Source organism: Pseudomonas sp. Tav-5-1A (assembly GCF_055755055.1).
Map to the genome: position 1 here is coordinate 6,140,673 of NZ_CM146901.1, position 112,708 is coordinate 6,253,380.

105 protein-coding genes and 1 pseudogene (2 of these 106 only partly in view) are annotated in these 112,708 nt (G+C 65.0%); 52 read left to right on the forward strand and 54 right to left on the reverse strand.

All coding sequences use genetic code 11. The features are described 5' to 3' along the window. Window positions 1-401 carry the 3' end of a S9 family peptidase gene (locus tag AC0J42_RS28375; protein WP_473004694.1) on the forward strand. The gene continues 1,435 nt to the left of window position 1, outside the view, so the window shows 401 of its 1,836 coding nt (coding positions 1,436-1,836); the start codon falls outside the window, past its left edge; it ends in the stop codon at window positions 399-401. A 297-nt stretch (window positions 402-698) separates the two neighbouring features. Here the strand turns inward: AC0J42_RS28375 and AC0J42_RS28380 are convergent, their stop codons facing one another. The 4 genes from AC0J42_RS28380 to AC0J42_RS28395 all read right to left on the reverse strand — a co-directional run bounded on the left by AC0J42_RS28380 (window position 699) and on the right by AC0J42_RS28395 (window position 2,344). Then, complete coding sequence (locus tag AC0J42_RS28380; protein WP_008365129.1) at window positions 699-857, reverse strand: YqaE/Pmp3 family membrane protein; 159 nt, start codon at window positions 855-857, stop codon at window positions 699-701. A gap of 84 nt (window positions 858-941) precedes the next feature. Beyond that, window positions 942-1,343 carry a helix-turn-helix domain-containing protein gene (locus AC0J42_RS28385; protein WP_416427206.1) on the reverse strand — a complete coding sequence of 134 codons (402 nt, stop codon included), beginning with the start codon at window positions 1,341-1,343 and terminating at the stop codon, window positions 942-944. Further along, window positions 1,340-1,636 (reverse strand): type II toxin-antitoxin system HigB family toxin, encoded by a 297-nt coding sequence (locus AC0J42_RS28390; RefSeq protein WP_416427207.1) that lies wholly within the window; start codon window positions 1,634-1,636, stop codon window positions 1,340-1,342. Before AC0J42_RS28390 ends, AC0J42_RS28385 begins: the two co-directional genes overlap by 4 nt. A gap of 207 nt (window positions 1,637-1,843) precedes the next feature. After that, complete coding sequence (locus AC0J42_RS28395; RefSeq protein ID WP_473004696.1) at window positions 1,844-2,344, reverse strand: hypothetical protein; 501 nt, start codon at window positions 2,342-2,344, stop codon at window positions 1,844-1,846. A 102-nt stretch (window positions 2,345-2,446) separates the two neighbouring features. On the opposite strand from AC0J42_RS28395, the gene AC0J42_RS28400 reads away from it, so the two are divergent. Then, window positions 2,447-3,340 (forward strand): LysR family transcriptional regulator, encoded by an 894-nt coding sequence (locus tag AC0J42_RS28400; protein ID WP_416427209.1) that lies wholly within the window; start codon window positions 2,447-2,449, stop codon window positions 3,338-3,340. A gap of 226 nt (window positions 3,341-3,566) precedes the next feature. Here AC0J42_RS28400 and AC0J42_RS28405 read toward each other — a convergent pair whose 3' ends face one another. The 9 genes from AC0J42_RS28405 to bioB form a co-directional block, all read right to left on the reverse strand. Further along, window positions 3,567-5,345 carry an acyl-CoA dehydrogenase C-terminal domain-containing protein gene (locus AC0J42_RS28405; protein ID WP_473004697.1) on the reverse strand — a complete coding sequence of 593 codons (1,779 nt, stop codon included), beginning with the start codon at window positions 5,343-5,345 and terminating at the stop codon, window positions 3,567-3,569. A gap of 149 nt (window positions 5,346-5,494) precedes the next feature. Continuing rightward, complete coding sequence (locus tag AC0J42_RS28410; protein WP_416427211.1) at window positions 5,495-6,766, reverse strand: GGDEF domain-containing protein; 1,272 nt, start codon at window positions 6,764-6,766, stop codon at window positions 5,495-5,497. Between the two features lie 173 nt (window positions 6,767-6,939). Beyond that, window positions 6,940-8,745 (reverse strand): phenylacyl-CoA dehydrogenase, encoded by a 1,806-nt coding sequence (locus AC0J42_RS28415; protein ID WP_416427212.1) that lies wholly within the window; start codon window positions 8,743-8,745, stop codon window positions 6,940-6,942. Between the two features lie 317 nt (window positions 8,746-9,062). Then, window positions 9,063-9,359 carry a pyrroloquinoline quinone biosynthesis protein PqqE gene (locus AC0J42_RS28420; protein WP_416427213.1) on the reverse strand — a complete coding sequence of 99 codons (297 nt, stop codon included), beginning with the start codon at window positions 9,357-9,359 and terminating at the stop codon, window positions 9,063-9,065. Between the two features lie 107 nt (window positions 9,360-9,466). Further along, window positions 9,467-10,147, reverse strand: coding sequence for a dethiobiotin synthase (gene bioD, locus AC0J42_RS28425; RefSeq protein WP_416427214.1), 681 nt, complete (start codon window positions 10,145-10,147; stop codon window positions 9,467-9,469). A 1-nt stretch (window position 10,148) separates the two neighbouring features. Continuing rightward, window positions 10,149-10,973, reverse strand: coding sequence for a malonyl-ACP O-methyltransferase BioC (gene bioC / locus AC0J42_RS28430; protein WP_473004698.1), 825 nt, complete (start codon window positions 10,971-10,973; stop codon window positions 10,149-10,151). Beyond that, the gene (locus AC0J42_RS28435; RefSeq protein ID WP_473004699.1) at window positions 10,966-11,700 is read right to left on the reverse strand and encodes an alpha/beta fold hydrolase; all 735 of its coding nucleotides are present in this window, start codon (window positions 11,698-11,700) and stop codon (window positions 10,966-10,968) included. Before AC0J42_RS28435 ends, bioC begins: the two co-directional genes overlap by 8 nt. Further along, window positions 11,693-12,865, reverse strand: coding sequence for an 8-amino-7-oxononanoate synthase (bioF, locus tag AC0J42_RS28440; protein WP_416427217.1), 1,173 nt, complete (start codon window positions 12,863-12,865; stop codon window positions 11,693-11,695). The genes AC0J42_RS28435 and bioF overlap by 8 nt, the downstream gene beginning before the upstream one ends. A 6-nt stretch (window positions 12,866-12,871) precedes the next feature. Beyond that, complete coding sequence (gene bioB, locus AC0J42_RS28445) at window positions 12,872-13,930, reverse strand: biotin synthase BioB (protein ID WP_416427218.1); 1,059 nt, start codon at window positions 13,928-13,930, stop codon at window positions 12,872-12,874. A 93-nt stretch (window positions 13,931-14,023) separates the two neighbouring features. Here bioB and AC0J42_RS28450 point away from each other — a divergent pair, with 93 nt between their 5' ends. From AC0J42_RS28450 to rarD, 5 genes are all read left to right on the forward strand, one after another. Then, entirely contained in the window at window positions 14,024-14,761 is a 738-nt protein-coding gene (locus AC0J42_RS28450; RefSeq protein WP_473004701.1) for a double zinc ribbon domain-containing protein, read from the forward strand. A gap of 63 nt (window positions 14,762-14,824) precedes the next feature. Beyond that, window positions 14,825-15,589 (forward strand): TOBE domain-containing protein, encoded by a 765-nt coding sequence (locus tag AC0J42_RS28455; RefSeq protein ID WP_473004702.1) that lies wholly within the window; start codon window positions 14,825-14,827, stop codon window positions 15,587-15,589. Between the two features lie 136 nt (window positions 15,590-15,725). Next, complete coding sequence (locus tag AC0J42_RS28460; protein WP_473004704.1) at window positions 15,726-17,594, forward strand: PhoX family protein; 1,869 nt, start codon at window positions 15,726-15,728, stop codon at window positions 17,592-17,594. Between the two features lie 64 nt (window positions 17,595-17,658). After that, window positions 17,659-18,633, forward strand: coding sequence for a serine/threonine protein kinase (locus AC0J42_RS28465; protein ID WP_473004705.1), 975 nt, complete (start codon window positions 17,659-17,661; stop codon window positions 18,631-18,633). A gap of 52 nt (window positions 18,634-18,685) precedes the next feature. Next, a complete protein-coding gene (gene rarD, locus AC0J42_RS28470) occupies window positions 18,686-19,573 on the forward strand; it encodes an EamA family transporter RarD (RefSeq protein WP_416427223.1) in 888 nt (295 codons plus the stop codon). 213 nt (window positions 19,574-19,786) lie between these two features. Here rarD and AC0J42_RS28475 read toward each other — a convergent pair whose 3' ends face one another. Next, on the reverse strand, window positions 19,787-20,305 hold the full coding sequence (locus AC0J42_RS28475) for a glycine cleavage system transcriptional repressor (RefSeq protein WP_416427224.1): 519 nt from the start codon (window positions 20,303-20,305) through the stop codon (window positions 19,787-19,789). Between the two features lie 408 nt (window positions 20,306-20,713). Between AC0J42_RS28475 and AC0J42_RS28480 the strand changes: the two genes are divergently transcribed. Further along, the gene (locus AC0J42_RS28480; RefSeq protein ID WP_473004707.1) at window positions 20,714-22,891 is read left to right on the forward strand and encodes a malate synthase G; all 2,178 of its coding nucleotides are present in this window, start codon (window positions 20,714-20,716) and stop codon (window positions 22,889-22,891) included. A gap of 125 nt (window positions 22,892-23,016) precedes the next feature. Here the strand turns inward: AC0J42_RS28480 and AC0J42_RS28485 are convergent, their stop codons facing one another. After that, complete coding sequence (locus AC0J42_RS28485) at window positions 23,017-23,460, reverse strand: response regulator (protein ID WP_416427226.1); 444 nt, start codon at window positions 23,458-23,460, stop codon at window positions 23,017-23,019. Window positions 23,461-23,675: 215 nt separating this feature from the next. Between AC0J42_RS28485 and AC0J42_RS28490 the strand changes: the two genes are divergently transcribed. The 8 genes from AC0J42_RS28490 to AC0J42_RS28525 all read left to right on the forward strand — a co-directional run bounded on the left by AC0J42_RS28490 (window position 23,676) and on the right by AC0J42_RS28525 (window position 32,502). Beyond that, window positions 23,676-25,613, forward strand: a complete 1,938-nt coding sequence (locus tag AC0J42_RS28490) for a putative nucleotidyltransferase substrate binding domain-containing protein (RefSeq protein WP_473006909.1) — start codon at window positions 23,676-23,678, stop codon at window positions 25,611-25,613. Beyond that, window positions 25,610-26,317, forward strand: coding sequence for a 3'-5' exonuclease (locus AC0J42_RS28495; protein ID WP_473004708.1), 708 nt, complete (start codon window positions 25,610-25,612; stop codon window positions 26,315-26,317). Before AC0J42_RS28490 ends, AC0J42_RS28495 begins: the two co-directional genes overlap by 4 nt. Before the next feature lie 171 nt (window positions 26,318-26,488). Then, on the forward strand, window positions 26,489-27,007 hold the full coding sequence (locus AC0J42_RS28500; RefSeq protein ID WP_416427229.1) for an RNA polymerase sigma factor: 519 nt from the start codon (window positions 26,489-26,491) through the stop codon (window positions 27,005-27,007). After that, complete coding sequence (locus AC0J42_RS28505; RefSeq protein ID WP_473004709.1) at window positions 27,004-27,984, forward strand: FecR domain-containing protein; 981 nt, start codon at window positions 27,004-27,006, stop codon at window positions 27,982-27,984. The genes AC0J42_RS28500 and AC0J42_RS28505 overlap by 4 nt, the downstream gene beginning before the upstream one ends. Window positions 27,985-28,073: 89 nt before the next feature. After that, entirely contained in the window at window positions 28,074-30,503 is a 2,430-nt protein-coding gene (locus AC0J42_RS28510; protein WP_473004710.1) for a TonB-dependent siderophore receptor, read from the forward strand. Between the two features lie 62 nt (window positions 30,504-30,565). Continuing rightward, window positions 30,566-31,666, forward strand: a complete 1,101-nt coding sequence (locus AC0J42_RS28515) for a PepSY-associated TM helix domain-containing protein (RefSeq protein WP_416427232.1) — start codon at window positions 30,566-30,568, stop codon at window positions 31,664-31,666. Further along, on the forward strand, window positions 31,663-31,836 hold the full coding sequence (locus tag AC0J42_RS28520; RefSeq protein WP_416427233.1) for a hypothetical protein: 174 nt from the start codon (window positions 31,663-31,665) through the stop codon (window positions 31,834-31,836). Before AC0J42_RS28515 ends, AC0J42_RS28520 begins: the two co-directional genes overlap by 4 nt. 39 nt (window positions 31,837-31,875) lie before the next feature. After that, the gene (locus AC0J42_RS28525; protein WP_416427234.1) at window positions 31,876-32,502 is read left to right on the forward strand and encodes a glutathione S-transferase family protein; all 627 of its coding nucleotides are present in this window, start codon (window positions 31,876-31,878) and stop codon (window positions 32,500-32,502) included. A 12-nt stretch (window positions 32,503-32,514) separates the two neighbouring features. On the opposite strand, the gene rloA2 is transcribed toward AC0J42_RS28525, so the two are convergent. Next, window positions 32,515-33,018, reverse strand: coding sequence for a retropepsin-like aspartic peptidase RloA2 (rloA2, locus tag AC0J42_RS28530; RefSeq protein WP_473004711.1), 504 nt, complete (start codon window positions 33,016-33,018; stop codon window positions 32,515-32,517). 148 nt (window positions 33,019-33,166) lie between these two features. Between rloA2 and AC0J42_RS28535 the strand changes: the two genes are divergently transcribed. Next, on the forward strand, window positions 33,167-34,054 hold the full coding sequence (locus AC0J42_RS28535) for an acyltransferase (protein WP_416427236.1): 888 nt from the start codon (window positions 33,167-33,169) through the stop codon (window positions 34,052-34,054). Here AC0J42_RS28535 and AC0J42_RS28540 read toward each other — a convergent pair. Beyond that, window positions 34,051-34,593, reverse strand: a complete 543-nt coding sequence (locus tag AC0J42_RS28540; protein WP_416427237.1) for a DUF2780 domain-containing protein — start codon at window positions 34,591-34,593, stop codon at window positions 34,051-34,053. The genes AC0J42_RS28535 and AC0J42_RS28540 overlap by 4 nt on opposite strands. Before the next feature lie 194 nt (window positions 34,594-34,787). Between AC0J42_RS28540 and AC0J42_RS28545 the strand changes: the two genes are divergently transcribed. Beyond that, the gene (locus AC0J42_RS28545; RefSeq protein WP_416427482.1) at window positions 34,788-35,330 is read left to right on the forward strand and encodes a sigma-70 family RNA polymerase sigma factor; all 543 of its coding nucleotides are present in this window, start codon (window positions 34,788-34,790) and stop codon (window positions 35,328-35,330) included. Then, window positions 35,327-36,001, forward strand: coding sequence for an anti-sigma factor (locus AC0J42_RS28550; RefSeq protein ID WP_416427238.1), 675 nt, complete (start codon window positions 35,327-35,329; stop codon window positions 35,999-36,001). The genes AC0J42_RS28545 and AC0J42_RS28550 overlap by 4 nt, the downstream gene beginning before the upstream one ends. Window positions 36,002-36,083: 82 nt before the next feature. Here AC0J42_RS28550 and fdhA read toward each other — a convergent pair whose 3' ends face one another. The 7 genes from fdhA to glyA all read right to left on the reverse strand — a co-directional run bounded on the left by fdhA (window position 36,084) and on the right by glyA (window position 44,904). After that, window positions 36,084-37,283, reverse strand: coding sequence for a formaldehyde dehydrogenase, glutathione-independent (fdhA, locus tag AC0J42_RS28555; RefSeq protein WP_027980277.1), 1,200 nt, complete (start codon window positions 37,281-37,283; stop codon window positions 36,084-36,086). 134 nt (window positions 37,284-37,417) lie between these two features. After that, entirely contained in the window at window positions 37,418-38,275 is an 858-nt protein-coding gene (gene purU, locus AC0J42_RS28560) for a formyltetrahydrofolate deformylase (protein ID WP_416427239.1), read from the reverse strand. An 86-nt stretch (window positions 38,276-38,361) separates the two neighbouring features. After that, window positions 38,362-38,994, reverse strand: coding sequence for a sarcosine oxidase subunit gamma (locus AC0J42_RS28565; protein ID WP_473004713.1), 633 nt, complete (start codon window positions 38,992-38,994; stop codon window positions 38,362-38,364). A gap of 60 nt (window positions 38,995-39,054) precedes the next feature. Next, a complete protein-coding gene (locus AC0J42_RS28570; protein WP_473004714.1) occupies window positions 39,055-42,072 on the reverse strand; it encodes a sarcosine oxidase subunit alpha in 3,018 nt (1,005 codons plus the stop codon). Continuing rightward, window positions 42,069-42,365: a sarcosine oxidase subunit delta gene (locus AC0J42_RS28575; RefSeq protein ID WP_027980273.1), complete on the reverse strand. Its 297-nt coding sequence runs from the start codon at window positions 42,363-42,365 to the stop codon at window positions 42,069-42,071. Before AC0J42_RS28575 ends, AC0J42_RS28570 begins: the two co-directional genes overlap by 4 nt. Window positions 42,366-42,383: 18 nt before the next feature. Beyond that, complete coding sequence (locus tag AC0J42_RS28580; RefSeq protein ID WP_416427242.1) at window positions 42,384-43,634, reverse strand: sarcosine oxidase subunit beta family protein; 1,251 nt, start codon at window positions 43,632-43,634, stop codon at window positions 42,384-42,386. A 16-nt stretch (window positions 43,635-43,650) separates the two neighbouring features. Further along, window positions 43,651-44,904: a serine hydroxymethyltransferase gene (gene glyA, locus AC0J42_RS28585; RefSeq protein ID WP_473004715.1), complete on the reverse strand. Its 1,254-nt coding sequence runs from the start codon at window positions 44,902-44,904 to the stop codon at window positions 43,651-43,653. Between the two features lie 329 nt (window positions 44,905-45,233). Between glyA and AC0J42_RS28590 the strand changes: the two genes are divergently transcribed. Continuing rightward, complete coding sequence (locus tag AC0J42_RS28590) at window positions 45,234-46,271, forward strand: threonine aldolase family protein (protein WP_416427244.1); 1,038 nt, start codon at window positions 45,234-45,236, stop codon at window positions 46,269-46,271. A gap of 3 nt (window positions 46,272-46,274) precedes the next feature. Here the strand turns inward: AC0J42_RS28590 and AC0J42_RS28595 are convergent, their stop codons facing one another. From AC0J42_RS28595 to AC0J42_RS28610, 4 genes and pseudogenes are all read right to left on the reverse strand, one after another. Beyond that, window positions 46,275-47,012 carry a methyl-accepting chemotaxis protein gene (locus AC0J42_RS28595; protein WP_416427483.1) on the reverse strand — a complete coding sequence of 246 codons (738 nt, stop codon included), beginning with the start codon at window positions 47,010-47,012 and terminating at the stop codon, window positions 46,275-46,277. A gap of 174 nt (window positions 47,013-47,186) precedes the next feature. Further along, window positions 47,187-48,209: pseudogene (locus AC0J42_RS28600) on the reverse strand (cache domain-containing protein); the annotation flags it as partial. 125 nt (window positions 48,210-48,334) lie between these two features. After that, window positions 48,335-48,637 carry a cell division protein ZapA gene (locus tag AC0J42_RS28605; RefSeq protein WP_416427245.1) on the reverse strand — a complete coding sequence of 101 codons (303 nt, stop codon included), beginning with the start codon at window positions 48,635-48,637 and terminating at the stop codon, window positions 48,335-48,337. Then, on the reverse strand, window positions 48,634-48,864 hold the full coding sequence (locus AC0J42_RS28610; RefSeq protein WP_416427246.1) for a hypothetical protein: 231 nt from the start codon (window positions 48,862-48,864) through the stop codon (window positions 48,634-48,636). The genes AC0J42_RS28605 and AC0J42_RS28610 overlap by 4 nt, the downstream gene beginning before the upstream one ends. Before the next feature lie 351 nt (window positions 48,865-49,215). On the opposite strand from AC0J42_RS28610, the gene AC0J42_RS28615 reads away from it, so the two are divergent. Then, on the forward strand, window positions 49,216-50,775 hold the full coding sequence (locus AC0J42_RS28615; RefSeq protein ID WP_473006910.1) for a methyl-accepting chemotaxis protein: 1,560 nt from the start codon (window positions 49,216-49,218) through the stop codon (window positions 50,773-50,775). Window positions 50,776-50,886: 111 nt separating this feature from the next. On the opposite strand, the gene gbcB is transcribed toward AC0J42_RS28615, so the two are convergent. After that, window positions 50,887-51,987 carry a glycine-betaine demethylase subunit GbcB gene (gene gbcB, locus AC0J42_RS28620; protein ID WP_416427247.1) on the reverse strand — a complete coding sequence of 367 codons (1,101 nt, stop codon included), beginning with the start codon at window positions 51,985-51,987 and terminating at the stop codon, window positions 50,887-50,889. A gap of 284 nt (window positions 51,988-52,271) precedes the next feature. Between gbcB and gbcA the strand changes: the two genes are divergently transcribed. Together gbcA and AC0J42_RS28630 are read left to right on the forward strand one after the other, a co-directional pair. Continuing rightward, on the forward strand, window positions 52,272-53,567 hold the full coding sequence (gene gbcA / locus AC0J42_RS28625) for a glycine-betaine demethylase subunit GbcA (RefSeq protein ID WP_473004716.1): 1,296 nt from the start codon (window positions 52,272-52,274) through the stop codon (window positions 53,565-53,567). A gap of 793 nt (window positions 53,568-54,360) precedes the next feature. Then, window positions 54,361-54,615, forward strand: a complete 255-nt coding sequence (locus AC0J42_RS28630) for a hypothetical protein (protein WP_473004717.1) — start codon at window positions 54,361-54,363, stop codon at window positions 54,613-54,615. A gap of 103 nt (window positions 54,616-54,718) precedes the next feature. On the opposite strand, the gene etfB is transcribed toward AC0J42_RS28630, so the two are convergent. The 6 genes from etfB to AC0J42_RS28660 form a co-directional block, all read right to left on the reverse strand. Then, a complete protein-coding gene (gene etfB / locus AC0J42_RS28635; RefSeq protein ID WP_473004718.1) occupies window positions 54,719-55,489 on the reverse strand; it encodes an electron transfer flavoprotein subunit beta in 771 nt (256 codons plus the stop codon). Between the two features lie 7 nt (window positions 55,490-55,496). Further along, complete coding sequence (gene etfA, locus AC0J42_RS28640) at window positions 55,497-56,717, reverse strand: electron transfer flavoprotein subunit alpha (protein ID WP_473004721.1); 1,221 nt, start codon at window positions 56,715-56,717, stop codon at window positions 55,497-55,499. After that, window positions 56,717-58,663: a dimethylglycine demethylation protein DgcB gene (gene dgcB / locus AC0J42_RS28645; protein ID WP_473004723.1), complete on the reverse strand. Its 1,947-nt coding sequence runs from the start codon at window positions 58,661-58,663 to the stop codon at window positions 56,717-56,719. The genes etfA and dgcB overlap by 1 nt, the downstream gene beginning before the upstream one ends. Before the next feature lie 161 nt (window positions 58,664-58,824). Then, window positions 58,825-60,885 carry a dimethylglycine demethylation protein DgcA gene (gene dgcA / locus AC0J42_RS28650; protein WP_473004724.1) on the reverse strand — a complete coding sequence of 687 codons (2,061 nt, stop codon included), beginning with the start codon at window positions 60,883-60,885 and terminating at the stop codon, window positions 58,825-58,827. Window positions 60,886-60,900: 15 nt separating this feature from the next. Continuing rightward, window positions 60,901-61,431, reverse strand: coding sequence for a DUF5943 domain-containing protein (locus tag AC0J42_RS28655; protein ID WP_027980258.1), 531 nt, complete (start codon window positions 61,429-61,431; stop codon window positions 60,901-60,903). Window positions 61,432-61,482: 51 nt separating this feature from the next. Then, window positions 61,483-62,460: a dipeptidase gene (locus tag AC0J42_RS28660; protein ID WP_416427254.1), complete on the reverse strand. Its 978-nt coding sequence runs from the start codon at window positions 62,458-62,460 to the stop codon at window positions 61,483-61,485. A 19-nt stretch (window positions 62,461-62,479) separates the two neighbouring features. Here AC0J42_RS28660 and AC0J42_RS28665 point away from each other — a divergent pair, with 19 nt between their 5' ends. The 4 genes from AC0J42_RS28665 (at window position 62,480) to AC0J42_RS28680 (ending at window position 65,005) form a co-directional block, all read left to right on the forward strand. Next, window positions 62,480-63,412: a hypothetical protein gene (locus AC0J42_RS28665; RefSeq protein ID WP_473004725.1), complete on the forward strand. Its 933-nt coding sequence runs from the start codon at window positions 62,480-62,482 to the stop codon at window positions 63,410-63,412. 128 nt (window positions 63,413-63,540) lie between these two features. After that, window positions 63,541-63,966, forward strand: coding sequence for a lysozyme inhibitor LprI family protein (locus AC0J42_RS28670; RefSeq protein ID WP_416427256.1), 426 nt, complete (start codon window positions 63,541-63,543; stop codon window positions 63,964-63,966). Window positions 63,967-63,990: 24 nt separating this feature from the next. Next, window positions 63,991-64,410 carry a DUF3010 family protein gene (locus AC0J42_RS28675; protein WP_416427257.1) on the forward strand — a complete coding sequence of 140 codons (420 nt, stop codon included), beginning with the start codon at window positions 63,991-63,993 and terminating at the stop codon, window positions 64,408-64,410. A gap of 334 nt (window positions 64,411-64,744) precedes the next feature. Then, complete coding sequence (locus AC0J42_RS28680) at window positions 64,745-65,005, forward strand: hypothetical protein (RefSeq protein ID WP_416427258.1); 261 nt, start codon at window positions 64,745-64,747, stop codon at window positions 65,003-65,005. 184 nt (window positions 65,006-65,189) lie between these two features. Here the strand turns inward: AC0J42_RS28680 and AC0J42_RS28685 are convergent, their stop codons facing one another. Further along, window positions 65,190-66,356, reverse strand: a complete 1,167-nt coding sequence (locus AC0J42_RS28685) for an ATP-binding protein (RefSeq protein WP_473004727.1) — start codon at window positions 66,354-66,356, stop codon at window positions 65,190-65,192. A 67-nt stretch (window positions 66,357-66,423) separates the two neighbouring features. Then, the gene (locus tag AC0J42_RS28690; RefSeq protein ID WP_416427260.1) at window positions 66,424-67,371 is read right to left on the reverse strand and encodes a GlxA family transcriptional regulator; all 948 of its coding nucleotides are present in this window, start codon (window positions 67,369-67,371) and stop codon (window positions 66,424-66,426) included. Between the two features lie 166 nt (window positions 67,372-67,537). On the opposite strand from AC0J42_RS28690, the gene AC0J42_RS28695 reads away from it, so the two are divergent. The 8 genes from AC0J42_RS28695 to AC0J42_RS28730 all read left to right on the forward strand — a co-directional run bounded on the left by AC0J42_RS28695 (window position 67,538) and on the right by AC0J42_RS28730 (window position 74,741). Then, a complete protein-coding gene (locus AC0J42_RS28695; protein ID WP_416427261.1) occupies window positions 67,538-68,482 on the forward strand; it encodes a choline ABC transporter substrate-binding protein in 945 nt (314 codons plus the stop codon). 107 nt (window positions 68,483-68,589) lie between these two features. Continuing rightward, window positions 68,590-69,477, forward strand: coding sequence for a 3-dehydrocarnitine:acetyl-CoA trimethylamine transferase CdhC (cdhC, locus tag AC0J42_RS28700; protein ID WP_416427262.1), 888 nt, complete (start codon window positions 68,590-68,592; stop codon window positions 69,475-69,477). Window positions 69,478-69,486: 9 nt separating this feature from the next. Continuing rightward, window positions 69,487-70,452: an L-carnitine dehydrogenase gene (locus AC0J42_RS28705; protein ID WP_473004729.1), complete on the forward strand. Its 966-nt coding sequence runs from the start codon at window positions 69,487-69,489 to the stop codon at window positions 70,450-70,452. After that, on the forward strand, window positions 70,449-70,904 hold the full coding sequence (locus AC0J42_RS28710) for a thioesterase family protein (protein ID WP_473004731.1): 456 nt from the start codon (window positions 70,449-70,451) through the stop codon (window positions 70,902-70,904). The genes AC0J42_RS28705 and AC0J42_RS28710 overlap by 4 nt, the downstream gene beginning before the upstream one ends. A gap of 137 nt (window positions 70,905-71,041) precedes the next feature. Further along, window positions 71,042-71,851: a hypothetical protein gene (locus AC0J42_RS28715; RefSeq protein ID WP_473004732.1), complete on the forward strand. Its 810-nt coding sequence runs from the start codon at window positions 71,042-71,044 to the stop codon at window positions 71,849-71,851. Window positions 71,852-72,108: 257 nt separating this feature from the next. Next, window positions 72,109-72,369, forward strand: coding sequence for a hypothetical protein (locus AC0J42_RS28720; RefSeq protein ID WP_416427266.1), 261 nt, complete (start codon window positions 72,109-72,111; stop codon window positions 72,367-72,369). 166 nt (window positions 72,370-72,535) lie between these two features. Beyond that, window positions 72,536-73,903 (forward strand): MFS transporter, encoded by a 1,368-nt coding sequence (locus AC0J42_RS28725; RefSeq protein ID WP_473004734.1) that lies wholly within the window; start codon window positions 72,536-72,538, stop codon window positions 73,901-73,903. A 7-nt stretch (window positions 73,904-73,910) separates the two neighbouring features. Continuing rightward, complete coding sequence (locus tag AC0J42_RS28730; protein ID WP_416427268.1) at window positions 73,911-74,741, forward strand: amidohydrolase family protein; 831 nt, start codon at window positions 73,911-73,913, stop codon at window positions 74,739-74,741. Window positions 74,742-74,806: 65 nt separating this feature from the next. Here the strand turns inward: AC0J42_RS28730 and gbdR are convergent, their stop codons facing one another. Together gbdR and AC0J42_RS28740 are read right to left on the reverse strand one after the other, a co-directional pair. Further along, window positions 74,807-75,910, reverse strand: coding sequence for a choline metabolism transcriptional regulator GbdR (gene gbdR, locus AC0J42_RS28735; RefSeq protein WP_416427269.1), 1,104 nt, complete (start codon window positions 75,908-75,910; stop codon window positions 74,807-74,809). Window positions 75,911-76,286: 376 nt separating this feature from the next. Beyond that, window positions 76,287-77,663, reverse strand: coding sequence for an L-serine ammonia-lyase (locus AC0J42_RS28740; protein WP_416427270.1), 1,377 nt, complete (start codon window positions 77,661-77,663; stop codon window positions 76,287-76,289). A gap of 446 nt (window positions 77,664-78,109) precedes the next feature. Here AC0J42_RS28740 and AC0J42_RS28745 point away from each other — a divergent pair, with 446 nt between their 5' ends. The 3 genes from AC0J42_RS28745 (at window position 78,110) to choV (ending at window position 81,147) form a co-directional block, all read left to right on the forward strand. Then, window positions 78,110-79,057: a choline ABC transporter substrate-binding protein gene (locus tag AC0J42_RS28745; RefSeq protein WP_416427272.1), complete on the forward strand. Its 948-nt coding sequence runs from the start codon at window positions 78,110-78,112 to the stop codon at window positions 79,055-79,057. A gap of 69 nt (window positions 79,058-79,126) precedes the next feature. Continuing rightward, complete coding sequence (choW, locus tag AC0J42_RS28750) at window positions 79,127-79,972, forward strand: choline ABC transporter permease subunit (protein ID WP_416427273.1); 846 nt, start codon at window positions 79,127-79,129, stop codon at window positions 79,970-79,972. Then, complete coding sequence (gene choV, locus AC0J42_RS28755) at window positions 79,969-81,147, forward strand: choline ABC transporter ATP-binding protein (protein WP_416427274.1); 1,179 nt, start codon at window positions 79,969-79,971, stop codon at window positions 81,145-81,147. Before choW ends, choV begins: the two co-directional genes overlap by 4 nt. A gap of 68 nt (window positions 81,148-81,215) precedes the next feature. On the opposite strand, the gene AC0J42_RS28760 is transcribed toward choV, so the two are convergent. After that, window positions 81,216-82,775, reverse strand: coding sequence for a BCCT family transporter (locus AC0J42_RS28760; protein ID WP_473006911.1), 1,560 nt, complete (start codon window positions 82,773-82,775; stop codon window positions 81,216-81,218). A gap of 334 nt (window positions 82,776-83,109) precedes the next feature. On the opposite strand from AC0J42_RS28760, the gene betI reads away from it, so the two are divergent. The 7 genes from betI (at window position 83,110) to yccS (ending at window position 93,715) form a co-directional block, all read left to right on the forward strand. Further along, window positions 83,110-83,703, forward strand: a complete 594-nt coding sequence (gene betI / locus AC0J42_RS28765; RefSeq protein ID WP_416427276.1) for a transcriptional regulator BetI — start codon at window positions 83,110-83,112, stop codon at window positions 83,701-83,703. 53 nt (window positions 83,704-83,756) lie between these two features. Continuing rightward, window positions 83,757-85,229: a betaine-aldehyde dehydrogenase gene (betB, locus tag AC0J42_RS28770; RefSeq protein WP_473004739.1), complete on the forward strand. Its 1,473-nt coding sequence runs from the start codon at window positions 83,757-83,759 to the stop codon at window positions 85,227-85,229. A gap of 151 nt (window positions 85,230-85,380) precedes the next feature. Further along, window positions 85,381-87,075 carry a choline dehydrogenase gene (gene betA / locus AC0J42_RS28775; protein WP_416427279.1) on the forward strand — a complete coding sequence of 565 codons (1,695 nt, stop codon included), beginning with the start codon at window positions 85,381-85,383 and terminating at the stop codon, window positions 87,073-87,075. Between the two features lie 145 nt (window positions 87,076-87,220). Further along, complete coding sequence (gene mdtD, locus AC0J42_RS28780) at window positions 87,221-88,642, forward strand: multidrug transporter subunit MdtD (protein WP_473004740.1); 1,422 nt, start codon at window positions 87,221-87,223, stop codon at window positions 88,640-88,642. Between the two features lie 105 nt (window positions 88,643-88,747). Beyond that, window positions 88,748-90,085, forward strand: a complete 1,338-nt coding sequence (dbpA, locus tag AC0J42_RS28785; protein ID WP_416427486.1) for an ATP-dependent RNA helicase DbpA — start codon at window positions 88,748-88,750, stop codon at window positions 90,083-90,085. Window positions 90,086-90,226: 141 nt separating this feature from the next. Beyond that, window positions 90,227-91,405 (forward strand): BaiN/RdsA family NAD(P)/FAD-dependent oxidoreductase, encoded by a 1,179-nt coding sequence (locus AC0J42_RS28790; protein ID WP_473004742.1) that lies wholly within the window; start codon window positions 90,227-90,229, stop codon window positions 91,403-91,405. Window positions 91,406-91,522: 117 nt separating this feature from the next. Continuing rightward, the gene (yccS, locus tag AC0J42_RS28795; RefSeq protein WP_416427283.1) at window positions 91,523-93,715 is read left to right on the forward strand and encodes a YccS family putative transporter; all 2,193 of its coding nucleotides are present in this window, start codon (window positions 91,523-91,525) and stop codon (window positions 93,713-93,715) included. Here yccS and AC0J42_RS28800 read toward each other — a convergent pair whose 3' ends face one another. Next, window positions 93,716-94,456, reverse strand: a complete 741-nt coding sequence (locus AC0J42_RS28800) for a substrate-binding periplasmic protein (protein ID WP_416427284.1) — start codon at window positions 94,454-94,456, stop codon at window positions 93,716-93,718. A 157-nt stretch (window positions 94,457-94,613) separates the two neighbouring features. On the opposite strand from AC0J42_RS28800, the gene AC0J42_RS28805 reads away from it, so the two are divergent. Then, window positions 94,614-95,069, forward strand: coding sequence for a GNAT family N-acetyltransferase (locus AC0J42_RS28805; RefSeq protein ID WP_416427285.1), 456 nt, complete (start codon window positions 94,614-94,616; stop codon window positions 95,067-95,069). Between the two features lie 82 nt (window positions 95,070-95,151). Here the strand turns inward: AC0J42_RS28805 and AC0J42_RS28810 are convergent, their stop codons facing one another. From AC0J42_RS28810 to AC0J42_RS28820, 3 genes are read right to left on the reverse strand one after another with little or no spacing between them, the layout of a single operon-like run. Then, complete coding sequence (locus AC0J42_RS28810) at window positions 95,152-95,448, reverse strand: winged helix-turn-helix domain-containing protein (RefSeq protein ID WP_416427286.1); 297 nt, start codon at window positions 95,446-95,448, stop codon at window positions 95,152-95,154. A 17-nt stretch (window positions 95,449-95,465) separates the two neighbouring features. Continuing rightward, entirely contained in the window at window positions 95,466-95,963 is a 498-nt protein-coding gene (locus AC0J42_RS28815) for a YgjP-like metallopeptidase domain-containing protein (protein WP_473004743.1), read from the reverse strand. A gap of 48 nt (window positions 95,964-96,011) precedes the next feature. After that, entirely contained in the window at window positions 96,012-98,132 is a 2,121-nt protein-coding gene (locus AC0J42_RS28820; protein WP_416427288.1) for a putative bifunctional diguanylate cyclase/phosphodiesterase, read from the reverse strand. A gap of 335 nt (window positions 98,133-98,467) precedes the next feature. On the opposite strand from AC0J42_RS28820, the gene AC0J42_RS28825 reads away from it, so the two are divergent. Continuing rightward, entirely contained in the window at window positions 98,468-99,139 is a 672-nt protein-coding gene (locus AC0J42_RS28825) for a polysaccharide lyase family 7 protein (protein ID WP_473004744.1), read from the forward strand. 48 nt (window positions 99,140-99,187) lie between these two features. On the opposite strand, the gene AC0J42_RS28830 is transcribed toward AC0J42_RS28825, so the two are convergent. From AC0J42_RS28830 to tkt, 7 genes are all read right to left on the reverse strand, one after another. Next, window positions 99,188-100,204: a PI-PLC domain-containing protein gene (locus AC0J42_RS28830; RefSeq protein ID WP_473004745.1), complete on the reverse strand. Its 1,017-nt coding sequence runs from the start codon at window positions 100,202-100,204 to the stop codon at window positions 99,188-99,190. 161 nt (window positions 100,205-100,365) lie between these two features. Beyond that, window positions 100,366-101,430 carry a class II fructose-bisphosphate aldolase gene (gene fba, locus AC0J42_RS28835; RefSeq protein ID WP_416427291.1) on the reverse strand — a complete coding sequence of 355 codons (1,065 nt, stop codon included), beginning with the start codon at window positions 101,428-101,430 and terminating at the stop codon, window positions 100,366-100,368. Between the two features lie 103 nt (window positions 101,431-101,533). Continuing rightward, the gene (locus tag AC0J42_RS28840) at window positions 101,534-101,857 is read right to left on the reverse strand and encodes an MliC family protein (RefSeq protein ID WP_416427292.1); all 324 of its coding nucleotides are present in this window, start codon (window positions 101,855-101,857) and stop codon (window positions 101,534-101,536) included. A gap of 99 nt (window positions 101,858-101,956) precedes the next feature. Then, window positions 101,957-102,175: a hypothetical protein gene (locus AC0J42_RS28845; RefSeq protein WP_416427293.1), complete on the reverse strand. Its 219-nt coding sequence runs from the start codon at window positions 102,173-102,175 to the stop codon at window positions 101,957-101,959. 33 nt (window positions 102,176-102,208) lie between these two features. Then, window positions 102,209-103,372, reverse strand: coding sequence for a phosphoglycerate kinase (locus AC0J42_RS28850; protein WP_416427294.1), 1,164 nt, complete (start codon window positions 103,370-103,372; stop codon window positions 102,209-102,211). 12 nt (window positions 103,373-103,384) lie between these two features. Beyond that, on the reverse strand, window positions 103,385-104,443 hold the full coding sequence (gene epd, locus AC0J42_RS28855) for an erythrose-4-phosphate dehydrogenase (RefSeq protein WP_416427295.1): 1,059 nt from the start codon (window positions 104,441-104,443) through the stop codon (window positions 103,385-103,387). Window positions 104,444-104,612: 169 nt separating this feature from the next. Then, window positions 104,613-106,610 carry a transketolase gene (gene tkt, locus AC0J42_RS28860; protein WP_473004746.1) on the reverse strand — a complete coding sequence of 666 codons (1,998 nt, stop codon included), beginning with the start codon at window positions 106,608-106,610 and terminating at the stop codon, window positions 104,613-104,615. 259 nt (window positions 106,611-106,869) lie between these two features. On the opposite strand from tkt, the gene AC0J42_RS28865 reads away from it, so the two are divergent. The 5 genes from AC0J42_RS28865 to AC0J42_RS28885 all read left to right on the forward strand — a co-directional run bounded on the left by AC0J42_RS28865 (window position 106,870) and on the right by AC0J42_RS28885 (window position 111,718). Then, a complete protein-coding gene (locus AC0J42_RS28865; RefSeq protein WP_473004747.1) occupies window positions 106,870-107,865 on the forward strand; it encodes an ArsR/SmtB family transcription factor in 996 nt (331 codons plus the stop codon). 18 nt (window positions 107,866-107,883) lie between these two features. Further along, the gene (gene metK, locus AC0J42_RS28870; RefSeq protein WP_416427299.1) at window positions 107,884-109,074 is read left to right on the forward strand and encodes a methionine adenosyltransferase; all 1,191 of its coding nucleotides are present in this window, start codon (window positions 107,884-107,886) and stop codon (window positions 109,072-109,074) included. 110 nt (window positions 109,075-109,184) lie between these two features. Further along, a complete protein-coding gene (locus AC0J42_RS28875) occupies window positions 109,185-109,433 on the forward strand; it encodes a hypothetical protein (protein WP_416427300.1) in 249 nt (82 codons plus the stop codon). A gap of 90 nt (window positions 109,434-109,523) precedes the next feature. Beyond that, complete coding sequence (gene ligB, locus AC0J42_RS28880) at window positions 109,524-111,164, forward strand: NAD-dependent DNA ligase LigB (RefSeq protein WP_473004749.1); 1,641 nt, start codon at window positions 109,524-109,526, stop codon at window positions 111,162-111,164. Between the two features lie 155 nt (window positions 111,165-111,319). Continuing rightward, window positions 111,320-111,718: a DUF1090 domain-containing protein gene (locus AC0J42_RS28885; protein WP_473004750.1), complete on the forward strand. Its 399-nt coding sequence runs from the start codon at window positions 111,320-111,322 to the stop codon at window positions 111,716-111,718. Between the two features lie 7 nt (window positions 111,719-111,725). Here the strand turns inward: AC0J42_RS28885 and AC0J42_RS28890 are convergent, their stop codons facing one another. The 3 genes in view from AC0J42_RS28890 to AC0J42_RS28900 are tightly spaced (at most 15 nt apart) and all read right to left on the reverse strand, a layout consistent with a single transcriptional unit that may run on beyond the window. Further along, window positions 111,726-112,175, reverse strand: a complete 450-nt coding sequence (locus tag AC0J42_RS28890; protein ID WP_473004751.1) for a c-type cytochrome — start codon at window positions 112,173-112,175, stop codon at window positions 111,726-111,728. 10 nt (window positions 112,176-112,185) lie between these two features. Continuing rightward, entirely contained in the window at window positions 112,186-112,572 is a 387-nt protein-coding gene (locus tag AC0J42_RS28895; RefSeq protein WP_473004753.1) for an MAPEG family protein, read from the reverse strand. 15 nt (window positions 112,573-112,587) lie between these two features. After that, window positions 112,588-112,708, reverse strand: the final stretch of a protein-coding gene (locus tag AC0J42_RS28900; protein WP_416427305.1) for an EamA family transporter. The gene runs 713 nt beyond the window's last position; 121 of the gene's 834 nt are visible here — the last part of the coding sequence; its start codon lies beyond the right edge, outside the window; the stop codon is at window positions 112,588-112,590.

Below are 112,708 nucleotides of genomic sequence, written 5' to 3' on the forward strand. Positions count from 1 at the left end.
CCCTGTGCGCCCTGGCGTTTCACGACGTCTTCCGCGCCGGTGCCAGCCTGTACGGCGTCAGCGACCCGGTTGCCCTGGGCAAGGCCACGCACAAGTTCGAAGGCGACTACCTGGACTGGCTGATCGGCGACCCGCAGCGCGACGCCGCCCGCTACCGCGAGCGCACCCCGCTGCTGCACGCTGGCAGCATCAAGGCGCCGGTGATCTTCTTCCAGGGCGAACTGGACGCCGTGGTGGTGCCCCAACAGACCCGCGACATGCTCAAGGCCCTGCAGGACAACGGCCTGCCCGCCGAGGCGCACTTCTACCCGGACGAACGCCACGGCTTCCGCAAGGCGGCGAACCTGGCGCATGCGCTGGAGCAGGAGTGGGGGTTTTATCGGCGGGTGATGGAGGGGTGAGGCAGGCTTGTGTCAGCCAACCGTGAGGGTGAAAGGCTTGCCAATTCTGCTGAGCATCTCGCTTTTTCCGAAAGGGCCTTCAGCCGGACCGCCTCATCATGGGGAAACCCAAGATCGACGAAGACATTGCCGTCGGCTTCCGTGACATGACTGATTACATTATCTATTTTCACTTCTTGCCCGCCTCAAAAGGCTTCACCTCTGTCTTATCGGAGAGGTGGAGCCTAATCGCGGGGATCGAAAATGAATGTCAGCCAGTTCGAGTTAAATCGTCAGGCATTTCCCAAATGAACGATTTCAACGTTTCGCGATGATGTACACCGCATGTACGATCCCGGGGATGTAGCCGCACAGCGTCAGCAGGATATTCAGCCAGAAGGCACCGCCGAACCCCACTTGCAGAAAGACACCCAGCGGCGGCAGCAAGATGGCGACGATAATGCGGATAAAGTCCATGGTACGGCTCCTGGAGGTTGATAACCAACTGACATCACCGTGGGCGTGGGGGTTCAACTTCGTGCTGCGTTGCCGCAGCGGGTGTCAAACGAACAGGTCGGCAGACACCTTGAAGCGAAGCGACAGCGCCCGGATTTGCCGAAGGTTGAGTTGGCGCTTGCCGGCGAGGATCTCCGAAATCACGGACTGCGGACCGACCTCAGCCAGGTCAGCCTGCTTGAGCCGATGCTGGTCCATGAGCAATTTCAATACCTCGGCGCCCGACGCCTTGGGCATCGGCCGGTGCTCATGGTCATAGGCAGCAATCAAATCGCCCAAGTGATCGACCAGGCCTGAAAGCGGATGCTCCTCATCGGCGCCAACCAGATCAAGCAACTCGTCCAGCGACGCAACCAATGCATCGTAGTCATGTTCTGTCCTGGGCTTGGCCAGAAGCGGTGAGAGCAGGTGCCAATGCTCTGCTGCGAACTTGATCGAAGGGTTCAAGTGATTTCCTCCTTCCATTTGCCTTTCATGTACTGCGCATGGTCCAGGATCGAACGAATATACAGGCGCTGGCTGCGGTACCTGACGACCGCTATCAGCCTCAGTTTGTTACCGCCGATATCGAACACATGAAGATCGCCGACCTTGTCCGTCGCAGGGAATATTTGCTTCATCGCGGCGAAGTCAGGAGGACGAACGCTCTTGGCGATTCGATACCAGGCATCCAGCGCATTTGCTCCCCGGGGCCATCGAGCTTTTGCCTCCCAGATTCGCTTCTCACTTATTACGTGCATTCCACCTACCGCATCGCATTTTGCTATGCGGGCTACTGTCGCACAACAAGAAAAATCGCAAAATGCGATATTTCTGATTGGCACGTAGGACGTATTTCTGTTGTGCGTAGTTTGTGAGAGTCCCTACCCAGCACGAAAAAAAACGCCCCGACCCAAGGGGGAATCCAGGCCGGGGCGTTGCGTAAACACGCAGACGGTATAGGGAAATCAGTGCAGGCGGTGGCTGCGCGCTCGGGCGAACGCCAGGCCCAGGCGCTGGAACAGCGGCGGCGCGGCCACCTCGTCGGGCTGCGCAACAGGCGCGCTCAAGTCGTCGATGATCAACAGGATGTCCAGCGCGCGGCACAGCTGTTCCACGCCCTTGAGGTAGGCATCGGCGTCAGGGCCGGTGCTGGGCTGGAGCATGATGGCGACGGTCTGTGAATCAACCGCGGCGTGCAGGGCCGGCAGGTCGCCGAAGGCCAGCGCATCGCCCGGCGCGTCGTCGCCTACGCGGATGATCTGGCCGGCGCGGCGGCGGCGCAGCGCGCCCCAGTCGAGGGCCAGGGCCATGGCAGCTTCACGGGCGCTGGCATCAGTGCCCAGCAACAGGGCCTGGTCACAGGCGGTGGCGTGGCACAGCTGGGCGAGGCTCGGCGCCAGGTTGAGCACGTCGCCCGGCTGCGTGGTCTTTCCTATGTATACGCCCAGCTGTCTGTGACTACCCATTGCCATCAACCTACCTGCAACCCTTGTCAATGGCGCGTAGACTAGGCGTTTGCCGGCCACTCGGCCATTTCGATTTTCGAGCTTTTTCGATAAGTAGAACTTATGGATTTTCGCCAACTGCGCTATTTCGTCGCGGTCTATGAAGAAGGCCACGTGGGCCGCGCCGCCGAGCGCCTGTCGCTGTCGCAACCGGCCCTGTCGCAGCAGATTCGCCAGCTGGAACACAGCCTCGACGTCAGCCTGTTCGAGCGTGGCAACAAGCGCCTGCTGCCGACCCTGGCTGCCCACACCCTCTACAACCATGCACTGCCGTTGCTCGACGGCATGCAGAAGGCCCGCGAGGCGTTGCTGGGTTTCCGTGGCCAGGCGCTGCGCACCCTGGCCATCGGGGTGCTGCAGACCGTGCACCCGGCGCTGGTGCCGCAGTTGCTGGAACGGGTGCGCAAGGCCCAGCCACACCTGGTGATCCAGATCTACGAGCTGTCGGGGCTGGAGATCGAGAAACGCCTGCTCAACGGCACCCTGGACATCGGCATCAGCTACCTGCCGCCACGCCAGCCGGGCATGCACGGCGTGCTGCTGTACGAGGACGAGCTGCAACTGGTGATACCGGCGGACCACCCGTTGCGTGAGTTCAAGAAGGTCTCGGTGCGCCAGGCGGCCGAGCTGCCCATGCTGTTGCTGGGCGAGGAGTTCCAGGTGCGGCAGATCTGGCAGGCGCAGCTGGCCGCCCTGGGCCGGCGCGCGCAAGTGCAGGCCGAGCTGAACAACATGGCCGGCATCCTCGACAGCCTGCCCTACATGCGCCTGGCCACGGTGCTGCCCGGCCGCGCCCAGCAGATCGGCGAAGACCCGGAGCTGCTGTGGAAACCCCTCAGCGAACCGCGGGTGCCCTTGCAGGTGGGCCTGGTGTACCGCGACGCCCAGCGCCAGCAGGCCTCGGTGACGCTGCTGCGCCAACTGCTGGAAGACGTCATCGCACCCGCCCTGGGCTGAGCCACCGCAGGTAATAAAAAACCCCGCCGGGGCGGGGTTTCGCAGACTGTATCCCTGAGGTCCTTTTCAGCCCGCCGTCCAGTGGCGGGTTCCTTGCGTGTCCGTGTTCTGTTGGGCGCTTCCTGCGCGACGTCCATGAGCAAAGATTACCCTCTGGATCCATGGCATCGAAAGCGCCTAAAGCCGTCACGGCATGTAGGAGAAAGCCTACATGCCTGTCGGACTTTTAGAACTGCTCTGCATCCAGCAGGAACAACGACTCGCTGCCACCCTTGACCGACGCGGTCAGCGAGTGGATGCGCGGCAACAGCCGGGCAAAGTAGAAGCGCGCGGTGCCCAGCTTGCTGGCATAGAAGTCTTCCTGCGCTTCCTTGCCCAGCGCGGCCTTGGCCATCAGGGCCCACATGTAGGCGTAGGCGGTGTAGCCGAACACGTGCAGGTACTCCACCGACGCCGCGCCGATTTCGTTCGGGTCGTTCTTGGCGCGGTCCAGCAGCCAGGCGGTGAGGTCATCGAGGTTGGCCAGGGCCGCCGCCAGCGGCTTGGTGAACTCGGCCAGGGCCGGCGCGGCGGTGTCGATGAAGTGGCGGATCTCGTCGGCGAACAGCTGGTAGTACGCACCACCGCTGCCGATCACCTTGCGGCCGACCAGGTCCAGGGCCTGGATGCCGTTGGTGCCCTCGTAGATCTGGGTGATGCGCACGTCACGCACCAGTTGCTCCTGGCCCCACTCGCGGATATAGCCGTGGCCGCCAAACACCTGCTGGCCCAGCACTGTGGTTTCCAGGCCCAGGTCGGAAAGGAACGCCTTGGCCACCGGGGTCAGCAACGCCACCAGGTCCTCGGCGCGCTTGCGCACGGCCGGCTCTTCGCTGAACTTGGCGGTGTCCAGTTGCATGGCCACGTAGGTGGAGAAGGCGCGGCCGCCCTCGTTGCTGGCCTTCATGGTCAGCAGCATGCGGCGCACGTCCGGGTGCACGATGATCGGGTCCGCGACCTTGTCCTTGGCCTTGGGGCCGGTGGGCGAACGGCTTTGCAGGCGGTCGCGGGCGTATTCCACGGCGCTCTGGTAGGAGCGCTCGGCCGACGCCAGGCCCTGGATGCCCACGCCCAGGCGTTCGTAGTTCATCATGGTGAACATGGCCGCCAGGCCCTTGTTCGGCTCGCCGACGATGTAGCCCACGGCCTCGTCGAAGTTCATCACGCAGGTAGCCGAGCCCTGCAGGCCCATCTTGTGCTCGATGGAGCCACAGCTCACGGCGTTGCGCGCGCCCAGGCTGCCATCGGCGTTGACCATGAACTTGGGCACCAGGAACAGCGAGATGCCCTTGGGCCCCGCCGGCGCGTCCGGCAGCTTGGCCAGCACCAGGTGAATGATGTTCTCGGTGAGGTCGTGCTCGCCGCCAGTGATGAAGATCTTGGTGCCGCTGACCTTGTAGCTGCCGTCCGCCTGGGGCTCGGCCTTGGTGCGGATGATGCCCAGGTCGGTACCGGCATGGGCCTCGGTCAGGCACATGGAACCGGCCCAGGTGCCGGCGTACATGTTCGGCAGGTAGGTCTGCTTCAGTTCCTCGCTGGCGTGGGCGTGCAGCGACAGGCAGGCGCCGGAGGTGAGCATCGGGTACAGGCCGAAGGCCAGGCTGGAGGAGTTGATCATCTCCTCGACCTGGGCCGACACGGCCTTGGGCATGCCCATGCCGCCGTAGGCCGGGTCGCCGCCCACGCCTACCCAGCCGCCTTCGGCGTAGGTCTGGTAGGCCTGGGGGAAGCCATCGGGGGTGCTGACCACGGTGTCTTTCCAGCGGCAGCCCTGCTCGTCGCTGTTGCGGTTCAGTGGCGCGATGCTGCGGCTGGAGACCTTGCCGGCCTCTTCGAGGATGGCTTCCACCGTGTCCGCGTCCACCACTTCCGCCAGGGCCGGTAGCTGGGCCCAGAGGCTGGCCACATCGAAAACTTCATTGAGGACGAAGCGCATATCGCGCAGGGGCGCTTTGTAGTCAGCCATGGCAACCTCGCAAAGGGGGACTGGGACAGTGGATAAATCCAGTGTACCCCAACAACTTTTGCGACACATAGGGTCGTCATATGACCAAACAGTCACTATCGGTCATGGCTTTTACCCCCGTGGCAGCGGCCAAAGGCCGCGTCCAAGGCCTAAGCCGAAGCCTGGGTACGCACCGCACCACGGCGGCTCTGGCCAAAGCCGACCACACAGTTACGCCCCGCGCCCTTGGCGCTGTACAGCGCTTCGTCGGCAGACTTGAGCACTTCCTCCGGTGTACGGTGGTCGATCAGCCGCTCAGCCACGCCAATGCTGATGGTCACCGACACACTGGACGCACCGGCGCCATGGCGGCGCTGGCGTCCCTGCTTGTCGTCCTGGGGGCGGTCGGGGTTGCGCAGCTGGATGTTGTAGCTGGCAATCGCCTCACGGATGGCCTCCAGGTGCGGCATGCACTCTTCCATGGTCTTGGCCGCGAACACCAGGGCGAACTCCTCGCCGCCGTAGCGGTAGGCGCGGCCGCCGCCCGTCACCTTGGATAGCTTGCTGGCCACCAGGCGCAGCACCTGGTCGCCGACGTCGTGGCCATGGGTGTCGTTGAATTTCTTGAAATGGTCGACGTCAGTCATGGCCAGCACGTAGTTGCGACCCAGGCGCTGCATGCGCTCGTTGAGCGCGCGCCGCCCGGGCAGGCCGGTGAGCTCGTCGCGGAACGCCATCTGGTAGGCCTCGTGGGCCACGGCCGAAGCAATCATCAGCATCACCTGGCTGCACATGATGTTCAGCGTGAACGGCAGGATGAAGGTCTTGGGCAGCATCCAGAACAGCCCCAGCAGCCCCACCAGCTGCGCCGCATGCAGCGGCCGCGGCTCACGCAGGTACTGCACCAGCAGCAGCACCGCCGCCAGGAAGAACACCGGGTAGGCCATCTGGATCAGGCTCATCCATTGCCAGTGCCACGACGGCCAGCGAATTTCCGCCAGCCAGTTGAGCAGGGGCACCGGGAAGCTCTGTTCAAGCCCCAGGGCAGTGCTGCCCACCGCCAGCAGCACGGCGAAGCGCGCCACCATGTCCTGGAACAGGTGGGTGCGCTCCTGCCAGCCGCCGAACAGGCCGAACAGCGCCGGCAACAGCAGGCAGCACAGGTGGAAGGTCACGGCCGCGTCGTCGCGCACCCGGCCGTGATCACGGTAGTAGTCGGTCTGGGTGTCGAGCAGGAAATAGGCGATGTACACCGTGACCATCAGGAACAGCTCGCGCTGGCGGCGATACACCGCGCAGTAAGCGCCACCCAACAGCAACACCAGGGTGGGCAGCACGTTGAACAGCGAGGTGAAGAATACGTTGAGGTCCCTTACATAGGCAGCCGCGAGCCCTGCCAGCAACAGCAGCAGTGACGGTAGGAAATGGCTGAAATGGAACATGGGTGAACGTGACAAAACGAAAATCCGATACCAGGACGAAATTGTGGCATTGTGCCTTCACCTGTATCGGCCGTGATGCGGATTGTTTAATGTCCAAAACAATATTTTGAACCTTGGCGCCAAAAAAAAACCGCTGCCCGAAGGCAGCGGTTTTCATCCAAGCGCGTGGCCGCTTAGTAGCTGAGGCCGAAGTGCTCTTCGTTCATTTCCATCAGGTTGTTGGCGCCCGACAGGATCGCCGCCACGTGGGTACGGGTACGCGGCAGGATGCGCTGGAAGTAGAAGCGCGCGGTCTGCAGCTTGGCGGTGTAGAACGCTTCCTCGGTGGTGCCGGCAGCCAGCTTCTCGGCGGCCAGGCGCGCCATGTCGGCCCAGAAGTAAGCCAGGCAGGCGTAACCGGAGTACATCAGGTAGTCCACCGAAGCCGCGCCCACTTCCTCGCGGTCCTTCATGGCGGCCATGCCGATCTTCATGGTCAGCTCGCCCCACTCCTTGTTCAGCTGCGCCAACGGGGTGACGAACTCTGTGACCGCTTCGTTGCCTTCGTTGTTCTGGCAGAACTTGTGGACGATCTTGGTGAAGCCCTTCAGCGCCTCGCCCTGGGTCATCAGCACCTTGCGCCCCAGCAGGTCGAGGGCCTGGATGCCGGTGGTGCCTTCGTACAGCATGGAGATACGGCTGTCGCGCACGTTCTGCTCCATGCCCCACTCGGCGATGAAGCCGTGGCCGCCGTAGATCTGCACGCCGTGGTTGGCCGACTCGAAGCCCACCTCGGTCATGAACGCCTTGGCGATTGGGGTCATGAAGGCCAGCAGCGCGTCGGCTTTCTTCTTCTCTTCCTCGTCGGTGCCGTACTTGACGATGTCCACCTGCTTGGCGGTGAAGTACACCATGGCACGGTTGCCTTCGGCGAAGGCCTTCATGGTCAGCAGCATGCGGCGCACGTCAGGGTGCACGATGATCGGGTCGGCGGCCTTGTCCGGAGCTTTCGGGCCGGTCAGCGAGCGCATCTGCAGGCGGTCACGGGCGTATTTCAGGCCACCCTGGAACGCCACTTCGGCGTGGGCCAGGCCTTGCAGCGCGGTACCCAGGCGAGCGGTGTTCATGAAGGTGAACATGCAGTTCAGGCCTTTGTTCGCCGGGCCGATCAGGAAACCGGTGGCCGCGTCGAAGTTCATCACGCAGGTGGCGTTGCCGTGGATGCCCATTTTGTGTTCGATGGAACCACAGGTCACGGCGTTGCGCGCGCCCAGGCTGCCATCGGCGTTGGGCAGGAACTTGGGCACGATGAACAGCGAGATGCCCTTGGTGCCGGCCGGTGCATCGGGCAGGCGAGCCAGCACGATGTGGACGATGTTGTCGGCCATGTCATGTTCACCGGCCGAGATGAAGATCTTGGTGCCGGTGACTTTGTAGGTGCCGTCAGCCTGTGGTTCGGCCTTGGTGCGCAGCATGCCCAGGTCGGTGCCGCAGTGCGGCTCGGTCAGGCACATGGTGCCGGTCCACTCGCCCGACACCAGTTTGGTCAGGTAGGCGTCCTGCTGCTCGGCGGTGCCGTGCTCGGAAATGGTGTTCATGGCGCCGTGGGACAGGCCTGGGTACATGCCCCACGACCAGTTCGACTCACCCACCATCTCGCTGACCGCCAGGCCCAGGGACTCGGGCAGGCCTTGGCCGCCGTGCGCCACGTCGTGGGCCAGGCTTGGCCAGCCGCCTTCGACGAACTGCTTGTAGGCTTCCTTGAAGCCGGTCGGCGTCTTCACGCCCGACTCGCTCCAGGTACAGCCTTCGGTGTCACCCACCCGGTTCAGCGGAGCCAGTACCTGCTCGCAAAACTTGGCGCCTTCCTCAAGGATAGCGTCGACCATGTCCGGGGTAGCGTCCTGGCAAGCCGGCAGGCTTTGATAGTGCGCTTCATAGCCAAGCAGTTCGTCACGTACGAAGCGAATATCACGCAAGGGGGCCTTGTAGTCAGGCATAGCGATAAACCTCTGCTGATGAAACTGGAATGTGGTGACCGCAACAGACCAACCAGCGGTGGATGGCTCTCTGTCAAACAGTTGTTTGAAACATACGTTTACGCCGAAAAGTTGTCAAGCATCCTTCGACCAGACTACACCCGGTGGCCAGGAAATGCGCGCGCAGGGGGGTACGCCGCAGGCCAGGCACGGTGCGGTGAATGATGGAAGATCAGCGAGGGAAGGAACGCAGGAAATTGTGGGAGCTGGCTTGCCAGCGAGCTTTGGTGGCCCCCAAAAGCTCGCTGGCAAGCCAGCTCCCACAGATAAGGCAGGGGTCAGGCGTAGGTGTCGATCAGGGTGCCGAGGGTTTCGTTGGCGGCCTTCTCGACCTTCAGGCCGGCTTCCACTTCAAGCTTGCCCTGGGTCAGCTGCACGGCACTGCCGGCCAGGTCTTGCTGGCTGCGGTCGACGCCCAGCAGTTGCTGCGCCTGCAGGTTGGTGGACTGGTTGCCGACGGACGGGCGGTCGGCCGAGTTGCTGGCGATCTGCGCGGCCGCCTGGTCGACGCGGTTCTGGCCATTCTGGATGGTGCTCAGGCCGGCGTAGTAGGCGCTGCTTCCCGAGATTTGCATCGGCAGGCTCCGGTAGAAAAAATGTATATGGGCGCCATTGAAGCAGACGGCGCCAATAAACTCACGTCAAAAACCCTAATGGCCTATTGCCCTGTCATAGCCACAGCCTAATCCAGCAGGTCCAGCTGCAGGTGCTCGGCAACCATGGCCGCCGAGTTGATCTTCAGCCGCGGCACCCGCCCCAGGCACGGTGCGGGCAGGCATTCGGCCAGGGTGGCGAGGTTTTCCTCCAGGCGCGAGGTGCGCCCATCGATGACGTTGGCCACCCAACCGGCCAGCTGCAAGCCGTCGCGGGCGATGGCCTCGGCGGTCAGCAGGGCGTGGTTGATGCAGCCCAGGCGCACGCCCACCACCAGGATCACCGGCAGCTTCAGGGCGATGGCCAGGTCGGACAGGTTGGCCTGGCCGGACAACGGCACTCGCCAGCCCCCTGCCCCCTCGATCAGGGTGAAGTCGGCCTGCTGGGCGAGAATCTCGCGCATGGGCTCCAGCAGGCCCTGCACGCTCAGGCTGACCCCGGCTTCCCGGGCGGCCAGGTGCGGGGCGATGGCCGGCTCGAAGGCGATCGGGTTGACCTGTTCGTAGGGCAACTGGATCGAGCTTTCGGCGATCAGCGCCAGGGCGTCGGCGTTGCGCAGGCCCTTGGGCGTCACGTCGCAGCCAGAGGCCACCGGCTTCGCCCCCAGGGTGCTCAGGCCATTGAGCCGCGCGGCGTGCAGCAGGCCGGCGGCGATGGTGGTCTTGCCGACGTCAGTGTCAGTGCCGGCGATAAAGTAGGCTGGGCCCATTTCAGTTTCCCCCGTCCAGCGGCTTGCGCAACACCGCGTAGACCACCTGGTAAGTAGCCGGCAAGCCTTGTGGCTGGCGGAATTGCTCGTATGCCTGCAACAACCCGGTCATGCGCGCACGGCCGGTAAGGCCACCGGGGCGGCCCGGGTTGAGGTTGTGGGCGCCCAGGGCCTTGAGCTCATGGGTCAGCCCACGCACATCAGGGTAGTACAACACATGGGGAACCTGTTCCAGACTTATAACCTGCAGGCCACTGGCGCCACACAATTGCTGGTAATCCTCGAAACGGCGGAAGCGGTTGACGTGGACCATACCGTCCACCGCCTGCCAGCTGTCGCGCAGCTCGCCCAGGGTGCCCACGCACAGGCTGGCGAACGCCATCACCCCGCCAGGCTGCAGGCTGCGCCGGGCTTCACCCAGCACGGCGGCGAAATCGCTGCACCACTGCACGGCCAGGCTGGAGAACAGCAGGTCGACGCTGGCACTCGCCAGCGGCAGGCGCTCGGCGTCGCCGACTACATAGGCGTGGGCACCGCCCAAGGGGCGGGCGTGCTGCAGCATGCCCTCGGCAATGTCCACCGCCACGCCATAGGCGTCGGCATAGGTGCCGGCCAGGGCGCGGCTGAAATAGCCGGTGCCGCTGCCCAGGTCCACCCAGCGCCGCGGTTGCAGGCCTTCGGGCAGCCGTTCGAGCAGCGCGTTGCCGACGTTGCGCTGCAGTTCGGCAACGCTGTCGTAGCTGGCTGCGGCGCGGGAAAAGGACGCCGCCACCTGACGCTTGTCCGGCAAGGCGCCGGGCAACGGTGGCGTGGAGAGATCAGTCATCGGGGGACTCGTGCAGAAAGGCCTGGATGGCAGCCGCCAGTTCGTGGGGGTCTTCCAGGGGGAAAGCGTGGCTGGCCGCTTCAATGAGGCCAACTTCAATATCCGGCAGCAGCGCCAGCACGTCGCCGGCCACTTCGGCCGGTACCAGCGCGTCGTGGCCGCCGTACAGGTGCAGCTGCGGCCCGGCGTAGGCTTGCAGGGCGGCGCGAATGTCCAGCTGGGCCAGCAGCTCCAGGCCGTGCAACAGGTGCGCGGGCAGGGTTGCCGGCGCGCCGGCGGCCAGCAGCTTCGACAGGCTGCGCGGGTCGTCCGCCGCGCCCTGGGCGCACAGCAGGCTGAAGCGCTTCAAGGTGCTCTGCGGGTTGCCGCTGCAACCGGCCAGGAAGGCGTCGAAGGTCTGCGCCGGCATGGCGTTCGGCCACTCGGCGCGGGCCACGAAGCAAGGGTTGCTGGCCAGGGTCACCAGGCCGCAGCAACGGTCGCCACGGCGGGCGGCCAGTTCGGCGGCGAGCATGCCCCCCAGCGACCAGCCACCCAGCCAGCAATCCTGCGGCACGCTGGCATCCAGGGCGTCGAGCCAGGCCGCCAGGTCACTGCTGCCCGGCTCGGGCAAAGGTTCGATGTGCACGTGCAAGTGCTCATCCAACCCCTGCAACGCAGCCACTAACGGTTGCAAGGGCGCCGGGCCCATGCCCCAGCCCGGCAACAGAATCAGGCGATCACGCATCGCACGGCTCCAGCAACGGATAACAATCAGCCAGTGCATTCAACAATAGCTGCACCTGGGCTTCGCTGTGGGCCGCCGACAGGGTCACGCGCAGGCGCGCGCTACCCGCCGGCACGGTGGGCGGGCGGATGGCGCTGACCATGATGCCGCGCTCGCGCAGCAGCTGCGACAGGCGCACGGCCCGGCCGGCGTCGCCGATCAGGATCGGCTGGATGGGCGTGAAGCTGTCCATCAGTTGCAGGCCGATCTGCTCGGCGCCCTGGCGGAACTGGCGAATCAGGCTGGCCAGGTGCTCGCGGCGCCAGTGCTCGGTGCGCAGCAGTTCCAGGCTCTTGAGCGTGGCGCAGGCCAGCGCCGGCGGCTGGCTGGTGGTGTAGATGTAGGGCCGGGCAAACTGCACCAGCGCCTCGATCAGGTCATCGCTGCCGGCCACGAAAGCGCCGGCGGTGCCGAACGCCTTGCCGAGGGTGCCGACTAGCACGGGGACATCTTCAAGGCCCAGGCCGAAGTGCTCGACGATACCAGCACCATGGGCACCCAGCGGGCCGAAGCCGTGGGCGTCGTCCACCATCAGCCAGGCGCCCTTGGCCCGGGCAGCCTTGGCCAGGGCCGGCAGGTCGGCGATGTCGCCGTCCATGCTGAACACGCCATCGGTGACCACCAGGGTATTGCCGGTGGCTTTTTCCAGGCGATTGGCCAGGCTGGCGGGGTCGTTGTGCAGGTAACGGTTGAAGCGCGCGCCGCTGAGCAGGCCGGCGTCCAGCAGCGAGGCATGGTTGAGGCGGTCCTGCAGCACCGTGTCGCCCTGCCCCACCAGCGCGGTCACCGCGCCGAGGTTGGCCATGTAGCCGGTGGAGAACAGCAGCGCCCGCGGGCGCCCGGTCAGTTCGGCCAGGGCCAGCTCCAGCTCGTGGTGCGGGCCGCTGTGGCCAATCACCAGGTGCGAGGCACCACCGCCCACGCCCCAGCGCTCGGCGCCAGCGCGCCAGGCGGCAATCACCTCGGGGTGATTGGCCAGGCCCAGGTAGTCATTGTTGCAGAAGGCCAGCAGCGGCTGGCCGTCCACCACCACTTGCGGGCCCTGGGGGCTCTCAAGCAGTGGCCGCTGGCGGTACAGGTCGGCGGCGCGGCGCTCGGCCAGCCGCGCGCTGAGGTCGAAGGCCACCGGCGCTTACGCCGACGCGGCGTCGTAGAACAGCTCGCCGCTCTTCTGCTCTACCAGGGCCTGCTCGATGGCGGCCTGGTGAACTTCGTCGGCGTGCTCTTCGCGGGCTTCGGGCTGGATGCCCAGGCGCGCGAACAGCGCCATGTCCTTGTCGGCCTGCGGGTTGGCGGTGGTCAGCAACTTGTCGCCGTAGAAGATTGAGTTGGCACCGGCGAAGAACGCCAGGGCCTGCATCTGTTCGTTCATGGCTTCGCGGCCGGCGGACAGGCGCACGTGGGACTGCGGCATCAGGATGCGCGCCACGGCCAGCATGCGGATGAAGTCGAACGGGTCGACGTCCTCGGCGTTTTCCAGCGGCGTGCCGGCCACTTTCACCAGCATGTTGATAGGCACCGATTCCGGGTGCTCCGGCAGGTTGGCCAGCTGGATCAGCAGGCCGGCGCGGTCGTCCAGCGACTCGCCCATGCCCAGGATGCCGCCCGAGCAGATCTTCATGCCGGCGTCACGCACGTAGGCCAACGTCTGCAGGCGCTCGCTGTAGGTGCGGGTGGTGATGATGCTGCCGTAGAACTCGGGCGAGGTGTCGAGGTTGTGGTTGTAGTAGTCCAGGCCAGCCTCGGCCAGGGCTGCGGTCTGCTCCTTGTCCAGCTTGCCCAGGGTCATGCAGGTTTCCAGGCCCATGGCCTTGACGCCCGCGACCATCTTCAGCACGTAGGGCATGTCCTTGGCCGACGGGTGTTTCCACGCCGCGCCCATGCAGAAACGCGTGGAGCCGATGGCCTTGGCCCGCGCGGCTTCCTCCAGCACCTTCTGCACTTCCATCAGCTTTTCTTTTTCCAGGCCGGTGTTGTAGTGGCCGGACTGTGGGCAGTACTTGCAGTCTTCAGGGCAGGCGCCGGTCTTGATCGACAGCAGGGTCGAGACCTGCACGCGGTTGGCGTCGAAATGCGCCCGGTGCACGGTCTGGGCCTGGAACAGCAGGTCGTTGAAAGGCTGGGTGAACAAGGCCTTGACCTCGGCCAGGGACCAGTCGTGACGAAGCGTTGCAGTTGTGCTGGCGCTCATGGGCGATTCCTTGGTTATGCTTGGGCTGGCGACCGGGATAAGGGATATATCCACAGGCGCCACACGGATAATGGGCATATTTAAGGAAGACGCATGGACTGTCAACCGGGTCACGGAAGGCTGGTTTACAAGTGGTTAAATAACAACCAACAGTGTTTGTTGTGCGACGAGCACGCCGATCAGCCCTACCCCCTGTGCAGCGCCTGCGAAGCCGAGCTGCCGTGGCTGGACGAGCGCTGCCTGTGCTGCGCCCTGCCGCTGCCGATCAACGGCATGCTGTGCGGCCAGTGCGCGCGCCGGGCGCCGCCGTTCAACCAGGTGGAGGTGCCCTTTCACTACGGGTTTCCGCTGGACAGCCTGATCAGCCGCTTCAAGCACCAGGCGCGCTGGCCGCTGGGGCGCCTGCTCGGGCACCTGCTGGGGCAGTGGCTGCTGGCCCGTTTCGACGACGGCCTGCCCCGCCCGGACCTGCTGCTGCCAGTACCCATGGGCCGCAAGCGCCTGCGCCAGCGCGGCTTCAACCAGGCGGCAATGCTGGCGCGCTGGCTGGGGCCGCAGTTGGGCCTGGCGGTGGACGAGCACATGCTCTTGCGGCCCCATGAAACCCTTGCCCAGCTGGACCTGGACGCCCGCCAACGGCAGCGCAACCTGTTGCAGGCCTTCACCCTGGTGCCGCGCGCGCGGGTGCAAGGCCGCCACCTGGCGCTGGTGGATGACGTGATGACCACCGGCGCCACGGCCCGCGCCCTGGCGCAACTGCTGCTGCGCGCCGGCGCCGCGCGGGTGGATGTGTATTGCCTGGCGCGCACGCCGAAACCGGGCGCGGCTTGACTTGCCTGGCGTCGGGGTTCAACGTCGTGGGCTCAATAAAACCGACACAGCGCCACTACCGCCATGCCTTTGCCCAGCCTGCTGACCCAACACATCGCCCGCCGCCCGCAGCGCATCACCCTGCTGCAGCACATTGCCGAACAGGGTTCGATCACCCGCGCAGCCAAGGCCGCGGGGCTCAGCTACAAGGGCGCCTGGGACGCCATCGACGAGCTCAACAACCTGGCCCACACGCCATTGGTGGAGCGCGCCGTGGGCGGCAAGGGCGGTGGTGGCGCGCGCCTGTCCAAGGAAGGCGAGCGGGTGCTGCGCCTGTACCAGCGCCTGCAGGCGCTGCAGGCCCAGGTGCTGGAAGTGGCCGAGGACGTCAGCGACCTCGACCTGCTCAGCCGCCTGATGCTGCGCACCAGCGCACGCAACCAGCTGCAAGGCCGGGTGTGCGCCGTCACCCCGCAGGGCCGCAACGACCTGGTGGAACTGGACCTGGGCGCGGGCCTGAAACTGAGCGCGCAGATTACCCACGAGAGCACCGAGACCCTGGAGCTGGCCGATGGCGTGCAGGTTTTGGCGCTGATCAAGGCCGGCTGGCTGCGCCTGCACGACGCCGTAGGGCCTGCACCTGCGGGCGACAACGGCTTGGTAGGCCGGGTGGAGCAGATCATCGACGACCCCGAGGGGCCGACCGAGGTGCGCGTGGGGCTGGCCAACGGGCAGACGTTGTGTGCGCTGGAGAATGCGGCGCGGGTCGAGGAATTGGGGTTGGTGGAAGGCAAGGATGTGTTGGTGGCGTTTGCGCCGACGTTTGTGTTGTTGGGTACGCCGCTTTAGAGCGCGTAGCGGCGGGACGCGGCCTGCGGCCGCTGCTACAGGGGTTACGCCGTCATTATGTTGCGGGGTGTGTACTGCAACATCCCTGTCACACCCCCTGCCTAGCGTGATCCCCCTAACTGCAGGGAGCCTGATCATGCACCTCTTACAAGACCAAGAACCCACCGACCTTGAACGCCTGACCGGCCTCACCCGCCGCCACTTCCTCGGCGCCGGCGCCCTGGGCGGCGCGGCGCTGTTCCTGGGCGGCAGCCTGCTGGCGCGCAGCGTCAACGCCGCCACGGGCAGCGGCACCTTGCTGGGCTTCGACGGCATCGCCGCCGCCACCGCCGACAACATCAGCCTGCCCCCCGGCTACCAGGCCCAGGTGCTGATCAGCTGGGGCCAGCCGCTGCACGCCGACGGCCCGGCCTTCGACCCCAGCGGCCACGGCAGCGCGGCCCATCAGGAGTTGCAGTTCGGCGACAACAACGACGGCATGAGCCTGTTCCCGTTCAAGGACCAGCCCGACCGCGCCCTGCTGGCCATCAACAACGAATACACCAACTACCGCTACCTCTACGCCCACGGCGGCCGCCCGCAGTCCGCCGAAGAGGTGCGCAAGGCCCTGGCCAGCGAAGGCGTGTCGGTGATCGAGGTGCAGCGCCAGGGCGGCCAGTGGCGCTTCGTCCAAGGCTCGCCCTACAACCGCCGTATCCACGGCAACTCGCCCATCGCCTTCAGCGGCCCGGCCGCCGGCCACGCGCTGCTGCAGACCGCCGCTGACCCGCAAGGCCTGAAGGTGCTGGGCACCTTCCAGAACTGCGCCAACGGCAAGACGCCCTGGGGTACTTACCTCACCTGCGAGGAAAACTTCAGCGACTGCTTCGGCAGCAGCGCGGCCACGCCCAGCTTCGACGCCGCGCAAAAGCGCTATGGCCTGAGTGCCGCCAGCAAGGAAGTCGACTGGCACCCCCACGATCCGCGCTTCGACGTGGCGCACACCCCCAACGAATTCAACCGCCACGGCTGGATCGTCGAAATCGACCCGTTCGACCCGGCCTCCACCCCCATCAAGCGCACCGCCCTGGGCCGTTTCAAGCACGAGAACGCCGCCCTGGCGCAAACCCGTGACGGCCGCGCCGTGGTGTACATGGGCGACGACGAACGCGGCGAGTTCATCTACAAGTTCGTCAGCCGCGCCCGGGTGGACAGCGGCCAGCGCGACCTGCTCGACCACGGCACCCTGTACGTAGCGCGCTTCGACGCCGGCAGCCAGCACAAGGGCCAGGGCCAGTGGCTGGAGCTGAGCCACGGCCAGCACGGCCTGGACGCCGGCAACGGCTTCGCCAGCCAGGCCGAGGTGCTGATCCACGCGCGCCTGGCCGCCAGCCAACGCCAGGCCACGCGCATGGACCGCCCCGAATGGATAGTGGTGAGCCCGCGCGACGGCCAGGTCTACTGCACCCTCACCAACAACAGCAAGCGCGGCGAAGACGGCCAACCGGTGGGCGGCCCCAACCCGCGGGCGAAGAACATCTACGGGCAGATCCTGCGTTGGCGCGAACAGGGCGACGACCATGGCGCCATGGCCTTCGAATGGGACCTGTTCGCCGTGGCCGGCAACCCCACGGTCCACGCCGGCAAGCCCGAGGGTGGCTCCGCCAACATCAATGCCATGAACATGTTCAACAGCCCCGACGGCCTGGGCTTCGACGACGCCGGCCGGCTGTGGATACTCACCGACGGCGACACCAGCAACAGCGGCGACTTCGCCGGCATGGGCAACAACCAGATGCTCTGCGCCGACCCGCACAGCGGCGAAATCCGCCGCTTCATGGTCGGCCCGGTAGGCTGCGAGGTCACCGGCATCAGCTTCGCGCCCGACCAGCGCAGCCTGTTCGTGGGCATCCAGCACCCCGGCGAGAACGGCGGCTCGACCTTCCCCGAGCACCTGCCGGGCGGCAAGCCGCGCTCGTCGGTGATGGTCATCAGCCGCATCGACGGCGGTGTGATCGGCGCCTGACCCCACGCCGCGTCTGGTACGATAGCCTGCCGGACGCGGCCACCTGCCGCACGCAGGAGTCAGCATGTCCCACCCGTTTGAAACCCTCACCCCCGACCTGGTGCTCGATGCCGTCGAAAGCATCGGCTTCCTCAGCGACGCCCGCGTGCTGGCGCTCAACAGCTACGAGAACCGTGTGTACCAGGTGGGCATCGAGGACGGCCAGCCGCTGATCGCCAAGTTCTACCGCCCGGACCGCTGGACCGACGCCGCCATTCTCGAAGAACACAGCTTCACCGCCGAACTGGCCGACTGCGAAGTGCCGGTGGTGGCGCCGATGATCCACGAAGGCAAGACCCTGTTCGAGCACCAGGGCTTCCGTTTCACCCTGTTTCCCCGCCGTGGCGGCCGCGCGCCCGAGCCCGGCAACCTCGACCAGCTGTACCGCCTGGGCCAACTGCTGGGCCGCCTGCATGCCGTGGGCGCCACCCGGCCGTTCGAGCACCGCGAGGCGCTGGGGGTGAAGAACTTCGGCCAGGACTCGCTGGACACCCTGCTGGAAGGCAACTTCGTACCGCGCAGCCTGCTGCCCGCTTACGAGTCGGTGGCCCGCGACCTGCTCAAGCGCGTCGAGCAGATCTACCGCGACACCCCGCACCAGAACATCCGCATGCACGGCGACTGCCACCCCGGCAACATGATGTGCCGCGACGAGATGTTCCACATCGTCGACCTCGACGACTGCCGCATGGGCCCTGCCGTGCAGGACCTGTGGATGATGCTGGCCGGCGACCGCCAGGAATGCCTGGGCCAGCTGTCGGAACTGATGGACGGCTACAGCGAATTCCACGACTTCGACCCGCGCGAACTGGCGCTGATCGAGCCGCTGCGCGCCCTGCGCCTGATGCACTACAGTGCCTGGCTGGCACGCCGCTGGGATGACCCGGCGTTCCCGCGCAGCTTCCCCTGGTTCGGCACCGAACGCTATTGGGGCGACCAGGTGCTGGCCCTGCGCGAGCAACTGGCGGCGCTCAACGAAGAGCCGCTGAAACTGTTCTGAAACCAATAATCAGCAACACCGTGACCACTGCCTGGAACAACAAGGACGCTACATGCAAGCCGCCAACCCGCGCCGCGGGTACCTGCTGGGCCTGACGGCCTACACCTGCTGGGGACTGTTTCCGCTCTACTTCAAGGCGATCGAGAGCGTCCCCGCCCTGGAAATCATTGTCAGCCGCGTGCTCTGGTCGGCGCTGTTCGGCTCCCTGCTGCTGGCCGCCTGGAAGCACCCCGGCTGGTGGCGCGAGCTGCGCGACAACCCACGCCGGCTGGCTATCCTGGCGGGCAGTGGCGCGCTGATCGCGGCCAACTGGCTGATCTACGTGTGGGCGGTGAACAACGGGCGCATGGTGGAGGCCAGCCTGGGTTACTACATCAACCCGCTGGTGAACGTGGTGCTGGGCATGCTGTTGCTGGGCGAGCGGCTGCGGCGCCTGCAGTGGCTGGCCGTGGGCCTGGCCGCGGTGGGCGTGGCGCAACAGGTATGGCTGGTGGGCAGCCTGCCCTGGGTGTCGCTGGCGCTGGCACTGAGCTTCGGCTTCTATGGCCTGATCCGCAAGCAGGCGCCAGTGGCCGCGCTGCCAGGCCTGGTGGTGGAAACCTGGCTGCTGGTGCCCCTGGCACTCGGCTGGCTGGCGTTCAACCCCGGCGTACCCAGCGCCCAGCCAGACTTCTGGTTGACCACCGACGGCCTCTGGCTGCTGGCCGCCGGGCCGATCACCCTGGTGCCGCTGGTCAGCTTCAACGCCGCCGCGCGCCATCTGCCCTACACCACCCTGGGCTTCCTGCAATACCTGGCGCCGACCCTGGTGCTGTTGCTGGCGGTGTTCAAATACCATGAACCGCTGGGCGCCAATGCGCTGGTCGCTTTCGGTTTCATCTGGGCCGGCCTGATCCTGTACAGCATCGATGCGGTGGTGAATCTGCGTCGCAAAGCCTGATCAAAAAACGCTCAAACCTCTGCAGGCCACGATTCTCGTGGCCTGCAACGGATTACCCCAAGGTTATCCACAGCACGATCCCCGCCGTTTGTGCACAAGCCCCTGAAATTGCTCATTTTTTGCTCATACAGCCAGGAAGCCCGGCCCGCGTGCGTCTGCGCGGTGTTCCCCCAGCTTATCCACAGGCAGGTGCAAGATAAACATGAACAACTTTCACGGCTCGGTGCGCAGCACCAGCTCCACCATCAAATCATCGGCCAGGGCTTCGAGCCGCTGCTGCAACTGCTCCACCGCCAGGGTCAGCGGCAGGCCCAGCACCGCTTCGGCGTGAAACAGCGGCTCGCTGCTCATGGGCGCCGGGCGCACGTCGGTCACCAGCCGCTCGACGTTGACGCCCTGCTCGGCGAGCAGGTGGGTGATGTCACGAACGATGCCGGGGCGGTCGTTGCCCACCAGTTCCATGGCAATGGGCTTCCAGGTGCAGCTCTGCTCGATACCGGTCTCGGCGATCAGTACGCGGATGCCCTTGGCCGCTAGCGCCTGCAGGGCCGCCAGCAGCTCTTCATGGCTTTCAGCCGGCACCGCCACCCGCAGGATCCCGGCGAACTGCCCGGCCAGGCGCGACATGCGGCTTTCCAGCCAGTTGCCGTTGTGGTCCGCCACGCATTGGGCTATCCGTTCGACCTGCCCGGGCTTGTCCGGGGCAAAAACCGTCAATACTAAGTGCTCCACGCTGGCACCCTCTCGTTGTAGTCGGTTGAGTATAGGCAAGGGCACGGGCGACGCGTGGGTAGCAGCTCAGACGAAAAGCTGTGTACTGTTTTTAGATTTATCTGGAACAATTGGCCAAAGTTTTGAGAACATACGATTCGCAGTGTGACCGGTAGTCAAAAAACGGTCGCGGATCGACGTATTTAGTCTGATTTTCACAACCGCAAATCATCATGTAGTATGCCGCAGCGCGGACTACATAATGACAATCGATGTCTGCCGAAGGCGCCTGTGAAAATACGTGAAGCCTCTGGCACGCGCTTGAGGGTCTGCCCAGCCGCCCGTCAGGGCACGTTCTGGCAGCGTATTTAGAGAAGCGCTACAGGCTTTAATACAAGAGCTGAATAGCTGAGCAGAGTGAGGCAAGCAATGACTGAACACGTTCAAGTCGGTGGCCTTCAGGTCGCCAAAGTCCTGTTCGACTTCGTGAACAACGAAGCCATTCCCGGAACCGGCCTTGCGGCCGAGCAATTCTGGGTCGGGGCGGAAAAGATCATCAACGACCTCGCTCCGAAGAACAAAGCGCTACTGGCCAAACGTGACGACCTGCAAGCCCGCATCGACGGCTGGCACCAGGCACGCCAGGGCCAGGCTCATGACGCTGCGGCTTACAAGGCCTTCCTGCAGGAAATCGGTTATCTGCTGCCAGAAGCGGCGGACTTCCAGGCCTCGACGCAAAACGTCGACGAAGAAATTGCCCACATGGCCGGCCCGCAACTGGTGGTGCCGGTGATGAACGCCCGCTTTGCCCTCAACGCCTCCAACGCCCGCTGGGGCTCGCTGTACGACGCGCTGTACGGCACCGACGCCATCAGCGAGGAAGGCGGCGCCGAGAAAGGCAAGGGTTACAACAAGGTTCGTGGCGACAAGGTCATCGCCTTCGCCCGCGCCTTCCTCGATGAAGCCACGCCCCTGGCCGCCGGCTCCCACGTGGACTCCACCGGCTACAAGGTCGTCGACGGCAGGCTGGTGGTCAGCCTCAAGGGCGGCAGCAACAGCGGCCTGCGCGACGACGCCCAGCTGGTCGGCTACCAGGGCGATGCCAACGCTCCGACCACCGTGCTGCTGAAGAACAACGGCCTGCACTTCGAGATCCAGATCGACGCCCAGAGCCCCATCGGCCAGACCGACGCCGCTGGCGTCAAGGACCTGCTGATGGAAGCGGCCCTGACCACCATCATGGACTGCGAAGACTCCGTCGCGGCCGTGGACGCCGACGACAAGGTGGTGATTTACCGCAACTGGCTGGGCCTGATGAAGGGCGACCTGGCCGAGGAAGTGTCCAAGGGCGGCAGCACCTTCACCCGCACCATGAACCCGGACCGCCACTACACCGCCCCCAACGGCGGCGAGGTGAAGCTGCACGGTCGCTCGCTGCTGTTCGTGCGCAACGTTGGCCACCTGATGACCATCGACGCCATCCTCGACGCCCAGGGCAACGAGGTGCCGGAAGGGATTCTCGATGGCCTGGTCACCAGCCTGGGCGCGATCCACAGCCTGAACGGCACCAGCACCCGCAAGAACAGCCGCACCGGTTCGGTATACATCGTCAAGCCGAAGATGCACGGCCCTGAAGAAGCCGCGTTCACCAACGAGCTGTTCGGCCGCATCGAAGAGGTGCTGGGCCTGGCGCGCAACACCCTCAAGGTCGGCATCATGGACGAGGAACGCCGTACCACGGTGAACCTCAAGGCCTGTATCAAGGCTGCCAGCGAACGCGTGGTGTTTATCAACACCGGCTTCCTGGACCGCACCGGCGACGAGATCCACACCTCCATGGAAGCCGGCGCGGTAGTGCGCAAGGCTGCCATGAAGGCGGAAAAATGGATCGGTGCCTACGAGAACTCCAACGTCGACATCGGCCTGAAGACCGGCCTGCAAGGCCGCGCGCAGATCGGCAAGGGCATGTGGGCCATGCCTGACCTGATGGCCGCCATGCTCGAACAGAAGATCGCCCACCCGCTGGCCGGTGCCAACACCGCCTGGGTGCCGTCGCCGACCGCCGCCGCGCTGCACGCGCTGCACTACCACAAGGTCGACGTGTTCGCCCGCCAGGCCGAACTGGCCAAGCGCACCCCGGCATCGGTGGACGACATCCTCACCATCCCGTTGGCGCAGAACACCAACTGGTCGGCCGAGGAAATCCAGAACGAGCTGGACAACAACAGCCAGGGCATCCTCGGCTACGTGGTGCGCTGGATCGACCAGGGCGTGGGTTGCTCGAAGGTGCCGGACATCCATGACGTGGGCCTGATGGAAGACCGCGCCACACTGCGCATCTCCAGCCAGCTGCTGGCCAACTGGCTGCGCCATGGCATTGCCAGCGAAGCGCAGATCCTCGAAAGCCTGAAGCGCATGGCACCGGTGGTTGACCGCCAGAACGCCAACGACCCGCTGTACCGCCCGCTGGCCCCGGACTTCGACAGCAACATCGCCTTCCAGGCGGCGGTGGAGCTGGTGATTGAAGGTGCCAAGCAACCGAACGGCTACACCGAGCCAGTGCTGCACCGCAAACGCCGCGAGTTCAAGGCCCGCAACGGGCTGTAAGCCGAAACCCGCCTGACGGCAGCGCTACACTGTAGCCGCTGCCGCAGGCTGCGCTGGCCCTGCGCCTCACTGGAAATCTCCAGCGTACAAACCGGCCAGCGCAGCCTCCGGCAGCGGCTACGGTTTTACTCCAGGCCCAATTCCTTTTTCGCCAACGCCACCAGATGCTGGGTATCAATAGGCTTGAGCAGGAAATCCACCACGCTCAAGTGCATGGCCGCAATCGCATCCTTCACCCCCGCATCCCCCGACATGATGATGATCGGCATCGCCGCGCGATCGGATTCGCGCACCTTGCGGATCAGGTCCAGGCCGGTATGGGGCGACATGCGCAGGTCGGTCACCAGCAGGCCGATGGCCTTGTTCGAGGCGAGCAATTGCAACGCTTCGGTGGCGCTGCCCGCGGTCAGGCAGGCAATGCCCTGCAGGCCAAGGATCTCGGCCAGCAGCTCTCGCGAAACCTGGTCATCGTCGACGATCAAAGCCTGCTGCGGCGGCAAATCCGGCACCTGCATCACAGCACTCAGCGCCTCGCGCTCGGCATCGCTCAAAATATCGTGATCGGACATATGCCTCTCATCATAGGGAAAACCAGGTGCGTCACCTGGTTGAGACCGCAGACGAGTGGCATTACCTGTGCACTTCGTCGGGTCGTCACGTGAAGATCAGCATGATGTCGAGGAAACCCGCGCAGTTGAAGCATTTTTTTTAGACTTACGTCCAATGGGATCCCCAGCCCATCAGGCCGACCATGTTGAACGATAAGAACAATGCGGTCATGGACATGAGTAAACCGGACGCCTATGCCCTCGCGGGCAGGACAGCAGTGCAGCAGAACATTCAGGGAACCCTGCAATTCCTGCAGCGCTACGCGCCTTTCAACCAGCTGGACCAGGCCCACCTGGCCTACCTGGTGGAGCAGTGCCAGCTACGTTTCTACGCCGCCGGCGAGAGCATCATCAAGCCCGCCGACGGGCCGGTGGAACACTTCTACATCGTCAAGCAGGGGCAAGTGGTGGGCGAACGCCCGCACACCTCGAAACGCGGCACCGAGACCACCTTCGAAATCGCCACCGGCGAGTGCTTCCCCCTGGCGGCCCTGCTGGGCGAGCGGGCCACCCGCACCGAGCACCTGGCGGCCCAGGACACCTTCTGCCTGCAACTGCCCAAGGCGGCGTTCATCAAGCTGTTCGCCCTGTCGGCGCCGTTTCGCGACTTCGCCCTGCGCGGGGTCAGCAGCCTGCTCGACCAGTTCAACCTGCAGGTGCAACGCCGCGCCGCGGAAACCCTGGGCACGCAGTATTCGCTCAACACCCGCCTGGGCGAGCTGGCCATGCGTCACCCGGTGACCTGCGACGCCCAGACCCCGCTGCGCCAGGCCGTGGCGCTGATGCACGAACAACAGGTGGGCAGCATCGTCATCGTCGACGAGCGCCGTTATCCACAGGGCATTTTCACCCTGCGCGACCTGCGCCAGGTGGTGGCCGACGTCGATGCCGACTTCACCCAGCCCATCGGCCGGCACATGATCGCCGCGCCCTTTTACCTGAGCCCCGATGCCAGCGCGTTCGACGCCGCCATGGCCATGACCGAGCGGCACATCGCCCACGTGTGCCTGGTGCGTGACGGCCGCCTGTGCGGCGTGGTCAGCGAGCGCGACCTGTTCTCCCTGCAGCGCGTGGACCTGGTGCACCTGGCGCGCACCATCCGCAACGCCGGGCGGCTGGAGCAACTGGTGAGCCTGCGCGGCGACATCAGCCAGCTGGTGGAACGCATGCTCGCCCACGGCGCCTCGTCCACGCAGATCACCCAGATCATCACCCTGCTCAACGACCACACTGTGTGCCGGGTGATCGAACTGGTGCTACAGGACAAGGGCGACCCCGGCGTGCCGTTCAGCTGGCTGTGCTTCGGCAGCGAAGGCCGCCAGGAGCAGACGCTGTTCACCGACCAGGACAACGGCATCCTGTTCGAGGCCCGCGATGCGGCCCACGCCGCCGAAATCCGCGGCAAGCTGCTGCCCATCGCCCACCAGGTCAACCTCAACCTGGCGCAGTGCGGCTTCGCCCTGTGCCAGGGCAACATCATGGCCGGCAACCCCGAGCTGTGCCTGTCGCGCAGCGAATGGGCGCGGCGCTTCGCCGCCTTCGTGCGCGAGGCCACGCCAGAGAACCTGCTGGGCTCCAGCATCTATTTCGACCTGCGGGTGGTGTGGGGTGATGAACAGGGCTGCGCGCAACTGCGCCGCCAGGTCCTTGATCAGGTGGGCGACAACCGCCTGTTCCAGCGCATGCTGGCCGAGAACGCCCTGCGCCAGCGCCCGCCGGTGGGGCGCTTCCGCGAATTCGTACTCAGCCGCAAGGGCAGCGACAAAGCCGGCACCCTGGACCTCAAGGCCCAGGGCCTGAACCCCTTCGTCGACGGCGCGCGGCTACTAGCCCTGGCCAACAACATCGAAGCCACCAACACCCTGCAGCGCCTGCGCCAGCTGGTGGCCCGGGAAGTCATCGACAAGCTCGACGGCGCTGCCTACGAAGAGGCCTACCACTTCATCCAGCAGACGCGCATGCAGCAGCACCAGCGCCAGACCCGCGACAACCAGGCCTGGTCCAACCGCATCGACCCCGACAGCCTCAACGACCTCGACCGGCGCATCCTGCGTGAATCCCTGCGCCAGGCCCAGCGCCTGCAGGCCAGCCTGACGCTGAGGTACCAGCTATGAGCCTGTTTGCCTGGCTGCGCCCGGCCGCGCCCAGCCTCAACCCGGCGCAGCAGCTGGCGCTGCAGCGCTTGAGCGCCCCCGCTGTATTGGGTGATTGCAGCCTGCGCCAGCAACGCTGGGTGGTGCTGGACCTGGAGACCACCGGGCTCAACGTCAACCGCGACCTGCTGCTGTCCATCGGCGCGGTGGTGATCGAGGACGGCGCCATCGACCTGTCCCAGCAGTTCGAATGCACCTTGCAGCGCCCCGGCCACAAGCCCGGGCCCAGCGTGCTGCTGCACGGCCTCGGCCCCGACGCCATCGCCGCCGGCTGCGCCCCTGCCGATGGCCTGCTGGACTTCATGGACTTCGTCGGCGACAGCCCGGTGCTGGCCTTCCACGCCCCGTTCGACCAGCGCATGCTCGGCCGCGCGCTCAAGGACACCCTGGGCTACAAGCTGCAGCACAGCTTCATCGACGTCGCCGAACTGGCGCCGCTGCTCAACCCCCAGACCGTGCTGCGCGAAGCCTCGCTGGACGACTGGATCGCCCAGTTCGGCCTGCAGGTGGACGAGCGCCACAACGCCAGCGCCGACGCCTTCGTCACCGCGCAACTGGTGCTGATCCTGCTCAGCCAGGCCCGGCGCCTGGGCCTGGACAGCCCGGCGCTGCTGATGGGGCGCCTGGCCCAATGGCGCCGGCGCCAGGCCATGCCCGGCCTGTAGGACACCTGTGGGAGCTGGCTTGCCAGCGAGCTTTTCAGCGGCACCAAGAGCTCGCTGGCAAGCCAGCTCCCACACATACCTACCGACGAACGCCAATTGCACAACGACATCATCCCTGACACAATCGCGAATAATTCTCGTTAGTTTGAACACTTGCATTCGGGGAACGTCTTGTCGTCAGCCCATAGCCCTCATGGTGAGCTGGTCGGTGCGCTTTATCGCGACCACCGTGGTTGGCTATTGGCCTGGCTGCGACGCAATATCGCCTGCAGCCAGCGCGCCGAAGACCTCAGCCAGGACACCTTCGTGCGCCTGCTGGGCCGCGAGCAGCTCAGCGCGCCCCGTGAGCCGCGGGCGTTCCTGGCGGCCATCGCCAAGGGCCTGCTGTTCGACCACTTCCGGCGTGCCGCGCTGGAGCAGGCCTACCTGGCCGAGCTGGCGCTGGTGCCCGAAGCCGAACAGCCCTCCCCCGAACAGCAACAGCTGATCCTCGAAGACCTGCAGGCCATCGACCAGATGCTCGCCAAACTGTCGAGCAAGGCGCGCACCGCCTTCCTGCTCAACCGCCTGGAGGGCCTGGGCCATGCCGAAATCGCCGAGCGCCTGGGCGTGTCGGTGCCGCGGGTACGCCAGTACCTGGCCCAGGGCATTCGCCAGTGCTACATCGCCTTGTACGGGGAGCCGACATGAGCCGCACCGGCCCGGTCTCGGCGCGTGTGCTGGACGCGGCCATCCAGTGGCAGCTGTCGCTGGAGCCCGGCAACCCGGCGCAGCAGGCCGAGTTCGCCCGCTGGCACGCCGCCGACGAGGAACACGCCCGGGCCTGGCAGCAGCTGGGCATGCTCGACCAGCGCCTGCGCGTGGCCCCGGCTGCGGGCCGCAAGGCCCTGCTCAGCAGCGCCGGCAGCGCCCGCCAGCGCGTGCGCAAGCTGGGCAGTGGCCTGGCCAGCGTGGTGCTGGTGCTGGGCCTGGGCACCTTCGGCCTCAAGCAATGGCTGCCGCTGGGCTACTGGCTGGCCGACGCGCGCACCGCCACCGGCGAGCAGCGCACCCTGACCCTGGCCGACGGCACCCAGGTGGAGCTCAACACCCACAGCGCCATCGACGTGCGTTTCGACCAGCAGCAGCGCCTGATCGTGCTGCGCGAAGGCGAGATCCTGGTGCAGACCGGCCACCCGGCCGGCGAGCAGCGGCCCTTCATCGTCGAAACCCGCGACGGCCGCCTGCGCGCCCTCGGCACGCGCTTCCTGGTGCGCCGCGAAGACCAGGGCACGCGCCTGGGGGTGCTGAAGTCCGCCGTGGCCGTGCATGCCCAGGAACTGCCCGGCGAAATGGTCCTGCACGAAGGCCAGCAGATGCTGGTGCAGCGCGATGCGCTCGGTGAAGCCGTAGCCCTGCGGCCCGACGCCGATGCCTGGACGCGCGGCATGCTGGTGGTGGACAACGCGCGCCTGGGCGACCTGGCCCACGAACTGTCGCGCTACCGCCCAGGCTTCCTGGAAGTGAGCCCGAACGTGGCCGACCTGCGCATTACCGGCAGCTTCCCGCTGAACGACACCGACCTGGCCCTGCGCGCCCTGCTGCCAACCCTGCCGATCCAGATCCAGCAGCACACCCGCTGGTGGGTCAGCCTGGAAGCGCGGCCTGAGACGCCGCCGAAGATCTAAATCTAAATTATTTTCGATCAGCCCTATCACTTTTGCGATTTCGTCCGGCACAGAGGCAATTGAGAAATATTCCCTGTCAGGAGTGCCGCATGTCCCGCCCGTTCCCCTCCCTGCTGCGACCCAGCCTCATGGCCGTCGCCATTGCCCTCGCCGTGCCGCTGAGCAGCACCGGGCTGCAAGCCGCCGAGCAGGCCAGCCAACTGCGCAGCTACAACCTGCCAGCCGCGCCGCTGGCCAGCACGCTGAACCAGATCGCCAGCGGTGCCGGCCTGGTGCTGGCCATCGAGCCGGGCCTGGTGGCGGGCAAGACCAGCGCGCCAGTGAACGGGCAATTCGATGCCGCCGGCGCGCTGCGCCAGGCCCTGGCCGGGACCGGCCTGCAACTGGTGCAGACCAGCGCTGGCACTTTTACGTTGATCGCAGCCCCAGAAGGGACACTGGCGCTGCCTGACACCAACGTGAACGCGGCCAGCGACTCCGAAAGCGCCTGGGGCCCGGCCACCGGCTACCTGGCCACCCGCACTGCGGCAGGGACCAAGACCGACACCGCACTGGTGGAAGCACCGCGCTCGATTTCCGTGGCCACCCGCCAGCAGATGGAAGACCGCGGCGTGCAGACCCTGGAAGACGCCGTGAAATACATGCCCGGCATCGTCTCGGCCAGCTACGGCAGTGACACCCGCTACGACTGGCTGCGCGTGCGCGGCTTCGAACCGACCCAGTTCCTGGATGGGTTGCCGCTGCCGAAGGGTGCCTACGCCACTGCAAAAATCGAAACCTGGGACCTGGACCGCATCGCCCTGCTGCGAGGGCCTGCTTCGTCGCTGTACGGCCAAACCCCGCCCGGCGGGCTGCTTGACATGGTCAGCCGCCGCCCCAGCGATGTAACCAGTCATGAAATTTCCCTGGAGTATGGCAGCGACAACTGGCGCCAGATCGACTTCGCCAGCACCGGCAAGATCGACGATGAAGGCAAGTTCCTCTATGGCGTCAGCGGCGTGATCCGCGACAGCGGCACGCAGATCGATCACATCGACAACAAGCGCTATAACATCGCCCCCAGCCTGACCTGGAACATCGACCCGGACACCAAGCTGACCTTCCTCAGCCAGTTCACCCGTGACGATACCGGCGCCACCAGCCAGTTCCTGCCGATCCAGGGCACCAAGATCAGCTCGCCGTTGGGCGAGATCTCCCACCACAAGAACCTGGGCGATCCCAACTACGATTACTACGACCGCACCTACTATTCGCTGGGCTATGCGTTCGAGCACCGCTTCAACGACGTCTGGCAGTTCCACCAGAACCTGCGTTACTCCAAGACTGACCTGGAGTTCCAGACCATTACCGTGGGTTCCTATCCTTACACCCTGGTCGATGCAGACGGCAACGTAGGGCGGATGTCGACGAACGTCGACGAGGACATCAGCCAGTTCGCCGTGGACAGCAATTTCCAGGCTGACTTCGCCACGGGTGACATCAGCCACACCGTGCTGATCGGCACCGACCTGCAGCACATCAACAACAATTACCTGTCGATCTACGGCTTCAACGTGCCGTCGACCAACGTGCTCAACCCGGTGTACACCGACACCATCACCCGCCCTGCTCGCTCGACGGCCTACTACGACTACGACCAGAAAACCACCCAGACCGGCGTCTACGTGCAAGACCAGATGGCCCTGGACAAGTGGCGCTTCACCCTGGGCGGCCGCGAGGATTGGGTGCACACCGGCACCAAGTTCCACAACGACGGCAATGCCACCAACACCGAGCGTGACAGCAATTTCAGCCTGAACTCGGCGGTCAGCTATGTGTTCGATTCCGGCGTGGTCCCGTACCTGTCGTACGCCGAGTCGTTCCAGCCAACCACTGGCGCCGACATGACCGCGGTGAGTTCGCTGAAACCCACCCAGGGTAAGCAGTGGGAACTGGGCATCAAGTATCAGCCACCGGGTTCCAAGACCCTGCTGACCGCTGCCGTGTATGACCTGACGCAAAAAAATGTCACCGTCACCAGCAACGTGGGCGGCGTGTCGGTGACGGGGCAGACCGGTGAAGTCAAGGTCAAGGGCCTGGAGCTCGAAGCCACCAGCGACCTGACCGACAACCTCAAGCTGATTGCTTCCTACACCCTGGCGAAATCCGAGGTGCAGGACGGCGCCAACAAGGGCAACCGCCTGCCCCTGATGCCCAACCAGCAAGCCTCCCTGTGGGCCGACTACACCTGGCACCAGGGCCTGCTCGAAGGCTTTGGCATCGGCGGCGGCGCGCGCTACACCGGCAACACCTACGGCGACCAGGCCAACACCTGGCTGGGCAAGGCCGACGCCTACACCGTGTTCGACGCTTCTGCCCACTACGACCTGGGCGTGCTGTCGGGCTCGCTGAAGGGCGCGTCCCTGGGCCTGACCGCCAAGAACGTGTTCAACAAGGACTACATCAGCACCTGCGACAGTTACTATTGCTACTACGGCGACCAGCGCAGCGTGGTCGCCAGCGCCACCTACAAGTGGTAATGGCCTGACGCACCACACAAGCCGCCCCCCGGGGCGGCTTTGTCTTTTCGGACGCCTGTGAAATGAAAAGTAAAACAATTCGTCGCTGGTCCTTCGTGCACACCTGGTCCAGCCTCATCTGCACGCTGTTTCTGTTGCTGCTGGCCATCACCGGCCTGCCGCTGGTGTTCCATCACGAGATGGAAGCCCTGCTCGGCGACGCCCCGCATTACCGCGAGCTGCCGGCGGACACGCCCAAGCTCGACCTGCAACAACTGGTCGAGGCGGCTCTGGCCCACCGCCCTGGCGAGGTGGTGCAGTACTTCGGCTGGGACGAAGACCATCCCGAAGGCATGTTCGCCATCACCGCGGCCACGCCCGGCACCGAGCCCAATTCGTCGCACACCTTCAGCCTCGACACCCGCACCGGCGAGGTGGTGGAAACCCCAGCGGCCAATGGCGGCTTCATGATGGTCATGCTGCGCCTGCACGTGGACATGTACGCCGGGCTGCCGGGCAAGCTGCTGCTGGCGTTCATGGGCCTGCTGTTCGTGCTGGCGATAGTCTCCGGGGTAGTGCTGTATGCGCCGTTCATGGGCCGCCTGAAGTTTGCCAGCGTGCGCCGCGAACGCTCGCGCCGGGTGCGCTGGCTGGACCTGCACAACCTGATCGGCATCGTCACCCTGACCTGGGCGCTGGTGGTAGGCGTGACCGGCGTGGTCAACGCCTGCGCCGACCTGCTGATCGCCGCCTGGCGCAGCGACACGCTGAGTGCCATGGTCGCGCCCTATCACGACGCCCCGCCGCTGACCCAACTGGCCCCCGCCTCGCGCCTGCTGGCCATTGCCGAAGCCGCGGCGCCGGGCATGCAAGCCGATTTCATCGCCTTCCCCGGCACGCTGTTCTCCAGCGCGCACCACTACGCAGTGTTCATGAAGGGCGCCACGCACCTGACCTCGCACCTGCTCACCCCGGTGTTGATCGACGCCAGCACCCTGGCCGTCACTGCCGTGGGCGAGCGGCCCTGGTACATGAACGCCCTGGGCCTGTCGCAGCCGCTGCATTACGGCGACTATGGCGGCCGGCCGATGCAGATCCTCTGGGCAGTGCTGGACGTGCTGACCATCGTGGTGCTGGGCAGCGGCCTTTACCTGTGGTGGGTACGCCGCAAGGTGAAAGCATGAGCCGCCGGCCGTCGCGGTTCTGGGCGACCTGGGGCATGCCGCTGCTGATCGCCGTGCTGGGCGGCGCCGGGCTGTTCGCGGCGTTGCTGGGGGACGGCGCCTGGGACGTGCTGTCGTGGATCGGCCTGGGCCTGCCGGCGGTGATCGGCGTGCATGCCTTGCGCCGGTAACGTGGGTAAGATGGCGGCTCGACAAGAAGAGGGTTTCCGATGTCCACCCCGCCTATCACCCTGTATTCCAACCCCGCATCGCCGTTCGGCCGCAAGGTCGCGGTGATGCTCCACGAGACCGGCCAGTTCGCCCAGGTGCAGATCCAGGCCTGCCTGCTTACCCCGGTTAACCCGGTGGCCGAGCTGAACCAGGAAAACCCGGCGGGCAAGATCCCCGCCCTGCGCCTGGCCGACGGCAGCGTGGTGCATGACAGCCGGGTGATCCTCGATTACCTCGACCACCAGCACAGCGGCACGCCGTTGATACCGCGCGACGGCCCGGCGCGCTGGCGGCGCCTGACCCTGGCCTCGCTGGCCGATGCGCTGATGGATGCGGCAGTGCTGATCCGTTACGAGACCGCCCTGCGCCCCGAGGCCAAGCACTGGGATGTGTGGCTGGGCAACCAGGCCGAGAAGATCCACCGCAGCCTGGCGTATTTCGAGGCGGTGGCGGGCGAGCTGGCAGAAGGCTTCGATGTCGCCGGTATCGGCGCGGCGTGCGCGCTGGGCTACCTGGACTTCCGCCAGCCGCAGCTGGAATGGCGTGCCGAGTTTCCGGCGCTGGCGGCCTGGTATGCCCAGGTCAGCCAGCGCGCGTCGATGCAGTTGACCCGGCCACCGGCGTGAGCCCTGACGCGGTCAGCAACCAGGCTCACCCGCGGTGTAACGGCGGGCCGGGTTCACCGCCGCGCCGAACTCGCGCAGGGCCTTGGCGCCAATCAGCAGCGGGTAGTTGAAGCTGCTGCGGTCAACCAGGTTGACCTCGATGGTGCGCTTGGTGTCGCCCAGGCACATTTCCAGGTCCACGACCGGGCGCTTGGCCACTTCGGTGGCCTCGCCGTCCTCTTCCTCGTCGGCACGGCTCTTGATGCGGCTGATGCGCGCCACCTTGTGTTCGTACACCTTGCCGTCGGCGTCGCGGGTGGCCAGGCGGAAGCGCACCCAGTCCTCGCCGTCGCGCTGGAACAGCTGGATATCACGGGCCGACAGCGATGCAGTCAGCGCGCCGGTGTCCATCTTGGCCTTGAACGTGGCGCCGCCAATCTCCGGCAGCTTGATGTTTTCATAGCGCCCGTACAGGGTCGGCTCGGCGGCCATGACCGGCAGGGCCAACAGCGACAGCAATGCGATTACGGATTTCACCGGCGGGTTCCTCAAGGGCGGATGGGCTGCGCGCAGCATACCCAAAAAATCGTGAAACAAATGTCCATTACCATTCGGCAAGGTTGATTTGGTGTTATGCCCCGGCGTCTTTATCATTGCCGGCCACAATTACTCCAAGAGTCGTTTTATGCGTCGCCTGCTCGTCGGCAGTTTCACCACGCTGCTGTGTCTGCTCAATACCCTCGTGCTGATCGGCCCCCTCATGCTCTGCGCCCTGCTCAAGCTGATCGCCCCCGGCCGTTCCCGTGACCTGGCCTCCAAGGCGGTGATGTGGTTCGCCGAGACCTGGGCCGAAATCATCAAGCTGATCTTCCGCCTGTGCATCGGCACCCGCTGGGACATTCGCGGCGCCGAAGCCCTGCGCGGCGACACCTCGTACCTGGTGGTCAGCAACCACCAGTCGTGGGTCGACATTCCCGCGCTGATCCAGGCGCTGAACCGGCGCACGCCGTTCTTCAAGTTCTTCCTCAAGAAAGAGCTGATCTGGGTGCCGTTCCTGGGCCTGGCCTGGTGGGCGCTGGACTATCCCTTCATGAAGCGCTACACCAAGGCGTTCCTGGACAAGCACCCGCACCTCAAGGGCAAGGACCTGGAAATCACCAAGGCCGCCTGCGAGCTGTTCAAGCGCCAGCCGGTGACCGTGGTCAACTACCTGGAAGGCACCCGCTTCACTGAAGCCAAGCGCAGCCAGCAGGCCTCGCCCTACCGCAACCTGCTCAAGCCCAAGGCCGGCGGCGTGGCCTTCGTGCTGGCCGCCATGGGCACCCAGCTCGAACGCATGCTGGACGTCACCGTGGTGTACCCGCAAGGCAGCATTCCAGGCTTCTGGAACCTGCTGTGCGGGGATGTGAAGCAGGTGATCGTCGACATCCGTGCCCGCCAGATCGACCCGGCGCTGCTGGCCGGCGACTACGAGAACGACCCGGCCTTCCGCCAGACTGTGCAGGACTGGGTAAACCGCTTGTGGGCGGACAAGGACGCGCGCATCGACGCGTTGCGCCTGGAACTGAGTTAACCGCCCACGCCCCAGATGCCGCCCAGGCTCTTGAGCAGCGTGCCGCCCACGCCCTGTTGGCCCAGGTACTGCAGGATCACCGGGGCAAACTGGCCGACCATGCTGCTGTCCATGCCCAGCTTGCCGAACGCGTTGTTCAGGTCGCTGGTGTTCTTCACGTTGCCCAGGGCGCTGTCCAACGCGCCCTTGTCAGTGCCCGACTGCCCCAGCAGGCCGCCCAGGCCGCTCACCGCGTTGGCGCCAGCCAGCTTGTCGATGCCCGGCACCTGCTTGGCCAGTTCCGAATAGTCGGAGCTGCTGAGCTTGTTCTTGGCCAGGCCCAGCATGGCGCCGGTGCCGCCCACGGCCTGCTCGGGGGTAACGTTGAGCTGGGTGCCGACGTTGTTCAGCAGCCCGGCGGCCTGGGGCGCGCTGCTGCCCTGCTTGCCGTTCTGGATGCTGGACGCCGCGTTCACCGCATCGTTGAGGTTGAAGGCGAAGGCCGGGCTGGCCGCCAGGGCGGTCAGGGTGGCGAAGGTGATGGCGCGCATGGTGTTCATTTGATTCCCCTCGAAACAATGGTCGCGGCGCGCCTGGGCGGCCGCGAAAGCCTGGTTTTGACTCGATTCGACCGATTGTGTTCCAAAGGCGAAATAATTTCGTACAAATCGCATCCGGTCACGCTTCCCCTGCGTATATCAGGCAACGCGGCGCAAGGTGGGCTAGGCTCAGACGGCCACCCAGCGGAGACCGCATCATCGACACTGAACTGCTCAGCCAGCTGCTGGCCGATTGCGCCAAGGGCAACCGCCGCGCCTTCGAGACCCTGTACCGCACCAGCAGCGCCCGCCTCCACGGCGTGGCGCTGCGCTGCGTGGGCCGCCGCGAACTGGCCGAGGAAGTGGTGCAGGAGAGCTTCGTGCGTATCTGGAACAACGCTTCGCGCTACGACGCCCGGCTGGCGGCGCCCATGACCTGGATGGTGAACATCACCCGCCACCTGGCCATCGACCTGCTGCGCCGGCGCCATGAAGTGCCCCTGGACGAACAACAGCTGGAGGCGCTGAGCGATGACGCGCCCTCTGCCCACGAACAATTGAACCAGGCCCGTGAAGCCGCGGCGCTGAACCGTTGCCTGGAAGACCTGGAGGGCATGCAGCGGCAGTCCATCCTCACCGCATATTTCCATGGCCTGTCCAACGCCGACCTGGCGCTGCAGCTGTCGGCGCCCCTGGGCTCGGTGAAGTCCTGGATACGGCGCGGCATGGAACGCCTGCGCAGGTGCCTTGAAGCATGAACTACCAGCACCCTGCCCTGCGCCGCGCGCTGGCGGCCGACTACGCGATCGGCCTGATGGCGCCTGCCGCGCGGCGGCGCTTCGAACGCCTGCTGGCGGATGACCGCGACTTGCAGGCGGAATTGGCCGGCTGGCAGGAAACCCTGGTGACCTTGACCGCCCCGGTGGCCGAGGAACCGGTGCCGGCGCGGGTGTGGGAGCGCATCGTGGCGCGCATCGAGCCGCAGCAGCTGCATGTGCCGCCGCCGTTGCGGGTGCGCGGTTGGTTGCGGGCGGTGGCCCTGGCGGCTGCCGTGGTGCTGGCCATCGGCATCGGCATGCTCTACACCGGCGATGAAGCCCACTACAGCGCGACGCTGGTGAGCGTCGAGAACCGGCCAGCAGTGAAAATCCAGGCCTACGCGCAATACCTGCAGGTGGAGCCGGTAGAACTGCCCGGCGCGCCGGCGAACCGCAGCATGGAACTGTGGGCCATTCCCGCCAACGGCAAGCCGGTGTCGCTGGGGTTGATGCCGGTGGGTGGCAAGGGCCGGATCATGCTCGATGAAAGCCAGCGCAAGCTGCTGGGCGAGCCGATCGCGCTGGCGATCAGCCTGGAACCGGAGGGTGGTTCGCCGACCGGGCAGCCGACTGGCCCGGTGCTCTACCACGGTCAGGTGGTTACCCTTTAAACGTCTGTGGGAGCTGGCTTGCCAGCGAGCTTTTTAAAAGCTCGCTGGCAAGCCAGCTCCCACAGGTTTATATCAAGTGCAGTCAGGCAGCGCTGAAGAGTTTGTGCGGGTCGATGACGAATTTCTTCGGCACGCCGGCATCGAACTCGCCGTAGCCTTCGGGCGCCTGGTCCAGGGTGATGACCTGCACGCCCACCACTTCGGCAATGTTGATGCGGTCCCACATGATCGCCTGCATCAGCTGGCGGTTGTACTTCATCACCGGGGTCTGGCCGGTGTGGAAGCTGTGGGACTTGGCCCAGCCCAGGCCGAAGCGAATGCTCAGGCTGCCCATCTTCGCCGCAGCGTCCACGGCGCCCGGGTCTTCGGTGACGTACAGGCCGGGGATGCCGATCTTGCCGGCCACGCGCACTACGCCCATCAGCGAGTTGAGCACGGTAGCAGGCGCCTCATGCTGGGCGCCGGCATGGCCGTGGCCACGCGCCTCGAAGCCCACCGCGTCCACCGCGCAATCCACTTCCGGCTCGCCCAGCAGGTCGGCGATCTGTTCGTGCAGCGGGGTGTCCTTGGACAGGTCGGCAATCTCGAAACCCTGGGCCTTGGCGTGGGCCAGGCGCACCGGGTTGACGTCGCCGACGATGACCACCGCCGCGCCCAGCAGGCGAGCCGAGGCAGCGGCGGCCAGGCCAACCGGGCCAGCGCCCGCGACGTACACGGTACTGCCCGGGCCAACGCCGGCAGTGACGGCGCCGTGGTAGCCGGTCGGCAGGATGTCGGACAGGCAGGTCAGGTCACGGATCTTCTCCATGGCCCGGTCGCGGTCGCCCAATTTCAGCAGGTTGAAGTCGGCGTAGGGCACCAGCACGTACTCGGCCTGGCCGCCCACCCAGTCGCCCATGTCGACGTAGCCGTAGGCGCCACCGGCGCGGGCCGGGTTCACGGTCAGGCACACGCCGGTGTGTTGTTCCTTGCACGAGCGGCAGCGGCCGCAGGCCACGTTGAACGGCACCGAGACCAGGTCGCCGACCTTGAGGTTCTCGACGTCCTTGCCCACTTCCAGTACTTCGCCGGTGATTTCGTGGCCCAGTACCAGGCCAACCTGGGCAGTGGTGCGGCCGCGCACCATGTGCTGGTCGGAGCCGCAGATATTAGTGGAGACAACCCGCAGGATAACGCCATGTTCAATGCGTTTGCCGCGTGGATCCTGCATTTTCGGGAAGGGAATTGTTTGCACCTCGACCTTGCCGCCACCGAGATACACCACACCGCGATTACCAGACATGCTTTCACCTCATTGTTGTATTTATCGAGATTGCGCAAACCGCGTGGGAGCGGGCTCTGCCCGCGAAGCAGGCACCGCGGTGTCCTTTTCGCGGGCAGAGCCCGCTCCCACGTGATGTGCGCCGGTATTACTCCTTACAAGACGACTGTGCGGTTGGCGTTGAGGAACACCCGCCGCTCGATGTGATAGCCCACTGCCCGTGCCAGGGTCAGGCACTCGATGTCGCGGCCCTTGGCAATCAGGTCCTCGGCATAGTGGCTGTGGTCCACGACTTCGACGCCCTGGGCGATGATCGGCCCTTCGTCGAGGTCATTGTTGATGTAGTGCGCCGTGGCGCCGACCAGCTTCACGCCCTTGTTGTAGGCCTGGTGGTACGGCTTGGCGCCCTTGAAACCGGGCAGCAGCGAATGGTGGATGTTGATGGCCCAGCCATCCAGGCGGCGGCACAGTTCGGGCGACAGCACCTGCATGTAGCGGGCTAGAATCACCAGTTCCGCACCCTTCTGTTCGATGACCTTGAGCACCTTTCGCTCCTGCGCGGGCTTGTCGTTCGGGTCCAGGGGGAAATGGTAGTAGGGAATTTCGTGCCAGCGCGCCAAAGGTTCCAGATCCGGATGGTTGGACACCACCGCCACCACGTCCATGGGCAGCTGGCCAATGCGCTGGCGGTACAGCAGGTCGTTCAGGCAGTGGTCGGCCTTGGAGACCATGATCACCACTTTGGGCCGGTACTGCGGCGGGGTCAGTTCGAAGACCATGCCGAAGGAGGCACCGCGCTCGGCCAGGCCGGCGCGGAAGCCCTGCTCGTCGAAGCCGTCGGGCTGGCGGAATTCGACGCGGATGAAGAAGCGTGCCGACAGGCGATCGTCGAACGAATGGTGTTCGGTGACGTAGCAGCCCTGTTCGAACAGGTAGCGGGTCACCGCGTCCACCGTGCCGAGCACGCTGGGGCAGTCGGCGGTGAGAATCCAGGTATCGGGGGCGCGGCTCATGGTAGGGCTCCAAATCGGGGGGACTGCGGACGCGGCCTGCGGCCGCTGCTACGGGGTGTAGCAGCGGCCACAGGCCGCGTCAGGGCTCAGCCAACAATCTCAAGGCCATACTCGGCCGACGCATCCTGCAGCCACAGCCACCAGTAGTCCGAGAAGCTGCGGCGCACCACCAGCTCCCAGACGTCTTCGCTGGGGCGACGGATCACCAGTTGCGATTTGGCGAACACCGTGCCCACGGCCTTACCCACCGGGAAGTTGTCGGGGTGCACGTCGTAGCTGGTGGACTTCATCAGCACTTCACGCACCTTGGGGCCGCTCAGCTCCAGCAGGCTCTGGCCGCCGCTGACGTTGACCACGGCGATGTGCTGGCCATCCAGCGCTTCACGCAGGCGGTGCTCGGTGGCCACTTCTTCGCCAGCCGGCACCACCAGCAGCCATTCATCCGGGCCCAGCCATTGCAGCGAAGTATCGCCGCTGGCAACCATGGCCAGGGCGCCCGGCAGTTCCAGGCCCAAGGCCTTGAACACGCCACCGGCGAAGGCCTGGTCGTGGCCGTTGCCACGCAGGGTCAGGTGGCCCAGCAGTTTCTTGTCGCGCAGCTTCACGCCGGCGTTCTTGCGGCCCTTGCCCACCAGCTTGTCGAGGCCGGCGTGATGCAGCGGCGACTCGACCTTGGCACCCGAGGCAGGGCGTTGTTCGTATACGTTGACTGTGGTCATGGGGACACCTGTCAAAAATCAGTGGCAATCTGCGGCCGCCGCCGGCGGCCGCAGCCTTGATCAAACGTTCTGTTGTTCGCCTTTAGGGTCAAAGAACACCGAGCTGCAGATCTCGGCTTCCACGAAGCTGCCGTCCACCAGCGGGGCGTAGACCTTCTCGCCCATGCGCTTGAGGCCACCCTTGACCACCGCCAGGGCAAACGAATGGCCCATGGTGGAGCTCATGTAGCTGGAGGTCACGTGACCGACCATGCTCATGGGGATGGCCTGCTTGGTGTCGAACACCAGCTGGGCGCCTTCGGGCAGCACCTTGTTCGGGTCCACGGGGCGCAGGCCCACCAGCTGCTTGCGCTGGTCGCGCACGCAGTCTTCGCGGTTCATGCCACGCCAGCCGATCCACGAGAACGGCTTGGTGCGGCCTACGCACCAGCCCATGTTCAGGTCGTCCGGGGTCATGGAGCCGTCGGTGTCCTGGCCAACGATGATGAAGCCCTTCTCGGCGCGCAGCACGTGCATGGTCTCGGTGCCGTACGGGGTCAGGTTGTACTGCTTGCCGGCCTCGACGATCTGTTCCAGCACACCCATGGCGTAGTCGGCCTGGATGTTGACTTCGTACGACAGCTCACCGGTGAACGAGATACGGAACACCCGCGCCGGCACACCGCCGACCTTGCCTTCCTTCCAGGTCATGAACGGGAAGGCGTCCTTGTCCAGGTCGATGTCGGTGACGTGGCTCAGCAGCTTGCGGCTGTTGGGGCCCGACAGGGTCAGGGTGGCCCAATGGTCGGTGACCGAGGTGAAGTACACCTTCAGGTCCGGCCATTCGGTCTGCTGGTAGATCTCCAGCCACTGCAGCACGCGGGCGGCGCCGCCGGTGGTGGTGGTCATCAGGAAATGGTTGTCGGCGAGGCAGGCGGTAACGCCGTCGTCGAACACCATGCCGTCTTCCTTGCACATCAGACCGTAGCGGGCCTTGCCCACGTCCAGCTTGGTCCAGGCGTTGGTGTAGATACGGTTGAGGAACTCGCGGGCGTCCGGGCCCTGGATGTCGATCTTGCCCAGGGTGGAGGCATCCAGCAGGCCCACACTGTCACGCACGGCCTTGCATTCGCGGGCTACGGCGGAGTGCATGTTTTCGCCGCGTTGCGGGAAGTACCACGGGCGCTTCCACTGGCCGACGTCTTCGAATTCCGCGCCATTCTTCACGTGCCAGGCATGCAGGGCAGTGAAGCGCACCGGTTCGAACAGGTGGCCGCAGTGACGCCCGGCAATGGCACCGAAGGTGATCGGCGTGTAGTTGGGGCGGAACATGGTGGTGCCCATCTCGGTGATCGAGATGCCACGGCTGCGGGCCGCAATGGCCAGGCCGTTGATGTTGCCCAGCTTGCCCTGGTCGGTGCCGAAGCCCAGCGCGGTGTAGCGCTTCACGTGTTCCACCGACTCGAAGCCTTCGCGGGTCGCCAGTTCGATGGCGGCGGCGGTGACGTCGTTCTGCTGGTCGACGAATTGCTTCGGCGCCCGGGCAGTCGGCTTGTCGTGGGGCACCTGGAACAGCGCCACGGTCGGTTCTTCCTGACGGTTCAAGGCCTTCGGCACGGTGCCTTCGACAATCTTGAAGCCGGCCTCGGCAGCAGCGCGTGCGCCGCCTTCGAAACCGTCCGACAGCGCGTCGGCCAGGTTGAACACGCCATTGATGCCGCCCACGCACACGCGTTTCTGCGGAGCATCGCCGGGCACGAAGGCGAGGATATCTTCACGCCACACCGGCTTGCCGCCCAGGTGCGAGGCCAGGTGCACCACCGGGCTGTAGCCGCCGGAGCTGCCGATCAGGTCGCACTCCAGCCATTCGCCGGGGCTGGTGACTTTGTGGCCCTTGACGTCGATGGCGGCGACGCGGGCAGCGGTCACGTGCTTGCTGCCGCGCGACTCGATCACGGCGCTGGAGGTGAGGATGCGAATGCCCTTGGCACGCGCTTCTTCCACCAGGGCGCCACGCGGGTTGTGGCGGGCATCAGCCACGGCCACCACTTGCAGGCCGGCGTCGAACCAGTCCAGGGCCACGCGGTAGGCGTAGTCGTTGTTGGTGGACAGCACCAGCTTCTTGCCCGGTGCCACGCCGTAGCGGCGCACGTAGGTCGAGATGGCGCCGGCCAGCATGTTGCCCGGCACGTCGTTGTTGCCGTACACCAGCGGACGCTCGTGGGCGCCGGCGGCCAGCACCACGCGCTTGGCGCGCACACGGTGGATGCGCTGGCGCACCTGGCCGATCGGCGCGCGGTCGCCCAGGTGGTCGGTGAGGCGTTCGTGAATGGTCAGGAAGTTGTGGTCGTGGTAGCCGTTGACGGTGGCACGCGGCAGCAGGGTGACGTTGGCCAGGCCCTTGAGCTCATTGACCACCTGCACCACCCACTCGGCGGCGGGCTTGCCGTCGAGGCTTTCGCGGGTGTCGAGCAGGCTGCCGCCGAACTCTTCCTGTTCATCGGCGAGGATAACGCGGGCACCGCTGCGCGCGGCTGCCAGGGCAGCGGCCAGGCCAGCAGGGCCGGCGCCGACGATCAGCACGTCGCCGTGCTGGTTGAAGTTGTCGTAGGTGTCCGGGTCGTTCTCGGTCGGCGAGCGGCCCAGGCCGGCGGCCTTGCGGATGTACTTCTCGTAGGTCATCCAGAAGGACTGCGGGTACATGAAGGTCTTGTAGTAGAAGCCCGGCGGCATCAGCTTGCCGCCGACCTTGCCGAGGATGCCCATCATGTCGTTGTTGACGTTCGGCCAGCCGTTGGTGCTGGTGGCCACCAGGCCCTGGTACAGCGCCTGCTGGGTGGCACGCACGTTGGGGATCTGGGTGGCTTCGGTGGCGCCGATCTGCAGGATGGCGTTCGGCTCTTCGGTACCGGCGGCGATGATGCCGCGAGGGCGCGAGTACTTGAAGCTGCGGCCGACAATGTCGACGCCGTTGGCCAGCAAGGCAGCGGCCAGGGTGTCGCCTTCATAGCCGGTGTAGCTCTGGCCGTTGAAGGTGAAGGTGATTTTCTTGCTGCGATCGATGCGACCGCCGCTGGACAGGCGATTGACCTGGCTCATGCTTTATCTCCCGCGGCCGTGAACTGGGGCTTGGTACCGATCGGATAGGTTTCGAGAATCTCGTACGTCACCGTGTCGCGGGTGGCGTTGAAGTACTGGCGGCAGCCGGCCGCGTGAATCCACAGTTCGTGGTGCAGGCCACGGGGGTTGTCGCGGAAGAACATGTAGTCCCCCCACTGTTCGTCGGTGCAGGCGCCGGGGTCCAGCGGGCGCGGGATGTGGGCCTGGCCGGAGCTGTGGAACTCTTCTTCGGAGCGCAGTTCGCCGCAATGAGGACAGAAGATATGCAACATGAAGGACTTCTCCTGTAATTAGTGGGCGACCGCGGCAGCGCCGTGTTCGTCGATCAGCGCGCCGTTGTGGAAACGCTCGATGGAAAATGGCTTGGCCAGCGGGTGCATCTCGCCCTTGGCCAGGCTGGCGGCAAAGACGTTGCCCGAGCCGGGGGTGGCCTTGAAGCCGCCGGTGCCCCAACCGCAGTTGAAGAACATGTTCGGCACCGGAGTCTTGGAGATGATCGGGCAGGCGTCCGGGGTGGTGTCGACGATGCCGCCCCACTGGCGGTTCATGCGTACGCGCGAGAGCACCGGGAACATCTCGACGATGGCCTGGATGGTGTGCTCGATCACCGGGTACGAGCCGCGCTGGCCGTAGCCGACCCAGCCGTCGATGCCGGCGCCGATCACCAGGTCGCCCTTGTCGGACTGGCTGATGTAGCCGTGCACGGCGTTGGACATGATCACGCTGTCGATGATGGGTTTGATCGGTTCCGACACCAGCGCCTGCAACGGGTGGGATTCCACTGGCAGGCGGAACCCGGCCAGCTTGGCCATGTGCCCGGAGTTACCGGCGGTCACCACGCCGACGCGCTTGGCGCCGATGAAGCCCTTGTTGGTCTCGACGCCAATGCACACGCCGTTTTCCTTGCGGAAGCCGATCACTTCGGTCTGCTGGATCAGGTCCACGCCCAAGGCGTCGGCGGCCCGGGCGAAGCCCCAGGCCACGGCGTCGTGACGGGCCACGCCGCCGCGGCGTTGCACGGTGGCGCCGATGATCGGGTAGCGGGTGTTCTTCGAGCAGTCCAGGTACGGAATCTCGTCGGCCACCTGCTTGCCGTTCAGCAGTTCGCCGTCCACGCCGTTGAGGCGGTTGGCGCTGACGCGGCGCTCGGAGTCACGCATGTCCTGCAAGGTGTGGCACAGGTTGTAGACGCCGCGCTGGCTGAACATGACGTTGTAGTTGAGGTCCTGGGACAGGCCTTCCCACAGTTTCATGGCGTGTTCGTACAGGTGGGCCGATTCGTCCCACAGGTAGTTGGAGCGCACGATGGTGGTGTTGCGGGCGGTGTTGCCGCCGCCCAGCCAGCCCTTCTCCACCACCGCGACGTTGGTGATGCCGTGTTCCTTGGCCAGGTAGTAGGCCGTGGCCAGGCCGTGCCCGCCGCCGCCGACGATAACCACGTCGTAGACCTTTTTAGGGGTGGGCGTGCGCCACATGCGCTGCCAGTTCTCGTGGTGGCTGAGGGAGTGTTTGAGAAGGCCGAAGCCCGAATAACGTTGCATAGGGTTCTACTCCAGCTCAGCGGTAAACCGGGAAGTCAGCGCACAGGGCGGCGACGTTCTTGGCCACATCGGCTTCCACGTCGGCGTCGCCCAGGTTGTCGAGGATGTCGCAGATCCAGCCGGCCAGCGCGGTGCACTGGGCCACCTTGAAGCCACGGCTGGTGACGGCCGGGGTGCCGATGCGCAGGCCCGAGGTCACGAACGGCGACTGTGGGTCGTTGGGCACGGCGTTCTTGTTGACGGTGATGTGCGCGCGGCCCAGGGCGGCGTCGGCGTCCTTGCCGGTCAGGCCCTGGCGAATCAGGCTGACCAGGAACAGGTGGTTGTCGGTGCCGCCGGAGACCACGTCGTAGCCGCGGTCCACGAACACGCCGGCCATGGCCTGGGCGTTGTCGATCACTTGTTGCTGGTAAGCCTTGAAGCCAGGCTCCAGGGCTTCCTTGAAGCACACCGCCTTGGCGGCGATGACGTGCATCAGCGGGCCGCCCTGGCCGCCGGGGAATACCGCGGCGTTGAGCTTCTTCTCCAGGGCTTCGTTGGCACGCGCCAGGATCAGGCCGCCACGCGGGCCGCGCAGGGTCTTGTGGGTGGTGGTGGTGACCACGTCGGCGAACGGAATCGGGTTGGGGTACAGGCCGGCGGCGACCAGGCCAGCCACGTGGGCCATGTCGACGAACAGATAGGCACCGACCTTGTCGGCAATCTCACGGAAGCGTGGGAAGTCCAGGGTCTTGGAGTAGGCCGAGAAGCCGGCGATGATCATTTTCGGCTGGTGTTCGACGGCCAGGCGTTCCACTTCGTCGTAGTCGATCAGGCCGGTGTCGGTGTCGATGCCGTACTGCACGGCGTTGTACAGCTTGCCGCTGAAGCTGACCTTGGCGCCATGGGTCAGGTGGCCGCCGTGGGCCAGGCTCATGCCCAGCACGGTGTCGCCGGCCGACAGCAGCGCCAGGTACACCGCGGCGTTGGCCTGGCTGCCCGAGTGCGGCTGGACGTTGGCGTAGTCGGCGCCGAACAGCTGCTTGGCGCGGTCGATGGCCAGCTGCTCGACCTTGTCCACGTGCTCGCAGCCGCCGTAGTAGCGCTTGCCCGGGTAGCCCTCGGCGTACTTGTTGGTCAAACCGCTGCCCTGGGCCTGCATCACGCGCTTGCTGGTGTAGTTTTCCGAGGCGATCAGCTCGATGTGATCTTCCTGACGCTGTTCCTCGGCATTCATTGCCGCCAGCAGTGCATCGTCATAACCCTGGATCTGGTCTTGCTTGCTGAACATCGCGATCTCCCAGCGGCGGCGCGGCGCCTGTCGTATTGGTCGGGAACGGCCTTCTGGCAGCCCCCTTTGAGTGCGATGGTAGGGCTGGCGCCTATAGGCCAGATGCCTGCGCGCGCCACACAAAGGTGCGTTAACGACATACAGCCCATGTAGCCGCTGCCGAAGGCTGCGCTGGACGGTGTGAACCCTGAAAATCTCCAGCGGGGCGCAGGGCCAGCGCAGCCTGGCGGCAGCGGCTACGGTGGTTGGCGCGTTGTAACAAGTGCCCCATAGGCGCCGCGTGGACGGTGGTTTACAGTGACCGGCTAGACGATCACAAGGAACCGGCCATGAACGAGCAAAGCCAGCAGTTTGCCAGTGACAACTATTCGGGCATCTGCCCCGAAGCCTGGGCGGCCATGGAACAGGCCAACCACGGCCACGAGCGTGCCTACGGCGACGACCAGTGGACCGCCCGCGCCGCCGACCACTTCCGCCGCCTGTTCGAGACCGACTGCGAGGTGTTCTTCGCCTTCAACGGCACCGCCGCCAACTCCCTGGCGCTGTCGTCGCTGTGCCAGAGCTACCACAGCGTCATCTGCTCGGAGACCGCCCACGTCGAGACCGACGAATGCGGCGCGCCGGAGTTTTTCTCCAACGGCTCCAAGCTTTTGACCGCCCGCAGCGAGAACGGCAAGCTGACCCCCGACGCCATCCGCGAAGTGGCGCTCAAGCGCCAGGACATTCACTACCCCAAGCCACGGGTGGTCACCCTCACCCAGGCCACCGAAGTGGGCAGCGTGTACCGCCCCGACGAGCTGAAAGCCATCAGCGCCACCTGCAAGGAACTGGGCTTGAACCTGCATATGGACGGCGCCCGCTTCGCCAACGCCTGCGCCACCCTGGGTTGTTCACCGGCCGAACTGACCTGGAAGTCGGGCGTGGACGTGCTGTGCTTCGGCGGCACCAAGAACGGCATGGCCGTGGGCGAGGCCATCCTGTTCTTCAAGCATGAGCTGGCGGTGGATTTCGATTACCGCTGCAAACAGGCCGGCCAGCTGGCGTCGAAGATGCGCTTCCTGTCGGCGCCCTGGGTCGGCCTGCTGGAAAACGACGCCTGGCTCAAGCACGCCCGCCACGCCAACCATTGCGCGCAGCTGCTGAGCCAGCTGGTGGCGGACATTCCCGGGGTGGAACTGATGTTCCCGGTGGAAGCCAACGGGGTGTTCCTGCAAATGTCCGAGCCAGCCCTTGAGGCCTTGCGTGGCAAGGGCTGGCGCTTCTACACCTTCATCGGCAGCGGCGGCGCGCGGTTCATGTGTTCGTGGGACACCGAAGAGGCGCGGGTGCGGCAGCTGGCAGCGGATATTCGCCAGGTGATGAGCTGATCCTCACAGCTTGAACCCGCCCATCTGCCGCGCCAGGTCGTCGGCCAGGCGGCTCAGGGCCTGGCACTCTTCGCGGCCGCTGCGCACCTCGCCGGCCGTGGCCCGTGCCAGGTCGGAGATGCCCTGGACGTTGCGGTTAATCTCCTCGGTCACCGCCGTCTGCTCCTCGGTGGCGGTGGCCACCTGGTGGTTCATGTCGCTGATGCGCTCCACCTGCCCGGTGATGGCGGTCAGCGACTCGCCGGTGCGCTGACTCGACGCCACGCCGGTCCCCGTGGCCGCCTGGCCGCTGTGCATGGACGCCACCGCGTGCTCGGCACCCTGTTTCAGGCGACCGATCATCTTCTGGATTTCGTCGGTGGAGGCCTGGGTGCGCTGCGCCAAGGTGCGCACCTCGTCCGCCACCACGGCGAAACCACGGCCCATCTCCCCTGCCCGCGCGGCTTCGATGGCTGCGTTCAGCGCCAGCAGGTTGGTCTGTTCGGAGATACCGCGGATGACCGCCAGCACTTGATCGATGGAGCCCACCTGCTCGGCCAGTTCGCTGACCGCGCCGGCGGCGCTGCCGATTTCCACCGACATGCCTTCGATATGGGCGATGGAGCGGCCGACGATATCCCGTGCCTGCAAAGCTTCATCGCGGGCAGTCTGCGAGGCCTCGGCGGCGCTGCCGGCGTTGCGGGCGATCTCCTGCACGGTGAGGCCCATCTCGTGCACGGCGGTGGCTACCATGTCGGTCATTTCCTGCTGGCGGCCGGCACGATCGGCGGTGTTGTCCACCACTTTCGCCACTTGGCCGACGCTGCCACGCAGCCGTTCGCTGGTGGCCAGCACTTCGGCGATCAGGTCACGCTGGCTGCCCAGGAAGCGGTTGAAGCCGCGGGCCAGGTCGCCCAGCTCGTCGGCTCGCGAATCGTCCAGGCGGTGGGTCAGGTCGCCGCCGCCACTGCCGATGGCCACCAGCGCGGCGGTCACCTGGCGAATCGGCCGCACCAGCCCGCGCGCCAGCAGCACCACCAACAGCAGGCACACCAGCGCCACCGCCAGGCCGATCAGGCTGGTCAGCCACAGGGCCTGGCGCGCCTGGGCATAGATCTGCGCCTCGGGCACCTCGGCCACCAGGCTCCAGTTCAGGTCGCGCAGGGGCAAGGCCAGGGCCAGGTAGGCTTCGCCGTCACGCTGGAAGCGCCCGGTGGTCAGGCCGCTGTGGCCGAGCACGGCGTTGGCCGCGTCGGGGCCGATCTGTTCGGCCAGTTGGCGCTTGCCGCTGAGGTCGGCCTGGGGGTGCACCTGGATCAGGCCGTCGTTGCGCACCAGAAACACCTTGCCGCGCTCGCCGAAGCTGTAGTTGTGGATCAGCCCGGACAACTCGCCCAGGCTCAGGCCCAGGCCGGCGATGCCCAGGGTCTTGCCGGCCTGCTGCACGCGCAGGTCGATGAACAGCGTCGGTGCGCCGGTGGCGGTGTCATTATCGATATTGAGGGTGCGCGGCTTGCCGCTGTCGAGAAACTGGTAGAACCAGCTGTCCTGGGGATTGTTGCGGCTGAGGGTACGGTCCAGGCCCTTCTCGGTGTAGTAGTGGTTGCTGCTGGCGCTGGCGATCAGCGCGGTGAACGCCTGGTGCTGGCCACGCACGCCGTCGAGGTACTGGGTGAATGATGGCAATTGGGCACTATTTTCGCCCTCCGCCAGCCATTGCTGCACCAGGGTGTTGCTGGCGATGTCGTCGGCCGCGGTCAGTGGCTTGGCCAGGATGCGCTCGATGTCGTTGCGCATGGCCTCGATGCTGGCCGGCAAGGCTGTTTCCAATAGATACGTCTGGGCCAGGCGGTTGACCACCGCGGTGTAGATGCCCACCACGATGAGGATGCTGACCAGCAGGGCGCTGCCCATGCTGAGGATCAATTGCCATTGAATACTGCGGCGCCACAACTGCATGGGTGTAACCCTCTGAATGTCTACATCGGCAAGACTGCAACAGCCGTGCCGATTGTATACATTACCCAGACGAACGGTTACACAATAGTGCAAAGGCCCCGCCGCCGCTGGCGGGGCGCTTACCTTCAGCCGTGGCTGATGGTGTTCTTGATCACATCAACCGTGGCGTTGACTTGCTCTTGATAACGGTTGAGCGCCTCGCTGTGCTGCTGCTGCATTTCCAGCTGCTTGGAGCACAGGTTCAGCGCCGCCAGCACCAGCAACTTGTCGCCGATGAGGGAGGGGTACTTGCGTTTGGTCTCGGCCAACGACGCATTGAGCAGGCGAGTGGCGTCGAGCAGTTTCTGCTCTTCACCCGGCGGCGCCTTGAGCGAGTAGTCATTGCCCAGGATCGACACGACCTTGATCGACTCCTGGCCGGTACTCATGCGCTCACGGCACCAGCGCTAGCGCGCTGAACCAGGGCCTGGATACGCGAGACAGTGGAGGTCTGCTTCTCTTCCTGCTCCATCAGGGTCAGTTGCAGGGACTCGTTCTCTTCCTTGGCCTGGGCCAGTTGAGCGGTGATTTGAGCGTTGTTTTCGGTGAGGACGCGGTTCTGTTCAACCAGTTCGCTGACCAGTTGTTCCAGTTGGCTCAGAGTTGTTTCCAGCATGATGATTTCTCGGCAGGTTCAAAGGGCGGTAACGATAAAGAAAAGTCGCCGCGCAGGCCAGGGTTTATAAGGCTTGGGACCATGAAATACGCGGTTGCGACCTTCCCTGGCCAAGCTCCGGGCCAAACCCGAAACAGACCCTGATGGACCGGCATATGCCCATTCGGTTCCGGCCCGGGCCCATCCCTGCGACAAATGGCCCCTAAAGACTGGCGCCCAGCGTCCGATAGTCATGGCAAATCTGTTTGTGTCGCAAGGACCGCGCGCCCTCATCTGGAACCCGCCATGTCCCTACGCAACATGAATATCGCGCCCCGCGCGCTGTCCGGCTTCGCCTTCATCGGCGCGCTGATGATCATCCTCGGCGTCTTCGCCCTCGTGCAGATGGGTAACATCCGCAAGGCCGGCGAAGAGATCGAGGGCAACACCCTGCCCAGCATCGCCAACCTCGACCAGATCACCCAGATGACCCTGCGCATGCGGGTGCTGGCCTACCGCCTGCTGTCCAACCGCGACGCCCAGACCCAGGCCGACACCCTCAAGCTGCTGGACTCGCGCAACCAACTGATCGCCAAGGCCCAGGCCGCCTACGAACCGCTGATCGCCGGCCCTGAAGAGCGTGCGGCCTACGGGCAGCTGAAAAACGCGCTGGACGAATACCACGAGCTGGAAATGCGCATGCGCGCGGCCAACAGCGCCAACGACCTGGACACCCTGCGCAAGGTGGTCAACGCTGACCTGCAGGACAACTCGGCCCGGGTCAACACCGCCCTGGACAACCTGGTGACCATCAACACCCAGCAGACCGCCGACATGAACAACGCCGCGGCCGCCCAGTACTCCTCGGCCTTCACCCTGGTGGTGACGCTGCTGATCATCGCCGCGGTGCTGACCTTCCTGTTCGCCTGGCTGCTGACCCGCAGCATCGTCGGGCCGATCGACCAGGCCCTGGCCGCCGCCGAGCAGATCGCCGAAGGCAACCTGACCCGCCCGATCCACGTGGAAGGCCGCGACGAAGCCGCCCGCCTGCTGATCGCCATGGAGAAGATGCAGGACAAGCTGCGCGACACCCTGCAGCGCATCTCCGGCTCGGCCACCCAACTGGCCTCCGCTGCTGAAGAGCTGAACAGCGTCACCGACGAAAGCGCCCGTGGCCTGACCCAGCAGAATCACGAAATCGAACAGGCCGCTACCGCCGTCAACGAGATGACCAGCGCCGTGGAAGAAGTGGCGCGCAACGCCGTCAGCACCTCGGAAGCGTCCAAGGACGCCACCAGCTCGGCCAGCGACGGCCGCGACCTGGTGCAGGAAACCGTGGGCGCCATCGAGCGCATGAGCGCCGATGTGCAGAGCACCGCCGACCTGATCGGCAACCTGGCGGACGAGTCCCGCGACATCGGCAAGGTGCTGGACGTGATTCGTGGCCTGGCCGACCAGACCAACCTGCTGGCCCTCAACGCCGCCATCGAAGCCGCCCGCGCCGGTGAAGCCGGCCGTGGTTTCGCCGTGGTGGCCGACGAAGTGCGCGCCCTGGCGCACCGCACCCAGCAGTCCACTGCCGAGATCGAACGCATGATCGGCAGCATCCAGGGCGGCACCGAGCAGGCGGTGAATTCGATGCGCAACAGCACCGAGCGCGCCGAGTCGACCCTGAACATCGCCAAGGGCGCCGGCATGGCCCTGGACACCATCAACGGTGCCATCGTGCAGATCAACGAGCGCAACCTGGTGATCGCCAGCGCGGCGGAAGAGCAGGCCCAGGTGGCCCGCGAAGTGGACCGCAACCTGGTGAACATCCGCGACCTGTCGGTGCAATCGGCCGCCGGCGCCACCCAGACCACCGCGGCCAGCGCCGAGCTGTCGCGCCTGGCGGTGGACCTGAACAACATGGTGGCGCGTTTCAGCCTGTAACAGAAACACCGTAGCCGCTGCCGTCAGGCTGCGCTGGCCCTCTGCCTCACTGAAGATCTCCAGTGTTCATCAGGGCCAGCGCAGCCTGGCGGCAGCGGCTACAGCTTTGGATCAGTACTCGATCCGCACATCTCCCTTCGGCACGCTGCAGCACGACAGGATGTAGCCATCGGCAACGTCTTCGTCGGTGATGCCGCCGTTGTGCTCCATCTCCACCTCCCCGCCCAGCTTCATCACCTTGCAGGTGCCGCAGATGCCCATGCCGCAGGCCTTGGGAATCATCAGGCCGAGCTTGGCTGCGGCCGCGTGCACGGTTTCCCCCGGGGCCACGCGGATGCTCTTGCCGGCGGCGGTGAACTCCACCTGGTGCAGTTCGCTGGCATCGGGCTCCGGTGCCTCGGCGGCCTGTTCGGCATTCTCCACCGCGTCGGCGCGGGCTTCGGGCGGCGTGGCGCCGAACGACTCCTCGTGGTAGCGCGACATGTCGTAGCCGGCCGCCTCCAGCAGGCGCTTGACCGCGTTCATGTACGGCGTAGGGCCGCAGCAGTAGATCTCGCGCTCCATGAAGTCGGCGGCAATCAGCTCCAGCAGCTTGTGGTTCAGGTAGCCGCGGTAGCCCGCCCATGGCTCGCCCAGCCCGTGCTTCTCGCAAATGATGTGCAGGCTGAAGTTGTCGATGCGCGACGCCATGTGTTCCAGCTCGCGGTGGTAAATGATGTCCTTGGGCGAGCGGGCGCTGTGCACGAAGACCATGTCGACGTTGGCGTTGGTGTCATAGAACCAGCGCGCCATGGACATCACCGGGGTAATGCCGACGCCACCGCTGAGGTACAGCACCTTGGGTGCCGGGAAGTCGATGGCGTTGAACAGCCCCACCGGGCCGTGCACCGCCAGCTCCTGGCCTTCGTGCAGGGTGTCGTGCAGCCAGTTGGACACCCGGCCGCCGGGCACGCGCTTGATGGTAATGGAGAAGCTGTAGGGTACCGACGGCGAGCTGGAGATGGTGTAGGAACGCATCACCGGCTGGCCTTCGATTTCGAGCTCCAACGTCACGAACTGCCCCGGCTTGAAGAAGAACAGGATCGGCTGGTCGGCCATGAAACAGAAGGTGCGCACGTCCCAGGTTTCCTGGATGACCTTGACGCAACGGACCACATGGCGGCCATTGGCCCATGTCTGGGTGTTTACCGGGCTCAGGAAGCTGTTCGACATGCTCATCTCCACGGCCGACTGCCGGCCTCATGGGGAAGGATTCTGCGTGGGCCGTGTCGCTGTCACTTTCCTATCTGCGACATTCACATGCTTATGGCGACCAGCCCCATGGTGCAAGGGCTGGCGCGTCGGGAATGGATTGGGCCATGTCGCCCATGGATAAGGTTCGCGGCCACGGCGGACGCACACTCCACGGCAAATGAACCGCTGTAAATGAAGCCTTGCGTTGCAAACCGTATCAGCCACTTTTCGCGGCCGCACAGATGGCCATGAGGACACACACGATGGACGTTACCGCTACCCTGAGCCTGGGCGACCCGCTGGAACCCGCACGCAAGGCCACCGCTGAGATGCTCCAGACCCGGGAGCGCACGTTCTCGCTGCCGCAGCCGTTCTATAACGACGAGCGCCTGTTCGACATCGACATGCAGGAGATCTTCCAGAAGGAATGGCTGATCGCCGGCATGACCAGCGAGATTCCGGCCAAGGGCAACTTCATCACCCTGCAGATCGGCAAGAACCCGATCATCGTGGTGCGCGGCGCCGATGGCGTGGTGCATGCCTTCCACAACGTCTGCCGCCACCGCGGCTCGCGCCTGTGCACCAGCGAGAAAGGCAAGGTGGCCAAGCTGGTGTGCCACTACCACCAGTGGACCTACGAGCTGGATGGCCGCCTGCTGTTCGCCGGCACCGAGATGGGCGCCGACTTCGACATGAAGCAGTATGGCCTGAAACCGGTGAACGTGAAGACCGCCGGCGGCTACATCTTCATCAGCCTGGCCCAGAACCCACCGGCCATCGACGAGTTCCTGCGCACGCTCGAGCACTACATGGAACCCTATGACATGGAGAACACCAAGGTGGCGATCACCACCACCCTGGTGGAAAAGGCCAACTGGAAGCTGGTGCTGGAAAACAACCGCGAGTGCTACCACTGCGGCGGTTCGCACCCCGAGCTGTTGAAAACCCTGCTGGAGTGGGACGACGTCACCGACCCGCGCGCCGACCAGGCCTTCAAGGACCACGTGGCCGCCAGCGCCGCCGCCTGGGAAGCCGAGAAGATCCCCTACGCCCACGCCAGCTTCGGCCTGCGCAACCGCATCGTGCGCATGCCGCTGCTCAAAGGCACCGTGTCCATGACCCTGGACGGCAAGGTCGGCTGCAAGAAGCTGATGGGGCGCATCCAGAACCCGGACCTGGGTTCCATGCGCATCCTGCACCTGCCGCACTCCTGGAACCACTGCATGGGCGACCACATCATAGTCTTCACCGTGTGGCCCATCAGCGCCCAGGAAACCGTGGTCACCACCAAGTGGCTGGTGCACAAGGACGCCGTGGAAGGCGTGGACTACGACGTGGACCGCATGCGCCAGGTGTGGGACGCCACCAACGACCAGGACCGCCGCCTGGCCGAGGAAAACCAGAAAGGCATCAACTCCACCGCCTACCAGCCCGGCCCCTACTCCAAGACCTACGAGTTTGGCGTGGTGAACTTCATCGACTGGTACAGCGAGCGCATGCTCAGCAACCTTGGGGCCGCGCCAGCGCCGTACCTGAAAGGCGTGGCGGTGCACGAGTAATCTGCGATCGAGGTGGGAGCTGGCTTGCCAGCGAGCCTTTCGGGTCCAACAGCTCGCTGGCAAGCCAGCTCCCACGCCCTGATCAATTAATGACCAACTGTAGGCAACGCCATACTGCACAAGGCCTGCAGCCTTGCACCAACATCTTATCCACAGCCAGGCCCACAGCAAATGTGGGCAACTGCTGCCCGCCTGTGCAAGAAACCCAAGAAAAACCGTGACTTATTCAGAATCACCTTCCCCAGCGCCAATTGATCAAAAATCGATCAAAGCTCCGTAGACCACGCGTTACAAGGCCTGTAGCCATAGGCGAACACCTTATCCACAGTTACGCCAACAGACTTTGTGCGCAAGTTTGACGCCCTGCCCCAGGCCCTGTGGAAAACCGCTGAAACCCGCGGTTTATTGGGATTCCAGCGCCTGCATCAGCCAAAACCATCATTTTGATCAAAAAACGACCAAACCTGTGCAAGCCCTGCCACGCAAGGCTCCCAGCGTTACGCGAACAGATTATCCACAGAGGCACCAACAAGGATTGTGGGAAACATTCGCTGGCCACCGGGTTTTACCCACAGCGAAAACCGCTGAAAAACAGCCACTTACCTTGGTCATTTAATGATCAAAGCGCTGCAGCCCTTGATCCGCCTGGATCCTGGCGAAGCACGAACAACTTATCCACACGCCCACGCACACGGAATGTGGGCAACAGGGGCCAACACCCCCTACACCTGTCGGGGTTGCCGCGCACCAGGTCCTTGATCAATCTGTTTGCACCAATAAAAAGGGATAGCCCATGCACTCGGATAGCCTCATCGCCGCCCTCGCCATCGCCCTGCTGCTGGGCATCAGCCTCGCCAGCGCCGAACCCCACACCGACTGGAGGGAGGTGCTCCAGGTAGGACTGCCGCTGTGCCTGGCAGGGGTGGTGACGGTGGCCTACTGGCTGCGTCGCCAGCAGCCACGGCGTGCCAGGCCGGTGCAGCCACGGGGGTTGTTCATGGTGTGGGTGAATATTCGGTGGGAAGGGTTGGGGCGGCGGGGAGCCTGATGCGCAGATCCTGTGACGCAGCCTTCGGCAGCTGCTACGGGGCACATGCTGTAGCAGCGGCCGCAGGCCGCGTCACGGGTTGGGGAATGGCTGAGCGCGTTGGTCAGCGCACCACCCCCTCCTCCACCAACAACTTCAATATCGCCTGCGCGCCTTCCTGGGCACTCACGCCCTTGAGCACCTGCCCGCCGCCACCGCTGGCCTTGGCGGTGGCGGCTTTCATGCGGTCGGCGCCGCTCTTGGCCTTGATCACTTTCAGGCGCTTGGGCCGTGGCTTGGCGGGGTTGAGTTCGGCGCCTGTGGATAACGGGTCTTCGACGATTTCCACCCGGTCCACCTGGAACTGGCCGCGCTGGGCGGGGCCGTAGGCGCTCTGGCGGGCCTTGGGGGCGGCGTTGTCGACGGTGGCCAGCAGCGGCAGGCGCACCTTGAGGCGCCGGCGCTGGCCGCGCGGCAGGGCTTGCAGCACCTGGGCGACGCCGTTGCTTACCGACTCCACTTCGGCAAGACCCGTAACCAGCGGCCAGCCCAGCTGCTCCGCCAGCAGGAACGGCAGCATGCCCGAGCCTTCGCCGGTTTCCGCCTGGCTGCCGGCCAGCACCAGTTGCGCGCCAACGTCGTGCAGGTAGTTGGCCAGGGCCGGCAGCACGTCGCTGCCGGGCGGTTGTTCGAGCACGTCCATGTGCGCCAGGCCCATGCCCAGGTAGCTGCGCAGGGCCGGCTCGCGGACGTCGCCGGCGTGCACCACCTGCAAGTTATCCCCAGCCAGCTGCAGGCCCAGTTCTACCGCGCGGGCGTCCTGTTCGGCGCGGCGGCTGCGGCCGGAGGTAGGGTGGGCGCCGACGGAGACCAGGCTGACGACTTTCATGTTCATGTGCACCTCAGGCGGCATCGCGCTTGGCTTGGTTACGGTAGGCGTCCACGGCGGCGATCAGCGCCTTGAGCAGCTCGCCGCTGTCGCCGATCACCGAGAGGTCGGCGCGCTTGATCATGTCGCAACCGGGGTCGAGGTTGATGGCAATGACCTTGTCACAGGCGCCGATGCCCTGCAGGTGCTGGATGGCGCCGGAGATGCCGACGGCCACGTAGACCCGCGCGGTGACCCAGGTGCCGCTGGCGCCCACCTGGCGGTCGCGGGTCATGAAGCCATCGTCCACGGCCACCCGCGAGGCGCCCTCGGTGGCGCCCAGGGCCGCGGCGGTGCTGTGGAACAGCTCCCAGTCGCGCACGCCGTTGCCGCCGGAGAAGATGAACTCGGCCTCGGCCATGGGAATGGCGGCCGGGTCCACGGCTACCGCACCCAGGTCTTCGATGCGCGACAGGCTGCGCGCCACGCTTGTGGATAACTGCACCGGCAGCGCCTCGTGGCGGCTTTCATCCACCGGCTCGGCGCATTCGGCCGCAGCCAGGATCAGCCGCGGCAAGGCACGGCTAATGTCCTGCTGGCCGGCGCCAGCGCGGCCCACGCAGCGGCCGTCCTTGACCTGCCAGATGCGCGTGGCCGGGCGTTCGCCCAGGCTGGCACCCAGGCGCCGGCCCAGCTCGCCGCCACCGCTGCGGCTGTCGGGCAGCAGCCAGTGGCGCGGGTTGAACTGGTTATCCACGGCGCGCAGGCCCTGGATGCGTTGCTCGGGGGCGTAGCCGTCGTATTCGTCGCCGCTGATTTCCAGCAGGCGGTCGACGCCGGCAGTGGAGAAACTGGTTTCCTTGTGCTCGCCAAAGACGATCGCCAGCACTGCGCCGTCGCTGCCCGCCAGCTGATGAGCCAGGCCCAGCAGGTCGCGGTCGTGGCTGCTGAGGCGGCCGCCGACCATGTCCGGCACCACCGCGATGTAGAACGCCGGCTCCGGCACCCGATGCAACGGCAACAGCACCTCCACGGCCGCTGAGCGCTTGCTCGTGCCGCCCTGTTGCGCGCCGCTGCGGTCAATGCGCTTGATGCCATTGGGGCCGATGAAGCCCACGGCATGGGGGTTCTTGCGGATGACGCCCGCAGGCCCCATCCAGGACGCCTGCACCGGCTGCATGGCCGCGTGCAGCGGGTGCAGGCGGTTGCGGGCAATTCTCTCGGCCCGCGGGTCGCGGCGAATAATGTCGCTCATCAGTGCACCTCCGCAGGGATACGTTTAGCCGGCATTGGCTTTGCCGTCGCTGCCTCTTCCACCAGCGCATCAGCCACCAGCTCGGCGATGTCCTTGATCAGGGGGCGGGGCTCGACCACGCCTTCGAGCATGGCCGTGCACTGTGGGCAACCCACGGCCACCAGTTCGGCCTGGGTCTCGCGGATGTCGTCCATGCGCATGTCGGGAATACGCTGCTTGCCGGGGATGTCGGTGATCGGCGCGCCGCCACCGCCACCGCAGCAGCGCGAGCGGAAGCCGGAACGCTGCATTTCGCGCACCTCGATGCCCAGGGCCTTGAGCACGTCGCGCGGGGCCTGGTATTCGCCGTTGTAGCGGCCCAGGTAGCAGGGGTCGTGGTAGGTAACGCTGCCGCCCTTGTGCTGGCCCAGGGTGAGTTTGCCACTGGTGACCAGTTCGGCCATGAAGGTGCTGTGGTGCAGCACTTCGTACTTCCCATTGAACGCACCGTATTCGTTTTTCAGCACGTGGAAGCTGTGCGGGTCGCAGGTGACGATGCGGCTGAAGCTGTACTTGGCCAGGGTCTGGATGTTGCGCTTGGCCAGGTGCTGGAACGTCGCCTCGTCGCCCAAGCGGCGGGCCACGTCGCCGCTGTCACGCTCTTCCAGGCCCAGCACGGCGAAGTCGACCTTGGCCGCCTTCAGCACTTTGACGAAGGCGCGCAGGGTGCGCTGGTTGCGCATGTCGAAGGCGCCATCACCGACCCAGAACAGCACGTCGGCGGTCTTCTTCTCGCTCATCACGTTGAGGTTCAGGTCGGCCGCCCAGTTCATCCGGCCGCCGGGGTTGAAGCCGCCGGGGTTGTCGGTGGCGATCAGGTTGTCGAGTACCTCGGCGCCCTTGTTCGGGGTAGCGCCTTTTTCCAGGGTGAGGTGGCGGCGCATGTCGACGATGGCGTCGACGTGCTCGATCATCATCGGGCACTCTTCCACGCAGGCGCGGCAGGTGGTGCACGACCACAGGGTTTCGGCGTCCACCAGGCCGTTGACGATGGGCTGGTGCGGGTTGCCGCCGTGCTCGCCAACCGGCTTGCCGGGGTACGGGCTGCCGGCGAAGTGAGCATCGGTGCCACCGGCCAGGCCCACGACCATGTCCTGGATCAGTTTCTTGGGGTTCAGCGGCTGGCCGGCGGCGAACGCCGGGCAAGCCGCCTCGCACTTGCCGCACTGCACGCAGGCGTCGAAGCCCAGCAGCTGGTTCCAGGTGAAGTCCTTGGGTTTTTCCACGCCCAGCGGCGCAGCCGGATCAGCCAGGTTCAGCGGTTTAAGGCCGGTGGAACGGCCGCCGCCAAAGCGCTCGGCGCGGCGGTGCCAGGCCAGGTGCAGGGCACCGGCGAAGGCGTGCTTCATGGGCCCGCCCCAGGTCATGCCGAAGAACAGCTCGGACACGCCCCACAGCACGCCCATCGCCAGGATGGCCGCCAACACCCAGCCGCCGAAGTCGGCAGGCAGGATGCCGGCCACCGGCAGGGTCAGCAGGAAGAAGCTCGCGGCGAACGCCAGCAGGCTTTTCGGCAGGCGCATCCATGGGCCTTTCGACAGCCGCGACGGCGGGTTCAGCCGGCGTTTGAAGACGAACACGGCACCGACGAACATGATTACCGTAGCCAACAGCAGTGCATAACCGAGGATGCGGTTATGCAGGCCGAAGCCGTGCACCAGGATCGCCAGGACGATGGACAGCACCGCGCCACCGGCCGTGGCCACGTGGGTGTTGGCGATGTATTTATCGCGCGCCACCACGTGGTGCAGGTCGACCATGTAGCGCCGCGGCATGGCCAGCAGGCCGCCCAGCAGGTCGACGGCAGCCGGCCGGCCCTGGCGCCAAAGGCGCACCCGGCGCACGGCGCCGAGCACGCCGAGGGCCAGGGCGGCGAATAGCAGGATGGGGAGGATGGTGTTCAACATGTGAAGCCCCTAAAGACCCTGAGGTCTCGAATAAAGGGATGCCAACGCAGATCCTGTGGGAGCGGGCTCTGCCCGCGAATCAAGCACCGCGGTGGCTGCTTCGCGGGCAGAGCCCGCTCCCACACAATCCATTCCCACAGGAATTCAAGCGTCAGGGTGGCTTAGAAGTCCTTGCACAGGCGCAGGGCGTCGTAGATCGCCGCATGGGTGTTGCGCTGGGCCACGCAGTCGCCGATGCGGTACAGCAGGTAGCCGTCGCCAGCCTGGCTCAGCGCCGGTTGCGGCTGGATGGCAAACAGCGCCTCGATGTCCATCTGGCCCTTGTTGCGCGACTCCTGCTTCAGCTCGTAATACAGCTTCTCGTCCGGCCGCACGCCGTTCTCCACCACCACCTGGTCCACCACGCGCTCTTCCTTGGCCCCGGTGTATTCGTTCTCCAGCACCGCCACCAGCTTGTCGCCCTCGCGGTAGACCTTTTCCAGCATGAAGTCGCCGGTCATGATCACTTCTTTCGGGTACATGCTGCGGTAGTAGGTGGGGAACGACGTACCGCCGATGGCCACGCCCGGCTTGATGTCGTCGGTGACGATCTCCACCTGGGCGCCCCTGTCTGCGAGGAAGTCGGCCACCGACATGCCGGTGAACTCGCAGATGGTGTCGTACACCAGCACGTTCTTGCCCGGTGCCACCTTGCCGTCCAGCACGTCCCAGCTGCTCACCACCAGGCCTTCTTCGGCGCCCCAGTGCTCGTTCTGCTCCAGGAACGGATGGCCGCCCACGGCCAGCACCACCACGTCGGGGCGCAGGTCGCGAATGGTCGCCGCGTCGGCGGCAGTGCCCAGGCGCAGGTCCACCTTCAGGCGCGCCAGTTCCAGCTGGAACCAGCGGGTAATGCCGGCGATCTGGTCACGTTGCGGCGCCTTCGACGCCGTGGTGATCTGCCCGCCGATGAAGTCTTTCTTCTCGAACAGCGTCACGTCGTGGCCACGCTCGGCCGACACCCGCGCCGCTTCCATGCCCGCCGGGCCGGCACCGACAACCACCACCTTGCGTTTGGGCCCGGTGGATTTCTCGATGATGTGCGGCACGCCCATGTATTCACGGGAGGTGGCGGCGTTCTGGATGCACAGCACGTCCAGGCCCTGGTACTGGCGGTCGATGCAGTAGTTGGCGCCCACGCACTGCTTGATCTGGTCCACCTGGCCCATCTTGATCTTGGCGATCAGGTGCGGGTCGGCAATGTGCGCGCGGGTCATGCCCACCATGTCCACGTAGCCGCCTTCGAGAATGCGCGTGGCCTGGTTGGGGTCCTTGATGTTCTGCGCGTGCAGCACCGGCGCCTTCACCACTTCCTTGATACCAGCGGCCAGGTGCAGGAACGGCTCCGGTGGATAACTCATGTTGGGGATAACGTTGGCCAGAGTGTTGTGGGTGTCGCAACCCGAGCCCACCACGCCAATGAAGTCGATCATGCCAGTGTCGTCGTAATATTTGGCGATCTGCTTCATGTCCTCGTGGCTGAGGCCATCGGGGTGGAATTCGTCGCCGCAGATGCGCAGGCCCACGCAAAAGTCGGGGCCCACTTCCTTGCGCACGGCCTTGATCACTTCCAGGCCGAAGCGCATGCGGTTTTCAAAGCTGCCGCCCCATTCGTCGGTACGCTTGTTGACCCGCGGGCTCCAGAACTGGTCGATCATGTGCTGGTGCACCGCCGACAGCTCCACGCCGTCCAGGCCGCCGGCCTTGGCCCGCGCCGCAGCGCTGGCGTAGTTACCGATCACGCGCCAGATTTCCTCGGGCTCGATGGTCTTGCAGGTGGCGCGGTGCACCGGCTCGCGGATGCCCGACGGCGACATCAGCGTGGGCCAGTGCTCGCCGTCCCAGCGTGAGCGTCTTCCCATGTGGGTAATCTGGATCATGATCTTGGCGCCATGCTTGTGCATGGCGTCGGCCAGGTTCTGGAAGTGCGGGATGATCTTGTCGGTGGCCAGGTTCACCGATTTCCACCAGCCCTGGGGGCTGTCGATGGCCACGCTGGACGAGCCGCCGCAGATCGCCAGGCCGATGCCGCCCTTGGCTTTCTCTTCGTAGTATTTGACGTAACGATCGGTGGTCATGCCGCCATCGGTGGCGTAGACCTCGGCGTGCGCAGTGCTAAGCACGCGGTTGCGGATCGTCAACTTGCCGATCTGGATCGGCTGGAACATCGCTTCGAAAGCCATGACGGTGTCCTCGACTTACAACGGCTTGACGGTGAACAGGCCATCTTCGTGGCCTTCTTCCGAACCGCCGTACACCTGCTCGGCGACGGTGCGGATGGCGCTGCCCTTGGCAGCCAGAATCTGGTCCATGGCGCCGGCGAACCAGCCGGTGAACATGTAGTCCACCTTGCGGCCGACCTTGCCGTACACGTACACGAAGCACGAGTGCTCAAGCTTGACGCTGGCGGTGCCTTTTTCCAGGTCGATGTCCTGGATCTTGAACAGGCCCCAGCCGCGTTGCGACAGGCGCTTCATGTAGTGCTCGAACACCGCCACGCCTTCCAGGCCATGGCATTCGGCTTCCTTCTCGCACCAGTGCCAGGCGGATTTGTAGCCAGCCTTGTAGAGGATCTCGGCGTAGGCGTCGGCGCCCAGCACTTCCTCGATGCCCATGTGGTTGTTGACGAAGAAATGCCGCGGTACGTACAGCATCGGCAGGGCGTCTGAGGTCCAGACACCGGTCTCGCTGTCGACTTCGATTGGCAATTGCGGGGCGATCTTGGCCATGGAAACTTAACTCCAGAAATTTGAAATAAGGGGGTGAGGCGGGTTAAGGCGTTACTCGCCCCACACGTCCTTCAGAACGTTGACCCAGTTTTCGCCCATGATCTTGCGCACCACGCGTTCGCTGTGGCCGCGCTTGAGCAGGGTCTCGGTCAGGTTCGGGAATTCGCCCACGGTGCGGATGCCCAGCGGGTTGATGATCTTGCCGAAGTTGGTCAGGCGCCGGGCGTAGCCCTTGTCGTGGGTCAGGTATTCGAAGAAGTCCTGGCCGTGGCCCTGGGTGAAGTCGGTGCCGATGCCGATGGAGTCTTCACCGACGATGTTCATGGTGTACTCGATGGCTTCGGCGTAGTCGTCGATGGTCGACTCGATGCCCTTGGCCAGGAACGGCGCGAACATGGTCACGCCCACGAAGCCGCCGTGGTCGGCGATGAACTTCAGTTCCGCGTCGGACTTGTTGCGCGGGTGCTCCTTGAGCCCCGAAGGCAGGCAGTGGGAGTAGCACACCGGCTTTTTCGATTCGAGAATCACTTCCTCGGACGTCTTGGAGCCTACGTGGGACAGGTCGCACATCACGCCCACGCGGTTCATTTCGGCGACAATTTCGCGGCCGAAGCCCGACAGGCCGCCGTCGCGCTCGTAGCAGCCGGTGCCCACCAGGTTCTGGGTGTTGTAGCACATCTGCACGATGCCCACGCCCAGCTGCTTGAACACTTCCACGTAGCCGATCTGGTCTTCGTAGGCATGGGCGTTCTGGAAGCCAAAGAGGATACCGGTCTTGCCCAGCTCCTTGGCCTTGCGGATGTCGGCGGTGCTGCGCACGGGCATCACCAGGTCGCTGTTTTCGCGCATCAACTTCTGGCTCTTGCAGATGCTGTCGACGGTGGCCTGGAAGCCTTCCCACACCGAGACGGTGCAGTTGGCCATGGTCAGGCCGCCCTTGCGCATGTCCTCGAACAGCTCACGGTTCCATTTGGCAATGATCAGCCCGTCGATAACGATGCTGTCGGCGTGCAGTTCGGCTGGGCTCATCAGGCTGTCCCCTTTAGGTATGTACCTGCGCCGAATCGTCTGCCGGCGCTTTGGAGCCAGCATATGCCTGCGCGCCGCGGCAGCCGGATGCAAAAACGACAGGGGAATCACTGAAAGCGTCAAGCCGGGCGCCGGCCCCGAATTTCAAGGGCCGGAAGCCTTGCCGATTTACCTACCGGGCGGTCTGGCGTCTAGGGTGGCGCTGGCAAATATCAGTCGCAATCCGCGGCTGTTCCTGCGGCCTACGGATGAGGGCGATTGTATGATTACGGACGAGCGACACAGCTGCAAAAGGCCAAGTGCCTGCCACAACGACCTGGCCCTGGTGGTCGAGGGCAACATCATGACGGTGTCCCGCGGCATCAGCGACGAGCACCTGGACGGCATTGACCGGTGTACGTATCTGGCTGGGCTTCGAGCCGGCGAGCACCATCCGATTGGAAGCCTGGGCTGGCAGCAGGTATACCGCCAGACGCTGGTCACCTTGGGCTGGCAGGCATCAGGGAACGCCACCGTCACTCGTCGCGAGATGTATGGCCTGGATGAAGTGGAGCTGGTCGCAAGGCGAATGGCATCGGTCTTAGGCTGCGCAGAGACTAATACGCTGATCAGCAGGAGTATCGCTGCGCTACGCCGCTCTACCCCGGCCAGCGGGCTGCTGCGCGCCAGCAGCGCGGTCAGCGATAAGCAGTTTGCGCTGAGAATTCTGCCCGTGCCCTCCCTGACCAGCCGCGGGGAGCTGTTGCTGGGCGCTGTGTTTGTGACGATCTACGGTGCGTTCACCCTGTCAGGCAAGCTGCTAGGCGCGTCAAGTTACCCTTCGGCCAGCGATGAACTTGCCAGGGGGTTCAGCGTGACGCTCCCCTTGGGCCGGTTCGACACCATGATGGCTACCCTCACGCCATGGTTTGAGGAGGAGCGCCGGCGGTTGTGGGAGCAGATCCACCTGTGAGCGACGCAGCAGAAGGGACAAAATGCCCCGCCTGACCACAGAGTTTCACTGACAGCCCCTGTTCTTTAGCCCCGCCGTGCGCCAAAATCCCCGCCATTGTTCTGCTCATCTTGGCGGGGATCTCGCACATGAAATCTTGGTTACTGGTATTGGCTCTGGCTTCCCTGGGTGCCCACGCGGCCGAAGACGGCCCTACCCCCTGCGACAACGTTGACGACAGCAAGGCCAGCCTGGCCTGCTCGGCGTACAACAAGAAAACCGCCGAAAGCGAGCTCAAGGACGCCTACAAGGACCTGCTCGACCGCGCCAAGACCAACTTCAGCGGCGAGCCGGCCAAGCAGGCCAAGATGAAGGACCTGGTGACCGCCGCCCAGGCCCAGTGGGAGAAGACCCGCGACGCCGACTGCGCCATCGAGACCTTCGAAGCCAAGCCGGGCACCCCGGAATTCACCACTGCCCAGGACGACTGCATCGCACAGAAGAGCGACGAACGGTCGGAATACCTGCAGACCCTGGCCAACCCGGGTGACGAAGGCGACGTGCCCGAGCAGTAAGCCCCTCTTTCACCAAGGCATTTTATGAAAATCTGCGGTATCGACATCAAGGCCAGTGAAGCCATCTTCGCCCTGGCCAGCCACGCAAGCGGCACCCTTGAGCACCTGGCGTTGCCACTCAAGAAACTGGCCCTGGACGACGATGAGGATGCCGCGCAGGTGAAAGCCTTTGCCCGTCAGCTGGCCGAGTTCGTCAGCGCCAACGGCATCACCCACCTGGCCATCAAGAAACGCAGCAAGAAGGGCGAATTCGCCGGCGGCCCCATCACCTTCAAAATCGAAGGCATGCTGCAGCTGCTGGAAGGCTGCGACGTGCAGTTGGTGTCGCCGCAGACCATCAACGCCCAGGCGAAGAAACACGACCTCGCCCTGCCCGCCTCGCTGAACAAATATCAGCACGACGCCTACAAGGCCGCCTGCGCCCTGCTGCTCAAGACCCGCTGACGTCACCGCCCGTGGCGGCGTGCTTGCAGAATCGCGGTGCCCCGGACGCCGCCTGCGGCAGCTGCTACGGGGGTGATTGGGAACGGGACTACTGTATGATCGGAAATGCCTGACACGAGTCCCCCGGGGGGCGATGCTACTCTTCCGTCCGTCGTCAAACCTGACGGCCGGGTGTGAGAACCCGGAGGTAGATCGCGAAAGGCAGCCAGTTATGGCAGCTGCTCGCGGGCGGGCTTATGCCTGGCCGGTTCTATCTCCCGGTTTCTCACCCCGCGAACAGCTGCCACCTCTCCCGTGAGAAGGAAGGTGCCAGCCTTTGCCAGAGAGATAGCAAATGAACAACTGCCAGACCGGGACCGCCACCTTCGGCCCTCTCGACGCCAACAACCTCCCCCTCTTCACTATCACCCCAGGCTTCAGCGCCGAGGATGCCCTGGCGCACCTGAGCGTCTTGCTCAAGGGTGCCGAAGCCTGCGCCTTCGAACTCACCGAATGCCCCGGTGACACCGCCCACGGCCTGGCGCTGTCCTTGGCCCAACAAATCGACACGGCCCGCGGCCTGGTCCAAGCCCTGCTGAACAGCCAAACGTCTTGAAATGGCTTCGTCTGCATCGCGACTAAAGTCGGCTCCTACAGCGTTCGTGGTAGGAGCCGGCCTTGGCCGCGAAGCAGGCGACGCGAGCTAAGCGGTATAAGCATTCGCGTAGCAGCTGCCGAAGGCGGCGTCCGGCGGCGTGCCTGCAGGACCGCGGCGCCCAGGACGCAGCCTGCGGCAGCTGCTACGCCGGTTTGCGCAGGCTTAGCCAATGGGCAAAGGACTTGTCCTCCAACACATAGGCACCCCGGCTGGATTTCCACACCAGTTCTTTCTCGCGCAACGCCTCGATGCTGGCCTGGATGGTCTGGGTACCAGGCACCAGGTCACTGCCCAGTGTTTCCAGCACCTTGCTGACTGCAAGCACGGTGGCATCGGCGAAAGGCGCGAACGGTTCGCTGGCCAGCGAGCGATCCACCATCACCTGCAACACGGCGCGTTGCGGCAAGGTCAGGGTGTTCCACGCGCTTTCGAATTCGTTCCAGGCACCCGCGAGCACGGCCTCGGCGCCGCTGCGCAACAGCGCGCCAAGATTTCCGGCCTCTCCAAGTTCCAGCGCCACGGTACTGATGATCGCGCGCAGCATTTCCGGACGCCGCCCCACCTGCTCGAAGGCATGCTCCACGTCGGCAGCATCGAACTGGTTGCTCTGCGCCAGATGCTTGTTCAGCCATGCGGTATAGGCGCTGGTGAACTCTTTGCCGAGCCGCGGAAAAGTAGTGACACTGGAGCCAAAGAACGGCTGGCTGCGGCTCAGCACCAGATGTGCCAGCTTGTCCCGGTTCGAACCGGTGAAAACCATATACACGCCCGGCTTCTCACGCCCCTGGTTGAGCTCGTCCCGGGCAGCCTTCAGCGCGAACATGGCGTTGATGCCGCTATCAGTGCTGAGCGCGTGCTGGGCTTCATCGATCACCAGCGCCAGCGATTGCCCCGAAGCCTGGTGCAACAGCTCCAGCGCCTGGCTGAGCGTCGCGCCCGGTGGCAGCTGCGGCTGGGTGAAATCCCAGGAAAGCGTGCGCAGGAAATTGAGCTTATCCACCCCCAGGGATTTGGCGAGCTTGCGAATGCCTTTCTCAAACGGCACCAGCGCATTGGCGATGGCCGTGGCGATCAGCTCTGCCGGATCAGTTTCACGGTCGCTCCACAGGTCGACATACACCGCCAGCCAGCCACGTTTCTGGCACTCGGGGATCAAGTCCTCGCGCAGGAAGGTGCTTTTCCCGGTACGCCGGGGCGCGGCCAGGAACAGCCCGGAGCTGTAGTCCAGCAGGCCCGCACCGGTCAGCCCATCCGCAATCTGGCCGGCCAGCACGGGGCGACGAAAACCAAAGCCTGCAGAGCTACTCATGGTTTTACACTCAATTATAGACGCATGTATAAATTATACAGCCAAGTATAATTTACCATAATTCACCTCACACCACCCCCTCCCTGCGCCGCTCCTCCCGCGGGCACCGCCCGAACCGTGCGCGGTAGCTACGGGTGAAATACGACGCCGACTCGAAGCCGCAGGCAAGGCTTACCTCCAGCACGCTCATGCCGGTCTGGCGCAGCAGCTGCCGGGCTTTTTCCAGGCGCAGGCGCAGGTAAAAGGCGCTGGGCGTGTCGTTGAGGTGCAACTTGAACAGCCGCTCCAGCTGCCGGCGGGTGACGTTGATGCCTTCCGCCAAAGCCAGGGTGCTGAGCGGCGGCTCGGTGTGCTGTTCCATCTCGCCAATCACCTGCACCAGCTTCTTGTTGCTGACGCCATAGCGCGAGGCGATCTGCATGCGCTGGTGATCCTTGCGCGGGCGAATACGCCCGACCACGAACTGCTCCGACACCTCGATGGCCAGGGCACTGCCGTGGGCCTGGGCGATCAGGTCGAGCATCAGGTCGATGGAGGCGGTGCCGCCGGCCGAGGTGATGCGCCGGCGGTCGATCTCGAACAGTTCCTGGGTCACCTCCAGCTGCGGGAAGGTTTCCTTGAAGGCATCCAGTGCCTCCCAGTGCAGGGTGGCGCGGTAGCCGTCGAGCAGGCCGGCCCTGGCCAGCACGAAGGCACCGGTGTCGATGCCGCCCAGGCTCACGCCGTTATGGTCCAACCGCCGCAGCCACTGCTGCAGGGCCGGGGTGACCGCCTTGAGCGGTTCGAAGCCGGCCACTACCAGTAACGTCGCCCCGGGCCCCAGGGCCTCCAGCGCGGCGTCGGCGTTCACCGACATGCCGTTGCTGGCCAGCACCGGCCCACCGTCCAGGCTCAGCACATGCCAGCGGTACAGCTCGCCGCGAAAGCGGTTGGCCACCCGCAAGGGCTCTACCGCGGAGATAAAGCCGATGGCGGAGAAGCCGGGTAGCAAGAGGAAGTAGTAGTCCTGGGACATGGCCGCTCTCGTGCAGGGAAGCCTCGTTAATACGCCGCAGGTCGCCGCAGTGCAAGTGCGAGTCGCCGCAGTGCGAATTTACCGGCGCCGGGCAGGCTACCTTGTTGTCCAGGGTGCGCAGACGCCCTTCCCCCAATAACTAGAAACTGCCGCGAGAGGAGCCATCATGAAAAGACTGATCAGCTGCTGTCTGCTGATGCTCACCAGTACCGCGATGCTGTCGGCCGCCCAGGCCGCCGAACCCGAAAGCTGCAAGAACGTGCGCCTGGGCGTGGTCAACTGGACCGACGTGATGGCCACCAGCGCCATGACCCAAGTGCTGCTCGACGGCCTGGGCTACCAGACCAAGCAGACCAGCGCCTCCCAGCAGATCATCTTCGCCGGCATCCGCGACCAGCGCCTGGACCTGTTCCTGGGCTACTGGAACCCGCTGATGACCCAGACCATCACGCCCTTCGTGGAACAGCAGCAGGTCAAGGTGCTGGCCGAACCCAGCCTCAAGGACGCCCGCGCCACCCTGGCCGTGCCCACCTACCTGGCCGACAAGGGCCTGAAGAGCTTCGCTGATATCGCCAGGTTCAAGAAGGAACTGGGCGGCAAGATCTACGGCATCGAGCCCGGCTCGGGCGCCAACAAGCAGATCAAGGACATGATCGCCAAGAACCAGTTCGGCCTGGGCGGCTTCCAGCTGGTGGAATCCAGCGAGGCCGGCATGCTCTCGGCCGTGACCCGCGCCACCCAGCGCAACGAAGCAATCGTGTTCTTCGGCTGGGCGCCGCACCCCATGAACGTCAACCTGAAGATGACCTACCTCAGCGGCAGCGACGGCGCCCTGGGGCCCAACGAAGGCATGGCCACGGTATGGACCGTGACCGCGCCGGACTACGCCAGCCGCTGCCCCAACGTGGACAAACTGCTAACCAACCTGACCTTCAGCGCCGAAGACGAGAGCCGCATGATGCAGCCGCTGCTGGACCACAAGGACGCCCTGGAGTCCGCCAAGGCCTGGCTCAAGGCCCACCCTGAAGACCAGAAACGCTGGCTGGCAGGCGTGACGACTTTCGACGGCAAGCCGGCCGAGCAGAACCTGCAACTCACCACCAATCCCTAAGCCCAACTTAGTGGGAGCTGGCTTGCCAGCGAGCTTTTGAGGCCCCAACAGCTCGCTGGCAAGCCAGCTCCCACAGGACAGGTGCGCCTGCAATTCAAGGAGACAGCATGAACCACGACGTGATCATCACCTGCGCCCTCACCGGCGCCGGCGACACCACCGGCAAGAGCCACCTGGTGCCCATCACCCCGCAACAGATCGCCGCTGCCGCCGTGGAAGCCGCCAAAGCCGGCGCCACCGTGGTCCACTGCCACGTGCGCGACCCGCAAACCGGCAAGTTCAGCCGCGACGTGGCCCTGTACCGCGAGGTGATGGAGCGCATCCGCGAGGCCGACGTCGACATCATCGTCAACCTCACCGCCGGCATGGGCGGCGACCTGGAGATCGGCCCAGGCGAGTCGCCCATGGAGTTCGGCCCCAACACCGACCTGGTCGGCCCGCTGGCCCGCCTGGCCCACGTGGAGGAACTGCTGCCGGAGATCTGCACCCTGGACTGCGGCACGCTCAACTTCGGCGACGGCGACAGCATCTACGTGTCCACCCCGGCGCAGCTGCGCGCCGGCGCCAGGCGCATCACCGAGCTGGGGGTGAAAGCCGAGCTGGAAATCTTCGACACCGGCCACCTGTGGTTCGCCAAGCAGATGATCAAGGAAGGCCTGCTGCACGACCCGCTGTTCCAGCTGTGCCTGGGCATTCCATGGGGCGCGCCGGCCGACACCACCACCATGAAAGCCATGGTCGACAACCTGCCGGCGGACGCCGTGTGGGCCGGCTTCGGCATCGGTCGCATGCAGATGCCCATGGCCGCACAGGCGGTGCTGTTGGGCGGCAACGTGCGCGTGGGCCTGGAAGACAACCTGTGGCTGGAAAAGGGCGTGCTCGCCAGCAACGGCCAACTGGTGGAACGCGCCACCGAGATCCTCACCCGCCTGGGCGCCCGCGTGCTCACCCCGGCCGAGGGCCGCGCGAAGATGAACCTCACCCGTCGCACCTAAGGAACCGCCATGACCTTCATTACCGAGATCAAGACCTTCGCCGCGCTGGGCAGCGGCGTCATCGGCAGCGGCTGGGTGGCCCGCGCCCTGGCCCACGGCCTGGACGTGGTGGCCTGGGACCCGGCCCCCGGCGCCGAGGCCGCGCTGCGCCAGCGCGTTGCCAACGCCTGGCCGGCCTTGGTGCACAATGGCCTGGCGCCTGGCGCCTCGCAGGAGCGCCTGCAGTTCGTCGACACCATCGAAGCCTGCGTGCGCAACGCCGACTTCATCCAGGAAAGCGCGCCCGAACGCCTGGAGCTGAAACTGGAGCTGCACGCGAAAATCAGCGCTGCCGCCAAGCCTGACGCCCTGATCGGCTCCAGCACCTCGGGGCTGTTGCCCAGCGAGTTCTACGAAGGCGCCACCCACCCCGAACGCTGCGTGGTAGGCCACCCGTTCAACCCGGTGTACCTGCTGCCGCTGGTGGAAGTGGTGGGCGGCCGCCAGACCGCGCCCGAAGCCGTACAAACCGCCATGCAGGTGTATGAGTCACTGGGCATGCGCCCGCTGCACGTGCGCAAGGAAGTCCCCGGCTTCATTGCCGACCGCCTACTCGAAGCGCTGTGGCGCGAGGCGCTGCACCTGGTCAACGATGGCGTGGCCACCACCGGCGAGATCGACGACGCCATCCGCTTCGGCGCCGGCCTGCGCTGGTCGTTCATGGGTACGTTCCTGACCTACACCCTGGCGGGCGGCGACGCCGGCATGCGCCACTTCATGAACCAGTTCGGCCCGGCCCTGAAACTGCCCTGGACCTACCTGCCGGCACCGGAGCTCACCAACAAGCTGATCGATGACGTGGTCGACGGCACCACCACACAACTGGGCAACCACAGCATCGCCGCCCTGGAACGCTACCGCGACGATTGCCTGCTGGCGGTGCTGGAAGCCGTACGCGCGACCAAGGCGAAACACGGCATGGAGTTCGCCGAATGATCACCTACCGCACGCCGGTGCTGGAGGAGTGGGTGGACTACAACGGGCATCTGCGCGATGCCTTCTACCTGCTGATTTTCAGCTATGCCACTGATGCGTTCATGGCCGCCGTCGGCATTGATCCGGCCCGTGACCAGCGCTCGTTGTTTACCCTGGAGTGCCACCTCAACTATCTGCATGAGGTAAAGCTTGGGGCAGAGATACAGGTATGCACGCATATTGTGGCGAGTGATCACAAACGCGTGCACCTCTACCACAGCCTGCACGTGCCTGGTTCGGATCAGCCCGTGGCCGCCTCCGAACAGATGCTGCTGCATGTGGACCTGGCTGGGCCACGCGCCGCGGCCTTCGACACCACTGTGCTTGATAAGCTGGCAACTTTCAGTTCGCACCAGGCAGCCCTTCCTGCAACGGCATTTATTGGCCGCATCATCAACTTGCCCCAGCGCTGATCGTGTCAGTTGGGTGTGATCCCAGCGCAGCGTTTTTTCCCTCTTCAGCGGTTCTACGAGGCAATCAATAATTACCTCACTGCCCGGCACAAACGTGTACCGGGCAGCTCGCCTACCACTGAAAGGGAATTTGAAACATGTCCATGATCGACTACAGCGAACTCTCCATCCGTGCGCGCCTGGCCGCGTTCGATGCCATTGAACTGGCTGAACCGGAAATTGCCGTTCCCTCTTTCAGCACCCTCAACAACCGTTACGATGACGAAGGTGATTATGTTCCGGCAGAGGGCGACAAGCATGCCAGCACCAGCGGCTCGAGCCTGATGACCTTTGAAGAGGACATGTCGCAACAGAACGTGTTTGATGTCGAAACCTGCACCTACTTCGCTCAACGCGCAGCCTCGAAGAAGTTCGATAAAAAAGCACAGATCGTGAAATGGTACGAAGAATACACCCACGTGCTGGGTGTCATCGGCTGGAACCTGCGCAGCTACCAGTTCCAGGAGATGAAAACCAACAACACCAGTGTCAGCATCGACCAGATGGCGGTGCGGCTGATGGCCGGGGCCGCGGCCGGTGGCGGCGGCATTGTTGCTTCGCTGCTTGCCTCGTTCAAGGAATCCCTCAACGCGCTGGCACAGAAGGATCAGCCGTTGAAGGCCTTCGACAGGCACACCAGCACCGATCGCAATGGTGGTTTCCAGATGATGCCCTGTGGCGAGACCAAGGCCGGCCTGGTCAAGGCGTTATTGAACTGTAACTACTACGAAGCCAAGATCAACAAAGGCAAAGTGCTGTTCGTTTCGTGGAACAAATCCGATCTGCGCCTGTATGGCAGCGCGCAACTGTCGACGATGAACCCCACCGTATTTGCCAACTTCAGGGACGAAATTGAAACCAGGTTGGGCGAGCGCCGCCGCGAAGACTTCGAAAAGATTGAAATCTGACGGCCCCTGGTTTTCAACAAAAAAAGCCCCGATCCAGCCGTATCCGGATCGGGGCGCAGTGTACTGCGAACAGCGCGTCGAAGGTGACCAGACCCGCACGCTGGAAGCCGACGCCAGTGTGCCCTGCCCCGCCCCCCGGGATTTAGCCGAAAACGACACGCTCATGCCCACCGCGGCCATGGCGACGATCGCCCCTTGCCGCGCCGTGCCGGCGCTTACAGAATCGGCCAAAAGCCCCTCACCAAAGGACTCGCCTCATGATGCACGTGGATCTGATTGACCAGGATGACCTGCTCGGCCAACTCAAGGCCCTGGGCTTCGAGATGCCCGCCGGCGCCAGCGCCGAGCAGGCCTGCGAATGTGCGGTGCGCGGCCTCAGCGAGGCGCGCGCCAAGGCCCTGCGCAAAATGGTCGAGCAACTGCTGACCGGCAGCGCCACCATCCTGCCGGCCGTGCGCCAGGCCATCGACAAGCAACTGCTGCCCGCCCTCGCCCACTTCCAGCAATCGCGCGCCTGAGCCCCTGCCTGCTGGCCCGCAAACCGCGGGCCAGACACCTCCCTGCTACCCCAACATAAACAAAACACATACCCGCATAACCGTTTCGCGGCAGACGGCCCGTTGATCCAGTCGTAACTTCTTTCCTACAGCGCCCCGGCGCCATGACAAGAAAGAGAGTATGCCGATGAACAACCGCCCTGCTGTAGACGTCAAGGCGTGGATCGACTCACGCGCCATTTCCCCCTACCAGTGGCTGGTGCTCGCACTGTGCTCGCTGATCATTCTGTTCGACGGCTACGACGCCGCGGTGATGGGCTTCATCGCCCCCGCCCTGGTGCAGGACTGGGGCCTGGCGCCAGCGCAAATGGGCCTGATACTGGGCGCGGCGATGTTCGGCGTGGCCCTGGGCGCGCTGGTGGCCGGCCCCTACTCCGACCGCCTGGGCCGCAAGCGCGTGCTGCTGGTGTCGATCTTCTGCTTCGCGTTGTTCAGCGTGATGTGCACCTTCGCCCGCAACCCCTATGAAATGGCCCTGCTGCGCTTCCTCACCGGCCTGGGCCTGGGCGCGGTGATGCCCAACTGCGTGACCCTGGTGTCGGAATACATGCCCGAGCGCCGTCGTGGCCTGCTGATCACGCTGATGTACTGCGGCTTCAACATCGGCTCCGGCGCTGGCGGTTTCGTCGCCGCGGGGCTGCTGCCGGTGGGCGGCTGGAAGTCGGTGCTGCTGCTGGGCGGTATCTGCCCACTCATCGTGCTGCCGTTGCTGGTGTGGCTGCTGCCCGAATCAACCTTGTACATGGTGGTGCGCAACCACGCCCAGGGCAGTATCGGCGACATCCTGCGGCGCATGGGCGGCGCGTTTGCCGAGGGCACGCGCTTCACCCTCAAGACACCGGCGCTGGACAAGAAGGCCCAGGTGTTCAAGCTGTTCTCCAACGGCTACGCCCACGGCACGCTGATGCTGTGGCTGACCTATTTCATGGGCCTGTTCGTGATCTACCTGCTCAACGGCTGGCTGCCGACCATCATGCGCGCCGGTGGCCTGAGCCTGGAGAAAGCCGCCATAACCGCCGGCCTGTTCCAGCTGGGCGGCACCCTGGGTGGCCTGCTGGTGGGCAGCCTGATGGACCACTTCAAGTCGCGCAAGAAGGTCATCGGCCTGTTCTACCTGCTGGGCATGTGCTGCCTGCTGGCCGAAGGCATCTTCGGCTTCGGCCCTACCGTGCTGGGCATGCTGGTGTTCGTCAGCGGCATGTGCGTGAACGGCGCGCAAACCGGCCTGCAGGCGTTCTCGCCAACCTTCTACCCCACTGAAATGCGTGCCACCGGTGTCAGCTGGATGCACGGCATCGGCCGCAGCGGCGCTATCATCAGCTCGTCCATGGGCGGCCTGCTGCTGGGCGCGTTCCCGGGCACCACCAGTATTTTCATCGTGTTGTCGATCCCGGCCCTGTTCGCCGCGCTGGCCATCGTCAACCACCGCAATGCCGTAGCCGAACCTGCGACCGACCGCGCTGCGCCACGCGTGGTCGAGGCGCCTAGCCAATGAGTGATTCATGAGTGTACTGACCCAACCCAAGATCGACTGCCACCACCACATCTTCGACCCGGTGCAGTTCCCCTACGTCGCCGACACCCAATACCGCCCCGAGGGGCATGAGCTGGGTACCGCGCTGCAGTACGGCGCGGTGATGCAGGCCTACAACATTCGCCACTCGCTGATCGTCGGCCCTACTTCGGGCTACAACACCGACAACCGCTGCCTGCTGGCGGCGCTGGCGGCAAACCCCGGGCGCTCCAAGGGTATTGCCGTGGTGCCGCTGACCATCGGTAGCGACGAACTGGCGACGCTCAAGGCCCAGGGCGTGGTGGGCATCGCCTTCAACGTGGCCATGCTCGGCACCGCGCCGTTCCTGGACGTAGATGGGCTGATGGGGCGCCTGGCCGAGCTGGAGCTGTTCGCCCAGGTGCAGGTGATGGACGAGCAGTTGCCCGCGCTGATGCCGCTGCTGACGCGCAACCGCACGCCCCTGCTGATCGACCACAGCGGCCGCCCGGACGTGACGGCGGGGCTTGGCCAGCCGGCGTTCCAGGCGCTGCTGTCGCTGGCAGACAAGGACCGTACCTTCGTGAAACTGTCGGGGCTGTCGAAGTTTTCCCGCCAGGCCTACCCGTGGGCCGACGGCCACCCCTACCAGCTGGCGCTGCTGGAGGCGTTCGGCGCCGAGCGCTGCATGTGGGGGTCGGACTGGCCGTTCCTGCGTGCCAACGAACGCATGGACATCGGCAGCCTGTTGCTGCTGGTGGAGCAACTGTTCCCGGATGAGAAGGTGCGCGAGCAGATTCTGTGGAGCACGCCGAAGCGGGTGTTTGGGTTTACCGGGTGATCGTGACGCGGCCTTCGGCCGCTGCTACAGGTCCGTAGCAGCGGCCAAAGGCCGCGTCCGAGGCCCTAAATCCGCACGCTGGCAAACGTCGATTCGTTGCGCGCCTGGCTCAACGCCGACATCGGCCCCGACAATGGCGCCAGCACCATGGCCTGCGGGATCGGCATCATCGCCACCTGCTGGGCGGTGTTGGAGCCCACGCGCTCGTCGCGCGGCGGAATGCCGAAGTATTCGCGGTAGCACTTGGAGAAGTGCGGCGTAGACACGAAGCCGCACACCGACGCCACTTCGATGATCGACATCGGCGTCTGCTTGAGCAGCTGCCGCGCGCGAATCAACCGCAGCTTGAGGTAATAGCGCGACGGCGAGCAGTGCAGGTACTTCTGGAACAGCCGCTCCAGCTGTCGGCGCGACACCGACACATACACCGCCAGCTCATCCAGGTCGATCGGCTCTTCCAGGTTGGCTTCCATCAGCGCGACGATTTCCTGCAGCTTCGGCTGGTTGGTGCCCAGCATGTGCTTGAGCGGCACGCGCTGGTGATCCTGCTCGTTGCGGATGCGCTCGTAGACGAACATTTCCGAGATGGCCGCCGACAGCTCGCGGCCGTGGTCGCGGCTGATCAGGTGCAGCATCATGTCCAGCGGCGCGGTGCCGCCGGAGCTGGTGAAGCGGTTGCGGTCGAGGGTGAACAGGCGGGTGCTCATGGCCACCCGCGGGAAGGCTTCCTGCATCGACGCCAGGCACTCCCAGTGCACGCTGCAGTCGAAGCCGTCGAGCAGGCCGGCGCAGGCCAGGGCCCAGCTGCCGGTGCACACCGCGCCCAGGCGCTTGGACTGGCGCGCCTGGCTCTGCAGCCAGGTCACGTGCTCGCGGGTCACGGTGCGTTGAATGCCGATGCCGCCACAGACAATCACGGTATCCATGGCCGGAGCCTTGTGCATTGCCGCATCCGGGGTGATCTGCAGGCCGTCGCTGGCCCAGACCTGGCCGCCGTCCACGCTCAGGGTGGTCCAGCGATACAGCTCGCGGCCGGACAACTGGTTGGCCATGCGTAGGGGTTCTACTGCAGAGGCCAGGGAAATCAGCGTGAAATTATCCAGCAGCAGAAAGCCGATGGATTGAGGCGTACGGGTCTGGGGTTGGGCCCCGGAGTTGAACGACGTCATCGCGGTATCTCCTCACTCAAAGCGGGTGATGGCCTCAGGCGGAGGCTCTTGTTATGGCCCTGCTTGCTGGAGGGCTTTGCGATGACAACGCAAATGCCATGCCTAAAGTTGAATGGCTATTCAATAAATCCTGAAAACGACGTCGCTCTGCGGCCAGACGTCGCAGCTGGCAAGGTGCCATCCTCGGCAGCCCTCAAGGGCTGTGAGCACTTCGGTAGCACTTGTGTGAAGCGACGGGTGGAAGGTGGGAAACGAGTGTCACCCCAAGCACGGGCCGGCGCCCTCCAGGGGAAGTACGCCGGCGCAGTGAACGGTAGGCGCTAAACGCGCCAAAAGGTTGCGAGGCCGCCGCGCCGTGAACGAAAACGGCGCAGGCTCAGCATTCTATGGCGCTGACCGCCAGGCCGCCGCGCGAAGTCTCCTTGTACTTGTCGTGCATGTCGGCGCCGGTGTCGCGCATGGTGCGGATCACCCGGTCCAGGGAGATGAAGTGCTGGCCGTCGCCGCGCAGGGCCATTTGCGCGGCATTGATGGCCTTCACCGCAGCGATGGCGTTGCGCTCGATGCACGGCACCTGCACCAGGCCACCCACCGGGTCACAGGTCAGGCCCAGGTTGTGTTCCAGGCCGATCTCGGCGGCGTTTTCCAGCTGCGCCGGGGTGGCGCCGAGGATCTCCGCCAGGCCTGCCGCCGCCATGGCGCAGGCCGAGCCCACCTCGCCCTGGCAGCCCACCTCGGCGCCGGAAATAGAGGCGTTCTTCTTGCACAGGATACCGATGGCGGCGGCCGCCAGCAGGTAATCGACGACGTTGGCCTCGCTGACCTCGTCGCTGAACTTCATGTAGTAGTGCAGCACCGCCGGGATGATGCCGGCCGCGCCGTTGGTCGGCGCCGTCACCATGCGCCCGCCGGCGGCGTTTTCCTCGTTCACGGCCAGGGCGAACAGGTTGACCCATTCCATCGCACTGAGCGTGGAGCCGATGACGTTGGGCTTGTTCAACTCTTGCAGACTGCGATGCAGGCGCGCGGCGCGGCGGCGCACGTTGAGGCCACCGGGCAGGATGCCTTCGTGCTTGAGGCCGTGTTCCACGCAGTCCTGCATGGCCCGCCAGAGCTTCATCAGGCCCGCGCGGATCTCCTCCTCGCTGCGCCAGGTCTTCTCGTTGGCCATCATCAATTGCGACACACGCAGGTCGTTTTGCTCGCACAACTCCAGCAGTTCCACCGCCGTGTCGAAGTCGTAGGGCAGCACGGTGTTGTCGGCGTCGAGCACGCCGCTCGCAGCCTGGGCCGAGTCCACCACGAAGCCGCCGCCCACTGAATAGTAGGTGTCGCGGTGCAGCTCTCCCAAGGCGCCTTCGGCGATCAGGGTCATGGCGTTGGGGTGGTACGGCAGGTTCTCGTCGAGCAGCAGCATGTCGCGCTGCCACACGAACGGGATCGGCCGCTCGTTGCCCAATTGCAGGGTGTCGGTTTCACGCAGGGTGGCGATGTGCAGGCTGATGGTAGTGGGGTCCACCGCGTCCGGCCATTCGCCCATCAGGCCCATGATCACGGCGTTGTCGCTGCCATGGCCGACGCCGGTGGCCGACAGCGAGCCGTACAGGCGCACTTCCACCCGTTGCACCTGTTGCAGCTCGCCGCGTTCGCGCAAGCCCTGCACGAACAGCGCGGCGGCGCGCATGGGCCCCACCGTGTGGGAGCTGGACGGCCCGATGCCGATCTTGAACAGGTCAAACACACTGATTGCCATTGCCGCGCACCTCCTGATTTGGGCAGACCGGGCCGCCACGGGCGGCCGCTGGCGCAACTGCTACGCTTGAGCCGCGTGCGCCGGATTGCCTTCATCATCGGCTTTGCGGCGCAGGGCGCGACGTCTGCAACCGACCCGCTCATGCCCAGCAACGCCTGCGCCCCCAGGAAGGCGTTTTCAGCCATGCCGCTGGTCCAGAATCACGCTTGCAGGGTGCGGAAAATCTGTAAGCGACGTCACCGGCACTGGAAGCGACTCCCTATGTACTGGTTACGACCCCCCCTGTAGGCGCGGGATTTTCACTGGTCCATGATCAATCTCGACTCGATTGCAAGGCACCCGGTTAGCGCTGTCCCAGCGGCGCACCGCCCGCCACCCAACCGCGACCAGAAAGCGGGTCAGCCTGAGCAGGCCGCCCGAGAAAAAACATCCAGGAGCGCAACCCCATGAAAGGTTCACCATCGTTGTTGTTGGCCGCCATGTTGAGTCTGCCGATGCTGGCCCACGCCGCAGAACCGGCCCAATGCGACACCGTCAATTTCTCCGACGTCGGCTGGACCGACATCACCGTCACCACCGCCGTCACCAGCGCCGTGCTGCAGTCGCTGGGCTACAAGACCAACACCACCATGATTTCCGTGCCCGTGACCTACAAGTCCCTGGCCGACGGCAAGAACATGGACGTATTCCTCGGCAACTGGATGCCGACCATGGAGAACGACATCAAGCCGTACCGTGATGCCGGCACCGTGGAGACCGTGCGCGCCAACCTGGAAAACGCCAAGTACACTCTGGCCGTGCCCCAGGCGCTCTACGACAAGGGCCTTCATGACTTCAGCGACATCGTCAAATTCAAGAAGGAGCTCGACGGCAAGATCTACGGCATCGAACCGGGCAACGACGGCAACCGCCTGATCCAGAGCATGATCGACAAGAACGCCTTCGGCCTGAAGGACGCCGGCTTCAAGGTAGTGGAGTCGAGCGAGGCCGGCATGCTCAGCCAGGTGGACCGCGCTAACCGCCGCGGCACCGACGTGGTGTTCCTGGGTTGGGAACCGCACCCGATGAATACCCGCTTCAAGATCAAGTACCTGACCGGCGGTGACGACTACTTTGGCCCCAACTTCGGCCAGGCCACCATCTATACCAACGTGCGCAAGGGCTACACCCAGGAATGCAGCAACGTCGGCCAGCTGTTGAAGAACCTGGCCTTCACCCTGCCGATGGAAAGCTCGCTGATGGGCAATATCCTCGACGACAAGATGAAGCCTGACGCCGCCGCCAAGGCGTGGCTGAAGAAAAACCCCCAGGTGCTCGACACCTGGCTGGCGGGCGTGACCACCGTGGATGGCAAACCAGGCCTGGAAGCCGCAAAAGCCAAGCTGACGCAGTAACCGCAGACCTTGCGGCGGGTGCGCCCGCCGCAAGTCGTTCTTTCAACTTGCATGCGGACGTTCACTACCATGCTGACAGATCATAAAATCCCGCTGGGCCAATACATCGCCAGCTTCGTCGACTGGCTGACGCGACACGGCGCCAGCACCTTCGACGCCATCTCCTCCTCCCTCGAAGCGATGATCCACGGCCTGACGTTCTGCCTGACCTGGTTCAACCCATTCGCCCTGATCTTCCTGATAGCCGCGCTGGCGCACTTCATCCAGCGAAAATGGGGGCTGACCGCCTTCGTGGTGCTGTCGTTCCTGCTGATCCTGAACCTTGGCTACTGGCAGGAAACCATGGAAACCCTGGCCCAGGTGCTGTTCGCCACCCTGGTGTGCGTGGCCGTGGGCGTGCCGCTGGGTATCGTCGCGGCGCACAAGCCAATGTTCTACACCATGATGCGCCCCGTGCTCGACCTGATGCAGACCGTACCGACCTTCGTGTACCTGATCCCAACCCTCACTCTGTTCGGCCTGGGCGTGGTGCCGGGGCTGATTTCCACGGTGGTGTTCGCCATTGCCGCGCCCATCCGCCTGACGTACCTGGGCATCCGCGACGTGCCCCACGAGCTGCTGGACGCCGGCAAGGCCTTCGGGTGCTCGCGCAGCCAGCTGCTGTCGCGCATCGAACTGCCGCACGCCATGCCCAGCATCGCCGCCGGCATTACCCAATGCATCATGCTGTCGCTGTCGATGGTGGTCATCGCCGCCCTGGTGGGCGCCGACGGCCTGGGCAAACCCGTGGTCAACGCACTGAACACCGCCGATATCGCCCTGGGCTTCGAAGCAGGCCTGGCCATCGTGCTGCTGGCGATCATGCTCGACCGTATCTGCAAACAACCCGAGCCAAAGGTAGGGGGTGACGCATGAGCATAATCCGCTTCGACAAGGTAGACGTGGTCTTCTCCAATAAACCGCGGGAGGCCCTCAGCCTGCTGGACCAAGGCCTGTCGCGGGACCAGATCCTGAAGAAGACCGGCCAGGTGGTAGGCGTGGAAAAGGCCAGCCTGGACATCAACAAGGGCGAGATCTGCGTGCTGATGGGCCTGTCGGGCTCGGGCAAGTCCAGCCTGCTGCGCTGCATCAACGGCCTCAACACGGTAAGCCGCGGCAACCTGTTCATCGAGCACGAAGGTGCGCAGATCGACATCGCCAACTGCACCCCGGCCGAACTCAAGCTGATGCGCACCAAGCGCATCGCCATGGTGTTCCAGAAGTTCGCCCTGATGCCCTGGCTGACGGTGCGCGAGAACATCAGCTTCGGCCTGGAAATGCAGGGCCGTCCGGAGAAGGAACGCCGCCAGCTGGTGGACGAGAAGCTGGAACTGGTGGGCCTGACCCAATGGCGCAACAAGAAGCCCGACGAGCTGTCCGGCGGCATGCAGCAGCGGGTGGGCCTGGCCCGCGCCCTGGCCATGGACGCCGACATCCTGCTGATGGACGAACCCTTCTCGGCCCTCGACCCGCTGATTCGCCAAGGCCTGCAGGACGAACTGCTGGCCCTGCAGAACAAGCTCAGCAAGACCATTGTGTTCGTCAGCCACGACCTGGACGAGGCGCTGAAGCTGGGTAGCCGCATCGCCATCATGAAAGACGGCAAGATCATCCAGTACAGCAAGCCCGAAGAGATCGTGCTCAACCCTGCCGATGACTACGTGCGTACCTTCGTTGCCCACACCAACCCGCTGAACGTGCTGTGCGGCCGCAGCCTGATGCGCACGCTGGACAACTGCAAGCGCATCAACGGCTCGGTGTGCCTGGACCCGGGTGGCGACTCTTGGCTGGACCTGGCCGAAGGCAACACCATCAAGGGTGCGCGCCAGGGCGCCGGCGTGCTGGACCTGCAGAACTGGGTGCCGGGGCAGGCCGTGGACGGCCTGGGGCGCCAGCCGACGCTGGTGGGCGCCGACATCGGCATGCGCGACGCGCTGCAGATTCGCTACCACACCGGCAACAAGCTGGTGTTGCACGACAACAACCGGGTGGTGGGTATCCTGGGTGACAGCGAGCTGTACCACGCGCTGCTGGGCAAGAACCTGGGGTGAACCTGACGCGGCCTTGCGGCCGCTGCTACACATATCTCCGTAGCAGCGGCCGCAGGCCGCGTCCCCCATCAACGGCGAATAAACTCCCGCCCACCCAACGCCAGCAACTCCGCCTGCATCTGTTCCAGGCGGTCCTCTTCTTCTTTCGCGTCCTGCTTCATGGCCTTCACCAGGCCAAACATGAACAGCACCAGCACCACCGAGAACGGCAGGCCTGCCAGCACCACCATGGTCTGCATGGCTTCGAAGTTGCCTGCGAACAGCAGGCCGATGGTCACTAGCGTGATGATCGCCGACCAGAGGATACGCAACCAGTGAGGGGCATCTTCATCCACGTCGCCGCCTTTGCACGACAGGTTGGCCATCATCACCGCGCCGGAGTCGGCCGGGGTGAGGAACAGTACGAAGCCGACGAAAATAGCCACGCCGATGACAATCTTCGACGCCGGGTAGTGGTCCAGCAACTGGTACATGGCCATCGAAGGCTGTTCCAGCGCCGTCTTGCCCAACTCCACCGCATGCTGGTTCATCACCAGGTCCAGTGCGGTATTGCCGAACACCGACAGCCACGCCAGGGTGAAGCCCAACGGAATCAGCAGCACGCCAAACACCAGTTCACGCACCGTGCGGCCACGGGAAATACGCGCGATGAACATGCCCACGAATGGCGCCCAGGAAATCCACCACGCCCAGTAGAACAGGGTCCACAGGCCCAGCCAGCGCTCGGACTTGGCGGTGTCGCCGGTGTACACGTACAGGTCGAAGGTCTTCAGCACCACGCCGTTCAGGTAGTCGCCGATGTTCTGGATGAAGCCGTTGAGCAGGTGCAGCGTGTTGCCGGCCAGCAGCACGAAAATCAGCAGGCCGCTGAACAGCACGATGTTGAGGTTGGACAGCCGGCGAATGCCGTTCTCCACGCCCGACACCGCGGCGATGGTGGCCACCGTGCTCATCACCAGAATCACGATCAGCAGGTTGGTGTTGCTGTGCTGCATGCCGAACAGGTGCTCCAGCCCCGACGACACCTGCATGGCGCCAATGCCCAGGTTGGTCACCAGCCCCAGCAGGGTCACGAACATGCCGAAACCGTCCACCGCATCGCCCGCCAGGCCCTTGACCCAGCGCTGGCCCACCAGTGGGTACAGCGCCGAACGCAGCGCCAGCGGCTGGTTGTGCCGGTAGGCGAAATACGCCACCGCCAGACCCACCAGCGCATAGATCGCCCAGCCGTGCAGGCCCCAGTGCAGGAACGTCAGCTGAATGGACTGACGAGCGGCTTCATGGCTGGCCGAAACGCCCTCGGGCGGGTTGAAGAAGTGGTCCAGCGGCTCGGAAGCGCCGAAGTACAGCAGCGAAATACCGATGCCCGAGGAGAACAGCATGCCGGCCCACGCGCCGTAGCTGAAATCGGGGGTGTCGTCCTTGGTCCCCAGCTTGAGTTTGCCGAACGAGGTGAACGCCAGCGCCACCACGAACACCAGGTAGGCGCCGATCACCAGCATGTAGTACCAGCCGAAACTTTTCGACAGCCAGTCCTGGGCCACGCCCAGCAAATGCCCGGCCTGCTGGGGTGCGGCGATGAGCACAGCGGTCAGCAGCAATATCAGAATCGTCGATGCGTAGAACACGACGGGGTTGAGCCGAACCCTTTCGGTGGGGTTCTTGATCAAGGAGGCAGAACTCATGGCACAGATGCTCCAGGCAGTGCGAGAGAAGGACACACAAGGACTCATTCCTTTGGCGAATGGACCAATGCCCACACGCCAAGGAGTGATATAAAGCACCTCGATTTTTTTCGGAGTGCCATTTGTGCCACCAGGACGCCCGCAAAGCATGTCAATGGCACAAATTGTCGCAGAGCTTATTCTTTGTTGATTGAACGTTCAATCAAAAAAAAATAGACTGGTCTTCGCCGAGACGGGCGGCTTGCTGTCCGTCGCAAGGCCAAAGGAGAAGTTTTCAATGCCCAAGGTCGGTATGCAGCCCATACGCCGCCAGCAGTTGATCGAAGCCACTTTGCTTGCGGTCGACCAGGTCGGGATGGCAGATGCCAGCATTGCGCTGATCGCCCGCTTGGCAGGGGTGTCGAACGGAATCATCAGTCACTACTTTCAGGACAAGAACGGCCTGATCGCGGCGACCATGCGCTACCTGATGAACGCCCTGATCGAAAACGTCCGGGCCCGGCGCCAGGCACTGGGGGACGAAAGCCCCCGCACCCACCTGCAGGTGATCATCGAAGGCAACTTCGACGCCAGCCAGGTCAACGGCCCGGCGATGAAAACCTGGCTGGCCTTCTGGGCCGCCAGCATGCACCAGCCGTCTTTGCACCGGTTGCAGCGGATCAACGACCACCGCCTGTATTCCAACCTGTGCTGCCAGTTCCGCCGCGTCTTGCCGCAGGAACAGGCACGCACCGCCGCCCGCGGGCTGGCGGCGCTGATCGACGGGCTGTGGTTGCGCGGCGCGCTCTCGGGCGACGCCTTTGACACTGACCAGGCGGTGCAGATCGCCTACGAATACATGGATCAGCAACTGGCGAAGCAGATGAACTAGCGGCAAGCCGCTCGCATCTGCCCAGCTCCCAGACAAGCACTTGCGAGGACACTATGGCCCGTTTCGAACTGCAAAAACTCTACATTGACGGCGGTTACGTGGACGCTTCCAGCGACGCCACCTTCGACGCCATCAACCCGGCCAACGGCGAAGTCATTGCCCAAGTGCAACGGGCGACCGAGGCCGACGTGGAGCGCGCCGTGGTCAGCGCCGAAAAGGGCCAGAAAGTCTGGGCCGCCATGACCGCCATGGAGCGTTCGCGCATCCTGCGCCGCGCCGTGGACATCCTGCGCGAGCGCAACGACGAGCTGGCGGCCCTGGAAACCCTGGACACCGGCAAGGCCTACTCGGAAACCCGCTACGTGGACATCGTCACCGGTGCCGACGTGCTGGAATACTACGCAGGCCTGGTGCCGGCCATCGAAGGCGAGCAGATCCCGCTGCGCGACACCTCGTTCGTCTACACCCGCCGCGAGCCGCTGGGCGTGACCGTGGGCATCGGCGCCTGGAACTACCCGATCCAGATCGCCCTGTGGAAATCGGCCCCGGCCCTGGCCGCCGGCAACGCGATGATCTTCAAGCCTAGCGAAGTCACCTCGCTGACCACCCTGAAACTGGCCGAGATCTACACCGAGGCCGGCCTGCCAGCAGGCGTGTTCAACGTGCTGACCGGCAGCGGCCGCGAAGTGGGCAGCTGGCTGACCGAGCACCCGCGCATCGAGAAAATCTCCTTCACCGGCGGCACCGACACCGGCAAGAAGGTCATGGCCAGCGCCTCCAGCAGCTCGCTGAAGGAAGTGACCATGGAACTGGGTGGCAAGAGCCCGCTGATCATCTTCGACGACGCCGACCTGGACCGCGCCGCCGACATCGCCATGATGGCCAACTTCTACAGCTCGGGCCAGGTGTGCACCAACGGCACCCGCGTGTTCGTGCCCAACGCCCTGAAGGCGGCCTTCGAAGCCAAGATCGTCGAGCGCGTGCAGCGCATCCGTATTGGCAACCCGGAGAACGAAAACACCAACTTCGGCCCGCTGGTGAGCTTCGCCCACATGGAAAGCGTGCTGGGCTACATCGCCAAGGGCAAGGAAGAAGGCGCCCGCGTGCTGTGCGGCGGCCAGCGCCTGACCGAGGGCGAGTTCGCCCAGGGCGCCTACGTGGCCCCGACCGTGTTCACCGACTGCCGCGACGACATGACCATCGTCCGTGAAGAGATCTTCGGGCCGGTGATGGCCATCCTCGGCTACGACAGCGAGGAAGAAGTGATCCGCCGTGCCAACGACACCGACTTCGGCCTGGCCGCCGGTATCGTCACCCAGAACCTGACCCGCGCGCACCGCGTGATTCATCAGCTGGAAGCCGGTATCTGCTGGATCAACGCCTGGGGCGAATCCGACGCCAAGATGCCAGTGGGCGGCTACAAGCAATCGGGCGTGGGCCGCGAGAACGGCATCAGCTCGCTGAACCAGTACACCCGGATCAAATCGATCCAGGTCGAGCTGGGCGAGTACGCCTCGGTCTTCTAAAGCCGCCCGCCACCCGTAGCAGCTGCCGAAGGCTGCGTCGGGCTGCAAGGCAGCCCCCAGGTGCGGCGCCAATCTGGCGCCCCTGCGGGCCGCGACGCAGCCTGCGGCAGCTGCTACGGGGATTTCCCCCCACTCACACGAGGGAGCAGAAATGTCCAAAGAATTCGATTACATCATCATCGGTGCCGGCTCGGCCGGTAACACCCTGGCCACCCGCCTGACCGAAGACAAAGGCGTCACTGTCCTGCTGCTGGAAGCCGGCGGCCCTGACTACCGTGCCGACTTCCGCACCCAGATGCCTGCCGCCCTGGCCTTCCCGCTGCAGGGCCGCCGCTACAACTGGGCCTACGAGACCGACCCCGAGCCGCACATGAACAACCGCCGCATGGAATGCGGCCGCGGCAAGGGCCTGGGTGGCTCGTCGCTGATCAACGGCATGTGCTACATCCGCGGCAACGCCATGGACTACGACGGCTGGGCCAAGCTGCCGGGCCTGGAAGACTGGACCTACCTGGACTGCCTGCCGTACTTCCGCAAGGCCGAAACCCGTGACATCGGCCCCAACGACTACCACGGCGGCGAAGGCCCGGTCAGCGTCACCACGCCCAAGGCCGGCAACAACCCGCTGTTCCACGCCATGGTCGAGGCCGGCGTGCAGGCCGGCTACCCGCGCACCGACGACCTCAACGGTTACCAGCAGGAAGGCTTCGGCCCCATGGACCGCACCGTGACGCCCAAGGGCCGTCGCGCCAGCACCGCCCGTGGCTACCTGGACACCGCCAAGCAGCGCGACACCCTGACCATCGTCACCCACGCGCTGACCGACCGCATCCTGTTCGACGGCAAGCGCGCCGTGGGCGTGGCCTACCTGGTGGGTGAGAGCAACACTCCGGTAGAAGCCCGTGCCCGCAAGGAAGTGCTGCTGTGCAGCGGCGCCATCGCCTCGCCGCAGATCCTCCAGCGTTCCGGCGTGGGCCCGAAAGACCTGCTCAAGAGTCTGGACATCCCGGTGGTGCACGACCTGCCTGGCGTCGGCCAGAACCTGCAGGACCACCTGGAAATGTACCTGCAGTACGCCTGCACCAAGCCGGTGTCGCTGTACCCGTCGCTGCTGTGGTGGAACCAGCCGGCCATCGGCGCCGAGTGGATGTTCAACGGCACCGGCATCGGCGCCAGCAACCAGTTCGAGGCCGGCGGCTTCATCCGTTCGCGCCCGGAGTTCGAATGGCCGAACATCCAGTACCACTTCCTGCCGGTGGCGATTAACTACAACGGCAGCAACGGTGTGAAAGAGCACGGCTTCCAGGCCCACGTGGGCTCTATGCGCTCGCCGAGCCGTGGCCGCGTGCAACTGAAGTCGAAGAACCCGCGCGAATACCCGAGCATCCTGTTCAATTACATGGCCACCGAGCAGGACTGGCAGGAGTTCCGCGACGGCATCCGCCTGACCCGCGAGATCATGCAGCAGCCCGCCCTGGACGAGTTCCGTGGCCGCGAGATCAGCCCGGGCATCGAGGTGCAGACCGACGAGCAGCTGGACAAGTTCGTCCGCGAGCACGCCGAGACTGCGTTCCACCCGTCCTGCTCGTGCAAGATGGGCACCGACGAGATGGCCGTGGTCGATGGCCAGGGCCGCGTGCATGGCCTGCAAAGCCTGCGCGTGGTGGACGCCTCGATCATGCCGATCATCACCACCGGCAACCTCAACGCGCCGACGATCATGATGGCCGAGAAAATCGCCGACAAGATTCGTGGCCGCCAGCCGCTTCCGCGCAGCACTGCCGACTACTACGTGGCCGGTGATGCGCCGGTGCGCAAGGCTCCGCTGCGCGCCGTCAGCCTGTAATCCTTGTGGGAGCTGGCTTGCCAGCGAGCTTTTGAGGCCTCAGAAGCTCGCTGGCAAGCCAGCTCCCACGTTGCCAGACAAACCCTTGCGACAAATCACCGCACCCACCTAAGCTAGGCACTCCCCCACACAAGCAAGGGATGTCATGCCGGCCCTTCTAGACCCCCGCACCGCCAAGCTGCTGCCCTGGGTAGTAGCCATCGCTTTCTTCATGCAGTCCCTGGACGGCACCATCCTTAACACCGCCCTGCCCGCCATGGCCCGCGACCTGGCCGAAGACCCGCTGCGCATGCAGTCGGTGGTCATCGCCTACATGCTCACCGTGGCCCTGCTGATCCCGGCCTCGGGCTGGATCTCCGACCGTTTCGGCACCAAGCGCGTGTTCTTCAGCGCCATCGCCCTGTTCAGCCTCGGCTCGCTGGCCTGCGCGCTGTCGGGCAGCCTCACGGTGCTGATCATCTCCCGCGTGCTGCAGGGGCTGGGCGGCGCCTTGATGCTGCCGGTGGGCCGGCTGGTGGTGCTGCGCGCCTACCCGCGCTCGGAGCTGGTGCGCATCCTCGGTTTCGTCACCATTCCCGGCCTGCTGGGCCCGCTGATCGGCCCCACCATGGGCGGCTGGATGGTGGAGTACCTGAGCTGGCACTGGATCTTCCTGATCAACCTGCCCGTGGGCCTGCTGGGCTGCTGGGCGGTGTGGAGCATCGTCCCGGACCTGCGCGGCAGCAGCCGCACGCACTTCGATACCCTGGGTTTCCTGATGTTCGGCGCCGCCATGGTGCTGATCACCATCGCCATGGAAGGCCTGGGCGAGCTGCACCTGCCGCACCTGCGGGTGATGCTGCTGTTGTTCGCCGGCATGGCCTGCCTGGCCGCCTATTGGGTGCGCGCCGCCCACGACCCGGAGCCGCTGTTCTCACCCACGCTGTTCCGCACGCGCACCTTTGCCGTAGGCATCCTGGGCAACCTGTTCGCCCGCCTGGGCAGCGGCGCCCTGCCGTTCCTGGTGCCGTTGCTGCTGCAGGTGGCGCTGGGCTACTCGCCGGCGCAGGCGGGCATGAGCATGCTGCCGCTGGCGGCCTCGGCCATGCTGGCCAAGTCGGTGGCGCGGCCGCTGATCGAGCGCTTCGGCTATCGCATCGTGCTCACCGCCAACACCCTGGCCCTGGGCCTGATGCTGGCCAGCATGGGCCTGGTGACGCCGGACACGCCCTACGTGGTGCTGCTGGTGCAGCTGGGCATCATGGGCGCGGTGAACTCGCTGCAGTTCACCGCCATGAACACCGTGACCCTGATCGACCTCGACGACGCCAGCGCCAGCAGCGGCAACAGCCTGCTGTCGGTGGTGGCGCAGCTGTCCCTGAGCCTGGGCGTGGCCTGCGCCGGGGCCCTGCTGGGCGGCTTCAGCACCGAGGCCGGCACCAACGTGCTGCAGGCGTTCCAGCTGACCTTCCTGACCATCGGCATCATGGCCATGCTGGCGGCGGCGATATTCGTGCAGCTGTCGAACAAGGACGGCAAAAAGGACAGCAGCAACGCTGTTCGTCCGGAACCGGAGATAGAGGCTTAGGGCCAAAGGCCATGGGGCTGGTACACTGCGCGACATTTTGTTTTGCAGGCCAGTCCCGTGACCACCATTGCCACCGCTTTTAACACTTTGCCTTTGTCCGCCGCCATGCTGGCCAACCTGGAATCCCTCGGGTATGCGCAGATGACGCCGATCCAGGCGCAAAGCTTGCCGGTGATCCTCAAGGGCATGGACCTGATCGCCCAGGCCAAGACCGGTAGCGGCAAGACCGCGGCCTTCGGCATCGGCCTGCTGAACCCGATCAACCCGCGCTACTTCGGTTGCCAGGCGCTGATCATGTGCCCGACCCGCGAGTTGGCCGACCAGGTGGCCAAGGAAATCCGCCGCCTGGCCCGCGCTGAAGACAACATCAAGGTGCTGACCCTGTGCGGCGGCGTGTCGTTCGGCCCGCAGATCGCCTCGCTGGAACACGGCGCGCACATCATCGTCGGCACCCCGGGGCGCATCCAGCAGCACCTGCGCAAGGGCTCGCTGGTACTCGACGGCCTCAACACCCTGGTACTCGACGAAGCCGACCGCATGCTCGACATGGGCTTCTACGACGCCATCGAAGACATCATCGAGCAGACCCCGGCGCGTCGCCAGACCCTGCTGTTCTCGGCCACCTACCCGGTGGGCATCAAGCAGCTGGCGTCGAAGTTCATGCGCGACCCGCAGACCGTCAAGGCCGAGTCGCTGCACGCCGACAGCCAGATCGAGCAGCGTTTCTACGAGATCAACCCGGAAGAACGCCTGGGCGCCGTGACCAAGGCCCTGGGGCACTTCCGCCCGCAATCGTGCGTGGCGTTCTGCTTCACCAAGCAGCAGTGCCAGGAAGTGGTCGACCACCTGGTGGCCAAGGGCATCAGCGCCGTGGCCCTGCACGGCGACCTGGAACAGCGCGACCGCGACCAGGTGTTGGCGATGTTCGCCAACCGCAGCACCTCGGTGCTGGTAGCCACCGACGTGGCCGCCCGCGGCCTGGACATCGACGCCCTGGACATGGTGATCAACGTCGAACTGGCGCGTGACTCGGAAATCCACATTCACCGCGTGGGCCGCACCGGCCGTGCCGGCGAGAACGGCCTGGCCGTGAGCTTCGTGGCCCCGGCCGAGGCCCACCGCGCCCAGGCCATCGAGCAGCTGCAGAAGGCGCCGCTCAACTGGCAGCCGCTGGACAGCCTGGTCGCCAAGGGCGGCGGCCCGCTGCTGCCGGCCATGAGCACCCTGTGCATCGCCGCCGGCCGCAAGGACAAGGTACGCCCAGGCGACATCCTCGGCGCCCTGACCGGCGATGCCGGCATCCCGGGCACCCAGGTCGGCAAGATCGCGATCTTCGACTTCCAGGCCTACGTGGCCGTGGACCGCGACATCGCCAAGCAGGCCCTGCAGCGCCTGAACAACGGCAAGATCAAGGGCCGCTCGCTGCGCGTGCGTATTCTCTGATCACCTGAATCTCCGTAGCCGCTGCCGCCAGGCTGCGCTGGCCCTTTACCCCGCTGAAAATCTCCAGCGGGCACCCCGGCCAGCGCAGCCTGGCGGCAGCGGCTACGGTGTTGTGACACCCCCCATTTCGAGGATGATGTTGTGCGCTCTACCGACGTTGTGATCATTGGCGCAGGGGCCGCCGGCCTGATGTGCGCCTTCAGCGCCGCCGCCCGCGGCCGCCAGGTGCTGCTCATCGATCACGCCAACAAGGCCGGCAAGAAGATCCTGATGTCCGGCGGTGGGCGCTGCAACTTCACCAACATGTACGCCGAACCCGCCAACTTCCTCTCGCAGAACCCGCACTTCTGCAAGTCGGCCCTGGCCCGCTATACCCAGTGGGACTTCATCGCCATGGTGGCCAAGCACGGCGTGCCGTACCACGAGAAGAAGCTGGGCCAGCTGTTCTGCGACAACAAGTCCAGCGACATCCTGGAAATGCTCCTCGAAGAGTGCAACCAGGTGAACGTCGACCTGCGCCTGGACACCTCGGTGCAACACATCGAGAAGACCGCCACCGGCTACTTGCTGAGCACCAGCATGGGCCAGGTGGGCTGCCAGTCGCTGGTGATCGCCACCGGCGGCCTGTCGATTCCGACCCTGGGCGCCACCGGCTTCGGCTACCAGATTGCCCGCCAGTTCGGCCACGACGTGCTGCCTACCCGTGCCGGCCTGGTGCCGTTCACCATCACCGACCAGCTCAAGGAGCTGTGCACCGAGCTGTCGGGCACCTCGGTGGACTGCCTGGTGAGCTGCAACGACCAGGCGTTCCGCGAGAACATCCTGTTCACCCACCGCGGCCTCAGCGGCCCGGCGATCCTGCAGATTTCCTCGTTCTGGCACCCCGGTGACACGGTGGAGATCAACCTGCTGCCCGACCACGATGCGCTGGACTGGCTGCAACAGCAGCAGGCCGAGCGCCCCAACAGCGAGCTGAAGACCCTGCTGGGCGAACTCTTCACCAAGAAGATGGCCAATCTGCTGGCCGAGCACTGGTTCGCCTCCAAGCCGATGAAGCAGTACACCCCGGCCGAGCTGCGCGACGTGGCGCAGAAGCTCGGCGCCTGGCAGGTCATCCCCGCCGGCACCGAGGGCTACCGCACCGCCGAAGTGACCCTGGGCGGCGTCGACACCCGCGAAGTGTCGTCCAAGACCATGGAGTCGCTGAAAAGCCCGGGCCTGTATTTCGTCGGTGAAGTGCTGGACGTCAGCGGCCACCTGGGCGGTTTCAACTTCCAGTGGGCGTGGGCCTCGGGCTACGCCGCGGCGCAGTTCGTCTAAAACGGCGCGGGCAGTATCCCGGAACAAATTTTGCTGGTAATAAGGGAGCGGCGACAGAGAATCGCCGCTCGCCACGGCTCTATTTAGCTCATCTGCCCAACAGGTTCGCCCCCCTCTATGGCATCGACCTCGTTTCGCCAATCCATGCGCCGGCTTTGGGCGCTCGACAAGTTCAGCTACAGCGTGCGGGTGTTCATCGCCCTCACCGGCTCCATGGCGTTCTGCTGGTACCAGAAGGAAATGCACGCGCTGATCCCGATCTTCCTGGGGATTATTGCCTGCGCCCTGGCCGAGACCGACGACAACTGGCAGGGCCGGGTCAAGGCCCTGGCGGTGACGCTGGTGTGCTTCAGCTGCTCGGCGCTGTCGGTGGAACTGCTGTTCCCCTACCCCTATTTATTCGTCTGCGCCCTGGCCCTGGCCGCCTTCGGGCTGACCATGCTCGGCGCCCTGGGCGAACGCTACAACGCGGTGGCCTACGCCACGCTGATCGTGGCGGTGTACACCATGATCGGCGTGGACCAGCGCGGTGGCGAGACCAGCAACTTCTGGGAAGAACCGCTGCTGCTGGTCACTGGCGCCGCCTGGTACGGGCTGCTGTCGGTGCTGTGGCAGGCGCTGTTCGCCAACCAGCCGGTGCAGCAGGCCCTGGCCAAGCTGTTCCGCGAACTGGGCTATTACCTCAAGCTCAAGGCCAGCCTGTTCGAGCCCATCCGCGGCCTGGACGTTGAAGCCCGGCGCCTGGAGCTGGCCAAGCAGAACGGCCGCGTGGTGGCGGCGCTCAACTCCACCAAGGAAATCATCCTGCACCGCGTGGGCGGCGGCCGGCCGGGGTCGAAGATCAGCCGCTACCTGAAGCTGTACTTCCTGGCCCAGGACGTCCACGAGCGCGCCAGTTCCTCGCACTACCCCTACAACGCCCTGTCCGAAGCCTTCTTCCACAGCGACGTACTGTTCCGCTGCCAGCGCCTGTTGCGCCAGCAGGGTGCCGCCTGCCGGCGCCTGTCGGAGTCGATCCAGCTGCGCCAGCCGTTCGTCTACGACGACAGCTTCGCCGAGGCCCTGGGCGACCTGCATGCCTCCCTTGAGCACCTGCGCATCCAGAGTAACCCGGCCTGGCGCGGTCTGCTGCGCTCGCTGCGCGCGCTGGCGGCCAACCTGGCTACCCTCGACCGCCTGCTCAGCGACGCCAGCAACCCCGACAAGCTGGCCGACGAAAGCGACAGCAGCCTGCTGGACCGCTCGCCACGCACGCTCAAGGACATGTGGGCGCGGGTGCGACAGAACCTGACGCCCACCTCGCTGCTGTTCCGCCACGCCCTGCGCCTGCCCCTGGCAGTGTCGGTGTGCTACGCCATCGTGCACCTGGTGCCCACCACCCAAAGCTACTGGATCATGCTGACCACGGTGTTCGTCTGCCAGCCCAGCTACGGCGCCACCCGCCGCAAACTGGGCCAGCGCATCGTCGGCACGGCCATCGGCCTGACCCTGGGCTGGGCGCTGTTCGACCTGTTCCCCAGCCCGCTGATCCAGTCGATGTTCGCCATCGCCGCCGGCCTGGTGTTCTTCGTCAACCGCACCACGCGCTACACCGTGTCCACGGCGGGCATCACCCTGATGGTGCTGTTCTGCTTCAACCAGGTGGGCGACGGCTACGGGCTGTTCCTGCCGCGCCTGGTGGACACCCTGATCGGCAGCCTGATCGCCATCATGGCGGTGTTCCTGTTCCTGCCGGACTGGCAGGGCCGCCGCCTGAACAAGGTGCTGGCCAACACCCTGAGCTGCAACAGCATCTACCTGCGGCAGATCCTGGAGCAGTACGCCCGGGGCAAGCGCGACGACCTCAGCTACCGCCTGGCCCGCCGCAACGCCCACAACGCCGACGCGGCGCTGTCGACCACGCTGGCGAACATGCTCATGGAGCCGGGACACTTCCGCAAGGAAGCCGACGTCGGCTTCCGCTTCCTGGTGCTGTCGCACACGCTGCTCAGCTACCTGTCGGGCCTGGGCGCGCACCGCGCCACCGAGCTGCCGGAGCCGGTGCGCACCGAGCTGATCGAGGGCACCGGCCTAACCCTGGCCGCCAGCATCGACGAAATCGCCACCAGCCTGGCGAACAAGACCCCGGTGGCGCTGCACAGCGACGCCGAGGAAGCCCTGGCCAACGCGCTGGAGCAGATGCCCGAGGAAATCGACGAAGGCCAGCGCCTGGTGCAGACGCAACTGGCGCTGATCTGCCGCCAACTGGGGCCGCTGCGCACCCTGGCGGCCCACCTGATCAAGGACAAGGCCGCGCCGGCAGCGGCCTGATCACATGCCGTACTGCTTGAGCAGGCGCGCGTAGCTGCCATCGGCCTGCATCTGGCCGATGGCCTTGTCGAAGGCGGCGACGATCTTGTCGTGGTCAGGATTTTTCAGGCTGACCAGAATGTGCAGGTGGTTCAGGCTCAGCGGCTGCGGCAGGAACTCCACCTGGTCGCGCACCCGGGCCACCTCGTGGCTGAGGTAATAGCGCGCCACGTACTCGTCCTCCAACGTCAGCTCCACCCGCTGGGCCGCCAGCATGCGCACGCCCATGGAGAAGTTGTGCACCTGCACCTTCTGCAGCAGGTCGTCGTTGTCGAACGCACCGGAGTAGGCATAGCCGCGCACCACCGCCACAGGGTAGGGGTGCAACGCGTCGAGGTCGCCACTGAAGGTAATGGGCGAGCCCTTGCGCTTGAGGAACAGGATGCGGTTCTGCAGGTAGCTGCCGGAGAACTCGCCGATGTGCGTGCGCTCCTCGTTGTACCAGGCGTTGACCAGCACGTCGTAGTGGCCTTCCTCGATACCCAGCAACGCGCGCGCCCAGGGCACCTGCTCGAACTGGCTGGCGTAGCCGGCCCGGGCCAGCGCGGTGGTGACCAGCTCGGTGGCCAGGCCACCGTTGACCATGGTGGCGTCGGTGAACGGCGGCCAGGCATCGGCCACCAGGCGCAATTTATCGGCCCAGGCCACCTGCGCGAACAACAGCAATCCAAGCAAATACGAGGCTCGAAGCAAGTGCAGCATGCTCAAGATCCTGTAGCGGGCTCCTGGCCCGTCGGCGTGGTGGTGCAGCCTGCATTCCCGTACAGAGCCTAGCTCAACATCGACGGAATTGGCCTTGATGCCCCCAGTCTCTTTATGATGACGGTTGGCGAGCGTTTCGTTTTTTCCAGGAGTACACATGACCACCCAATGGGTCTGCAAACACCATGGCGATCTAGGTATCGACCAGCTGTACCGAATTCTGCAATTGCGCACCCAAGTATTTGTGGTGGAGCAGCAATGTCCGTACCAGGAAGTCGACGGGCTGGACCTGGACGGCGACACCTGCCACTTGATGGGCTGGCAGGGCGACCAGCTGGTGGCCTACCTGCGCCTGCTGGACCCCACTGCGCATGACGGCGACGTGGTCATCGGCCGCGTGGTGACCGCGCCGTCCGCCCGCGGCCAGGGCCTGGGCCACGAGCTGCTGGTGCAGGGGCTGTGGCACGCCGACAAGCTGTGGCCGCAGACGCCGATCTACCTGTCGGCCCAGGCGCACCTGCAGGGGTACTACGGCAAGTACGGCTTCGTCGCCGAAGGCGAGGAATACCTGGAGGATGACATCCCCCACATCGGCATGCGCCGGGCCGTGTGATCGGCGTCGCCCCCATCGCGACCAAGGTCGTCTCCTACGGGTGTAGGAGCCGACCTTGGTCGCGATGGGGGCGACGCGCACCTCAGGGGTAGCCCAGGATCTGCTTGATCGCCACCAGGTTGCGGCCGATCCAGGCCTTATCAATCGCCCCCCAATCGCGCACCACGTACTGGCCGATGTGGTTGCGCTCCCCTTGCGCCTGCTCGAACTCGCAGACGATGTCCAGGTCGGCCAACGCCAGCAGCGTGTCCTGGGCGGTGCGCCGGGGCATGCCGGTAGCCTCGGTGATGGCCGGCACGCTGCGGGCGGTGCCGCTGTCGATCAGCCAGGCCACGTAGAGGCGGCGGTAAAAGCTGGTCTTGGTCTTGCTGACTTCCATCGAACGTTCCTTGTCGGTCATTGCGCCAGGTCGCGCCAGGTCAGGTAGATGCGCAGGTCGAATTCCAGCTGATGGTAACCCGGCTGCATGTATTCGCAGAGCTTGTAGAACGCCTTGTTGTGGTCCGATTCCTTCAGGTGGGCCAGTTCGTGCACCACGATCATCTTCAGGAACTGCGGCGCCGCGTCCTTGAACAGCGAGGCGATGCGGATCTCTTTCTTGGCCTTGAGCTTGCCGCCCTGCACCCGTGACACCGCCGTGTGCAGGCCCAGCGCGCGGTGGGTCAGGTCCAGGCGGTTGTCGTAAAGCACTTTGTCCAGGTTCGGCGCGTTGCGCAGGTGTTCCTGCTTGAGGTCCAGCGCGTAGCTGTACAGCGCCTTGTCGCTCTGCACGTCGTGGCGGTCGGGGTAGCGCTGCTGCAGGTAGTCACCCAGGCGCTGTTCGGCCAGCAGGGTGCGCACCTGGTCTTGCAGGTGCTGGGGGTAGGCTTGCAGGTATTTGAGCGGGGTGGTCATGGCGGCGACACATCATCAAGTCAGCCGCCAGTGTACCCAATTGCGCGCCTACACCGTGGCCCAATCGAACTGGCCCGGGAAGCCGGTGGCGTCGTCGGCGGTCAACGGCTTGGCAACGATGAAGCCCTGGGCCAGCTCGCAACCGTTTGTGCGCAGCCACTGATACTGCTCGCGCGTCTCCACGCCCTCGGCGATCACGGTGATGCCGAAGTCGCGGCAAACGCTGATCACGTTGCGGGCCAGGGCCGCGTCGCGCTCGGACTCGGGCAGGCGCGCCACCAGGTGGCGGTCGAGCTTGAGGGTGTCGATGGGCAGGTCGCGCAGCAGCTTGAGCGAGCAATGGCCGGTGCCGAAGTCGTCCAGCGCCACGCGCACGCCCAGGTTGTGCAGCTCGTGCAGCTGGCGCATGGCCTCTTCCTGATTGTGCATCAGCGAGGTTTCCACCACCTCCACTTCCAGCTGCTGGGCCTGCAGGCCGTTCATGGCGATGGCACGCTGCAGTTCGGGCACGAGGTTAGGCATGGCGAACTGGGCGTTGCTCAGGCTGATGCTGAGAATCAGCCCGTCATCGAAGCTGTCGCGCCAGGCATGGCGCTGGGCGGCGCCCTGCTGGTAGATCCAGCTGGTCAGGCGGCTGATCAGCCGGGCCTCTTCCAGCAGCGGAATGAACAGCCCTGGCGGCACGTCGCCGACGCTGGGGTGGCGCCAGCGCAGCAGCGCCTCGAAACCGCGCAGGCGGCCGTCGGCGATGGCCACCTGTGGCTGGTAGACCAGGGTGAAATCCTTTTTCTCGATGGCGCTGCTGACGCTGTCCTCGAGCATCAGCCGCGAGCGCGCCCGGCCGTTCATGTCCTGGTCGTAGTAGCGGTACTGCTGGCGCCCGGCCTGCTTGGCCGCGTACATGGCGATGTCGGCGGCGCGCAGCAGGCTGTCGAGGTTGGAACCGCATTCGGGGTAGGTGGCGATGCCGATGCTGACGCCCAACGTCACGTCCAGGCCGTCGATCTGCTGGCACATGGAGACCCGGTCGATAAGCTTTTCCGCGACCTTGGCCGCCTGTTCCGGGTATTCCAGGGTATCGAGCAGCGCGGTGAACTCGTCGCCGCCCATGCGCGCGACGATGTCGTAGCTGCGCAGGCAGTCCTTGAGCTGCTCGGCCACCCAGCGCAGCACCCGGTCCCCGGCGTCGTGGCCGTGGTTATCGTTGATGCGCTTGAAGCCGTCCAGGTCCAGGTACAGCAGCGCCTGGGACTTGTCCGAGCGCTCGTTGCGCACCAGCGCGCTTTCCACGGTCTGGTAGAAGCCGCGGCGGTTCAGCAGGCCGGTCAGCGGGTCGGTGACGGCCTGGTATTCCAGCTGCTGGTGCAGGTTGCGCACCACCGACATGTCCAGCACCGTCACCACCATGGCGTGCTGCTCGCCAGGCAGCGGCGCACAGGACAGCGCCGCAGGCAGCTGCTGGCCCGACAGGGTGCACAGCACCGCGTCGTGCACCCGGAAGGTCTCGCGGTTGGCGTAGGCGCGGTAGAACTCGGAGTCGGCCCACTGCCCTACCGTGGGCTTGACCACGAACTTGAGCAGCTCGGCGCCGGTGAGCTCGGCCACCGAGGCGTTGAGCAGGCGCGAGATGGCCGGGTTGGCGAAACTGATACGGCCCTTCTCGTCGATCACCAAAATACCTTCGGCAGCGTTCTCCAGCACCGAGGCGTTGAAGGCGCGGGCGGTTTCCAGGTCGCGGCTCAGGCGCTGCAGGTCGCGGCGGTTACGCTGCTGCTCGAGCAGGGCCTGCACCTTGGGCCGCAGGATCTGTGGGTCGAAGGGCTTGAACAGGTAATCCACGGCGCCGTTGGCGTAGCCCTTGAGCACCGAGGCCTGGTTCTGTTCGTTGGCGGTGAGGAAGATTATCGGGGTCAACCGAGTGCGCTGGCTACCGCGCATCAGGCGGGCCACTTCGAAACCGTCCATGCCTGGCATCTGCACATCCAGCAGCACCAGGTCGACTTCATGTTCCAGCAGCATGCTCAGGGCTTCCACACCGGAAGCGGCCGTCACCACCCGCCAATCCTGACGCTCGAGCAGGGCCCGCATGCTGATCAGGTTCTCGGGGTAGTCATCAACGACCAGTAGCACTGAGCCGCCGTCATTTGGCTGGGATTGCGCGCATTCCATGCATGCTTCTCGTCAAGACATATGGCACCGGCCTTTATGACAAAAACCGGATACAGATCGTTCCTTACTCTAGACCGGGATCCAAAGAAGCGGGAGCCGTTAAAGTGCCAGCACCCTACCAAAGATCGCTTACCCGACTAACGGTAATTTTCCACAGCCCCCGAAATCAAAGGCCTGCAGGCAAATCGACGAAAGGTTGGCGCCAACTAATCGACGTGCCAGCATTAACAATTTAATTTCAGGTCTCTATAAAGAGCGCCCTCTTCAACCCCCGAGCTAAGCGGCCGGGTTGGTTTTCCGGCAGTCGACCGCCGCGATAAAAGGAAGGCAACAACATGATAGACCTATCGACCTGGATGCTCAGCGTTCCAGAAGGAACGCCAGCGCAGACCATCAGTACCCCGACCCTGGTAGCGGGCTTCAAGGACCAGTATTTCCACTCCGATACCGGCACCCTGTTCTTCTGGGCCCCGGTGACCGGCACGGTCACCGACAGCGCCATCTACCCGCGCTGCGAACTGCGCGAGGCCAACGCCGACGGTTCGGTGCGCAATTGGCAGTACCCCACCGCCGACAACACCCTGCGCGCCACCCTGGCCGTCGACCAGGTGCCGTCGTCGGGCAAGGTGGTGATCGGCCAGATCCACGTGTACGGCAGCAACCAGCCGCTGCTCAAGGTGGAATACCAGTACAAGACCAAGACCCAGACCGGCAACATCGTCGCCAAGGTGCGCTACCACCTGGACGATGACGAGCCCACGGTGATCCAGGTGGCCACTGGCGTGCCCATGAACAAGCAATTCAACTACCTGATCCACCTGAGCCCCGGCGGCCAGTTGAGCGTGGATGCCGCGGGCTACACCTGGACCGACCAGATCAGCGGCACCTGGAAGGCCTCGCAGCTGTATTTCAAGGCCGGGGTCTATACCCAGGACAACACCGGGGATGCCACCGAAGGCGGGACGGTGACGTTCTACAAGCTGGCGATTGCCCATACCTCCACGTAGCAGCTGCCGCAGGCTGCGTCAGGCCTTGGACGCGGCCTGCGGCCGCTGCTACGGGGCGGCGTCCTGGGGTGATTCGGCGTAACGCAGGCTCTGCGCGCGCAAGCGGTTGCCGTGGATGCAGTTGTCCACCAGCCGCTGGCGCAGCGACCAGTCGGTGTTGATGATGTAGTGGTTGAGTATCGGCTTGCCCGGCCCCGAGGCGAACCAGGTCATCAGGTCGCCGGAACGGTCGTTGGGCACGAAGAACGGCAGCGCGTATTTGCAGGCCTGGACCGACTTGAGTTCCAGCTCGCCCTTGGTCTCGCGGCCCACCCGCGCGATGAAGTCGCGTAGCTGGTTGTTGGTGGGCGTGTTACTACCGATCCAGCGCTGGTTCACCCCGTCCCAGAATTTGGCGTCGCGCACCGCGCGCTTGTAGGCGATGACGGTATTGGCCGGGCCGGCATTCCAGATCTGGTTGATGGTCATGCGGGCCATGCTCGGGGTTACCAGGCGGTTCTCGCCCACCCGGGCCTTGATCAGCCCTGCAAGTTCCAGATGAGCGGCTTCGGTAAAATTCTTGAACTCATGGAAATCCAGAATCACGATTTCCTGCGAGGTGTTGAAACCAGTCGTAGCGCGGAACTGATCAAGCCCACCAAGAATGTCGTTCGCCACCGTACGGCCGGAGGTGGTGCTGTGGAAAATCGAAAAGCGTCGTGGATCCCCCGCCCCGTAACCAGAGAAAAACTGCACGCGCAGGTCCAGCACACGGATACCTGCCCGCAATTGCTTCAACGGCGATACATCCTGGCACGTCTCCATGGAGGGGGTATTGGCCGCCTCCTTGTCGAAACCCGAGTGGTGCGTGCCCGGCAGTATGCAGTCCTGAATGCGCAGCGAGCGGGCGCCGGTGTAGCGGCTCATCCAGTCTTCGCGCACGTTGTTGAACGGCTTGCAGACACCTCCCGACAGCCCGCCATTGGGGCACCAACCCGCCAGGGTTTCCTGCTCATCCTCGCTCAGCGAGCAGATATTGGCCGCTGGCAGCGGCTCCAGACCATCGAAATTGACGAGATTGTTCATGCTGCGTTCCTTCATTCACATGAGTAGTGCACGCGAACTTACGGAGTGTGCGAGGCCGATTTAATCCAGAAAGTCTTCAAAGCCCGGCAGTTGTTCCAGACCTGGCGGGCACAAAAAAACCCCGCCTTTTCGGGGCGGGGCTTCCGGGTGTTGCCAGGCGCTTAGTTGACCTTGGCGTTCAGCTCGCCCTTGGCGTAGCGCTGGAACATCGCTTCCAGGGAGATCGGCTTGATCTTCGAAGCGTTGCCGGCGGTGCCGAAGGCTTCGTAGCGGGCGATGCACACGTCGCGCATGGCCTTCACGGTTTCACCGAAGAACTTGCGAGGGTCGAACTCGCTCGGGTTGGTGGCCATCAGGCGGCGCATGGCACCGGTGGACGCCAGGCGCAGGTCGGTGTCGATGTTGACCTTGCGCACGCCGTGCTTGATGCCCTCGACGATTTCCTCGACCGGCACGCCGTAGGTTTCTTTAATGTCGCCGCCGTACTGGTTGATGATCGCCAGCCACTCTTGCGGTACCGAGGAAGAACCGTGCATCACCAGGTGGGTGTTGGGGATGCGCTTGTGGATTTCCTTGATGCGGTCGATGGCCAGCACGTCGCCGGTAGGCGGCTTGGTGAACTTGTAGGCGCCGTGGCTGGTGCCGATGGCGATGGCCAGGGCGTCGACCTGGGTCTTCTTGACGAAGTCGGCGGCTTCTTCCGGGTCGGTCAGCATCTGGCTGTGGTCCAGCACGCCTTCGGCGCCGATGCCGTCTTCTTCACCGGCCATGCCGGTTTCCAGGGAACCCAGGCAGCCCAGCTCGCCTTCTACCGACACGCCGCAGGCGTGGGCCATGGCCACGGTCTGCTGGGTGACGCGCACGTTGTACTCGTAGTCGGTGGGGGTCTTGCCGTCTTCGCCCAGCGAGCCGTCCATCATCACCGAGCTGAAGCCCAGCTGGATCGAGCGCTGGCAGACGTCAGGGCTGGTGCCGTGGTCCTGGTGCATGCACACCGGGATGTGCGGGAATTCTTCGATGGCGGCCAGGATCAGGTGGCGCAGGAAGGGGGCACCGGCGTATTTGCGAGCGCCGGCCGAGGCCTGGACAATTACCGGGGAGTCAGTCTTGTCAGCGGCTTCCATGATGGCGCGCATCTGCTCAAGGTTGTTGACGTTGAAAGCTGGGACGCCGTAGCCGAACTCTGCGGCGTGGTCCAGCATCTGGCGCATGCTAATGAGTGCCATCTTGTGTTTATCTCCCGGTCGAGGGTCGTTAATCGTGCAAGCCTGCCGAAGCGGCGGCTGCCATTCAAGTAGTGTAGATCGGGCCTGTGCCCGACCCGCTGCATCACTGGGCCTTGCAGGCCCGGCCAATCAGGTCGTTGGTCGCGACCCAGTACACCAGCCCTTCATTACCTTTGCTGTGGAAGGCCAGCACGCCGTCGCTGAACAGCTCGCCCGACGCGCCGGGCTCGGCTTTCAGGCGGTAGACCTGGTCGCTGCCACCCAGCTTCACTTCCACGCTGTTCTTGCCCGCATCCAGGAAGCGCCAATCGACGGTCGCCTGGCTGTCGCAGGTCCAGTGTGTCCAGTCAGCGGACACCGGGGCCTGGTTGAAACTTGCACATCCACCCAGCACTGCAAACGCCACAAGGGCCATGAAGCCTTTCATTGTACTTCCTCGGGTTGCAGCATGGCGGCAGGCACGCAGGCCCGCCGCTCAGTTCCATCGGACTGAAAAGCCCGCCAGTTGTTCCGACCCGCGGTCGGCTCAGGGGCAACCTTGCCCCGGGGCCTGGTGTTCAGGGTCGTACTTTTCCAGGCCATCCGGGCCCAGGCGCTTGTTGATGACCGGCGCGGTCTCGGCCTGCCAGTCAGCCTGGTAGCAGCCGCCCTTGCCGGGCACCTGCTCGGCTGCAGCGGGCGCCGGCTTGCCGGCGCACCCGGCGAGCACGCCAGCCAGCAACAACAGCGGCAATGCCTTGGTCATCTGGACGCTCCCTTTCCATTCGCGCATGGCGTATCAGGCCTTGGCCCGCTGCTCCAGCATCTCGACGGCCGGCAGCACCTTGCCCTCGACGAACTCGAGGAAAGCGCCGCCACCGGTGGAAATGTAGGAGATGTCCTTGGACACGCCGTACTTGTCGATGGCCGCCAGGGTGTCGCCGCCGCCGGCGATGGAGAACGCCGGACTCTCGGCGATGGCCTTGGCCAGCACCTTGGTGCCGTTGCCGAACTGGTCGAACTCGAACACGCCCACCGGGCCGTTCCACAGGATGGTCTTCGACGATTTCAGCAGCTGGGCGAACTGCTCGGCGGTCTGCGGGCCGATGTCCAGGATCATGTCGTCATCGGCCACGTCGGCGATCAGCTTGACGGTGGCTTCGGCGGTTTCGGCGAATTGCTTGGCCACCACCACATCCACCGGCAGCGGCACGCTGACCTTGGCGGCGATGGCGCGGGCGGTGTCCAGCAGGTCCGGCTCGTACAGCGACTTGCCGACCTTGTGGCCAGCTGCGGCCAGGAAGGTGTTGGCGATGCCGCCGCCGACGATCAGCTGGTCGCAGATCTGGCTGAGGCTGTTGAGCACGTCCAGCTTGGTGGACACCTTGGAACCGGCGACGATGGCGGCCATCGGCTTGGCCGGGGCGCCCAGGGCCTTGCCCAGCGCGTCCAGCTCGGCGGCCAGCAGCGGGCCTGCGGCGGCTACCTTGGCGAACTTGGCCACGCCGTGGGTCGAGCCCTCGGCGCGGTGGGCGGTGCCGAAGGCGTCCATGACGAACACGTCGCACAGGGCGGCGTATTGCTGGGCCAGCTCGTCGGCGTTCTTTTTCTCGCCCTTGTTGAAGCGCACGTTCTCGAACAGCACCAGGTCGCCGGCCTTGACGTCGACGCCGCCCAGGTAGTCAGCCACCAGCGGCACGTCGCGGCCCAGGGCCTTGCTCAGGTAGTCGGCCACCGGCTTCAGGCTGTTCTCGGCAGAGAACTCGCCTTCGGTGGGACGGCCCAGGTGCGAGCAGACCATCACTGCTGCGCCTTTCTCCAGCGCCAGCTTGATGGTTGGCAGCGAGGCCAGGATACGCGCGTCGCTGGTGACCACACCGTCTTTCACGGGAACGTTGAGGTCTTCGCGGATCAGCACGCGCTTACCTTGCAGATCGAGGTCGGTCATCTTCAACACTGTCATGTGTTCAGTCCTTCAAGCCTGTTTTAATTGTTGGTTGACGACGTACAGGAAGTGCTCCGCGACGTCGAGCATCCGATTGGCAAAGCCCCATTCGTTGTCGAACCAGGCCAGGATGTTCACCAGGCGCGGGCCTGATACACGGGTCTGGCTGGCATCGACGATGGCCGAATGCGGGTCATGGTTGAAATCACAGCTGGCGTGCGGCAGCTCGGTGTAGGCCACCAGCCCTTTGAGCGGGCCAGTGAGTGCGGCGTCGTGGAGGATGCGATTGACCTCCGCGGCGTCGGTGTCCCGGCGCACCTGCAGGGTGATGTCCAGGCACGACACGTTCACTGTCGGCACGCGCACTGCTTTGGCCTGGATTCGGCCGCCGAGTTCCGGCAGCAACCGCTCTATTCCGCGCGCCAGCCCGGTGGACACCGGGATGATCGACTGGAAGGCCGAGCGGGTGCGGCGCAGGTCTTCGGCATGGTAGGCATCGATCACCGGCTGGTCATTCATGGCCGAATGGATCGTGGTGATCGAGATGTACTCCAGGCCCAGGGCCTCATCCAGCAACCGCAGCAACGGCACGCTGCAGTTGGTGGTGCAGGAAGCGTTGGACACCAGCGTCTCGGTACCGGTCAATACCTGCTGGTTGATGCCGAACACCACAGTGGCGTCGACATCGGTCTCGCTGGCCATGGGCTGGGAGAACAGCACCCGTGGGGCGCCAGCGTCAAGGAAACGCTGGCCGTCGGCACGGGTATGCCACGCCCCGGAGCATTCTAGTACCAGGTCGACGTCAAGCGCCGCCCAGTCGATGCCCTCGGGGCTGGCGCTGCGCAGTACTTTCACGCAGTCGCCGTTAATCATCAGACAGTCGCCTTCGCTGCGCACCTGGCCGGGGAAGCGGCCGTGGGTGGAGTCGAAGCGTGTCAGGTATTCGAGACTGGCCATGTCGGCCAGGTCGTTGATGGCAACCACCTCGAAGCCCGCTTCGGCGCCGCGCTCGTACAACGCACGCATGACGCAACGGCCGATACGGCCGTAGCCATTGAGTGCAACTTTATAGGGGCGTGGCTGGGGCATGAGGTGCTCACTGAAAACAATGGTTCAAACCTTTATGCAAACTGCAGTGCAAATGCTGTTGTGGGAGCTGGCTTGCCAGCGAGCTTTTCAGGGGCCCTAAAAGCTTGCTGGCAAGCCAGCTCCCACAAGAACCAGCATGCAGCACCTGCCCCGCAGGGCAGGCCTTGGATCAGTCTTCCAGCAGTTCTTCGGCAGTACCGACGATGTTGTCGACGGTGAAGCCGAACTCTTCGAACAGGGCGGCCGCAGGGGCCGACTCGCCGAAGGTGGTCATGCCGATGACGCGGCCTTCCAGGCCTACGTACTTGTACCAGTAGTCGGCGTGCGCGGCCTCGATGGCGATGCGCGCGCTGACTTCCAGTGGCAGCACGGCCTGCTTGTAGCCGGCGTCCTGGGCTTCGAACACGCTGGTGCACGGCATCGACACCACGCGAACCTTGCGGCCCTGCTCGGTCAGCTTGGCCTGGGCCTTCACGGCCAGGTCAACTTCGGAACCGGTGGCGATCAGAATCAGCTCCGGCTCGCCGTCGCAGTCCTTGAGGATGTAGCCACCGCGGGCGATGTCAGCCAGTTGCGCGGCATCGCGCGGCTGGTTCTGCAGGTTCTGGCGGCTGAAGATCAGCGCCGAAGGACCGTCGTTGCGCTGGATGGCGTGCTTCCAGGCCACTGCCGATTCAACGGCGTCGGCTGGGCGCCAGGTGTCCAGGTTCGGGGTGCAGCGCAGGCTGGCCAGCTGCTCGATCGGCTGGTGGGTAGGGCCGTCTTCGCCCAGGCCGATGGAGTCGTGGGTGAACACGTACAGCACGCGCTTCTTCATCAGGGCCGACATGCGCACGGCGTTGCGGCAGTATTCCATGAAGATCAGGAAGGTGGCGCCGTAGGGCACGAAACCGCCGTGCAGGGCGATACCGTTCATGATGGCGCCCATGCCGAACTCGCGTACGCCGTAGTGCAGGTAGTTGCCACCTGGCTCTTCGGCGCTGACGCTCTTGCTGCCCTTCCAGAAGGTCAGGTTGGAACCGGCCAGGTCAGCCGAGCCGCCCAGCAGCTCAGGCAGCAGCGGGCCGTAGGCGTTCAGGGCATTCTGGCTGGCCTTGCGGCTGGCGATGGTCTCGCCCTTGGCAACCACTTCGGCGATCCAGGCGTCGGCCTTGGCGGCGAAGTCGGCTGGCAGCTCGCCGGCCATGCGGCGGATGAACTCGTTGGCCAGCTCAGGGTGTGCGGCGGAGTAGGCGGCGAAGCGCTGGTCCCAGTCGGCTTCCAGCGCGCGGCCGGCTTCCTTGGCGTCCCATTCGGCGTAGATGTCGGCCGGGATTTCGAAAGGACCGTGGTTCCACTTCAGCGCGGCGCGGGTCAGGGCGATTTCCTCGGCACCCAGTGGCGCGCCGTGGGACTCTTCCTTGCCCTGCTTGTTCGGCGAACCGAAGCCGATGGTGGTCTTGCAGCAGATCAGGGTCGGACGGTCGCTCTTGCGGGCGGTCTCGATGGCGGTCTTGATCTCGTCGGCGTCATGGCCGTCGACGTTGCGGATCACCTGCCAGTTGTAGGCTTCGAAACGCTTCGGCGTGTCGTCGGTGAACCAGCCCTCGACTTCGCCGTCGATGGAAATGCCGTTGTCGTCGTAGAAGGCGATCAGCTTGCCCAGGTCCAGGGTACCGGCCAGGGAGGCGACTTCGTGGGAGATGCCTTCCATCATGCAGCCATCACCCAGGAACACGTAGGTGTGGTGGTCGACGATGTTGTGGCCTGGGCGGTTGAACTGGGCGCCCAGGGTCTTTTCGGCGATGGCGAAGCCGACGGCGTTGGCCAGGCCTTGGCCCAATGGGCCGGTGGTGGTTTCCACACCCGGGGTGTAGCCGAATTCCGGGTGGCCCGGGGTACGGCTGTGCAGCTGGCGGAAGTTTTTCAGATCGTCGATCGACAGGTCGTAACCGGTCAGGTGCAGCAGCGAGTAGACGAGCATCGAACCGTGACCATTGGACATCACGAAACGGTCGCGGTTGGCGAACGACGGATTGGTCGGGTTGTGCTTCAAGAAGTCACGCCAAAGCACTTCGGCGATATCCGCCATGCCCATGGGGGCACCGGGATGGCCGCTGTTGGCTTTTTGCACGGCATCCATGCTGAGGGCACGAATGGCGTTGGCACGCTCACGACGGCTGGGCATCGCTTATCTCCTGGGCTTTATAAAAAGTACGGATTTCGAAAAGACCGGCATTTTCCCCCAGGCCACGTCTCTGGGCAATGACAGATAGTCATTGCGCAGCGTTTTTCCTGCCTTGCGGAGCCTAAATGTCGATCGGCCTGCAACGTATACCTGCAGTGGACCCCTTTTGCCGGCCAGGGATTCCATCCATCGACCAATATCAAAACTTTTTGATATTGGTCTTGCGGGGTGGCATTTCGCTGACTAGACTGCCGACCCTATGAATCTACCTGCGCCCGCGATCCGCCACGAATACAGCGACGAGCTGGCCGCCCTGTGCAAGGCCGGCGGCGACCCGCTGCGGCTGAACGTCTTGCGCGCCCTGGCCAGCGACTCGTTCGGGGTGCTGGAGCTGGCGCAGATTTTCGCCATCGGCCAGTCGGGCATGAGCCATCACCTCAAGGTGCTGGCCCAGGCAGGCCTGGTGGCCACCCGCCGCGAAGGCAACGCGATCTTCTATCGCCGCGCCCTGCCCGACACCGGCGCGCTGGGCGGCCGCCTGTACGCGGCGCTGCTGGACGAGGTCGACGACCTCGACCTGCCGGCCGACGCCGAGGCACGCATGGCGTTGGTGCAGCGCCAGCGCGCGGCCACCAGCGAACACTTTTTCTCGCGCATGGAAGAGAAATTCCGTGCGCAGCAGGACCTGATCGCCGGGCTGGCGCAGTACCGCGACAGCGTGCTGGCGTTGCTCGACAAGCTCAGCTTCGATGCCCAGGCCAGCGCCCTGGAGATCGGCCCCGGCGACGGTGCATTCCTGCCCGACCTGGCCAGCCGCTTTGCCCAGGTGACGGCGCTGGACAACAGTGCCGAGATGCTCGACCTGGCCCGCCAGCTGTGCCAGCGCGAGAACCTGGACAACGTCCAGTTGCATTTGGCCGACGCCTTGGGCGACACCAGCGTGCAGGCGCACTGCGTGGTCTTGAACATGGTCTTGCACCACTTTCCGGAGCCGGCCCAGGCCCTCAAGCAACTGGCCACCCGGGTAAAACCGGGCGGTAGCCTGCTGGTGACCGAGCTGTGCAGTCACAACCAGAGCTGGGCCCGGGACGCCTGTGGCGACCTGTGGCTGGGTTTCGAACAGGAAGATCTGGCCTTTTGGGCCGCTGCTGCGGGACTGGTTCCCGGGGAAAGCCTGTATGTAGGCTTACGTAATGGTTTCCAGATTCAGGTCCGTCATTTTCAGCGGCCGGCTGGCGACACTCACCATCGGTAAATTTAGGAAACCGTCGAGATGAGCGAATATTCTCTTTTCACCTCCGAGTCCGTCTCTGAAGGGCACCCGGACAAGATCGCCGACCAGATTTCTGATGCGGTGCTGGACGCCATCATCACCCAGGACAAGTTCGCCCGCGTCGCGTGCGAAACCCTGGTGAAGACCGGTGTCGCCATCATCGCTGGCGAAGTGACCACTTCGGCCTGGGTAGACCTGGAAGACATCGTCCGCAAGGTGATCGTCGATATCGGCTACAACAGCTCCGAAGTCGGTTTCGACGGCGCCACCTGCGCCGTGATGAACATCATCGGCAAGCAGTCCGTGGACATCGCCCAGGGCGTTGACCGCAGCAAGCCTGAAGACCAAGGTGCCGGCGACCAGGGCCTGATGTTCGGCTACGCCAGCAACGAGACCGACGTGCTGATGCCAGCGCCGATCTGCTTCTCGCACCGCCTGGTAGAGCGCCAGGCCGAAGCGCGCAAGTCGGGCCTGCTGCCTTGGCTGCGCCCGGACGCCAAGTCCCAGGTTACCTGCCGCTACGAAGGCGGCAAGGTCGTGGGCATCGACGCCATCGTGCTGTCGACCCAGCACAACCCGGACGTTTCCTACGCCAACCTGCGTGAAGGCGTGATGGAAGAGATCGTCAAGAAGGTGATCCCGGCCGAGCTGCTGCACCGTGACACCCAGTTCCACATCAACCCTACCGGCAACTTCATCATCGGTGGCCCGGTGGGCGACTGTGGCCTGACCGGCCGCAAGATCATCGTTGACAGCTACGGCGGCATGGCCCGCCACGGCGGCGGCGCGTTCTCCGGCAAGGACCCATCCAAGGTTGACCGTTCGGCTGCCTACGCCGGTCGCTACGTGGCCAAGAACATCGTTGCCGCCGGCCTGGCCGACCGTTGCGAGATCCAGGTGTCCTACGCCATCGGCGTGGCCCAGCCTACGTCGATCTCGATCAACACCTTCGGCACCGGCAAGATCAGCGATGACAAGATCATCAACCTGGTCCGCGAGCACTTCGACCTGCGTCCGTACGCGATCACCACCATGCTCGACCTGCTGCACCCGATGTACCAGGCCACCGCGGCCTACGGCCACTTCGGCCGTACCCCGGAGCAAGTGACCGTGGGCAATGACACCTTCACCACGTTCACCTGGGAACGCACCGACCGCGCCGACGCGCTGCGTGCTGCTGCCGGCCTGTAACAAGACCGACACCAAATAAAAAGCCCCGGCCGGGAAACTGGCCGGGGCTTTTTCGCTCCTATGCCTGCCCTCTCCACGGGCAACGTTTATTTTCAGACTTTGAGGTTCCGATGCGCATTTCGCTGTTCGCCCCCGCCGCCGCCCTGCTGGGCCTGTTTGCCATCAACGCCCAGGCGGCCAACATGGCCACCATGGCCAACTCGCCTGACCGCCACGACAACGCCCAGGTGCAGGTGCACAAGGCGCCGCAGCACAAGATCGTCACCAAGAAGGCCCCGGCGCCCAAGCACAAGGTCCAGGCCCGCAAGGCGCCGGCCCACAGCAACCAGGAACACCGCGACACCCCGGCCAACCGCTGAGTCGGTAGCACCCGGTAACCAGACGGCTGGGCGCCGGTAGCAAAGCTTTCCTAGGCTTGGGGTTCGCCCAGTCGTGCAAGGACGCCGACGATGAAAGTCTTCTTGCTGCTGCTCGCCCTGCTGTTGCCCACCGCCCAGGCCAGTGAGTGCCCGCCGTGGGACGCTGCCAAGGCCATCCGCCAGATGGGTGCCCTGCAGACGCAGGTGACCCAGTGGGACGATCGTTACCACCGCCAGGGCGCTTCGGCCATTGCCGACGAACTGTACGACCAGTCACGCCTGCGCCTGGAAAACTGGCGCCGCTGCTTCCCCGAACACGCCCCGCCCCCCCCTTCCCCGCTGGCCACCGCCGCCGGCCCCGTACCTCACCCCATCGTCCACACCGGCGTGGGCAAACATGCCGAACAACACAGCGTCGCCGCCTGGCTCAAGGGCCGCGAAGAGGTTTGGGTGCAGCCCAAGGTCGATGGCGTCGCCGTCACCCTGGTTTATCGCCAAGGCAGCCTGCACCAGTTGATCAGCCGCGGCGATGGCGTGCGCGGGCAGGACTGGAGCATTGCCGCGCGCTCGATCAGCGCGATTCCGGCCACCCTGCCACAACCTGTCGACCTGGTGCTGCAGGGCGAGCTGTACTGGCGCTACGCAGGGCACGTGCAGGCCACCGCCGGCAGCGACAACGCCCGCAGCAAGGTGGCGGGGCTGATGGCGCGCAACACCCTGTCAATGGAAGACGGCGCCAACCTGGGGCTGTTTGTCTGGGACTGGCCCGAGGGCCCCGCCACACTGCCCGAGCGCCTTGCCGGCCTGCAGGCGCTGGGGTTTGCCGAGCCTGCCGCCTACAGCCAGCCGATCCAGACGGTGGCGGATGCCAGCCATTGGCGCGAGCAGTGGTACACCAGCCCCCTGCCGTTCGCCAGCGACGGCCTGATCCTGCGCCAGAGCCGCCGCCCGCCAGCCTCGCGCTGGCAGGCGAAGGTGCCGTACTGGATTGCCGCCTGGAAATACCCGTACGCCCAAGCCCTGGCCGAGGTGCGCGACGTGACCTTCAGCATCGGCCGCAGCGGCCGCATCACGCCCGTGCTCGAGCTGTTGCCGGTGCGCCTCGACGACCGCACCGTGAAGCGCGTCAGCATCGGCTCGCTGGCCCGTTGGCAGGCGCTGGACATTCGCCCCGGCGACCAGGTGGCCATTGACCTGGCAGGGCTGACCATCCCCCGTTTCAATAGCCTGGTCTGGCGCAGCCCGGACCGTGCCGCCGTCACCGCCCCCGACAGCAGCCGCTACCACGGGCTCAGCTGCTGGCAGCCCGAGCCGGGCTGCGAAGGCCAGTTCCTGGCGCGCCTTGCCTGGCTCAGTGGCAAGCAGGGCCTGGATCTGCCGCACGTGGGGCCCGGCACCTGGCAACGGCTGATCAACACTGGGCAGGTGCAGGGCTTGCTGGACTGGCTGGAACTGCGCGAACTACCCGGGCAACGCCTGCTCGCCAGCTTCACCCTGGCCCGCGAGCGCAGCCTGGAGCAATGGTTGCGGGCCCTTGGCATGCCTGCCGGAGCCAGGCTGGCCCCTCAGGACCGCTGGCAGACCCTGGCGTCACGCACACCCGAACAATGGCGTGAACAGCCCGGCATCGGCGCCACCAAGGCCCGGCAGCTGCACGAGTTCTTCAACCACCCGCACGTGCAACTGCTGGCCGAACAGCTGCACAACGCCAACATCCCCGCATTCCCGTAGCAGTGGCCGCAGGCCGCGTCTTGGGAGCGCCGCAGGGTCCGGGACGCGGCCTGGCGGCCGCTGCTACGGGAATAATTACGGTACGGAAGGAAACTTCCTACAGACAAAGGCTTCAATTAGTTTTCCAATAGCGCAGTCCATCACATGGAGTCACCATGAAACCCTTACCTTTCCTCACAGCGCTCGCCCTGTGCTGCGCAGTAGCCACGCCGCTGCTGGCAGCCGACGAAGACGCCGCTGAACTCAAGGGCTGCGCGGCCAAGCAACAGGCCATCAACGAACAGATCGAGCAGGCCCGCGCCCACGGCAATGGCGCGCAACAGGCTGGCCTGGAAAAAGCACTGGCCGAGAACAAGGAACACTGCACCGACGCCGGCCTGCAGAAAGAGCGCGAGAACAAGGTGCTCGACGCCCGTCACGAAGTGGCCAAGCGCCACGCCGACCTGGACAAGGCCATGAAGAAAGGTGACGCCGACAAGATCAACAGCCGCAAGGACAAGCTGGCGCAGTCCCGCAAGGAACTGCAGCAAGCCCTGGACGAGCTGGACAAATAACCCGCCCTCAGTGGTCGCGGAATTCCCGATGGCAGGCCTTGCAGGCGTTTTCCACCTTCTGCATCGGCCCGTCGAGGCTGGTAGCCGCCAGCGACTGCGCGCGGCTGGCTTCGACCAGCTCACCGGTCGACACCTCCAGCGCCTGGGCCAGCTGCTGGAACCGCGCCTGTTTCTCCCACACCTCGGGCTTGGCGCTGGTGTGATCTTCCTCCCGCACCTTGGGGAAATGCTGCCAGGGCTGGTGCGCCAGCTGGTCGAGCTTCACCGCACTGGCCGCGAACTGCGGGCCGTCGAAGCTCAAGCGGCCCAACAGCATGCCGTTCATGTCCTCGCTGGTGTGCAGCATCTGCTTGAAGATTGCCTTGCGCTGGCCCAGCGGCGAATTGGGGTCCACGCCGCCGCAGGCGCTCAGGGCCAGGCACGCCAGGGTCAGCACGGTGAACGTCTTGAGGGTCATGGGCGCCCGGTCACATGGAAATGAAGAAGAAACTGGCGATCAGCCCCAGGCCGACGAACCACACCAGCGAGCGCAGCATGGCCCAATCGGCCAGGTAGCAGATGATGTATAGCAGGCGGCTGGTGATGAACAACACCGCCAGCACGTCCATGGTCACCTGCTGGGCGTTGTGGCAGATGTCGGCGATGATCACCGCGGCCGCGAACGCCGGGAACGCCTCGAAGCTGTTCAACTGCGCGGCATGGGCACGCTTGGCAAAACCGTCGAGGTTGGCCAGGAACGTGCGCGGGTCATGGTTTTGCCGCGGGCCGAACTTGCCACCGCTGAACTTGGCGATGCTGGTGCACACGAACGGCAGCACCAGGGCAATCAGGACACACCAGAAAGCAACAGTCATTTAGCGGATCTCTTATTAAAGTTTCATGATCAACATGCCCACCAGCACCAGCGCGCACGCCAGCAGCCGCGGGCGGCCAAAGGGTTCCTTCAGGTAACGCATGCCCAGCAGCACCACCAGGATCACGCTGATCTCG

Excerpts from the sequence above, each read along its gene's own strand:
- etfB (WP_473004718.1), bottom strand. The coding sequence starts at position 55,489 with ATGAACATGAAAGTCGTCAGCCTGGTCTCCGTCGGCGCCCACCCTACC.
- tkt (WP_473004746.1), bottom strand. The coding sequence starts at position 106,610 with ATGCCCAGCCGTCGTGAGCGTGCCAACGCCATTCGTGCCCTCAGCATG.
- AC0J42_RS28865 (WP_473004747.1), top strand. The coding sequence starts at position 106,870 with ATGAATCTACCTGCGCCCGCGATCCGCCACGAATACAGCGACGAGCTG.
- AC0J42_RS28710 (WP_473004731.1), top strand. The coding sequence starts at position 70,449 with ATGATCACCTACCGCACGCCGGTGCTGGAGGAGTGGGTGGACTACAAC.
- AC0J42_RS28605 (WP_416427245.1), bottom strand. The coding sequence starts at position 48,637 with ATGAGTACCGGCCAGGAGTCGATCAAGGTCGTGTCGATCCTGGGCAAT.
- AC0J42_RS28705 (WP_473004729.1), top strand. The coding sequence starts at position 69,487 with ATGACCTTCATTACCGAGATCAAGACCTTCGCCGCGCTGGGCAGCGGC.
- purU (WP_416427239.1), bottom strand. The coding sequence starts at position 38,275 with ATGAGCCGCGCCCCCGATACCTGGATTCTCACCGCCGACTGCCCCAGC.
- AC0J42_RS28595 (WP_416427483.1), bottom strand. The coding sequence starts at position 47,012 with ATGACCGACATGGTAGCCACCGCCGTGCACGAGATGGGCCTCACCGTG.
- bioD (WP_416427214.1), bottom strand. The coding sequence starts at position 10,147 with ATGGGCCCAGCCTACTTTATCGCCGGCACTGACACTGACGTCGGCAAG.
- ligB (WP_473004749.1), top strand. The coding sequence starts at position 109,524 with ATGAAAGTCTTCTTGCTGCTGCTCGCCCTGCTGTTGCCCACCGCCCAG.
- AC0J42_RS28670 (WP_416427256.1), top strand. The coding sequence starts at position 63,541 with ATGAAATCTTGGTTACTGGTATTGGCTCTGGCTTCCCTGGGTGCCCAC.
- AC0J42_RS28395 (WP_473004696.1), bottom strand. The coding sequence starts at position 2,344 with ATGGGTAGTCACAGACAGCTGGGCGTATACATAGGAAAGACCACGCAG.
- AC0J42_RS28450 (WP_473004701.1), top strand. The coding sequence starts at position 14,024 with ATGGACTGTCAACCGGGTCACGGAAGGCTGGTTTACAAGTGGTTAAAT.
- AC0J42_RS28660 (WP_416427254.1), bottom strand. The coding sequence starts at position 62,460 with ATGAGCCCAGCCGAACTGCACGCCGACAGCATCGTTATCGACGGGCTG.
- AC0J42_RS28465 (WP_473004705.1), top strand. The coding sequence starts at position 17,659 with ATGTCCCACCCGTTTGAAACCCTCACCCCCGACCTGGTGCTCGATGCC.
- AC0J42_RS28820 (WP_416427288.1), bottom strand. The coding sequence starts at position 98,132 with ATGGAATGCGCGCAATCCCAGCCAAATGACGGCGGCTCAGTGCTACTG.
- AC0J42_RS28535 (WP_416427236.1), top strand. The coding sequence starts at position 33,167 with ATGCGTCGCCTGCTCGTCGGCAGTTTCACCACGCTGCTGTGTCTGCTC.
- AC0J42_RS28665 (WP_473004725.1), top strand. The coding sequence starts at position 62,480 with ATGTACCTGCGCCGAATCGTCTGCCGGCGCTTTGGAGCCAGCATATGC.
- AC0J42_RS28575 (WP_027980273.1), bottom strand. The coding sequence starts at position 42,365 with ATGTTGCATATCTTCTGTCCTCATTGCGGCGAACTGCGCTCCGAAGAA.
- AC0J42_RS28420 (WP_416427213.1), bottom strand. The coding sequence starts at position 9,359 with ATGCAAATCTCGGGAAGCAGCGCCTACTACGCCGGCCTGAGCACCATC.
- AC0J42_RS28825 (WP_473004744.1), top strand. The coding sequence starts at position 98,468 with ATGATAGACCTATCGACCTGGATGCTCAGCGTTCCAGAAGGAACGCCA.
- AC0J42_RS28495 (WP_473004708.1), top strand. The coding sequence starts at position 25,610 with ATGAGCCTGTTTGCCTGGCTGCGCCCGGCCGCGCCCAGCCTCAACCCG.
- AC0J42_RS28610 (WP_416427246.1), bottom strand. The coding sequence starts at position 48,864 with ATGCTGGAAACAACTCTGAGCCAACTGGAACAACTGGTCAGCGAACTG.
- AC0J42_RS28850 (WP_416427294.1), bottom strand. The coding sequence starts at position 103,372 with ATGACAGTGTTGAAGATGACCGACCTCGATCTGCAAGGTAAGCGCGTG.
- AC0J42_RS28695 (WP_416427261.1), top strand. The coding sequence starts at position 67,538 with ATGAAAAGACTGATCAGCTGCTGTCTGCTGATGCTCACCAGTACCGCG.
- AC0J42_RS28840 (WP_416427292.1), bottom strand. The coding sequence starts at position 101,857 with ATGAAAGGCTTCATGGCCCTTGTGGCGTTTGCAGTGCTGGGTGGATGT.
- dgcA (WP_473004724.1), bottom strand. The coding sequence starts at position 60,885 with ATGGCTTTCGAAGCGATGTTCCAGCCGATCCAGATCGGCAAGTTGACG.
- AC0J42_RS28805 (WP_416427285.1), top strand. The coding sequence starts at position 94,614 with ATGACCACCCAATGGGTCTGCAAACACCATGGCGATCTAGGTATCGAC.
- choV (WP_416427274.1), top strand. The coding sequence starts at position 79,969 with ATGAGCATAATCCGCTTCGACAAGGTAGACGTGGTCTTCTCCAATAAA.
- AC0J42_RS28890 (WP_473004751.1), bottom strand. The coding sequence starts at position 112,175 with ATGACCCTCAAGACGTTCACCGTGCTGACCCTGGCGTGCCTGGCCCTG.
- AC0J42_RS28550 (WP_416427238.1), top strand. The coding sequence starts at position 35,327 with ATGAACTACCAGCACCCTGCCCTGCGCCGCGCGCTGGCGGCCGACTAC.
- AC0J42_RS28875 (WP_416427300.1), top strand. The coding sequence starts at position 109,185 with ATGCGCATTTCGCTGTTCGCCCCCGCCGCCGCCCTGCTGGGCCTGTTT.
- AC0J42_RS28845 (WP_416427293.1), bottom strand. The coding sequence starts at position 102,175 with ATGACCAAGGCATTGCCGCTGTTGTTGCTGGCTGGCGTGCTCGCCGGG.
- betI (WP_416427276.1), top strand. The coding sequence starts at position 83,110 with ATGCCCAAGGTCGGTATGCAGCCCATACGCCGCCAGCAGTTGATCGAA.
- betA (WP_416427279.1), top strand. The coding sequence starts at position 85,381 with ATGTCCAAAGAATTCGATTACATCATCATCGGTGCCGGCTCGGCCGGT.
- dbpA (WP_416427486.1), top strand. The coding sequence starts at position 88,748 with ATGCTGGCCAACCTGGAATCCCTCGGGTATGCGCAGATGACGCCGATC.
- AC0J42_RS28435 (WP_473004699.1), bottom strand. The coding sequence starts at position 11,700 with ATGCGTGATCGCCTGATTCTGTTGCCGGGCTGGGGCATGGGCCCGGCG.
- AC0J42_RS28590 (WP_416427244.1), top strand. The coding sequence starts at position 45,234 with ATGAACGAGCAAAGCCAGCAGTTTGCCAGTGACAACTATTCGGGCATC.
- AC0J42_RS28380 (WP_008365129.1), bottom strand. The coding sequence starts at position 857 with ATGGACTTTATCCGCATTATCGTCGCCATCTTGCTGCCGCCGCTGGGT.
- AC0J42_RS28830 (WP_473004745.1), bottom strand. The coding sequence starts at position 100,204 with ATGAACAATCTCGTCAATTTCGATGGTCTGGAGCCGCTGCCAGCGGCC.
- AC0J42_RS28565 (WP_473004713.1), bottom strand. The coding sequence starts at position 38,994 with ATGACCACAGTCAACGTATACGAACAACGCCCTGCCTCGGGTGCCAAG.
- AC0J42_RS28400 (WP_416427209.1), top strand. The coding sequence starts at position 2,447 with ATGGATTTTCGCCAACTGCGCTATTTCGTCGCGGTCTATGAAGAAGGC.
- AC0J42_RS28405 (WP_473004697.1), bottom strand. The coding sequence starts at position 5,345 with ATGGCTGACTACAAAGCGCCCCTGCGCGATATGCGCTTCGTCCTCAAT.
- AC0J42_RS28800 (WP_416427284.1), bottom strand. The coding sequence starts at position 94,456 with ATGCTGCACTTGCTTCGAGCCTCGTATTTGCTTGGATTGCTGTTGTTC.
- glyA (WP_473004715.1), bottom strand. The coding sequence starts at position 44,904 with ATGTTCAGCAAGCAAGACCAGATCCAGGGTTATGACGATGCACTGCTG.
- AC0J42_RS28815 (WP_473004743.1), bottom strand. The coding sequence starts at position 95,963 with ATGACCACCCCGCTCAAATACCTGCAAGCCTACCCCCAGCACCTGCAA.
- AC0J42_RS28675 (WP_416427257.1), top strand. The coding sequence starts at position 63,991 with ATGAAAATCTGCGGTATCGACATCAAGGCCAGTGAAGCCATCTTCGCC.
- AC0J42_RS28895 (WP_473004753.1), bottom strand. The coding sequence starts at position 112,572 with ATGACTGTTGCTTTCTGGTGTGTCCTGATTGCCCTGGTGCTGCCGTTC.
- AC0J42_RS28415 (WP_416427212.1), bottom strand. The coding sequence starts at position 8,745 with ATGCCTGACTACAAGGCCCCCTTGCGTGATATTCGCTTCGTACGTGAC.
- yccS (WP_416427283.1), top strand. The coding sequence starts at position 91,523 with ATGGCATCGACCTCGTTTCGCCAATCCATGCGCCGGCTTTGGGCGCTC.
- AC0J42_RS28390 (WP_416427207.1), bottom strand. The coding sequence starts at position 1,636 with ATGCACGTAATAAGTGAGAAGCGAATCTGGGAGGCAAAAGCTCGATGG.
- AC0J42_RS28630 (WP_473004717.1), top strand. The coding sequence starts at position 54,361 with ATGCACTCGGATAGCCTCATCGCCGCCCTCGCCATCGCCCTGCTGCTG.
- AC0J42_RS28725 (WP_473004734.1), top strand. The coding sequence starts at position 72,536 with ATGAACAACCGCCCTGCTGTAGACGTCAAGGCGTGGATCGACTCACGC.
- AC0J42_RS28460 (WP_473004704.1), top strand. The coding sequence starts at position 15,726 with ATGCACCTCTTACAAGACCAAGAACCCACCGACCTTGAACGCCTGACC.
- AC0J42_RS28740 (WP_416427270.1), bottom strand. The coding sequence starts at position 77,663 with ATGGCAATCAGTGTGTTTGACCTGTTCAAGATCGGCATCGGGCCGTCC.
- rarD (WP_416427223.1), top strand. The coding sequence starts at position 18,686 with ATGCAAGCCGCCAACCCGCGCCGCGGGTACCTGCTGGGCCTGACGGCC.
- AC0J42_RS28515 (WP_416427232.1), top strand. The coding sequence starts at position 30,566 with ATGAAAAGTAAAACAATTCGTCGCTGGTCCTTCGTGCACACCTGGTCC.
- betB (WP_473004739.1), top strand. The coding sequence starts at position 83,757 with ATGGCCCGTTTCGAACTGCAAAAACTCTACATTGACGGCGGTTACGTG.
- AC0J42_RS28480 (WP_473004707.1), top strand. The coding sequence starts at position 20,714 with ATGACTGAACACGTTCAAGTCGGTGGCCTTCAGGTCGCCAAAGTCCTG.
- AC0J42_RS28540 (WP_416427237.1), bottom strand. The coding sequence starts at position 34,593 with ATGAACACCATGCGCGCCATCACCTTCGCCACCCTGACCGCCCTGGCG.
- AC0J42_RS28720 (WP_416427266.1), top strand. The coding sequence starts at position 72,109 with ATGATGCACGTGGATCTGATTGACCAGGATGACCTGCTCGGCCAACTC.
- epd (WP_416427295.1), bottom strand. The coding sequence starts at position 104,443 with ATGCCCCAGCCACGCCCCTATAAAGTTGCACTCAATGGCTACGGCCGT.
- AC0J42_RS28885 (WP_473004750.1), top strand. The coding sequence starts at position 111,320 with ATGAAACCCTTACCTTTCCTCACAGCGCTCGCCCTGTGCTGCGCAGTA.
- AC0J42_RS28580 (WP_416427242.1), bottom strand. The coding sequence starts at position 43,634 with ATGCAACGTTATTCGGGCTTCGGCCTTCTCAAACACTCCCTCAGCCAC.
- gbdR (WP_416427269.1), bottom strand. The coding sequence starts at position 75,910 with ATGACGTCGTTCAACTCCGGGGCCCAACCCCAGACCCGTACGCCTCAA.
- AC0J42_RS28490 (WP_473006909.1), top strand. The coding sequence starts at position 23,676 with ATGAGTAAACCGGACGCCTATGCCCTCGCGGGCAGGACAGCAGTGCAG.
- AC0J42_RS28510 (WP_473004710.1), top strand. The coding sequence starts at position 28,074 with ATGTCCCGCCCGTTCCCCTCCCTGCTGCGACCCAGCCTCATGGCCGTC.
- AC0J42_RS28715 (WP_473004732.1), top strand. The coding sequence starts at position 71,042 with ATGTCCATGATCGACTACAGCGAACTCTCCATCCGTGCGCGCCTGGCC.
- AC0J42_RS28655 (WP_027980258.1), bottom strand. The coding sequence starts at position 61,431 with ATGGCCAAGATCGCCCCGCAATTGCCAATCGAAGTCGACAGCGAGACC.
- etfA (WP_473004721.1), bottom strand. The coding sequence starts at position 56,717 with ATGAGCGACATTATTCGCCGCGACCCGCGGGCCGAGAGAATTGCCCGC.
- AC0J42_RS28690 (WP_416427260.1), bottom strand. The coding sequence starts at position 67,371 with ATGTCCCAGGACTACTACTTCCTCTTGCTACCCGGCTTCTCCGCCATC.
- AC0J42_RS28410 (WP_416427211.1), bottom strand. The coding sequence starts at position 6,766 with ATGTTCCATTTCAGCCATTTCCTACCGTCACTGCTGCTGTTGCTGGCA.
- fba (WP_416427291.1), bottom strand. The coding sequence starts at position 101,430 with ATGGCACTCATTAGCATGCGCCAGATGCTGGACCACGCCGCAGAGTTC.
- choW (WP_416427273.1), top strand. The coding sequence starts at position 79,127 with ATGCTGACAGATCATAAAATCCCGCTGGGCCAATACATCGCCAGCTTC.
- AC0J42_RS28685 (WP_473004727.1), bottom strand. The coding sequence starts at position 66,356 with ATGAGTAGCTCTGCAGGCTTTGGTTTTCGTCGCCCCGTGCTGGCCGGC.
- metK (WP_416427299.1), top strand. The coding sequence starts at position 107,884 with ATGAGCGAATATTCTCTTTTCACCTCCGAGTCCGTCTCTGAAGGGCAC.
- AC0J42_RS28730 (WP_416427268.1), top strand. The coding sequence starts at position 73,911 with ATGAGTGTACTGACCCAACCCAAGATCGACTGCCACCACCACATCTTC.
- bioB (WP_416427218.1), bottom strand. The coding sequence starts at position 13,930 with ATGAGCGCCAGCACAACTGCAACGCTTCGTCACGACTGGTCCCTGGCC.
- AC0J42_RS28680 (WP_416427258.1), top strand. The coding sequence starts at position 64,745 with ATGAACAACTGCCAGACCGGGACCGCCACCTTCGGCCCTCTCGACGCC.
- AC0J42_RS28745 (WP_416427272.1), top strand. The coding sequence starts at position 78,110 with ATGAAAGGTTCACCATCGTTGTTGTTGGCCGCCATGTTGAGTCTGCCG.
- AC0J42_RS28485 (WP_416427226.1), bottom strand. The coding sequence starts at position 23,460 with ATGTCCGATCACGATATTTTGAGCGATGCCGAGCGCGAGGCGCTGAGT.
- AC0J42_RS28810 (WP_416427286.1), bottom strand. The coding sequence starts at position 95,448 with ATGGAAGTCAGCAAGACCAAGACCAGCTTTTACCGCCGCCTCTACGTG.
- bioC (WP_473004698.1), bottom strand. The coding sequence starts at position 10,973 with ATGACTGATCTCTCCACGCCACCGTTGCCCGGCGCCTTGCCGGACAAG.
- mdtD (WP_473004740.1), top strand. The coding sequence starts at position 87,221 with ATGCCGGCCCTTCTAGACCCCCGCACCGCCAAGCTGCTGCCCTGGGTA.
- dgcB (WP_473004723.1), bottom strand. The coding sequence starts at position 58,663 with ATGTTGAACACCATCCTCCCCATCCTGCTATTCGCCGCCCTGGCCCTC.
- AC0J42_RS28570 (WP_473004714.1), bottom strand. The coding sequence starts at position 42,072 with ATGAGCCAGGTCAATCGCCTGTCCAGCGGCGGTCGCATCGATCGCAGC.
- AC0J42_RS28525 (WP_416427234.1), top strand. The coding sequence starts at position 31,876 with ATGTCCACCCCGCCTATCACCCTGTATTCCAACCCCGCATCGCCGTTC.
- cdhC (WP_416427262.1), top strand. The coding sequence starts at position 68,590 with ATGAACCACGACGTGATCATCACCTGCGCCCTCACCGGCGCCGGCGAC.
- AC0J42_RS28615 (WP_473006910.1), top strand. The coding sequence starts at position 49,216 with ATGATCATCCTCGGCGTCTTCGCCCTCGTGCAGATGGGTAACATCCGC.
- AC0J42_RS28455 (WP_473004702.1), top strand. The coding sequence starts at position 14,825 with ATGCCTTTGCCCAGCCTGCTGACCCAACACATCGCCCGCCGCCCGCAG.
- AC0J42_RS28520 (WP_416427233.1), top strand. The coding sequence starts at position 31,663 with ATGAGCCGCCGGCCGTCGCGGTTCTGGGCGACCTGGGGCATGCCGCTG.
- gbcB (WP_416427247.1), bottom strand. The coding sequence starts at position 51,987 with ATGTCGAACAGCTTCCTGAGCCCGGTAAACACCCAGACATGGGCCAAT.
- gbcA (WP_473004716.1), top strand. The coding sequence starts at position 52,272 with ATGGACGTTACCGCTACCCTGAGCCTGGGCGACCCGCTGGAACCCGCA.
- fdhA (WP_027980277.1), bottom strand. The coding sequence starts at position 37,283 with ATGTCTGGTAATCGCGGTGTGGTGTATCTCGGTGGCGGCAAGGTCGAG.
- AC0J42_RS28505 (WP_473004709.1), top strand. The coding sequence starts at position 27,004 with ATGAGCCGCACCGGCCCGGTCTCGGCGCGTGTGCTGGACGCGGCCATC.